Below are 112369 nucleotides of genomic sequence, written 5' to 3'. Positions count from 1 at the left end.
CTGATCCCGATCAGCGCTCCCGTCGGCGCCATCGACGTGTGCGGCACCGGCGGCGACGGCCACCACACCCTCAACGTCTCCACCGCGGTCAGCCTGGTCGTCGCGGCTTGCGGCGTGCCGGTCGCCAAGCACGGCAATCGCGCCGCCTCGTCCAAGGCCGGCGCGGCGGATACGCTGGAGGCGCTCGGCCTCGACATGGAGCGCGCCGGCGCGCTCGCTGAGGAGACGCTGAACGAACTCGGCATCTGCTTCCTGTTCGCCGCCAATCACCACCCGGCGATGAAGCGGATCACCCCGATCCGCCAGCGGCTGGGCAAGCGCACCATCTTCAACCTGATGGGCCCGCTCGCCAACCCGGCGCACGTCACGCGCCAGCTGATCGGCATCGCCCGTCCGGATTACGCCCCGGTCTATGCGGAGGCGCTGGAGCAGCTCGGCACCGAGGCCGCGCTGGTCGTCTCGGGCGAAGAGGGGCTGGACGAAGTCTCGGGCGCCGGCCCGACGGTGGCCGTCGCGATCGGCGATGTCGCGGTTGGGCACCGGATCGTGCCCGAGGACGCCGGCGTGCCGCGCCACCCGATCGAGGCAATCCGGGGCGGCGACCCTGAGCATAACGCACTCGCCCTGCGCCGCCTGCTGAACGGCGAGCATGGCGCCTATCGCGATGCCGTGCTGCTCAACGCCGCCACCGCGCTCGCGCTGGTCGGCGAGCCGATGGAAAGCGGCGCTTCCCGCGCAGCCGAGGCGATCGACAGCGGCGCCGCACGTGACCTGCTCGATCGCTGGATCGCCTGGGCATGACCATTCTGGACCGGATCCTCGCCACCAAGCACGAGGAAGTCGCCGCCCGCCGTGCGCAGCGCTCGATCACCGATCTCGACGCCCTCGCCGCCGCGCAGAGCGCGCCCCGCGGCTTCAAGGCAGCGCTGGACAACACGCCGGCGACCTACGGCCTCATTGCTGAGATCAAGAAGGCGAGCCCCTCCAAGGGTCTGATCCGCGCCGATTTCGATCCGCCCGCGCACGCCCGCGCATATGCCGCCGGTGGTGCCACCTGCCTCTCGATCCTCACCGATCACCAATATTTCCAGGGGCATGAGGATTATCTGATCGCCGCGCGCGCAGCGTGTGACCTGCCGGTGATCCGCAAGGATTTCCTGGTCGATCCGTGGCAGGTGGCCGAGGCTCATGCGATCGGCGCCGACGCGATCCTCATCATCATGTCCGCGCTCGACGATGTCGCCGCGGCCGAGATCGAGGCCGCCGCGTTCGAACGCGGCATGGACGTGCTGGTCGAAGTGCATGACGCAGACGAGCTCGAACGCGCGCTCAGCCTCAAGTCGCGGCTGATCGGCGTCAACAACCGAAACCTGCGCGATTTCTCGGTCAGCTTCGAACGCACCTATGAACTCGTCGGTCAGGCGCCGGCAGGCTGCACCTTCGTCGCCGAAAGCGGCCTCAACACCCGCGCCGATCTCGATGCGATGGCGGAGCATGGTGTGCGCTGCTTCCTGATCGGCGAGTCGCTGATGCGGCAGGACGATGTCGCCGCCGCCACCCGCGCGCTGGTCGGCTAACGGCGATGAGCGGCCTCACCCATCTCGATGACGCCGGCGCCGCGCGGATGGTCGATGTCGGCGGCAAGAGCGAGACCGTGCGTGAGGCGGTGGCCGAGGGTCGCATCATCATGTCGGCCGAGGCAGCACAGGCGATCGCCGACGGTGCCGTGGCCAAGGGCGACGTGCTTGCCGTTGCCCGCGTGGCCGGCATCATGGCCGCGAAGCGCACCAGCGAGTTGATCCCGCTCTGCCATCCGCTGCCGCTCACCAAGGTCTCGATCGATCTCACCGTCCAGCCGGAGGGGGTCGTCGCCACCGCAACCGTGGCCACGGCCGGGCGCACCGGCGTGGAGATGGAGGCGCTCACAGCCGTCTCCACGGCGCTCCTCACCGTCTACGACATGGCGAAGGCGCTCGATAAGCGGATGACGATCGAGGGCATCCGGCTGCTGCGCAAGACGGGCGGGAAGTCGGGCGACTTCACCGCCTGATCCCGCCTCGCCCCCGGCTCGGCCTTAGCGCCCAGCGGGCAACGAACACCCTGTCGCCGCCTCCCGTAATCTGCCACTCCCGCACCATGAGCGAATTGCTTCCCGTGGCCGAAGCGCAAGCGCGTCTGCTCGCCAGCGTCACCCCCGTCTCGATCGAGACGCTGCCGATCACCCGGGCAATCGGCCGCTGGGCTGCGGCCCCGCTGGTGGCGCAGCGCACCCAGCCCGCACGCGATCTGTCCGCGATGGATGGCTATGCACTGCGCTTCGCCGATCTCCCGGGCCCGTGGCGCGTGATCGGTGAAAGTGCCGCCGGCCGCCCGTTCGAGGGCAAGGTGGCGGTGGGCGAAGCGGTGCGCATCTTCACCGGTGCGGCACTGCCGGACGGCGCCGACACGGTCATGGTGCAGGAAGAGGCAGCGCGGGACGGCGACCAGCTGATGCTCGATGGCGAAGGGCCGCTTAAGCTCGGCGGCAACGTCCGCCGTCGCGGCCTCGATTTCACGCAAGGCGACACCTTGGCGGCGGCGGGCGAACGCCTCGTCCCTGCGCGCCTCGCCGTCGCTGCGACCGGCGGTGTCGGTGACGTCGCGGTGCATCGCCGCGTGCGGGTGGCCATTGCCGCGACGGGCGACGAGCTGGTCGATCCCGGCACTGCTGCCCGCGCCGATGCCCTTCCCGAATCCAATCGCCTGCTGATCCGCGCTTTGCTCGCCGATCTGCCGGCGGACATTATCGACCTCGGCATTCTCCCCGATCGACTGGACGTGCTCACCGACGCCTTCGCCTCCGTCGACGCGGACCTGCTCGTCACCACCGGCGGTGCCTCGGTCGGCGATCACGATCTGGTGCGCCCGGCCCTGATCGCAGCTGGGGCCAGCATCGACTTCTGGCGCGTAGCGCTTCGCCCCGGCAAGCCGCTGATGGCCGGCCGCCGCGGCGCCATGGCGGTACTTGGCCTGCCGGGCAATCCGGTCTCCGCCTTCGTCACCGCGCTACTGTTCGTGAAGCCGCTGATCGCGCGCCTCGCGGGCGCCGCGCAGCCGCTGCCGCTCACCACCCGCGCCACGCTTGGCGAAGCGCTGCCGCCGAACGGCCCGCGCACCGATTACATGCGCGCCGCGCTGGTCGATGGCGAGGCATTCGTCGCCGCCATCCAGGACAGTTCCATGCTGCTCACGCTTGCCCGGGCCGGCTGCCTGATCGTCCGCCCACCGCACGATCCGGCGCGGGAACGCGGCGACTCGGCAGAAATCCTGATGATCGCTTGACGCATTGAGGAACGTTCCATAAAGGTTCTTCGTCTGTTCGCGGCGGAGGCGATGCGATGCTTACGAAAAAGCAGCACGAGCTGATCTGTTTCATCAACGACCGGCTGGTCGACACCGGCGTGTCGCCCTCGTTCGAGGAAATGAAGGAGGCGCTCGACCTCAAGTCGAAGTCCGGCGTCCACCGCCTGATCTCGGCGCTGGAGGAACGCGGCTTCCTACGTCGCCTGCCGAACCGTGCGCGCGCGCTCGAAGTGCTCAAGATGCCCGAGCGTCTGGACGCGAAGAAGGCGCCCGCACCGGCCGCCCGGCCCGCCGTGCCCGAACCCGCCAACGACGTCATCGAAGTGCCGCTGCACGGCCGCATTGCCGCCGGTGTGCCGATCGAGGCGATGGAGGGTGCGTCCTCGCTCCCCGTCCCCGCTGCGCTGCTTGGCTCGGGTGAGCATTTCGCGCTCGAGGTCGCTGGTGACTCGATGGTCGAGGCCGGCATTCTCGACGGCGATTTCGCGCTGATCCGCAAGCAGGACGTGGCCCGCGACGGCGAGATCGTGGTTGCGCTGATCGAGGACAGCGAAGCGACGCTTAAATATTTCCGTCGCGAGGGGGCGATGATCCGGCTCGATCCGGCGAACCGCGCTTATGATCCGCAGCGCTACGCCCCGGCGCAGGTGCGCGTGCAGGGTAAGCTCGCGGGAATCCTTCGCCGCTATTCCTGATCGCCGCCATCACCCAGGGGTGCGTGTCTCCGGGCCGTTGAACCGTCATGACACTCCCGGTCGCCAGCGTGACGGCGACCCCGCCGGTTTTCGCCAGCGTCTCGCGATCTAGGCGTAGCCAGCGCGGCTGGCACCGCCGCGGCAGCCGACGCTCGCTGATCACCACGTCCGCGGCCAGGCACGCCTCGATCAGTTCGCCCGCCGGCACTAGGTACGCGCTCCGCGTCGCAAGGATGCGCCAGCTGCGCTCACCCGCGGCCAGGTCGACGCGGCAAAGGTCGCGGCTGCACTGCGCAGCTGACTGTTCGGACAGCAGCACCGGCTCCACGTCGCTGCCGCCATTCTCCGCCAGCATGTCGCGCGCATAATCGCCCGCGCGATCACGCAGCAGCGCGACCCGGCCGTCCGGCAACCGGATCCCGACGTGCCGTCCGTCCCCCGTTACCAACAGGTCCGGCGCGGGCACCATCAGCGCCCATAGCGCACCGATCGCCACCGGTATCGCGCCAATCCGGCGCATGTTCGTCCGCCACAGTGCCAGCCACAATCCGCCCGCGACCATCAATCCAAAGGCGCCGCGCGGCATGGCGGGCAAGGCAGCGACCGCGCCCGGCGCCTCCGCCGTCACCCGCGCAAGTCCCAGCAGCAGCGCCAGCGCCTGCCCCGCCAGCCACCATACCGGCCCGCCAAGCCCCACACCGTCCAGCGCCAGCGCCATTGCCTCCAGTGGCATCACCACGAACGTCGTCAGCGGGATTGCGACGATATTGGCCAGCGCGCCGTAGATCCCCGCCTTGTGGAAATGGAACACCGCGATCGGCATCAGCGCGATCTCCACCGCGATGCCCGTCAGCAGCAGGGATCCCCCGCCGCGCAGCATCCGCGCCGCCCAGCCTTCCTCGCGCGGGCCGAACCACTGCCGCACCCGCGGATGCTCGGCGAGCGCGATGATCGCCGTGACCGCCGCGAACGACAGCTGGAAGCTTGGCCCGGCGAGCGACTCGGGCCACAGCAGAAGCACCACCACCGCGCCTGTCGCCACCAGCCGCAACGTCAGCGCCTCGCGCCCCAGCGCCATCGCGGCGAGCACCAGCAGCGCGGCGATGCAGCTTCGGATCGTCGGCACCTCGCTCCCCGTCAGCAAGGTGTAGCCGACCGCCGCCCCGGCCGCGACGGCGGCCGCGATCAGCGGCACCCGGCCTGTCAGCGCCAACCGCATGTTGAGCGCCAGCAGCCGCATCGCGATCACCATGGTGAGCCCCACCACCGCGGTGATGTGCAGTCCGCTCACCGACAACAGGTGCGCGAGGCCCGAGCGGCGCATCGCTTCCTGATCCTCCGCCGCGATGCCGCCGGTATCCCCCGTCGCCAGCGCCGCCGCGATCCCGCCAGCGCTCCCCTCCAGCCGCGCCTGGATGTGCCGTGACAGCCGCGCGCGCAGCGGCTCGGCCGTGTCGCCGGCGCTCAGTATCCGCGGTGGGCCCAGCGCCCGCCCGGTCGCGCCGATAGAATCGAACCACGCGACCCGCGCAAAGTCATAGGCGCCCGGCACCGCGGGCGGCGGTGGCGGCATCAGCCGCGCCCTCACGGCAATGATCGCGCCGGGCACCAGCCCGGCCGGCACATCCTTCTCCGCCACGTTCAGCCGGATCCGCGCCGGCCGCGTCGCCGGTGCGCCCTCGCCCAACTTCAGGTCGCCAAGCTGCAGCCGCACCAGCGCGCGTGCCGGTATCCGCTGCACCCGCGCCACCCGCGCCGTCAGCGCGACGATCGCCGGCCGCGTCAGCACCGGCGCAGCGGCCCGTTCTGCCCGGAACCAGACGAGCGCCAGCCCCAGCGCCATCATCATGCTGCCGATCGCGACCGCCCGGGCGGCACGCCCGCCCCGCCCCAAGGCCAGCGCGACGCACGCAAGCGACGCGCAGCCGAGCAGCACCGCCTGCCACGCGCCCCGATCCGGCAACACGAACCACGCCGCCACGCCAGCGCCAAGCGCCACCGGCAGCCACAGGGCGAGCTGGTCGCGCTCCGCCTCCAGCCAAGCCTCCACCCGCGCCCGCGCGGTTTGAAGCGTCGGAAGCTGCGTGCTAGGGGGCTGCGCGGCCGTTGTCGCCATCTCGAATTCCAGCCTGGGAGCTAGCGCGCTTGAGCGCAACTACAGAAGCCCGCGAGCGCGGTGTCGTCACCCGCTTCGCCCCGTCGCCGACGGGATTTCTCCACCTCGGCGGCGCGCGCACTGCGCTGTTCAACCTGCTCTTCGCGCGCCACCACGGCGGCAAGTTCCTGCTAAGGATCGAGGACACCGATCGCGCGCGGTCCACGCAGCCGGCGATCGACGCGATCCTGTCCGGCATGCGCTGGCTCGAGCTCGATTGGGATGGCGAGGAAGTCTACCAGTCGAGTCGCGCCGATCGTCACGTCGAAGTGGCCGAGGCGATGATCGCCGCCGGCGCCGCCTATCGCTGCTACATGACGCCCGAGGAGATCGACGCGATGCGCGCCGAGGCCCAGGCGAAGAAGCAGCCGCTGCGCATCCGCTCGCCGTGGCGTGACAAGACCAATGACGATCCCAACGCCTCCTATGTCGTCCGCCTGAAGGCGCCGACCGAGGGCGCGACCACGATCGAGGATCGCGTTCAGGGCCCGATCACCGTCCAGAATGCCGAGCTCGACGATCTCGTCCTGCTGCGGTCGGATGGGACGCCGACTTACATGCTCGCGGTGGTGGTCGACGATCACGACATGGGCGTCACGCACGTCATCCGCGGCGACGATCATATCAACAACGCCTTCCGCCAGCTCCCGATCATCCGCGCGATGGATGCGATCGAGGGCAATTGGCCCGATCCGATCTACGCCCATATCCCGCTGATCCACGGCGCGGACGGCGCGAAGCTGTCGAAGCGGCACGGCGCGGTCGGGATCGAGGCCTATCGCGACGAGCTCGGCATCCTTCCGGAGGCGCTCGACAATTACCTCCTCCGCCTCGGCTGGGGCTATGGCGACAATGAAATCATCAGCCGCGAACAGGCGATCGAGTGGTTCGATCTGTCGGGCGTCGGCAAGTCACCGTCGCGCTTCGATCTGAAGAAGCTCGAGAACCTCAACGGCCATTACATCCGCGCCGCGGACGATGCGCGGCTCGCCGGTCTCGTGTCTGATCGCCTCGAGCTCGCCGAGGACGACGGGCGCCGCGCCACGATCGCCGCGGCGATGCCCGCGCTGAAGCCGCGCGCGGCGAACCTCAACGAACTGGCCGATGGCGCGCGCTTCCTGCTTGTCACTCGTCCGCTGCCGATTGCGGCCGATGCGGAACCGCTTCTGGCCGGCGATGCACCGGCCACACTCGCGAAGGTGCATGCTGCGCTTGACGCGGTGCACAAGTGGGATACGGAGACGCTCGAAAACGCGGTGCGGCAGGTTGCCGAGGCGCTGGGCTTGAAGCTCGGCCAGGTGGCTCAGCCGCTCCGTGCCGCACTCACCGGCCGCCGCACCTCGCCGGGGATCTTCGACGTGCTCGTCCTGCTCGGGCGCGACGAAAGCCTCGCCCGGATCGCAGATCAGATGGCCGCCCAGGGGAAGGACTGACCAATGACCGACGCCAAGCTAACGCTCGCCGACAAGGAGTTCGGCTATCCGGTATTATCCGGTTCGGTTGGCCCGGACGTGGTCGACATTCGCAAGATGTACGGCCAGACCGGCGCGTTCACCTACGATCCCGGCTTCACCTCGACCGCGTCGTGCCAGTCGAAGCTGACCTATATCGATGGTGACGAAGGCGTGCTGCTTCACCGCGGCTATGCCATCGGTGAACTTGCCGAACAGTCGAGCTTCATGGAGGTCGCGTACCTCCTGCTGAACGGCGAGCTGCCCAAGGCGGACGAGCTCAGCAAGTTCGAGACGACGATCACCCGCCACACCATGCTGCACGAGCAGCTCGCCACCTTCTATCGCGGCTTCCGCCGTGACGCGCACCCGATGGCGATCATGTGCGGCGTGGTCGGCGCGCTTTCGGCCTTCTACCACGATTCGACCGACATCCACGATCCGACGCAGCGCATGATCGCCTCGCATCGCCTGATCGCCAAGATGCCGACGATCGCGGCCATGGCGTACAAGTACAGCGTCGGTCAGCCGTTCCTGTATCCGGACAATTCGCTGTCCTACACCGGCAACTTCCTGCGCATGACGTTCGGCGTCCCGGCCGAGCAGTATGAAGTTCACCCGGCGGTCGAAAAGGCCATGGACCGGATCTTCATCCTCCATGCCGATCACGAGCAGAATGCGTCGACCTCGACGGTGCGCCTCGCCGGTTCGTCGGGCGCGAACCCGTTCGCCTGCATCGCGGCCGGCATCGCCTGCCTGTGGGGCCCGGCACATGGCGGCGCGAACGAAGCGGCGCTCAACATGCTGCAGGAAATCGGCACGCCCGATCGCATCCCGGAATTCATCAACCGCGCGAAGGACAAGAACGATCCGTTCCGCCTGATGGGCTTCGGCCACCGCGTGTACAAGAATTACGATCCGCGCGCGACGGTCATGCAGAAGACGGTGCGCGAAGTGTTCGACGCGCTGAAGGTCAACGATCCGCTGTTCGAAACCGCGCTGCGGCTCGAAGAACTGGCGCTCAACGATGATTACTTCATCGAGAAGAAGCTGTTCCCGAACGTGGACTTCTACTCGGGCGTCATCCTCTCGGCGATCGGCTTCCCGACGTCGATGTTCACCGCGCTCTTCGCCCTTGCACGCACCGTCGGCTGGGTCGCCCAGTGGAACGAGATGATCACCGATCCGGATCAGAAGATCGGCCGTCCGCGTCAGCTGTACACCGGCCCGACGGCCCGCCCGTACGTTCCGGTCGGCCAGCGCTGACATGCGGCGCCTGCGCCCCGCGCTCACCGCGCTGGGCGCAGCGCTGTTTCTGCTTGGCCTGCTCTGGATCGGCCAGGGGCTGGGCTATGTAAACTGGCCCCGATCGAGCTTCATGATCGATCAGCGGCCTTGGGCCGATCGCGGCGCCGGCGTGGCGGTTGCGGGATTGCTGATGATCCTCGCCGCCCGTCGCCTGCGCTGACTTTTCCTTCCTGGGCCTTCGCCCGCCGGCGCTTACGCCGGGTCCATGAAGCGCAGGATGGCGGATTGGCTTCCGCTAGCGATCATCGTCCCATCCTCGGCGAACATGTGGATCGCACCGTGCCCGAAGCCGCGGGCCGCGGCGCTGATCCGCACGTCGCACAGCACCCATTCGGTCGGCACGATCTTCGCGATGCGCATCGTGTTGTCGAGGCTGTTTCCACCGCCGCGCCGGCCGAACGCGGTGGATAGGCCGGACGGCACGAAATCGGCAAAGATCGCCAGCATGCTCGCGTCGATCGGCTCGCCCGTCTTGCTGCGCATCCACAGCACCATCCGCCCGTCCTCCGATGGCGTGCCATCGAGCGCGCGTGCACCGAACTTGTCCGGCGCCATCCGCACGTCCAGCCGGTCCATCAGGGTTGCGTCCTGCACCGGCCACAGCGGCCGCGCCTTGCATTCACCGGGCGGGGGCATCTCGGGCGGGGTGATCCATTGGCCGGAGGGCATGCCTTCGCGGTTCCCCAGCGCCGCATTCACCGTCAGGATCAGCTTGCCGGCATCCGTCGCCACCACGCGCACTTGGCTGATGTTCTTGCCCGCGGACAGCACCTCTACCGCCAGATCCAGCGTGTCGCCGATCCGCGCATAGGAAATGAACTGCGCGCTTGACCAGATCACGTCGCGCCCCGTCGCCCGCTCCGCGGCGATCGTTGCCGCGCCAAGGCCGACGCCACCGAACATGAACACATTACCCGGCGGGCCGACACAGATGCGGTCGGTTATTCGCAGCCGGAAGATGGACGGATCCGACGTATTCTCCACGTCGAGGAAAGAAGAAGTCATTCAGGCTCGTTTCCATGGCGCAACGGCCCTGTCCAGTCGCGATCCACAACTTGGTGGCCGCTCGCGTACGACTTAGACGATGCACCACCCCACTTCGGGCGCCAGCGCCACCATCTCCTCACGCACCAATGCGACCAGCCGTTGAAGCGGCAGTCCCCCCGGCCTGCGTGCCGCCGTCGCGATGAGCAGTTGCCGCGCCACGCCGCCGGCAAGCGGCCATGTCGTGAGCCGCGACGCATGCGCGTCGCGCGCGACCGCGGCTGCCGGCAGGATCGTCAGCGCCAGTCCCTCTGCGACCAGCTCGATGATCGCGCCCAGCGAATCGATCTCGAACTGGACCGGCAGATGCACCCCTGCCTCTCGCGCATGGCGGGCGACGAGCTGGCGAAGCGAATGGTGGATGCTGGGCAGCACCAGCGGGTGCGTCGCCAGATCCGCGATTGCGGGCGTGGCATCGGCGGCGAGTTGCGGGTCCGCGCGCGCGCCCACTACCACCAGGTCCTCCTCCGCCACGCGTTCCGCCACCACCGGGCCGATGCCGGGATTGTCGTACAGGATCGCCAGATCGATCCGCCCGGCCTGAAGCGCCTCCAGCGTGGTGCCGCTGAACCCCTCGACGATGCGCAGCGACAGGCCAGGATAGCGCGCGGCCACTGCGCGGGTCAGCGGCACCGCCAGCACGCGGCCCACCGTCGGCGGCATGCCGATCACCGCTTCCCCCGCCGTCGCCCCGGCCAGGCTGCGCACTTCGTCCCGCAGCCGCTCGCTCTCGGCCAGCAGACGACGTGCCCCTTCCAGCAGATGGCGCCCGGCATGCGTCGGGGTGACGCCGCGGCCGGTGCGATGGAGCAGTTCCAGACCCATCTCCTGCTCAAGCTCGCCAATCTGACGGCTAAGCGCCGGTTGCGCCACGTCGATCGCAAGGCTCGCCGCGGTCAGGCTGCCACGGTCACACGCTTCGACGAAATAGGCCAAGCGCCGCAGGTCCATGGTCTGGCGCGTACCATCTCCCATGCCGGATCGCTATATCGGCTATGTAGATCATGGCATGGCTGCGGGGCGCGCCGCACCCTACCCCCGCCCACGACAACGGGAGGATTACGTGAGCAGCAACTGGCCCGATTATTCCGACATCCGCCGCGAAGTGGCCAAGCTGTGTGCCGAGTTTCCCGGGCCCTATTGGCGCGAGAAGGATCGCGACCGCGCCTACCCCACCGAGTTCGTCGACGCGCTGACCACCAGTGGCTTCCTCTCCGTGCTGATCCCGGAGGAATATGGCGGCGCCGGCCTGCCACTCTCGGGCGCAGCGGCGATCCTCGAGGAGATCCAGCAACAGGGCTGCAACGGCGCCGCGTGCCACGCGCAGATGTACGTGATGGGCACCATCCTGCGCCACGGCAGCGAGGAACAGAAGCGCCGCTACCTGCCCGATGTCGCCAGCGGCAAGCTGCGCCTTCAGGCGTTTGGAGTCACGGAGCCGACCAGCGGCACCGACACCGGCTCGCTGAAGACCTTCGCTCGCCGCGATGGGGACCGGTACATCGTGTCCGGCCAGAAGATCTGGACAAGCCGTGCACTCCAGTCGGACCTGATGGTGCTCCTCGCCCGCACCACGCCGCAGGATCAGGTGACGAAGCGCACGGATGGTCTTTCCGTTTTCCTCGTCGACATGCGCGAGGCGCTGAAGGACGGGATGACGATCCGTCCGATCCCGACGATGATGAACCACTCGACGACGGAGGTCTTCTTCGACGAGGTCTCGGTCCCCGCCGCCAATCTGATCGGCGAGGAGGGCAAAGGTTTCCGATACATCCTGTCCGGCATGAACGCGGAACGCGCGCTGATCGCGTCGGAATGCATCGGCGACGCCAAATGGTTCATCGAGAAGGCCAGCGGCTATGCGCGCGAACGCAAGGTGTTCGGCCGCCCGATCGGCCAGAACCAGGGCATCCAGTTCCCGATCGCGCGTGCCTATGCCCAGATGCGCGCCGCCGAACTGCTGACGCATGAAGCGATCCGCCTGTACGAGGCGGGCGAGAATTGCGGGGCGGAGGCGAACATGGCCAAGATGCTCGCCGCCGAGGCCAGCTGGGCGGCGGGCGAGGCCTGTATCCAGACGCATGGCGGCTTCGGCTTCGCGGAGGAGTATGACATCGAACGCAAGTTCCGCGAGACGCGCCTCTATCAGGTCGCGCCCATCTCGACGAACCTGATCTTGAGCTTCGTTTCGGAGCACATTCTCGATCTTCCACGCTCATTCTGACGCCATCGCGCGCCAATCATGACCATCAAGCCACCATCAAAGCGCACGATTTGACCGCCCTGAACGCGCTTTCCGGGCTCACCGTCGTCGCGCTGGAACAGGCCGTGGCCGCGCCTTTTTGCACCGCGCGGCTCGCCGACGCCGGCGCGCGGGTGATCAAGATCGAGCGGCCGGAGGGCGATTTCGCGCGCTATTATGATCGCGCCGGCGGCAGCGACAGCAGCTATTTCGTCTGGCTCAACCGCGGCAAGGAAAGCCATGTCCTCGATCTGGCACAAGCCTCTGACAAGGCTCGTCTGGCCGCCCTGATCGCCAATGCCGACGTGTTCGTACAGAATCTGAGACCCGGCGCGCTGGGCCGCCTCGGTCTCGAAGTCGAGCTGCTGCGCGCCCGTCATCCGCGGCTAATATGCTGTTCTATCAGTGGCTTCGGCGACGATGGCCCCTATGCCAATCGCAAAGCCTATGACCTGCTGATCCAGGCCGAAGCTGGTCTGGCCCATATCACTGGCGCGCCCGCGGCGCCCGGCCGCGTCGGGGTGTCGGTGATCGACATCGCGACCGGCGCTGCCGCTCATGCCGCGATCCTCGAGGCGCTGATCGCGCGCGGCATCAGCGGCGACGGGTGCGATATCCGTATCGCCATGTTCGACGTGATCGCCGAGTGGATGACCGTGCCGCTCCTCAACCACCGCGCCGGCACGCCACCGCGCCGCGTCGGCCTCGCCCATCCCTCGATCGCCCCCTACGGCCTCTTCACCACCGCCGACGATCGCCTCCTCCTCCTATCGGTGCAAAGCGACCGCGAGTGGCGCGCCCTCGCGGCCGGGCTGCTCGGCCGGCCGGAGATTGGCGTGGATCCGCGCTTCGCTACCAACGTGGACCGTGTCATCAACCGCCAAGAAACTGACCGCCTCGTCCAAAAGGCCATCGGCGGACGTGATTCTGCGGCAGTCACCGCTCTACTGCTCGCCTCGGACATTGCATTTGCTGAGGTGAATGACCTCGCTGCCCTCTCCGCCCATCCGCATCTGCGCGAGACGGACGTCGAGACCGTCGCGGGAACGATCCGCCTCCCGGCTCCGCCTGTTCTGTTCAACGGCGAGAGCCGCGTCGTCGGCGCCGTGCCTGCGCTGGGTTCGCATACGCGCGCCGGCTGATCAGGCCTCTGCCAGCGCCGGCTCCGTACCACCTGAAATCAGCCGGCCATCCAGCAATTCGATTCGCCGCCGGCATCGCGCCGAGATATGCTCGTCATGGGTGGAGATGAGGAAGCACGTCCCCGTCTCCGCGTTGATCCGGTCGAGCAGCGCCATCACCTGATCGGCGGTCTGGCGGTCAAGGTTGCCGGTCGGCTCATCTGCCAGCACCAGCGCCGGCCGGTTCATCAGCGCGCGCGCCACCGCGACCCGCTGTCGCTGCCCGCCCGACATGGCGGCGGGACGATAGCCGCGCCGATCCGCCAGCCCGACCGCGTCGAGCAACTCACCGGCGCGCGTGCGCATCGCCGCCGTCTCGCGCCCGGCCTGCGCAGCGGCCGGCACCATGACGTTTTCGAGCGCCGTCAGGTCGGGGAGCAGGTGGTGAAACTGGAACACGAACCCGATGTTCTCGGCGCGGAAGCGTGCCTTTTCCGCCTCGCTTGCAGCGAACAGGTCGACACCGAGCATGTGGTGCTCGCCGCTCGTCGGCTGCAGCAAGGTGCCAAGGATCGTCAGCAATGTGCTCTTGCCGGAGCCAGACGGCCCGAGCAGCGTCGCTAGCTCTCCCCGCGCGAGGTCGAGGTCAATGCCATGCAACACGGTCGTCGCCGCCTCGCCTTCCCCGAAGCGCTTCACCAGGTGGCGAATGGAGAGTAGCGCCGCCTCAGTCATTGCCCGATGGCCTCTACAGGATCGATGCTTGCCGCGCGGCGCGCGGGCAGCACCGAGGCAAGCGCCGCCGCCAGCGTCGTCAACACGATCGCGAGCAGGAACTGGCCTTGCGCACGGTCCACGGGCAGGCCACCAGGCTGCACCTGCTCGATCGGCGGAAACGGCGCCAGCGCCGCCCAGGCAATCGCTGCGCCGAGGATCGCGCCGCTCGCACCGATCAACGTGCCTTCAAGTACGAAGATGGTCGTTACCAGCCGCTTGCCGGCACCCATGGCGCGCAGGATGCCGATCTCGCTGCGGCGACGGACGATCGACAACAGCATCGCGCTCGCGATCCCCACGACGATGGTGATCAACGCGAACGCCTTGATGATCGTGCCCGTCCGCCCCTGCGCCGCCAGCGCCTCGAACAGCTGGGCGTTGTCCTCCGTCCAGGGCGTCACCTTCAGGCCGGTCGCGCGGCGCAGGGTCGCTGCAATTTGCGGCGCGCGGGCGACGGGTGACACCTTCGTCTCGATCACCGAAATCCCGCTTGGCAGATCGAACAGCGCGCGTGCCGCAACGAAATTCATGTAGATCGCCTGCCGGTCAGCGCTCGAGATACCGAGCGAGAAGATGCCACCGATGCGAAAGCTGCGCTCACGCCCGCGGTCCGACACCAGACGCAACACCTGGCCCACGCGGACGCCCAGATCCTCGGCAAGCATCTTTCCAATCAGGATGCCGTCCACGGGCAGGTCCGCGCTGCCGCTGACGATGGCGCCGCCGATATTCGCGATCACCGAAAGATCTCCCGGCATCACACCGATCACGCCCACGGGTGCAATCGCCTGACCGCGCTCGATATAGGCGCTGCCTCGGATCTGCGGCGATACACCGGTCACACCGCTGGTGCCGGCGATCACGGGCAGAAACGTCTGCCATACGGGGATCTGCTCGCGCCGGCTGAGGTCCTTCTGCACCACCACCTGCGTCGCGGGGCCGCGGATCGGCATGGGATCGCGCTCGCGCATTTCCAGGGTGACGTGTGAGATGCTGCCCACCGTTCGCTGGGTCAAAAGCGTAGCGAGTCCCCCGATCAGCGCGCTCATGAAGATGAACACCGTCACGCCCAGCGCCACGCCGGTGGTCAGCAGGCCGGTCTGGCCTGGGCTCGACATCAAGTGCCGGAATGCAATCTTCGCGGCGTAGCGCATGGCTTCAGTCGAGCAGGCGGACGCGCGCACCGGGCGCCGCGGCCTCAGGATCTGCCAGAATACGCATGCCGGGCTCAAGACCCTGTGTCACCGTCACCGTTTGCGCCGGCCAGTCGACGAAGCGGATCGACCGTTCGCTCACCTCGCCGTCAGCGGCGACGACCCGCACACGAGGATCTCCATCCGGCTGCAAGATCGCACTGCGCGGAATGCTGATCGCGTCCGGCTCGCGCGCCACGATCAGGTTCACCGATAGCGTGAGCCCGGCCGGCACATCGTCCATTGAATCCGCCACGCTCAGCCGCACTTCACGCGCACCGGTGAGCCGATCGACGCGCGGCTCGACGAAGACGATTCTTGCAGGCAGCGGCCGGGCCCGTCCTGGCACGGATACCATCGCCTCGCCGCCGGCCTTCAGGTTCACGGCATAGGTTTCGTCTACGTCGGCCGCGACTTGCGGCGCCGACAGGTCGGCAAGGCGGTACAGCACGGTCGTCCCGAGGATCGTCTGGCCGGGATCGACTGGCCGCTCCATGATCACACCGGCGAAGGGCGCACGCACCTCATAGCGTTGCTGCACCTCGCGGGCCTGCACCAGCGCCGCGCGGCGGCGGCGCAATTCCTGCTCGCCTTGCTCCACCGCCAGCCGCGCTTCCTCCTTTCGCTGCCGCGTCACGAACTCGCCAAGTGCCTGGAAGCGCGCGAGGTCGCGGCGTGCCTGGGCGAGAACGGCTTGCTGGGCGAGAACCGACGCTTGCGCCTCGCTGATCGCGGCGCGCTGCGGGGCATCATCGACCCGAGCGAGCAGCGCGCCCTTCGACACGCGATCGCCGACGTCGAGCGGCAGCGCGGTCAGCGTGCCCGCCACCGGCGATTGCACTTCCACCGACAGGCGTGGGCGGACGATGCCGTTCACTGCCAGCGTTCGCACCGCCGGCGCGCGGCTGATCACGATGGTCTCGACCGCCTTCGGTCGCGGCCACATCAGCCATGCAAGCAACGCCAGCACCGCAGCAGCCACGACAAGAAGTGAGATGGTTTGCTTGGTTATCCGCACGGCGGCGGGATAACGCAGATCAACGGCAAAGGTGCAACGCCGTTGGCGCCGCGACGGGTGCCTAGCGGCTGCCGGTCTCGGTCTGCGGCCTGTTCAGCGTCGCCAGCGTCTGGTCGAAGCGCCCTTCACGCTCGGCGTTGCGCAGGAAGCCGACCCGCTCGACCAGGATCTCCGGCGGAGTCGGCTCTCTGGCGAACAGCGCCATGACTTCGTTGATGAAGTCATCGAGCGGCATATAGCCGTCGCGCGTCTCCTGTCCGGGCGTCAGCCCCGTCTGCACCGCCGGCGGCACCAGCTCGATCACCTCCACACGGTCACCGAGCGCGGCACGCAGCGACACGGTATAGGAATGGATCGCCGCTTTCGTGGCATCGTAGGTTGGCGCCGAGATCAGCGGCACGAACGCCAGGCCCGAGCTGACGTTGACGATCGCGGCATCTGGCTGCGCGACGAGATGATCGACCAGCGCATTGATGAGGCGGATCGGGCCGAGCAGGTTGGTCGTGATCGTCGCTTCGGCGTCGGCCAGATCGCGCGATCGATCGAGCGGCTCGCTGCGCATGATCCCGGCATTGTTGATGAGGACGTTCACCCCCGGATGCTCCGCCAGCAGCCGCTGCGCGAATCCCGCGATCCCTTCGGCGCTGGTCAGGTCCAACTCGATTGCGTGCATGTTCGCCCGGCCATCGATCGCCGCTTCCAGCGCCGCGCGCCGGCGACCGGCAATGATCACCGTGTTACCTGCATCATGGAAGCGGTGCGCAAGCGCCTGCCCAATCCCCGAGCCGCCGCCGGTAATGAGGATGGTGTTGCCGCTGTTCTTCATCTTGTCTCCCCAGCCATTCGGTCAGTCGGGCAGCCCGACGAGCAGCTTGTCGAGCGTCACGGGAAACTCTCGAACGCGAACGCCGGTCGCATTGTAGATCGCATTCGCGACCGCCGCGCCGGAGCCGCATGTGCCAAGCTCCCCCACGCCCTTCAGCATCAACGGATTGGCGACCGGATCGCGCTCTTCGAGGAACAGAACGTCGATAGGCGGAATGTCGGCGTGCACTGGCACGTGATATTCGCCCAAGTCCCGATTCACGACCTTTCCGGTGCGCGGGTCGTGCACCAGTTCCTCGGTCAGGGCGCCGCCGATGCCGAAGACGATGCCGCCGATCGCCTGGGAGGTGGCCGTCCTTTCGTTGAGAATGCGTCCGGCCGCGAACACGCTGTTCCAGCGCGACACGCGCGTTTCACCGGTCACCGTGTTGACGCGCACTTCGCAGAAATGCGCGCCATAGGCCGACTGGCTGTAGGCGGTGTTGCTCTCACCCGGCTCGACGCTTCCCTCCTCTTCCATGCCGTCGCCGGCGAGACGTGCGAGCGGATGGCGTTCGTTGCGGGCAGTCAGCGCGTCGCCGGCGAAGGTGGCTTCATCAAGCGGCACGCCGGCCGCGTCCGCCAGGCGGGTGCGCAGTGCTGCGCAGGCGGCATATACGGCCGATCCTGCGGTCGCCGCGCCCCAGCTGCCGCCCGAGCCGGCGCTGCGTGGATCGTTCGTATCGCCCAGCCGCACCTCGATCCGATCGATGGACACACCGAGTATGTCAGCAACGATCTGAGTCAGGATCGTATAGGTGCCGGTGCCGATGTCGGTCATCTCGGTTTCGACGGTGATCTTCCCCTCTCCGTCAATCCGCACGCGGGCACTCGTCGGGGCGAAGAGGTTGCCGCGCGCCGAGGCTGCCATGCCATGGCCGATCAGCCATTCGCCATCGCGCGTGCTTCCCGGCACCGGATTGCGGCGGTCCCAACCGAACCGTTCCGCGCCGATCTTCAGGCACTCCACCAGTGACCGGCTTGAAAAGGGAATGCCAAGTTCGGGATGGCGCGCCGGTTCGTTGCGCAGTCGAAGCTCAACGGGGTCGAGGCCAAGGCGGTCGGCCAGTTCATCCATCGCGCATTCGAGCGCGAGTTGGCCGACCGCCTCACCCGGCGCCCGCATCGAGACGCCAAGCAACTTGTTCACCCGCACGACCTTGTGATCGACCATGCGATTAGGGCCGCCGTAAAGAACATGCGTGGCAAGGCCCGCGGGCTCGAAGAACACCTCCCCTTCCAGCTGATCGGTGATCGTCTCATGAGCGATCGCCGTCAGCTTTCCCGAGGCATCCGCGCCTAGTCGCAGGCGCTGGTGGGTCGCGGGGCGGCGACCGGTCGTCTCGAAAACGTTCTGCCGCGTCATCGCGATCTTCACCGGACGCCCGAGCTGCTGCGAGGCGATTGCGGCTGCCGCTCCCTCCGGCATCAGCCCCAGCTTTCCGCCGAAGCCGCCACCGACGAAGGGAGACAGGATGCGCACCTTCTCAGGCTCCATCCCAAGCAGCGTGGCAAGCTGGTCACGCGTCACCACCGGAGACTGATAGGAGGCGTTGAGTGTTATGTGGTCGCCTTCCCAGCTTGCGACGGAAGCGTGGGGCTCCATTGCGGCATGGCTCTGGCTCGGCGTGGTCCACACCTCGTCGACGGTGGCAGCGGCGCTTCGCATCGCCGCCTCGACATCACCTTGCTCGGTGTGGATCAGGAACAGGCCGTAGATGTCGTCGGTCGGCGGTTCGGCCTTGTCGAGAGCGGCCAACAAGTCAAATACGCCGTCCTCCGACTGGTACTCCACGCCAACGGTCAGCGCAGCGGCGCGCGCCTGCTCGTAGCTCTCCGCCACCACCACGCCGATCGGCTGACCGAAATAGACCACATCATCGACACCGTGCGGCGGTGCGGCCGCCCCGCCGAAGTCGCCGGCGTTGCGCAGCAACCGTTCGTCGGTGACGATCGCTAGCACGCCAGGCATCTCGCGGGCGGCGTCGGCATCGAGCCGCGTCACTCGTCCCCTGCCGAACGGTGCACGCAGCAACACGCCATGCGCGACGTTGTCCGGGAAGTGCTCGGCAGCGTAGCGGGCCTGGCCGGAAACCTTGCGGGGCCCGTCGACACGCTCGAGCGGGCGGCCCACCTGCGGATCGGGCGCTGCGTCGAGCAGGCTCTCCGCGAAGCGCGCATCCATCTTGATCGTCGCGCTCATCGCCCGCCCTCCCGCGCCAGCGCCGCAAGGCAGGCGATCACTGTCCTCCTGAACAGCGGCAGTTTGAAGTCATTACTCCCGCTGCCGTGCGCGCCGGCGAGCACCGCGTCTGCCACCTTGCCAAACAAGGCGGCGGTCGGCGCCTCACCGATCAGCAGGGCCTCGGCAGACCGATCGCGCCATGGCATCGTACCGATCCCGCCGAAGGCGAGCGACGCATGGCTGATCCGCCCCGCCTCCATCGCGACAATCCCTGCGACAGACACCAGCGCAAAGGCATAGGAGGCGCGATCCCGTACCTTGCGGTAGCTCTGCCGACCGACCCGTGGCGGCGGCAAGGTAACGGCGGTGATGAGCTCGCCCGGCTCAAGCACCGTCTCGATGTGCGGCGTGTCGCCCGGCAGTCGATACAATTCGTCGAGCGTGAGCCGGCGACCCGCATCCGACCGCCGGGTTGTTTCGACGACCGCGTCCAGCGCCCGCATCGCCACTGCCATGTCCGACGGGTGAGAGGCGATGCAGCTCTGCGAGGTACCCAGGATCGCCATGATCCGGTTGAAGCCGCCGACCGCGCTGCATCCTGCGCCGGGATCGCGCTTGTTGCAGGGCGTCGCCGGGTCGTAGAAATAAAAGCAGCGCGTGCGTTGGAGCAGGTTTCCGCCGGTGGTTGCCTTGTTACGCAACTGGGCCGACGCGCCGGCGAGGATCGCGCGCGACAGCACCGGGTAACGAGCGCGCACCCGCGGATCGGCAGCGAGGTCCGCGTTCGTCACGAGCGCGCCAATGCGCAGCCCGCCCTCGGGTGTCTCTTCGATCGCCCTCAGGTCGAGCGCATTGACGTCGACCAGGTGCCGTGGACGCTCGATACCGAGCTTCATCAGGTCGAGCAGATTGGTGCCTCCGGCGATGAAGCGCCCCGGCCCGCGCTCCTGCTGTGCGGTCAGCGCAGCGTCGATCGAGGTTGGCCGGACATAGTCGAACGCGATCATGCCGACACCTCCGACGCGGCTTTCGCATAGGAACTGATCGCCTCGACGATGCGAGGGTAGGCAGCGCAGCGGCACAGGTTGCCGCTCATCCGCTCGCGGATTTCCGTGGCATCGATCGGTGGCGGCGTTTCGATGTCATCGCTGACATGGCTCGGCCAGCCGGCCTCCGCCTCGCGAAGCATCCCGATCGCCGAACAGATCTGGCCGGAGGTGCAATAACCGCACTGGAAACCATCAGCGGCGATGAAAGCGGCCTGCAGCGGGTGCAGTGCTTCCGGCGTGCCGAGTCCCTCTATCGTCGTGATCTCGTCGCCGCCGTGCATCATCGTCAGCGACAAGCAACTGTTGATGCGCTTTCCGTTGACCAGCACCGTGCAGGCACCGCACTGCCCATGATCGCAGCCCTTTTTGGTGCCAGTGAGCTGCAAATGCTCGCGCAGTGCATCAAGCAGCGTCACGCGGGTGTCGAGCGTGAGGCGCCTCTCGACGCCGTTCACCTTCAAGGAAATCTCGGCGCGCGCTTCCGCATCGATCCAGTCCACAATCCCTCCCGAGGCTTGTTCACTTTCATAGCTCGCCGGCGTGCGGGCCGTTCCGCGCCGATTTGTCGGCGCTGCGAGGACAGCAAGGCGTCAGTTGCGTGCGCTTCCGACTTTTGGACTACCCGAAGGCAGCGGCGTCGCGAGCGCGCGCTTGAAGGCCGCATTGTCGAGGAAGGCGGTTACCGCCGTTACCCGCCCGTCACGCACCGTCATGATCCAGAGGTACGTGTTGCGATAGGTCGTCCCGTCGACCAGCGGCGCCGTGCCTTCCCAGTGGACGATCACATCGTCTCCATCGCTCCAGATGCGCCGAACCGTCGGCTTGAGCGGCGCGGCAGCGCGTGCCGCAAGCGGCCGCGCTGCTCCGTCCAGCAAGGCCTCACGCGAATGATAGGTCGTGGCGATCGCCGGGTCCTGGCCAGTGATGTGCCACGTGACGTCGTCGGCGAGCAGGCTGAAGATGTCGAACTCGCCCTTCGCCCAGCGTGCGAACCCATCCTCGATCAGCGCCCGGCCATCGCTTTGCTGGCTACGGCGCGCCACTCGCGTGTCATCGGCGATAGCGACGGCAGAGATCGAGGCCACCAGCGCGGCGGCAATAGGAGCGAGACGTAAGCGCAAGATGTCCTCCCGGTTGAATCGGCTCATCAACCAGTGAGAGACGCCGCCAGTTCGTCGCCGAAACGTCGCGGCTGCGGGGACCGCCGGGCTCGCGTACAAACTAGTGAACCAGTCTCGCGCGGACGAACTCCATGAATGCGTCTAGCGCTGGCGAGCGGTGCGCATCAGCGGGCGTGTAGACGTAGGCTGGCCATTCTAGGCAATTCCACTCGGGCAGGATCTCCACCAGTCGCCCCTCGGTGAGATGCGGCTCGGCGACCACGTCAAGCAAACGCACGATGCCGTATCCGGTGAGCGCGGCTGCAACCAACGACGCCGCATCGTTGAATGTCAGGCCGCAATCGGGCGCAAGCGTATGGCCGTCGCCGGCCGCGTTGATGAAGTTCCAGGGATGCGGCTTGCTCGTCACATCATCCATCATGCGAACGCATCGATGTCGCTCGGCTAGGTCGGCGGGACTGCGCGGCGCTCCGAACTCGGCGATGTAGCCCGGGCTGGCGCAGGTCAGCACGCGACTGCGCATCAGCAGTTGCTTGTCGAGCCCACGGGAGTCCGGCTCTCCGAAGCGAAGCGCCACGTCAAAGCCGTCGTGCAGCAGATTGTCGATCCGATCACGCACGAGCACGTCGAGCTTCACGCGCGGGTGTGCAGCGAGGAAATCCGGCAATACCGGGATCAGCAAGGGCGGCCCGAACGCACCATCCGTCGAGATACGCAGGCGTCCGCGGATATCCGCCGATGCAGAGGGTGTCGCGATCCGCCCGAGCGCTTCGAGCATCGGCGTTGCTTCTTCCAGGAAGGTGCGGCCCTGATCGGTGAGCTTTAGCGCGCGGGCGTTTCGGTCGAACAGGCGAAGCCCGGTGCGCTCCTCCAACCGACCGATCGCCTTGCCCACGCCTGAACGCGACAGGCCGAGAAGCTCGCTGGCCCGGGCATAACTGCCAGTGCGTGCCACCGCGACAAACACGGTGATGCCGGCGATGATCCGGCCGTCGAACAGCAAGTATCCTTCCCCTTCGTCACATGGTGATAGCATATAAGAGCGCGCAGGACGATTGCCCGGATACCTTCGCGCAATTGCTCTAAGCTTGAAACACGCCCGCCATGCTCGCGATTATGTCAGCGCAGCACGGACAATTGGGCGAAGAACCGCCAACCCTCATTCCCGTTTCGACAGTGATGCCGAACGGCGGCCGACGCTTAATCGGCAGGTTGACGAAGGAGGCTGCGCCTTGAAGCACTACATGCTGATGATGGAATTCAGCGAAACCTACGCGGCCAGGAGGGCCGAGTTTCGCGACGCGCATCTGACCAGGGCCTGGGCTGCGGCAGCGCGCGGTGAGCTGATCCTCGCCGGTGCGCTGACCGATCCGCTCGACACCGGCCTTATCCTGTTCAAGGCCGACAGTCCTGAGGTGGTGGAACGCTTCGCCCGGGACGATCCCTACATTGCGAACGGCCTCGTCACGGCGTGGCGCGTCCGTCAGTGGGCAACCGTGGTTGGTGACGCTGCATCGGAGCCGCTGCGGCCCGTATAAGCCGCCCCTAGCTCGACCGATGCGCCCGCGATTGCGCAGGCGCATGAATCCGGAAGCAGGACCACGCTGTCACCTCGAATGGGTGCAGCGTGGTCCCGGGCCGTCCCTTAGAAGTTGACGCGAGCGCGGATGCCGTAGCTCTGCGCGTCGTTCAGGAAGCGGATGTTAAGCGCCGAGCCGACAAGCGCCTTGGTCGAGGCCTGCTGGTCAGTGAAGTTGGTCGCCCAAGCCTCCACGCGGTAGTTGCCGATCGTATAGCCGATACCGAGGTTCAGCGTCGCGTAGCCTTCCTGGCGGTCCGGGAAGCCCGCCTGCAGCGCAGTCAGGCGCGAGCCGTCGAGGAAGACGATGTCATTTTCGTTGAACTGCGACAGGTAGAAGGCCGACCGGTAGTTCAGCAGCGCCTGCCAATCGAGGCGGCCGGCCCCCACGTTGAACCACTGCGACAGTTTCGCGCTGATGTTGAACTTCGACGCGAGCGGCAGGCGGTTACCCGTCAGGTCGATGAGCGGCGACGCGCCACCCTGATCAAAATCCTGGCCGCGAGAATCCGCTACCATGCCACGCGTGATCTTCGTGTCGAGGTAGGCGATATTCGTATCTAGCGCGAAGTTGCCCGGGAACTGGAAGCGCGCTTCTGCCTCCGCACCATAGATGCGCGAGGCACCGATGTTGCGGTTGACCAGCGAATAGCCGTTGCACACCGGCGGGGTCTGCGTCTGATCCAGGTTGATGCAGGTCAGATCCTGGAACACCTGGTCCTGATAATCATAATAGAAACCGGTCAGGTTCAGGTACGCGCGGCGACCAAAAGCGGTGAAGCTGTTACGCGAGCCAACTTCAAACACGGTGAGATTTTCGGGGCGGAATGCTTCCGGGATTGGCGAGCTTTCGAACGTGTCGTTAAACCCGCCCGACTTATGACCGGTCGACACCTTGCCATAAAGCATGTTGTCCTTGGTCAGGTCGAACTCGATACCAGCGCGGTAATCGACGAAGTTGAACTTGGCCGAACCGAATTGCTGCCCCGGAATCGTCAGATTGGCGTAGCTAAAGCCGCCGTTCGTTCCCGTCGGGCAGGTGACGAAGCCGTTATCGATGTCCGGGCGGGTAAAGCAGGTGCCATTCGGGTTGGTGCCATTGGCGATCGAGCCGATCTGCTGGATCAGAGTATCGCGTGCGCCCGGCGTCTTGATGCCCTCTATCAGGAACTGCGCGAACTGCTGCGGCGTGGTGAGGCCGGAGACATTGAAGTTCGGCCGGTCGAGCAGCGCAGGGCGGAAGCCCTCGGTGCCAAGGCGCGTGCCGACGCAGCAAGCATCGTTGGCACCGCCCAGCGTCAGCGCCCAGTTGCCGCCGATGCCGTAGCGGGACTTCTTCTCGTCGGTATAGCGGATGCCGCCGATGATGCGCAGTCGATCGGTGACGTCGTACGTGCCGTCGGCGAAGAAGGCGAAGCTTTCGCCATCCACGTCCGGCATCGTGAATTCGGTGCCGGAGTAGCAGCAGTAACCGCGATCAGCGACGGCCATATAGCCGACCTGCTGCTTCTCCTTAAAGTAGAAGCCGCCGACGTTCCAGCGCAGCGCCTGGCTGGAGTCGGCGCTCGCGCGCAGCTCATAGACCTGGCTCTGCGACCGCGTTTCCCAGAAATTGTTCGAGAAGTTATCGAACTGGGTCTGCGCGTAATCGCGCCCGTTCCAGGCGATGCTTTCGCTGCTGGCATTGACCTGGAAGAAGTCGACCGAGCGATAGCTGCCGGTCGCCTCGATCGAGAAGGTGTCGAAGCTGTAGCCGATCTTGCCCTGGACGCCCCAAAGCTCGTTTTCCATGTCGCCTTGCTGGCCGCGATAGACGACGCGGCGCAGATCAAGTTGCTCCGCGCGCAGCCCAGTCGCCTGGACCGCAGCAAAGATGTTGGCGCCCGGATAGCCGGTGCCGGTTTCCTTGCCGTAGTCACCGATCAACGAGAAGGAGAGCCGATCCGTCGGCTCCCAACGCAGCGACAGGCGGCCGGCGTAGTTTTCCTCGAGACCGGCGGGCTTCAGGCGGCTGGCCTGCGGATCCGGCGAGGCGTTCTTGAAGCCGTAATCCTTGTTCACATAATATCCGGCGATGCGCGCGGCGAAATTCTCGCCCAGCGGCACGTTGATCGCGCCCTCCGCGGCATAGCTGTCGCGATTGCCATATTCGGCCTGTGCATAGCCGGTAACGCGATCGAACGTCGGCTTGGCGGTGATGATATTCAGCGTGCCGGCCAGCGCGTTGCGGCCGTAGAGCGTGCCCTGCGGGCCCTTGTTCACCTCGACCCGCTCGAGATCGTAGAACATGAGGCCAAGGCCGCGCGGACGCGGGATATACGAGCCGTTGACGTGCGGCGCGGCACCGGGATCGCCCAGCTCGGTATTGTTCGACGAGCCGACGCCGCGGATGAAAATCTCGACGTTGCCTTCCTGGTTCGCGATGTTGAGGCCGGGCACGGCGACCGACAGGTTGCGCAGCTCGGTGATGCCGCTGCGGCGCAGATCATCAGACGTGAACGCCTGAACGACGCCCGACACATCCTGCAGGTTCTGTTCGCGGCGGTTCGCGGTTACGACGATCTCGCCGTCGCCATCCTGCTGCACGCCGGCGTCGGCGCTGGTCGTCTGGTCCTGCTGCGGCGTTTCGATCGCCTGCGCCCACGCCGGCAGCGCGGTGCCGGCCAGCAGGATTGCGGTCAGCGGCAGATACTTGCTCTTGTTCATGATAGCCCCCTGGAACGTTTGTTGTTTTTGCTTCTTATTGTTGAGCGTCACGCCGCCGGACAGGCAGTGCTTCCGCCGTCCGCCTGCACCAGTCGTGCGCTGGAAATCGTCAGGTCGAGAGCACCGTCAGTCGTGAGCGACAGAGGCGCAGTCACGTTGCGCATGTCCGTCCCCGCTCGTGCGAAGCAGGACAACGGAACAACGATGCTCGTCCACTCACCAGGTTTGGCCTCGCGGAGTTGCGCCGTCACCGGCACCTCCCCCGCGCACTTCTCTCCACATGCGACACCCATGGTGACCGGGCGGCTTGGCGCGCCATCCACCTTGAGCTCGACGCGAACGGCAAGCGCCCCGTTCGTCTCGCGAGTGAGATCCTGCGGCGTCGCGTCGACGATGGCTGCCATCGCCTTGCCGCGGCCGGTCCACGTCAGGCGGACGCTGTCTTCCTGCGCCCGGCGGTCGGCACCGCGCGCTGTGATCAGCGTCGGTCCCGGGTTGGGCGACAATTCGCCTGGCGCGCCGATCAGCAGGCGGCGGCCAGCGCCCGGACGCCCGCCATCGAACAACACATTGCGATCGCCGCTCGCCTGTGAGGAACGCTGCTCCGGAAGCGGCGCGAGGTCGCCACGATCCTTCAGCGTCAGGCCGAAACCGTAGGGGAAGAGCGGATTATAATCAGCGTCGCCGACATTGACGGCCGTCTGGTCCGACGTGCGCGGCCAGCTGTACGGCAGCTTGCCGCGGAAATCCGCCTTGCCGAACAGCACATCGGCGACGCCCCCGCCCTCGCTGCCGGGCAGCCAGGCGGCGACGAATGCGTCAGATGCATTGAGGTACGGGTTCACCCACATGGCGCGCCCGGAGAGGAATACCGACACGGTCGGCACGCCTGCGGCCTTGAGCCGTTTCAGCAGCGCCAGATTGTCGTGCGCGTCGTCGAATGCGACATCCGCGCGGTCCCCCTGGAACTCGGCATAGGGATCCTCGCCGAACACCACGACGGCAACGTCGGGCTTTTGCGTGAAGCGACCGTCGGTGGAGAGGTCGACCGTGGCGCCCACGCCCTTGGCCACCTCACGCATGCCTTCCGCGATGGTTTGCGCATTGGGGAAGTCCCTCCGGCTGGTGCCGGTGCCTTGCCACGTCAGCGTCCAGCCGCCGGTCTGCTTGGTCATGTTGTCGGCACCGTCGCCGGCCAGTAGGATGCGCGCGCCCGGCTTCAGCGGCAGAACGCTGCCGGCGTTCTTGAGGAGGACGAGCGACTGGCGCACCGCCTCTCGCGCAACCGCACGGTGTGCCGGGTTGCCGAGCAGATCATACTTGCCTGCATAAGGGCGAGACGAGGGCTTGCCAGCGTCCATCAGCCCGGCGCGAACCTTCACGCGCAGGATGCGGCGCACCGCATCGTCAAGCACGGTCTGCGGTAGGCGCCCGTCCTTCGCCTGTGCCAGCGTGTTCTCCCACAGACCCTTCCAGCTGTCCGGCGCCATCGCCATGTCGAGCCCAGCCGTGAAGGTGCGGAGGCAATTGTCGGGCGTGCAGCCTTCGACCTGGCCGTGCCCGTTCCAGTCACCGACCAGGAACCCGTCGAACCCCCAGCGATCCTTGATCACGCCGCGCAGCAGCGCAGGATTGCCGTGCATCTTGGCGCCGTTCCAGCTCGAAAAGCTGACCATGATCGACTGCACGCCCGCCTCGATTGCCGGCACATAAGGCGCGGCGAACAGACGACGAAGCGTCGCCTCGTCCGTCCGGGTGTCGCCCTGATCCTTGCCGCCGGCGGTGCCGCCATCCCCGAGGAAGTGCTTGGCCGTGGCGATGATGTGCCCACCACGCAGCCAGTCAGCGTCGCCAACCTTCCCCTGCAGTCCCTCGATCAGGGGGCGGGCATAAGATGTGGCGATCTCCGGATCTTCACCGAAGCCCTCGTAGGTGCGGCCCCAACGATCATCGCGCACCACCGCGAGCGTCGGCGCGAACGTCCAGTCAAGGCCGGTGACCCGCATTTCCTTCGCCGTCACTTCGCCGATGCGCCGCATCAGCTCCGGATTGCGCGTGGCACCAAGGCCGATGTTGTGCGGAAATAGCGTCGCGCCGACCACATTGTTGTGTCCGTGGACGGCATCCGAGCCCCAGATCACCGGGATGCGCGGCAACTTTCCGCTGGGCCGCATCGACGCCTCGTAGAAAGCGTCCGCAGCGGCGATCCATGCCGGCGCGGTGACGTGATGCCCCGTCCCCGGCTTCGAATTGCCGCCGTTCAGAACCGAACCGAGATGATAGCGATAGACGTCTTCGGGCGTCACGCTGGCGATGTCGGCCTGCACGATCTGGCCGACCTTCTGCTCCAGCGACATGCGGCGGAGTAGATCTTCGACCGTGCGCTCGACATTTGCGTCGCGGGTCGCAGGCGCCGCTGGCTTCGGCCAGCTTTCCGGTTGGACGGTCGCCGGGGATGAAATCGGCGCCGGCGTTGTTTGGGCTTGGACCACCGCCCCCGCTGCCGCGGAAGCAAGCAGAATGCACCCCATTCGAGCCAAGCCCTTCACCACATCCACCCCCACTAAAAACCTGCAACAGCGATTTTGACAGCGCTGTCTAGACAGATTGGCAGCGTTGTCAAATCCGAGCGTCGAAGGTAGAGCCCGCGCGGCAGGGGCGACTTGCTTGGTGCATTGCAACAATGCATCGTCCGTTGGGGCAGGCGCAGAGTTTCAGGTGGCGATGGAAGCAGACGGCAACTTACGCGGGCGCGCCACCATCACTGATGTTGCCGAACGTTCGGGCACATCAATCAAGACGGTGTCGCGGGTCTTCAACGACGAGCCCTTCGTCCGCCCTGCGACACGCACGCGGGTCCTGCAGGCTGCAGCCGAGCTGGATTATCACCCGAACATCGCCGCACGCAGCTTGGTGCGTGGCCGCTCCTTCCTGATCGGGCTGTTCTACGAGAACCCCAGCCCCAATTATGTCGTGGACCTTCAGACCGGCTCGCTCGATCGACTGGAGGGGGAGCGGTTTCGGCTGCTGCTGTTTCCTTGCCAGAGCGCCAAGGCGATGTCCGGCAAGCTGCTTCAGTTGGCGCGGGCTTCCGCCTTGGAGGGCGTGGTGCTCGCCCCGCCGCTCGGAGACGATCCGCAGACGGTGAAGGAGCTGATCGAGGCGCGCATGCCCTTCGTTCGCATCGCGCCGACGACCGCGCTGGACGCGTCCCCAGGTGTGGGCATCGACGACGTGGCGGCGGCCAGGACGATGACCGAGCATCTATTGGAGCTTGGCCACCGCCGCATCGCGTTCGTTCAGGGCGACCCGAACTACCCGTCGAACAGCCAGCGCCTCGATGGGTTTCACAAGGCGCTGTCGAATGCGGCGGTCCCATTTGACGAGCAGTTGCTCGAGCAAGGCTTCTATACCTTCGAATCCGGCCTTGCCGCGGGCCGGCGCTTGTTCGCCAACCGGGCTCGGCCAACGGCAGTGTTCGCAGCCAATGACGACATGGCTGCCGGTGTGTGCGTCGCGGCGAAGGAATACGGGCTGGATATTCCCGGCAATGTCTCGATCGCCGGTTTCGATGACAGCCTGATCTCGCGTGTCATCTGGCCGCAGCTGACGACGATCCACCAGCCGACCTACGATATGGCGCATGTGGCAACGGGCGCGCTCCTCTCGCTCATCAACAAGACGCCCGTCGAACCTGCCGTCTGCCTGCCGCACCGCCTGATCGTGCGGAGCTCGACGGCGGAGGCGCCCGGCGTTGGATCTACGACCCGAGTCCGGTCACTCTGAACCGCGGGAGAGCCGGTATTTTTCGGTAGTTTTCGGGCTTGCGATGGCCAGGCGGTGGGGTTGTTTTGGTCGCCTGTGCGCAGCGATGGCGGTTCGGTGCACGCTAATGCGCGCCTGCGTACCGCGACTTTCGCTCGATCACGATTGCACGTACGAAAAAGGGGCCGCCCGAAGGCGACCCCCAGTTTGATCAGATCAATCGATCGCTGATCAGAAGCGGTGCTGGAACGACACCGTGAAACGCCGTCCGAGGAAGTCATAGATGCCGAAGGCGTTACCCGTCAGCGGGAACGGTGCATCCTTGTCCGTCAGGTTCGTCACGACGAACCGAAGCAGCGACCCCTCCTGCACGCGCACCGACGCGGTCAGGTTGAACGTCCAGTAATCCGGCACCTTCAGGATATCGAGCGATTCCACGGTGTTCAGATTGTTCAGCTTCGCCGAGCTCTGGTAGTTCGTCTGGAAATCGAGGCCGAAGTCCTGATAGGTGAACCCGATGTTCCCCTGAGCCGTGTACTTCGGGTTGCCGATCTGGCCCGCCGATTCGACCACCGTCACACCATTGTTCGAACTACGCAGCCGATCAAGGTAGAACAGGTTACCCGACAGATCGATGCGCCCGTCCGGCAGACCAATGCCGCTGAGCGGGAAGTTATACTCCATCTCCGCCGTCAGGCCCTTCATCTCGATGAAGGCGCCATTGACGAAGTTGGTCCGCAGGCCCGGACGCGCCGGATCGATGCTGAGCTGGCCGTTACGCGCCGGATCGCTGCTGCGGTCGCGCGTGATCAGCGAGCAGAACGAGTTGGCGTTGTCGACATCGTTCACATCGAAGTCGGGATTGTCGTAGCAACCCTCTGCGATGTTCGCATTGGTCAGCGACGCGATGTTGCCGGTGATGCGGATGCGGTTCCAGTCCACCGCCGCACGGAAGCGCGGGATGAAGCGCGGGCGGAGCACCATGCCGAACGTGTAGGAACGGCCCTGCTCGTTTGCGAGGTCGGTGTTGCCGCCGCTGGTGACCGGCACCGTCGCCACAGCCGCCTGTGACTGGAACGTCGACCCGTTCAGACCATAGGCCTGGTAGAACGCCGCGCAGTTACGCTGGCGAATGTCGGGCGCGACGCCGCTGGCAATGTTCCGCGAATCGCACGGATCCGGGAAGGTGTTGAACGCCGGCGAGACCGGGGTGAACAGCTCGACCACCGACGGCGCACGCAGCGAGCGCGTGTAGTTGCCGCGGAACTCAACGTCCTGGATCGGCCGCCAGCGGCCACCGTAGGTGTACGACCAGAAGCCACCGTTCACCGTGTTGTCGACGTAGCGCGCCTTACCCTCGATATCGAGCGATTGGATCAGCGGAACGTTGTTCTCCGGCGCAACCAGCGGGATCAGGATCTCGCCAAAGGCCTCGTTCGTCTTGAACGAGCCCGTCGTACCACCGATCGGCACCGAACGACCAAGGCCTTCACGCTGGAAATCATCAGGCCGGAACGACGCATATTCTGCGCGATGTTCGAAACCGACGTTGAAGCCGACCGGGCCGGACCACAGACGCACCAGCTCGGAAGAGCCGAGGTTCGCGGTGTAGACCTGCTGCTCGAGAACCGAATGCGCGGAGGTCGTGCCGGTCACGTAGGCGCGTGCTGCCGCGCTCGGGCGATTCTCGCCGAACACGTCGAGCGGCACGCACGCCGCGTCGGCGATCGGACGAATGGTGCCCGGCGCAACGTTGATCGCGGGGTTCGGATCGCAGACGATCTGGCCTGCCGCATTGGTGGTGACGTTGATCGCGTTCACGAACCGCTGCTGGTTGAGTGCGTTCCCGAAGAAGTAGCTGCTCGAACGGCCATAATTGGCGGTTGCTTCGAAGTTGAAGCGGCGCCCTGCCGCGTCGAAGCTGCCCTCGATGCCGGCCACGCCGCGATAGACGTTCGTCTCGGAGCTCGCGTTATTGCTCACCAGATCACGCGACGCGCGCGACAGGCGGAAGCTCGTCACGCCAAGCCCGGCGAGCTGCTGGCGCGCCTGTTGCGTCAGCCGCGGATCGTTCGCCTGGAAGGTGAGCGGCGCGGACAAGGCGCCGAACAGCGTCGCGTTATAGATCGACTGGTCGATCATCTCGCGGCCCTTGGCAAAATAATAGGTGCCCTCGAAGAACGCGCTGACGTTGTCGAACACCTCGTACCGCGCCATCACGTTGCCGGTGATACGCTCCAGATCGGAGGTGAGCTGGTTCGTCTCGCCGACAAGGTTGAAGCCGTCACCACCGCTGGCGTTCTGCGCGCCGAACGGGATGCCCGGGTTGAACGGCACCAGGTTGCCCGACTGGTCGAACTGCAGCAGCGTGTTGTCCGCACCGAAACCGCGCGGCAGGCCGTTCGCGATCGTCGTCGCACCCGTCGACGGCAGCAGCAGGCCGCCCGCGGTGAGCGAGAAGATGCGCGCATTGCGGATGTAGATGCTGTTCGGAATGCCATCGGCATTGCCGGTGTTGAACGGCACGCCCGGATTGACGCGGCCGTCGTTCTCCGGCGTGCGGCCCGGGATCAGCGCCGAGGCCGAGCCCGCCAGCGGGTTCGTGCCCGTCGCGATGCCTTCGCGGAACCGGTTACGGGCGCTGCCCAGAACACCATTGGCCTTGTCGTAGCTCGCCGCGATGGTGATGTTGCCGCGGCCGTCGGCGTAATTGTGGCCGGCCATCGCGGAGAGGTTGTAGCGGCCATTGTCACCGCGCTCGGTGACACCGCTGGTGCCCCAGAGGCTCAGGCCCTCGAAGTCGCGCTTCAGGATGACGTTGACGGTACCCGCAATCGCGTCCGAGCCATAGGTCGGCGCGCCGCCGATGGCGATGTTCTCGATCCGATCGACGAGCTGCGCCGGGATGACGTTGAGGTCGACCTGGAGGCCCGGCGTATTGCCAAAGATGCTGGCGGCGTTGGTCGAGACGAAGCGGCGGCCGTTGACCAGCGTCAGCGTGCGCGCACTGCCAAGACCGAAGCGATTGACGAAGTTCTGACCGACACCGAACGACGACTGGCCGCCTTCCGGAGTGACGCCGACGCCGAAGCCCGGAATCTCGTTCAGCGCGTCTGCAACGTTCGTCAGGCCGCGAGCGGCGAGATACTGGTCGGAAACGACCGTCGCCGGCTCCAGGCTGTCATAGCCGGCGCGGCGGATGCGCGATCCGGTGATGGTGATCTCACCGCCGTCGTCGGTGCTGGTAGCAGACGGGGTCGCCTCACTGGAAACCAGCGGGCGCGCGTCTTCTGCCGGCGTGTCCTGCGCCATGGCAGCAGGCGCGAATGCCGCGCTGCTGACGAGCGCCGTCGCGCAAAGAAGTGTGTGTATTCTCATATTCCCCCCTCGGAAATGACAGGGCTGTCATGCCCCTTTGATCCGAGAGACAGCTTTCGTTCGGGCCTGCCAACTGCTTTCCGCCAGCACCGTCCACTTTTGGACAGGTGCGTTGCAAACTTGTGACATAACGTTATAAAAATCGTTCCTCCTCAATTAGGTATGCATCACCCCTCGCACGGCGAGAGCCATCGCTGCGCGGGGGCAAGCCTCGCATCAGACGAAATTGATGATAGAGATGAACAAGAGTGGAGTCGCGCGGCCAACCTAGTGTCATTCGTTGGACGGCCATGACCGTTACGCAGGGCACGCACGGAAACGATGCGCCTACGTTATTGATCCGCGATGAAGCTTTGGCGCACCCGACAGGATTCGAACCTGTGGCCTCTGCCTTCGGAGGGCAGCGCTCTATCCAGCTGAGCTACGGGTGCGTGGGAGTGAGCGCCTAGCAGGCGTTTGCGGCGGACGCTAGCCGTTTCGGCAGTGAGCGGTGCGCATCAGCCCCGCACGATCACTTTGCGATGGTGACCGGCTGGAACTGCGACAGGCCGCAGCTGGCGCCGCGCATCGGCGGGGAGGCGTAGAGGACGGTGATGATGTCCTGCGCGCACAGCTGGCTGAGCGAAGTTGCATAGCTGAAGCGGCGCTCAAAGCCGAGCTGCGGGCACGGCTGATCGAGCGTAACGCGATAATATTTGTTGTCGGCCATGCGGAAGTCGATGACCCGATCGTTGCGCACCAGGCTTTCGCGGATGCTGCGCAGCGGGATGCAGTTCTGCGGCTTCCCCGCCGGGGTGGCGGCGGGAACGGCGTTGCGGTCACGCGCGCCGCCTGGGGCCGCTACTGCAGCGAGGGCGATCGCGAGAGGAAACAGATATCGCATCCGATGATACTCCGCTGATCCGCCCCCCGGTTCAATCCCCCGCGAACGCCGCCTTCAGCCGCGAGAAGAAGCCCTGGCTTTCAGGACATTCCTCGCCCGTTTCGGTTTCACGGAATTCCTCGAGCAGCGCGCGCTGGCGCGTGGTGAGCTTCGTCGGCGTCTCTACCTCGATCTGCACGACGAGATCACCGAAGCCCCGGCCCTGCAGCACCGGCATGCCGGCCCCGCGCTGGCGCAGCTGGCGACCCGACTGGATGCCAGCGGGAATGCGCAGCTCATGGTTGCGACCGTCGAGGCCCGGGATGGTCAGAGAACCGCCAAGCGCAGCGGTGGTGAAGCTGATCGGCGCGCGCGCGAACAAGGTGGTGCCTTCGCGTTCGAACAGGCCGTGCCGCTTCACATGCAGGAAGATGTAGAGATCGCCCGACGGTGCGCCGCGCGCGCCCGCCTCGCCCTCGCCCGTCATGCGGACGCGGGTGCCCTCGTCGACGCCAGGTGGGATTTCGACGCTCAGCGTCTTGGTGCGCTCGACGCGGCCATCTCCGCGGCAATCGGGACACGGATCGTCGATCACCTGGCCCGAGCCGTTGCAGACCGGGCAAGCACGCTCGACGACGAAGAAGCCCTGCTGGGCGCGCACCTTGCCGTGGCCGGCGCAGGTATTGCAGGTGTGCGGATGGCTGCCGGCACGGGCGCCCGAACCGTCGCACGTCTCGCACGCCGCCGTTACGTCGATCGTGATCTCCGCGGATTTGCCGTGATAGGCCTCCTCCAGCGTGATCTCCATGTCGTAGCGCAGGTCAGCGCCGCGGCGCACCTGCTGACGCCCGCCGCCGCGGCCGCCCATGAATTCGCCGAACACGCTTTCGAAGATGTCGGAGAAGCCGGAGAAATCCGCATGGCCCTGCCCGCCGCCACCGCCGCCGTTGCGGAATGCGGCATGGCCGTAGCGATCATAGGCTGCGCGCTTCTGCGGGTCCTTCAGGCAGTCATAGGCCTCGCTGACCGCCTTGAACTTCGCCTCGGAATCCTTGCACCCGGCGTTCTTGTCCGGGTGATACTTCATTGCAAGCTTGCGGTAAGCGGACTTGATCGTCCCCGCATCGGCCGAACGATCGACCTCAAGCAATTCGTAGAAATCGACTTCTGTCATTCAACGCCCCCGCGCAGCAACAGCCCGCCCGTCACGCCTAAATACTCGGCATAACGGGCGGGCGACATTGCTTACGCCTTCTGGTTGTCGTCGACTTCCGAGAATTCGGCGTCGACCACGTCATCGTCCTTCGGCGCCGCACCGGCGTCGGCAGCCGGCGACGCTTCCGCCTGCTGCTGCTTCTCGTAGATCGCCTGGCCGAGCTTCATCGCGACCTGCGCGAGCGCCTGGCTCTTCTCGTTCATCTGATCGACGTCACCGCCCTCGACCGCTGCCTTGGCGGCATCGATCGCGGACTGGATCTCGCCCTTCAGTGCCTCGTCCACCTTGTCGCCGTTGTCGGCCAGCTGGCGCTCGGTGGTGTGGATCAGGCTCTCGGCGTTGTTCTTCGCCTCGGCGCCTGCCTTGCGCTTCTTGTCCTCCTCGGCGAACTGCTCGGCTTCCTGCACCATCTTCTCGATGTCAGCGTCGGACAGGCCGCCCGATGCCTGGATGCGGATCTGCTGCTCCTTGCCGGTGCCCTTGTCCTTCGCGGAGACGTTGACGATGCCGTTGGCGTCGATGTCGAACGTCACCTCGATCTGCGGCACGCCGCGCGGCGCCGGCGGGATGCCGACGAGGTCGAACTGGCCGAGCAGCTTGTTGTCGGCCGCCATCTCACGCTCACCCTGGAAAACGCGAATCGTCACCGCCTGCTGATTGTCATCGGCAGTCGAATAGGTCTGCGACTTCTTGGTCGGGATCGTGGTGTTGCGATCGATCATGCGGGTGAACACGCCGCCCAGCGTCTCGATGCCCAGCGACAGCGGGGTCACGTCGAGCAGCAGCACGTCCTTCACGTCGCCCTGCAGCACGCCGGCCTGGATCGCCGCGCCCATGGCGACGACTTCGTCCGGGTTCACGCCGGTGTGCGGATCCTTGCCGAAGAAGTTCTTCACCGCTTCGCGCACCTTGGGCATGCGGGTCATGCCGCCGACCAGCACCACTTCCGAAATGTCGCTGGCCTTCAGGCCGGCGTCGGCGAGCGCCTTCTTCATCGGCTCGATCGTGCGCTGGATCAGGCTGTCGACGAGACGCTCGAGGTCCGCGCGGCTGATCGTCTTGACGAGGTGCTTCGGGCCGTTCTGGTCGGCCGTGATGAACGGCAGATTCACTTCGGTCGAGGCGGCCGACGAAAGCTCGATCTTCGCCTTCTCGGCAGCTTCCTTCAGGCGCTGCAGCGCGAGCTTGTCCTTGGTGAGGTCGATGCCCTCATCCTTCTTGAAGCTCTCCGCCAGGAAATCGACCAGCTTGTTGTCGAAGTCCTCGCCGCCGAGGAAGGTGTCGCCGTTGGTCGACTTCACCTCGAACACGCCGTCGCCGATCTCCAGGATCGAGACGTCGAACGTGCCGCCGCCAAGGTCATAGACCGCGATCGTCTTGCCGTCCTGCTTCTCGAGGCCATAGGCCAGCGCCGCCGCGGTCGGCTCGTTGATGATGCGCAGCACTTCCAAGCCCGCGATCTGGCCGGCGTCCTTGGTCGCCTGGCGCTGCGCGTCGTTGAAATATGCCGGCACCGTGATCACGGCCTGCGTGACGGTCTCGCCGAGATAGCTCTCGGCAGTTTCCTTCATCTTCTGCAGCGTGAAAGCGCTGATCTGCGACGGGCTATAGTCCTTGCCACCGGCCTGCACCCAGGCGTCACCATTGGCGCCCTTCACGATGTGGTAGGGGACCAGCTCGGTGTCCTTCTTGGTCACCGGATCATCGAAACGGCGACCGATCAGGCGCTTCACCGCGAAGATGGTGTTGTCACCATTGGTGACGGCCTGGCGCTTCGCCGGCTGCCCCACCAGTCGCTCGCCATCCTTGGCGAAGGCGACGATCGACGGCGTCGTGCGCGCGCCTTCCGAGTTCTCGATCACCTTGGGCTTGCCGCCCTCCATCACTGCCACGCAGCTGTTGGTGGTCCCGAGATCGATCCCGATAACTTTTGCCATGAGTGCTCTTCCAGCCCCTGCTTGAACAAATACGTGCCGCCCCGCCCCGTTACGGCGACGGAACAGCGTTGACGAAGCGCGATATAGGTGGCGGTTCCCTTGCCGCAAGGCACCTCAATGGCCTGGCGCCGGACGCCCTCGGGTTGCCGCGCCGAACCGGCTCGCGTAGCCACGGCGGGACCTTTTCGATCGGGAGATGAACATGTTCCGCGCCGCCGCCGCGCTCGTTACCGCAACCGTTGCCCTGAGTGCCTGCGCACCGGAAAAGCAGCTTTACATCAGCGATGCCTGGGTGCGGCTGGCAGCGGTCGAGGGGCGTCCGGCGGCCGGCTATTTCACGATCCACGGCGGGCCGACGGATACCACGCTGGTCAGCGTCACCACCGACGTCGCGGTCCGCACGGAAATGCACGAGACCAAGGCGGCGGCCGGCGGCGGCATGACCATGGACGCGGTGCAGCAGGTGCCGATCCCTGCCCTGCAGCAGGTGAAGTTCCAGCCGGGCGGCAAGCATATCATGCTGTTTGACCTCAACCCGATCGTGAAGCCGGGCGGGTCGATCACCCTCACCTTCACCTTCGCGGATGCAACGCGCATCCAGCAGAACGCCCGCGTGATCGCGGCCGGGGATCCTGCGCCAAGCCAGAAGAAGTAAAACCGCGCGGCGGCGGATCGAGCGGGCAATAAAGCGCATCATCCCGCTCATCTGTCCGTAACTTCTTGGCGGCATGAGAAAGGGATGGCCAACATCTCCTCTCTTGCCAGCAGTCTGGCCCGCCGCTTCGAAGGACGTAATCCGCGCGAGATCGTGTCGCTGACGTTCAAGACGCTGCGGCACGGCGCGCGACGCTTCAGCCCTGCTGCTGCGCGCGCGCGGCGACTGGACCTTGCCTTCGATCGCCGCTGGGGCACCGACACGGGCGGGACGATGAACCTTTCCGCGCTGAACGTGGCGCGTGATCGCGCACTGCTCGGGTTCGGCTATCAGGCGAGCAACGGCGCCGCGCTGCATCAGGCGATCGCCGTCAGCGGCATCACGCCTGCGGACTTCTCTTTCGTCGATTACGGCTCCGGCAAGGGGCGCGTCGTCATGATCGCTGCCGCCACGGGCTTCGCCCGCGCGATCGGCGTGGAATTCGCGCCGGAGCTTCACGAAGTGGCGGAGGCCAATGCCGACCGCTTCCTGGCCGCTGGCGGCGCGCCGCGCCGGTGCGAGATGGTGCTGGGTGATGCCGGCAGCTACGTGCCCCCGGCCGGGCCGCTGTTCGCCTATATCTACAACAGCTTCGGACCGGTGATCCTGCGCGAGGTTCTGGCCCGGCTGAAGAGCCATGCCGCGAACGCGCCGGTGTTCATCGCCTACGTCAATCCGCGCCACCGCGAGGCATTCAAGGAAGACGGGGACTGGCAGGTGATCGAGGCGAGCACCGATTGGGTGCTGTACCGCCCGGCTGCCTGACCAACGAACCGGTCACCTGCTGTAACGCGGCGCCCGATCGCCTACGTTGCGTGCATGACAGCCAGGGGCCTTACTGCCGGCGAAAAGGCACTCGCCCGCTCGATCTACCGTGATTCAATCGATCTCGACCGGGTCGAGATCCGCCGCCGACGCTGGTGGCCGCTGCAGACGCGCAACATCGTCATGGCGCCGCGCGGGCACATCCATTTCCATCCGCATGACGACAATTGGCGCGAGGACTTCAGCCAAACCCACCTCGGTCTTCAGGGGCTGTTCCTGCACGAGATGTGTCACGTCTGGCAGCATCAGCGCGGCGTCTTCCTGCCGCTCGCCCGGCATCCTTTCTGCCGATACCATTACAGCTTCGTCCCGGGCTGGCCGCTGAAACGCTACGGTATCGAGCAGCAGGCGGAGATCGTGCGCCATGCCTTCCTGCTTCGCGAGGGCGCGACAATCCTGGGCGCCCCGCCGCTCAGCCAATATGAGGGGCTGCTGGCGACGTTCCGCTGATTGATTGGAAGTGTCAGGCGTTCGGTGCTGCCGCCGCCGAAGCGCCCGCCGCGCCGCCGCGGAACCGGCTGGCGACGAACAGCAGCAATCCAAAATAAGCAGCGCCCGCGAGGATCGCGGCCACCACGGCGGCGAAGCTCTCGTTCGCCTGCAGCAATGGCGCAGTCGTAACGGTCAGGAACAGCATATAGGCCGGATTGATCACCATCGGCAGCCAGTTCATGATCTGAACCAGGAGCGTGATCGCGATGAGGACAAGCACGGCGAGCGCCCCGCCCCCGCCCCAATGCACAGTCGCATATTGCAGCAGCCCCGCCGTCGCGACGCCGCCAACAGCCCCGAGGATCGTCGATGGCATGACCGTGAACGACCCCTCGTGCGAGGATGTCCAGTACCAGACGAACAGGAAGCCTGCGTAGAGCGGCGCGAGTTTCAGGAAATAGCCGAGGGCGGCAAAGCCGGCGATCGCCACCATTGCCGTGATCCAGACGGCAAGCCCCGCGCCAAGCGTCATCTGCGGCGCGCCTTCGTGCTGCGACATGATCCTCTCCCAACGATCTAAAGCGATCGTTTTAGGGGAGGCTATGCCGCATGCACGTCGGCAGCAAATGAAAAGCGCGAGTTCCCGCGCCTGCTTACTTCAGCAGGACAAGCTCCTCCGCCATCGTCGGATGGAGCGCCACGGTCGCGTCGAACTGCGCCTTGGTCAGCCCAGCCTTCACACACACGGCCGCGGCCTGGATGATCTCGGGGCAGTCAGGGCCGATCATGTGGATACCGACGACGCGGTCCGTCTCGGCGTCGCACACCATCTTGTAGAGCGCGCGCTCGTCGCGCCCGGCGAGCACGTTCTTCATCGGGCGGAAGTCCGACGAATAAATCCGCACGGAACCCAGCTTCTGCCGCGCCTCGCTCTCCGTCATCCCGACACCGGCGATCGGCGGATGGCTGAAGCAGGCGGCAGGCACGCAATCGTAATCGACCTTCGCGCCGCCCTTGCCGAAGAGGTTGTCGGCAAAGGCCTGCCCCTCGCGGATCGCCACCGGGGTCAGCTGGATGCGGTTCGTGACGTCACCGACGGCGTAGATCGACGGGCACGGCGTGCGATTGTCGTCGTCCACCGGTACGGCGCCCTTGGCGTCCACTTCGATGCCGACGTTCTCCAGCCCCAGCCCTTCGGTGTTCGGTACGCGGCCGGTGGCGTACATCACGCAATCGACGATCGCCGGATCGTGACCGGTCATGTGCACTTCGAGGCAGCCGTCCTCGCGCTTCTCGATCTTCTCGAACGTCGCGTCGAAGCGGAACTCCAGCCCCTTCATCATGCTGATCTGCAACAGCCGGTCGCGGATCTGCAGGTCGTAACCGCGCAGGATCTCCTTGGTGCGGTTCATCACGATGACGTGGGCACCGAGCTGGTGGAAGATGCCGGCGAACTCGTTGGCGATATAGCCGGCGCCAGCGATCAGCACGCGCTTCGGGATGCGTTCGAGGTGGAACACCTCGTTCGACGTGATGCCATGCTCGCAACCGGGGAACTGCGGCACCATCGGGCGTGCACCGGTGGCGACGAGGATCGTCTTGGCCGTCTTTTTCGTGCCGTCCGCCAGGGTCAGCTCGTTCGGCCCCGTGATGGTGGCACGCTGGTGGATGATCTCCGCGCCATTGGATTCGAGCGTCGTGGTATAGGCGCCGTTGATCCGGTCCACCTCGGCCATGACGTTCTTCTGCAGCGTCTTCCAGTCGAACGCGCAATCCGACGGCACCTGCCAGCCGAAGCGCTGCGCGTCCTTCAGATCCTCCGCGAAGTGCGCGCCGTACACCAGAAGCTTCTTGGGCACGCAGCCGCGGATCACGCACGTGCCGCCGACGCGATATTCCTCTGCCACCGCAACGCGCGCGCCATGCGCCGCCGCGACGCGCGATGCGCGCGTGCCGCCGGATCCGGCGCCGATGGTGAAGAGGTCGTAATCGAATTCGGGCATCAGTTCACTCCACTTGCGTCGAGCGCGGATACGAGCCCGAGGTGACGGACGGAAGGATCGAAATCCCGATCACAGTGAAGCAGGCATATCGTGCCGCGATCGATCGGGAGCAACAGGATGGGGCGGCCGCACTCGCCGACCGCCCCCGACACTGAACGCTGGCGCCTCAGGCGAGGCCGGCGCGGCGGATGAGATCCTCGGTCGACGGATCGAAATCCCCGCCGCCCTTCGCGGCGGACTTGGCCATTTCCTTGCCCAGCTCGACGCCGAACTGGTCGAACGAATTGATGCCCAGGAGCACGCCGTTCACGAAGACGCGATGCTCGTAGAAGGCGATCAGCGCGCCGAGCGTGCGCGCATCGAGCACGTCGAGCAGGATCGTGGAGGACGGCCGGTCGCCCGGATAGGCACGCGCCGGATCATCGGGGTTGGCGCGCCCCTTCATCAGGGCCGCGCCTTGCGCGAAGGCGTTGAGCAGCAGCTGCCGATGATGCTCCTCGGGCAACGTGTCGCCAGGCTCGATCACCGCCAGGAACTCGACCGGCACGAGGTGCGTGCCCTGGTGGAGCAGCTGGAACACGGCGTGCTGGGCATCGGTGCCCACCCCGCCCCAGGTGATCGGCGCGGTCGGGCGGCCGACCGGCTGCCCATCAGCCGTCACGCCCTTGCCGTTCGATTCCATCTCCAGCTGCTGGAGGTAGCTGGGCAGGAGCCGCAGACGCTCGTCATAGGCAAAGGGTGCACGCGTCTCGCATCCGCGGACCTGCGTGTAATAAAGGTCGGCGAAGGCGGCGAGCGCAGGCGCGTTTTCGTGCAGCGCCGTCAGGCGGAAGTGCCGGTCCATCTCGGCCGCGCCTTCCAATAGCTCGGCGAACTGCTCCCAGCCGAGCTTCATCGCCGCGGGGAAGCCGATCGACGACCACAGCGAATAGCGCCCGCCCACTCCTTCCGAGAAGGGCAGGACGCGCGTTTCGTCGACGCCCCATTCCACCGCCTTGTCCGGGGACGCGGTCACCGCAATCACGCGGCCATAGGGATCCTCGACGCCATGTTCCTGCATCCAGGCGATGACGCTTTCGGCGTTCATCATCGTCTCGGTGGTGGTGAACGTCTTCGACGCGACGACGAGCAGCGTGGCGGCCGGATCGAACCGGTCGAACACATCTTCCAGCGCCATGCCATCGACGTTCGAGACGATCGCGACGTCATAGCGTTCGCTGTCCCGGCCAAGCGCATCGACCAAGAGGTTCGGGCCGAGCGCCGAGCCGCCGATGCCGACATGCAGCACGTGCCGCACCGGGCCAAGCGCGTCCGCCTCGATCGCGTCGATCAGCATCCGCATCCTTGCGTGGTATTCCGCCGCCCGCGCGACGCTTTCGGCATTGCCCTCGCCGCGTTCGGCGGTGTGCTCGACCGGGCGATCCTCGGTGGTGTTGACGTGCGCGCCGGAGAACATTGCTTCGCGCTTGCCGGCCAGGTCCTGCGCCCGCGCCAGTGCCTCGAACGCAGTCACCGCTTCGGTCGTCAGGTGCGTCTTCGACAGATCGAAGTGGATGCCCGCCACGTCGAGCGAGAAGCGCGACAGGCGTTCCGGGTCGTCGGCGAACAGCTGCTCCAGCCGCTTCTGCGGCAATGCCTCGATCGTGGACCAATCGGCCATGCGTCTATCTCCATTGGGCGTCGGCCTGGTGGCGCGCTATCATCGTTACACCTAAACAACGAAGGCGCCGGCCGGACAAGCACTGCGCGAACGGCACAGCCGCGATGTCGTTCCGCTTGACGCGCCGCGCGGCTTCGGCGACGCCCCGGCGCATGGCCGATCTCGACAAAGCCGCGTCCGCGCCGCCGCCAAAGAAGTCCGAAACGCGCGAGACGATGCGTTTCCTGCTGAAGCTGGCGCTGGTCGTCTGGATTTTCCGAAGCTTCGTTCTGGCGCCCTTCTCGATCCCCTCGGAATCGATGCTGCCGCGGCTGCTGATCGGCGACTATCTGTTCATCTCCAAGTGGAGCTACGGCTATTCGCGCTGGTCGATGCCGTTCGGCTTCCCGCCGATCCCGGGCCGCCTGTTCGGCAGCACGCCGGAGCGTGGGGACGTCGTGGTCTTTCGTTCCAAGGAACCCGACGATCATGACGTCATCAAGCGCGTCATCGGCCGCCCGGGCGATACGATCCAGATGCGCGGGGGCCAGGTGATCCTGAACGGCCAGCCGATCCCGAAGCAGCGCATTGCCGACTTCGTCCTGCCGCTCTCCCCCAATTTCGGGGAGCAGGATTGCGGCGCGCAGTTCGTTCGCCCGGCGCCTGATAGCGGCGCGACCTGCAACATCCCGCGTTACCGCGAGACGCTGCCGAGCGGCCGCACCTATGAGGTGCTGGACCAGCGCTACATCCCCGACGCCGACGATACGCCGGTCTATACCGTACCGGCAGGCAACGTCTTCTTGATGGGCGACAACCGTGACGATTCGGCGGACAGCCGCTTCCCATCCGCGGACGAGGCGCTGCCGGGGCAGCCGCAAGGCATGGGGTTCATCCCGCTCGAGCGCGTGCAGGGCAAGGCGCTGGTGATCTTCTGGTCCACCAACGGCTCCGCCAACTGGCTGCTGCCGTGGACGTGGTTCACCGCAACTCGCTGGGACCGGCTGGGGCGCGGCTTTGAGTGATCTTGCGAGCTGGATCGAACGCACGTTCGACCATGTGCCTGCCGATATCGCCGACTGGGAGCGCGCCCTGACCCACGCCAGCCGGGGCGACACCCATTATGAGCGGCTGGAGTTCCTGGGCGATCGCGTGCTTGGCCTGTCGATGGCGGAATGGCTGTTCGACACCTTTCCGGATGAGCCGGAAGGCGCGCTGTCGAAACGGCTGAATGCGCTCGTCACCGGCGCGGTGTGCGCGGATGTCGCCCGCGCGATCGGCGTGCCGGCGCATCTCAGGCTCGGCAAGCAGGCGCGCGACGACGGCGCATCGGACAGTGACAATATTCTTGGCGACGTGATGGAGGCGCTGCTGGGCGTGCTCTATCGCGAGGCCGGGCTCGACAAGGCGCGCGGGGTCGTCCGCCGGCTGTGGAAGGATCGCCTGCATGCCGGGTCGGCCGCGCCGCAGCATCCCAAGTCCGCGTTGCAGGAATGGGCCGCGGCCAACAACCGCAAGCCGCCGGCCTATGAAGTGGTGGATCGCTCCGGCCCCGGCCATGCGCCGCGCTTCACGGTGAAGGCGAGCATCCCGAAGCTGGCCGAAGCGACCGCGGAAGGCGGAAGCAAGCAGGAAGCGGAGACGGCGGCGGCGAAGACGCTGCTCGCCCAGGTGAACGTCCCCGCGCCGAAGAAGCGCGGGCGCGGCTGAGGCCCAAGCAGGACGATCACTCGACGCTGCATCCGACCGGCGGTAAACTCGCGCCGGCAGAACAAGGAGTTCCAATGACCCGTTGCGGCCTCGTCGCCGTGCTCGGCGCGCCAAACGCCGGCAAGTCCACTCTCGTCAACGCGCTGGTCGGGCAGAAGGTGGCGATCGTCAGCCCCAAGGCGCAGACGACGCGCACCCGCCTGCTCGGCGTGGCGATGGAAGGCGACACGCAGCTGTTACTCGTCGATACGCCGGGCATCTTCGATCCCAGGCGCCGGCTGGACCGCGCCATGGTTGCCGCGGCCTGGGGCGGCACCGAAGGGGCGGACGTGCTGGCGCTGGTCGTCGACGCAAAAGGCGGCCTCGGCCCGAAGGTGACCGACATTGCCGAGCGGATCGTGGATCGGCCGGAACGCAAGTTCCTGATCCTCAACAAGGTGGATCTTGCCGACAAGCCCAAGCTGCTGGTCCATGCCGAGAAGCTGAACGCGCTCGTGCCGTTCGAGGCGACGTTCTTCATCAGCGCGTCGACCGGAGACGGCCTGCCGGAGTTGAAGCGGGCGCTCGCCGAGGCGATGCCGGAGGGGCCGTGGCACTTCCCCGAGGATCAGGTGTCGGATGCCAGCGAGCGGATGCTCGCCGCCGAGGTCACGCGCGAGCAGCTGTATCTCCAGCTTCACGCCGAGCTGCCGTACGCGGCGACGGTGGAGACCGAGAAGTTCACCGACCGGCCGGACGGCGCGGCGGAGATCCACCAGCAGATCCTGGTCGAGCGGCCGACGCAGCGCGCGATCGTGCTGGGCAAGGGTGGCGCGCGGATCAAGGAAATCGGCGCCCGCGCGCGGGCCGAGCTTGCGGTCCTGCTCGACCGGCCCGTCCACCTCTACCTTCACGTCAAGGTGAAGCCGGGCTGGGACGAGGACCGCGGCGTCTATCGCGACATCGGGCTCGACTGGGTGGATTGAGGCGGGCTGCGGGGCCGATCACACGTCCCGCAGCATCTCCTCGACGAAGGCGGGCACCAGCTCGGTCGCCGGCCCCAGGCGGCTTTCGTTGAACCACCCGCTCCCGCCCGATCGCTCGAGGTTCAGCTCCAGCGTCTGCGCGGCATAATATCGGGCGGTCTGGACGAAGCCCGCGGCAGGATAGACCGCGCCTGACGTTCCGATCGACACAAAGAGGTCACACGCCGCGATGGCGCGATCGATCCCGTCCATCTGGTACGGCATTTCGCCGAAGAAGACGATGTCCGGCCGCATCGCCGGCGCATGGCAAGCGGCGCATTCGGTGCCGGGCGGCAGCGGGCCGGCCCATGCCGCGCGCTCACCGCACGCCGCGCAAAGCGCCGACCGAAGCTCGCCATGCATGTGGATCATGCGGCGCGCGCCGGCCCGCTCGTGAAGATCATCGACGTTCTGCGTGACGATCAGCAGCTCGCCCGGCCATTCGGCGTCGAGGCGGGCCAGCGCGCGATGCGCGGCGTTCGGCTCCACCGTGTCGAGCGCTGCGCGCCGCAGATCGTAGAAGCGATGGACGAGCGCGGGATCGGCTGCGAGCGCCTCGGGCGTGCATACATCCTCGACACGGTGATATTTCGGAACAAGGTCGTCTTCGTAGATTTCCCAGTAGGTTGTGCCGCCTTTGGTGCGGAACGTCGGCACGCCGGACTCGGCGGAGATGCCCGCGCCGGTCAGGATCACGATGCTTCTGATGGCTGACATATCAAGAGAGTAGCGCTCAACCTTTGCATCCACCAGTTCAGTCGCGTGTTGACGACGAACGGCGGAACCACCAATCTGCATCCATGCGTGCTCGTCGTAAAATATGGCCGCCAAGCGGTGGCGGGCTTGCGGGCTTCTTCGCCGCTACCATCACCCTATTTGTTGTCGGCTTCCCTGCATTGGTCATGGTTCTACAATCGGGAGGCGGATGCGAAGGGAGGCCTCGCCCGTGCGAGCCTGACAACACTGCACTCTACTTCGCTCTACCGTTGTTGGCACTATTGCTTATCGGCGTCTGGTGGGGAGTTAGATGGCTGGTGAACTTCTTCGTTCACGGACGCTGACCATTAGGGAGAGCCGTCCTATAATCGATTGTCGGAAGGCCACTCCTCCTCGACCCGGTACCCTTCCCACAGGCCGCCGGGGCCGCGAAACGTGGCGAGGCCGCTTTCGGCGGAAATGCCTGCGCCGGTCAGGATCACGATGTTGCGAATGGCTGTCATGCGCCGGGCATAAGGCAGCATTGCGCCGGATGCGATGCGAAGCTGCGCACGCCCCCCTCGACGGACCCGCCCTGCCCGCGTATCGGATCGCGCGAACGACATTGAAGGACGGGCATGACCGCGATCGGCATCTACGGAAGCGCGGGACGGATGGGGCGCGCCATCGCCATCATCGCCGAGGATGAAGGCGCGCGGGTCGCTGGCGGCATCGACGCAGACGAGGATCCCGCGACGCTGGCGCATGATGCGGACGTGCTGGTGGATTTCTCCACCCCGGGCGGGCTGGAGGATCATCTGGCCGCCGCGGTTGCAGCCGGCACGCCAATCGTCGTCGGGACGACGGGGCTGAACGCCACGCACCACGCGATGATCGACCGGGCGGCGCAATCGGTGGCGGTGCTCCAGACCGGCAACACCTCGCTCGGCGTCACCCTGCTCAGCATCCTGGTCCGCGAGGCGGCGCAACGGCTCGGCCCCGAATGGGATATCGAGATCCTGGAGATGCATCACCGGCATAAGGTGGACGCCCCGTCCGGCACCGCGCTGCTGCTCGGCGAAGCCGCAGCGGCGGGGCGCGGGACCGAACTCGGCTTCGACCGGGTCGATAGCAGGGCCGGCCTAGTCGGCGCACGGACCGAGGGTACGATCGGCTTCGCCTCGCTTCGCGGCGGCACGGTGGTTGGCGATCACATGGTCGTCTTCGCCGGTGAAGGCGAACGGATCGAGCTTGGCCATCGCGGCGAGGATCGATCGATCTTCGCGCGCGGCGCCGTGAAGGCGGCGCTGTGGCTGGCTGACAAGCCCGCCGGCCGCTACGCCATGGCGGAGGTGCTGGGGCTTTGAAGAAGGCGGACGCCTTCGAATTCTTCAGACGCCTCGCCGAAGCCAATCCGCATCCCGAGACGGAACTGGAATCGGGCAACACCTATCAATTGCTGGTGGCGGTGGTGCTGTCCGCCCAAGCGACCGACGCCGGCGTCAACAAGGCGACGCGCCGCCTGTTCGCGGAGGTGACGACGCCGGCGCAGATGGTCGCACTGGGCGAAGAGGGCCTGAAGGAGCACATCAAGACGATCGGCCTGTTCAACAGCAAGGCCAAGAACGTGATCGCGTTGAGCCAGGCACTGATCGACGAGCATGGCGGCGAGGTGCCGGGCGACCGCGACGCGCTGGAGAAGCTGCCCGGCGTCGGGCGCAAGACCGCCAATGTTGTGATGAACGTCGCGTTCGGCGCAGAGACCTTCGCGGTCGACACGCACCTGTTCCGGGTGTGCAATCGCACCGGGCTGGCGAAGGGCAAGACGCCGCTCGCCGTGGAGCTGAAGCTGGAAAAGACGGTGCCGCAGCCGTTCCGCCTTCACGCGCACCACTGGCTGATCCTGCACGGCCGCTACATCTGCAAGGCCCGCAAGCCCGAGTGCTGGCGCTGCCCTGTGGTTGACCTGTGCGCGTTCAAGCCGAAGATACCCCCGCCGGGAGCCGGATGATGACCGAGGATCTGCGCCGGCCAGTGCTGTTGACCGGCGGCAACCCGCAGATCGCGAAGGCCGAAGGCGATGCGCCGGTGCAAGCCTATATCGCCGCTATGCCTGGGTGGAAGCGGGCGGTGGGTGAGAAGATCGACGCACTGGTCGTCGCGGCACTGCCCACGGTCGCCAAGGCGGTGAAGTGGAACACGCCGCTCTATGGCTTGGCCGGCCAAGGCTTCTTCCTTGGGTTCAACTGCACCACGAAGTACGTGAAGATCGCCTTCTTCCGCGGCGCGGCACTCGATCCAGAGCCGCCGGTCGGCTCCAAGGACCCCAACACGCGCTATCTGCACGTGTTCGAGGGCGAGCAGATCGACAAGGCGCAGTTCACCGCTTGGGTGACGCAGTCGGCAGCGATGCCGGGATGGATGCCCGGCACCTGATCCGGCCGCGTCAGATCGCGAACGCTGCCTTCATCCGCTTGCGCAGCCGGCCCGGCATGAAGCGGCGCGCGAAATTGGCCTGCCGCCCGGCCTTGCCGACGATATATTCCCGATCGCTGCCGTGTGTCGCTTGCCAGACGACGTTGGCGGCCTCGTCGACGGTATAGACCGGGGACTTGCCGATCGCGTCACGAATGGTGCGATTGCTGCCCTGCGATCCGGCATCGAGGATCGGTGTTTCGACGAAGAACGGCATCACGCAGGTGACGTCGACGCCATGCCGCGTGAACTCCGCATCCAGTGCCTCGGAAAGACCGCGCACCGCGTGCTTCGTCGCCGAATAGACCGCCAGTCCAGGGGAGCCGACGATCCCTGCAACGGAAGCGACATTCACCAGCCGCCCGCGGGTCTTCTTCAGATGTTCGAGCACAGCGTACGCGCCGTTGATCACGCCCTTCACGTTGATGTCCACCTGAAGATCGGATTCCTCGGGCGTCACTTCCTCGAACATGCCGTAACGAGCGATGCCGGCGTTGTTCAGCAGCACGTCGATCTTGCCGGCGTGCTTGGCAAAGGCATCCAGCGCCGCTGCCCATTCCGCGCGATCCCGCACGTCGAGGCGGGTGGTGAAGGCGCCAAGCTCCTGCTCCACGCGGCGCATGCCCGCCTCGTCGATGTCGCCGACGCCGACGCTCCAGCCCTCGCGTGCGAAGCGGCGCGCGGCGGCGAGGCCGATGCCGGAGGCACCGCCGGTGATGAAAATCGCCCTGCTCATCTATCCTCTCCCGATATGGCGCAGGCGGGTGGCGGAGCCTCTGACGTGCTCCATCCCCTGCCCTGCCCTTTATGCCTTCATCTAGCCGGCGCGCACCTCGCGGAACGGTATGGTGCGGTCGACCTCCGGTTCCTTCGGCAGCCCGAGCACGCGTTCGCCGATGATGTTGCGCTGGATCTGATCCGTCCCGCCGCCGATCGAGGTGAAATAGGCGTTGAGCGTGAGGAAGTTCGCATCCTCGGCGCGCGGATGATCCGGCCCTTCCAGCAGGCTTTCGGGCCCGAGCAGCATCGTGCGCACGCGCGCTTCCTCATGCAGGATGCGGCTCATCGCGAGCTTGCCTAGCGACATGATCGAGGATGACGTGCCCTGCGCCAGTTCCGCCTTGGCGCGTGCGGTGTTGAGCTTGTTCAGCACGCGCCAGGCGATCACCTGTGCCACGTCCTGCCGCACGACGGGATCGTCGAGCCGCCCGGCCTCTTTTGCCAGACCGAGGAGCGAATAGTCGCCCTTCGGCCCGCCGGCGCCGGAGCGCGGACCGCGCGCCGCATCGCCCATGACGGAGCGCTCGTAGGCGAGCGCGGTCTGCAGCACGCCCCAGCCGCCGTTGAGCGGACCGAGCAGATTTTCCTCGGGGATGAAGGCATTGTCGATGAACACTTCGTTGAAGTGCGCTTCATCGGTGATCTGGCGCAGCGGGTGCACCTCCACCCCTTCCTGCTTCATCGGTAGGAAGAAGAAGCTGATCCCGCGGTGCTTGGGCACGTCCCAATCCGTGCGGGCGATCAGCATGCCATAGTCAGCGACCCGGGCGCCGCTGGTCCACACCTTCTGCCCGGTCACGCGCCAGCCGCCATCCACCTTGTCCGCGCGGGTACGCACCGCAGCAAGGTCCGATCCCGCGCCGGGCTCCGAATAGAGGAGGCACATGCCGACTTCGCCGGCCAGGAGCTGCGGCACGATCTTGCGCTTGAAGCTGTCGGTCGCATGCGCAAGCGCCGTATTGGCCCAGAGGTTGGAGCGATCCTGCCCGGCCCCGGGCGCACCCAGCTTCGCAAAGGCACGCTCGACGATCTTCGCCTGATCGTTCGAAAGGCCGCGCCCGTGCCATTCGGGCGCCCAGCGCGGGACGGCCCAGCCGGCGTCGCGCACTTTCGCGAGCCACTCGCTGCGCGGATCACGGCCAAAGCTTTCGTGGTGGGCCGGAACGCCCTTCCAGTTTTCTGCGAGCCAAGCTTCGACTTCGGCCTGGAGCTGTTCGTCAGTCATGGTCATGCCTGCGCCTCCAGCGCCCGGATGTAGTTTTCCCGCCAGACATTGCTGTCGCCGAACAGCTGCGCGCCCGATCGCGCGCGGCGGAGGTAAAGATGGGCGGGATGTTCCCAGGTGAAGGCGATGCCGCCGTGCATCTGGATGCCGTCCTTTGCCACGCGGACGAAAGCATCGGCACAGGCGAACGCCGCGAGAGCGATCGCCGCATCGGCCGTCGGCGAGGCTTCCGCCAGTTGACGCGCTGCATCGCGCGCCGCGGAAGTAGCGGATTCGCTCTCGAGCAGCAAATCCGCCGCCATGTGCTTGATCGCCTGGAAGCTGCCGATCGCGCGGCCGAACTGGTGGCGATCGGTGGCGTAAGCGACCGTGATCTCCAGCATCCGGCGCGCACCGCCGGCCTGTTCCCCGGCGAGAGCGATGATGCCGAGGTCGCGTGCCGCCTTGATGCGGGAGGCGGCGCCGACCCGGGTTCCGGGGCCGCGAAACGCAACATCGGCCATCCGCCGCGTTCGATCGAAGACCGGCAGCGGCGTAACGTCCGCGTCGCCCCGCTCGACCGCGAAGACGCCCTCGTCGCCCGCGACGATGATCACGTCGGCAACCGCAGCGTCGGGCACGAAGCGCGCGGTGCCGGTCAGCCGGTCACCCTCAAGTCGAACATCGCTTCGGCGAGCCCAGTCATGGCTGCCCACAAAGGCCACGGCGGCGATGCGCGAGCCGTCGACGATGCCGGGCAGATCTGGCGCGAGCGTCGTCGCGATGGCGGCGGAGATGAGCGGCGCGGGCAGTAAGACGGCTCCTGCCTCCTCCATCACCAGCCCGAGTTCGATCGGGCCCAGCCCCGCCCCGCCGGCGGCTTCCGGCGCGACCAGGCCGATCACGCCTAGTTCGGCGAGCGCCTGCCACAGCGCGGGATCATGCCCGCTCTCGCTATCCATCATCCGGCGAACATCGGCCTCGGTGCACCGATCAGCGAGCAGCCGGCGAACACTGTCGACCAGCGCCGCGCGGTCGTCGGCGTCGAGCGTAATTGGTGATGCGGGGGGACGCACCAGCGTGTCTGTCATGCAGCCTGCTTTCCTGTCTGTGCCTTGGCGCGGCGTTCGCCCTTGGCAATTTCCTTGTGAAGATCAGCGACGTAGCGCGCGAAATCGACTTGGATCGTGTGCCGCTGCGACTTGTAATAATCGCCGAGCTCGCGGTCCTCGTCCTCCTTGGTGACCCGCTCCATGACCGCGACGGACGGCAGCGCGTACCGCCCGGTCATGAAGCCGGCGACCAGCTTCGACTGCTGTTCCGCGAAGTTGACCAGCGTCGGCAAGGGCTGTGCCAGCCCCATGAAGAACAGATCATGGATGCCGGGGATCACCATGCGCTTGAACAGCGGGAACCGGTTCTGCGCGTCGGGCAGCAGCTTGGGATCATCGAAGAAGGGGAAGCTGATCCTGTAGCCGGTGGCGTAGATGATCGCGTCAACTTCCTCGACGCTATCGTCCTCGAAGCGGACGCGGTTACCCTCCAGCGCCTTGATGTTCGGCTTGAACTTGATGTCGCCGCAGCTTGCCCGGGTCAGGAACTCGCCCGAGACGCTGGGGTGTGCGTCGAGCGGCTCGTGGTCCGGCTTGGGCAGGCCGTAATCCTCCATCCGGCCGACCAGCTTCTTTACCGCCCGGCGAGCGAGCGCCTTGCCGATCTTGCGCGGGATCCAGGTGGGCATGGCCGATTTGTCCATCGGCTTGCCGCCCGCCATCTTGGGGAGCACCCACACACCCCGCCTGGCAGAGACCCAAAGATTCTTCGCCAGGTGCCGCTGCGACAGCTCGCTCGCGACGTCCATCGCGGAATTGCCCATGCCGACGACGACGACGTTCTTGCCGCGCAGGTCCACCGGATCATACGGGTCGCGATAGCTGTGGACGTGGAAATGCGGGTTATCGAAGCTGCCGGGATAGCTCGGCACGTTCGGATCCCAATGGTGGCCGTTGCACACGAACAACGTCTCATATTCGCGGGTCTCGCCGGTCGACAACGTCACCACCCAGCCGCCGCCCTGCTTGCGCTCTGCCTTCTTCACTTCCGTATTGAAGGTGATCAGCGGCCGCAGGCCGAAGTGATCGACATAGTCGCGGAAATATTGCCACAGCTGCGCGTGGCTCGGGAAATCGGGCCAGTCGGCCGGCACCGCATAATCCTCAAACGCCAGCCGCCACTTCGACGTGTCGATGTGCAGCGACTGGTAACAGGCGGATTTTCCGTTGGGGTTCTTGTAGTACCAGTTGCCGCCGATATCGTCTGACATCTCGAAGCAGTCGAACGAGATTCCCTCGTCTTTCAGCCGCTTTGCGGTCGTGAAGCCCGAGCAACCCGCGCCGATGATGCAGGCGCGCTTCCTCTCCACCATGTCCATCTCCCCAGCCGCCCTCTTCCCGCGGCCATAACCAAAGTTATGATGGCCCGAAGCGAGCGCCGAATCAACCGGCCCGCACGAGGGGAGAGCAGGATGCGGTTCAAGGACAAGGTGGCGCTGATCACCGGTGGCGGCTCCGGCATCGGCGCCGCAACCGCGCGCTTGATGGCGCGAGAGGGCGCGCGCGTCGTCGTGGTCGATCTCATTTTGGACGCAGCGCAAGCGGTCGCTCAGGAGACGGGCGGCCTGGCGCTCGCGGCCGATGTGGCGGATCGCACAGCTGTTGAGGGAGTCGTGGCCAGGACCGTCGAGGCGCACGGCCGGATCGACGTCCTCGTCAACAACGCCGGCATCGGATGCTTCGGACGGACGCCTGATCTGGAGCCGGAGACCTGGGAGCGAGTGATCGCGATCGACCTCAACGCAGTGTTCTACGCCTGCCGCGCGGCAATTCCGCACATGACAGGGCGGGGAACCGCGATCGTCAATACCGCGTCGATTTCCGGCATGGGCGGCGATTATGGCTTCACCGCCTACAATGCCGCCAAGGCCGGCGTGATCAATTACACGCGTAGCCTGGCAGTCGATCACGCGCGCGAAGGGATCCGCGTCAACGCGCTTTGCCCAGGGCTGATCGCCACCCCGCTGACGGCAGGTGCGAAGGCGATGCCGGGCCTGGAGGAGGATTGGCATGACACGATCCCGATGGGCCGCGCCGGCACACCGGAGGAGATGGCAGAAGTGATCGCCTTCCTCGCGTCGGATGCCGCATCCTATGTGACCGGCGCGGTTTTCGTCGCTGACGGCGGGCAAACGGCCTGGACCGGCCAGCCCAATCTCTTGCGCTATGCCGCGGCAGCCGCTGCTGCGGCGACCCAAGGAGCGACCGCATGACGCCAAGCTGGAACCCGCCCGCTGACAGCGGCATCTCGATCCGCGAAGTTGCGGCCAGTGGCCGCGTCTTCGAAGTGGCCGAGGCAGGGAGCGGCGATCACCTTGTCCTGTGCCTGCACGGCTTTCCGGAGCTGAACTTCTCCTGGCGCTACCAGATGCCGCTACTGGCCGAGATGGGGTATCGCGTCTGGGCGCCTAACCAGCGAGGCTATGGTGCATCGTCGCGGCCCAAGGGAGTTGCCGCCTATCGTTCCGATCTGATCGTCGAGGACGCCGCGGCGCTGTTCGACGCGAGCGGGGCCAAGAAGCTGACGCTGATGGCGCACGATTGGGGCGGCGCGATCGCCTGGCTCTTCGCGATCGGGAAGAAGCGGCCGATCGAGCGGCTGGTGGTGATGAACCTCCCCCATCCCCTGTGCTTCGCCGAAGCGCTGAAGCACGGCCCGCAGCGCAAGCGCAGCTGGTATGTCGCCTTCTTCCAGCTTCCGTTCCTGCCGGAATGGTCGCTCGGACGGAACGATGGGCGCGGGATCCGCGAAGCGTTCCGTGGCATGGCGATCGACAAGAGTCGCTTTCCCGATGAGGTGCTCGACGTCTACGCCAAGGCGGCGCAGCGCCCGGGCGCGCTGACGGCGATGGTGAACTGGTATCGCGCCGCGCTGCGCAATCGCAACGCCATGGCGCTTGGTGACGGCAAGGTGGACGTGCCAACGCTGATCGTCTGGGGTGAGGAGGACAAGGCGTTGGGGCTGGAGACGCTCGACGGCACCGAGCGTTATGTGAACGACCTCACGATCCGTCGCCTCCCCGGCGTGTCCCACTGGGTGCAGCAGGAAGCCCCCGAGGCGGTGAACGAGATCATCACAGAATGGCTGCCGCCGGCATGACCGGCGCCGCAAGGAGACGGCCGCTGAGGAAAGCCCACCGGAAATATCGGGTCAGGTCTTCGCCCGATCAGGCGATTTGCCGGAACGGCAGCTGAACTGCTTTCCCATCCATCTGCTGCGTCCTTGCCGCGCCGCCACCTTAGCCATAGCGTTCTGGCATGACGAAACTCACGCCCGTCGCCGCGCTGGCCGTATTCTGGTTCATCGGCATCATCGCCGGGGAGCCCGGTATCTGGTTCCCGATCGGCGTGCTGGCGATGATTGCCGTCGCGATGTTCCAGAAGCGCCAGGGCTCGTCCGGGCTATAGCAAGATCAGCGCGCGATGACGTTCCCATCGCTGCGCGTCACTTCATGCCATCAGCGCCAGTGCGTCGCAGTCGATCGCCTGCGCGCAGCCGCCGCGGGCCATCGCCAGGAACATCGCGTCGCCGCGCTCCGTCCGCTTGGTGGAAGCAGAGGCGAAGACCGCGGTGGACACGCCGGACAACAGGGTCAGGCGGTAATCGCGGTAGAGATCGTCATAGCCATAATCGCTGACGCCAAAGCCGCGCAGTTGATCGAGATAATATTCCAGCAGGTGCCGCTCGTGCGCCCGGCGATCCTCGATCGATAGTGCGAGACCCAGGAAATAGGCGACGTCGACGGCGCCAAGCCCGATCGACGGCGATTGCCAGTCGAGCACCGCAAGCGGCACCTCCCCGCCGCGCGCGTCGAACAGCATGTTGTCCAACCGGAAATCGCCGTGGGTGAGCGTGAAGCTGGTGGGCTGCGGCATCGGCGCGCTCGCCAGAAGCGCGCCGTAGCGATCGCATACTGCCATATATTCCGGCTCAAGCACGCCATCATAGCGGCGATGAAACTCGGCGAGGCAGTCCGGGAAGACGCTGATGACGAAGTCGCGCGCGCCGCTGGTGTCCAGGAATGCATGGTCGCGAAGCGTCGCATCGTTCCAGCGCGGCCCATGCAACGCGGCGGCCTGCTCCATCGCGCGTTCGGCATCGGCGAGCCCGCAGCCCGTCAACTGGTTGCCGGGGCGGGCCGGCGTCAGATCCTCCATCAGCAAGGCAAAGGTGCCGTCCGAGGGGTCATGTTCGATCGAGATGGACTTGGGGGACCGGATCGCCACCGTGTCGGCGACATGGCGGTAGAAGCCGACTTCGCGTTCATAGAGGCCGAAGCCGGCACCTGTCTGCCGGCTGGTCGGATCAGCGCTGGCGAACTTGCCGACGAACGACGCAGGCGCGCCCTCGTCACGGTCATATTCCACCACGAAACGGATTGAATCGCCGAGCATGCCGACGCCCACCGGCGTCGCCTCGACCGACGAGACGCTCGCCTCGCGCAGCACACCGGCGCCGCGCAGCCGGCCGGTCAACCAGGCGGCGTCGACTGCGCTCCCCTCAAGATCCGCGGCCATCAGCAGCCACCATCGCAGCGGATTACGGTGCCCGTGACGAAGCTCGACGACGGGCTCGCCAGGTACAGGGCGCTCGTCACGATCTCTTCCGGGCGGCCGGGGCGGCCCGACGCGCTGTCGGTCTTCTCGCGCGCTTCCTCGGTCCACGCCTTGGCGATATCGGTCAGGAACGGCCCGGCGGCGATGGCATTCACGCGCACCTTCGGCCCGTATTCATGCGCCATGCTTGAAACCATCGCGTTCAGCGCCGCCTTGGCGCCGGCGTAGGGCACCACCATCGGCGTCGGCCGCAGCGAGGCGATCGAGGAGGTGGCGAGGATCGCGCCGCCCTCGCCTTGCGCCATGCGGTTGGCGATGTTCGCCATCAGGCGGAACGGGCCCTTGAAGTTCAGGCCGACGACGCTGTCGAACAAGGCTTCCGACACTTCGTGGCTCGGCACCAAGGGCCCCATGCCGGCATTGGCGACCAGGATGTCGAGCGTGCCGAACGTGTCCCAGGCGGCGTCCGCCAGCCGGTCCATCTCATCCCATTTGCCCGCGTGGGCGGGGATCGCCGCTGCGCGCCGGCCCTTCGCCTTGATCTCCGCGACGACGGCCTCGCATGCTTCCGCCTTGCGGCTGGAGACGATCACATCCGCGCCGGCGTCGGCGAAGGCGAGCGCCATTTCACGCCCCAGTCCGCGCGAGCCACCAGTAATCAGCGCGACCTTGCCCGTCAGATCAAACAAGGGGTGGGGTTCGGCCATGCATCATCTCCTCGTGCCGCCGATCGTAAGCCGGCTGACTTAGCTGCTGTTAAGCCGATTGCGCGGCGCGCTGCAAGCCAGGCCCCCGATTCCTACATGGAAGACGATGGGAAGAGTGAAGCGCAACCGGGGCCTTGCAGAGGCCGCAGCCCGGCAGGCGGCGGAAGCGGCGCCGCCGGCATGTGCGCTGTGCGAGCGGCCGCTCGGCACCCGGATCGAGTGGCATCATGTCGTGCCGAAGAGCGAAGGTGGCCGCGAAACGGCGCCGCTACACCCGATCTGCCACCGCGCGATCCATGCGGCCGAGGACAATGCGCAGCTGGCGCGGCTCGGCTCCCTCGAAGCGGTTCGCACCCTGCCCGCCATAGCGAGGTTCCTGCGCTGGATCGCAGGCAAGCCCGCAGACTTCCACGCGCCAACGCGCAAAAATATGTCGCGATAACTATTGCGCGCAATCTAGTATTGCAATATATAAATGGTGAGCGCGATGCTTATCATCCGCCTTGAAAGGAGATGTCATGAGCCACTTGTACACGACCAAAGTTACCGCCGTCGGCGGTCGCAGCGGCACCATCAAGAGCGAGGACGGCATCCTCGACCTCCAACTCGCCATGCCCAAGGAACTCGGCGGCAAGGGCGGCGCGACCAACCCTGAGCAGCTGTTCGCCGCTGGCTATGCTGCCTGCTTCGAGAATGCCGTGATCCACGTCACGCGCGGCAAAGCGGACAAGGTGCGCGACAATGACATCGAAGTGACCAGCGAAGTGGGCCTGCTGCCGACTGACCAGGGCGGCTTCGGATTGGCCGTTACGCTCGACGTCACCATCGCCGGGGTGGATCAGGCGAAGGCCGAAGAGATCGTCCAGGCCGCACACGCCGTTTGCCCCTATTCGAATGCGATCAAGGGCAATGTCGACGTGAAGCTGAACGTTTCGACCCGTTGATTGGCCGCGTGACGGCGCCGCCCAGCCGCGCCGTCACGTCGCCAGCAGCGAATCCCCGCGCACCAGCGTGCGCAGCGCAAGCCCCGCTTCGCGAGCGCGGTCGAGCGCAAGCCGTGTCGGCGCGGAGATCGTCGCGAGCAGCGGGCATTCGGCGAGCACCGCCTTCTCCACCAGCTCATAGGAACAGCGCGAGGTGAGCAGCGCGAAACCGCCGTCCCACGTGAGGCCGGCGCGCATCATCGCGCCGATCAGCTTGTCGAACGCATTATGCCTGCCGACATCTTCGCGCACGAGGCGGATGACGCCCTCGCGGGTACAGGCTGCCGCGCCATGCACCCCGCCGGTGGCCGCATTCAGCAACTGCGCCGAGCGAAGGTCCTGATAGGCGCGGAACACCGCCGCATCGTCGCCATCCCAAGTCGTGGCGCCCGGCAGCGGCCGCAGCGCCTGTGCCAGCGTCTCCACCCCGCAAATGCCGCAGGACCCGTCCGATGTGCGATGCCTGACGCGATCGCTGATCCGCGTGGCGACGCGATTGGCCAGCGACACGCGGGCGACGATCCCGCCGCTGGTCACATGCAGATCGACCCCGCGAACATCATCGGCGTCGTCGATCAGCCGTTCGCTGCGCGCGAAGCCATAGGCCAGATCCTCGATATCTGCTGGCGTCGCCATCAACACTGCATAGGCGATGCCGTTGCACTCGATCGCGACGGGCAATTCCTCGGCGACCGCGCGCTGAGTCGCGCTGTCACCGCCGTCGACCGCCACGCGGCGAAAGTCCTGCGTGGCGGCCGAGGCCGGGATCGCACTATCCGTCATAGCCCGTACATTGGGGATACGGACCGGTGACGGCAAGCGCCAGGCTCAGCCGGCGAGATCATCCTCCAGCGCCTGGATCAGCGCACGGTTGAACGCGGGGATGTCGTCGGGCTTGCGGCTGGTGATGAGGTTGCCATCGATCACCACCTCTTCGTCCGCCACATCAGCGCCGGCATTTTCGAGATCGGTGCGGACCGAAGGCCAGCTCGTCACCCGCCGCCCGTCCACCACATCGGCCTCAACTAGCAGCCACGGGGCGTGGCAGATGGCGGCAACGATCTTTTCGTCGTCCATGAACTCGCCGACGATCGAGACGGCGCGATCCTCCATGCGCAGCTTGTCGGGGTTGCCGACGCCGCCCGGCAAAAGCAGCGCGTCGAAATCCTCCGTGTCGACCTGATCGAGCGTCAGATCCGGAGTGATGGTGCGCGTGGGATCGCTGTCGTGCTTCACGCCCTGGATAGGGTCGGTCTTGATCGAGGCGAGCGTTACCTTCGCGCCCGCGTCGAGCAACGCCTGGCGCGGCTCGAACAATTCGGAATCCTCGAACCCGTCGGTCGCGAGAATCAGCACCCGAGCCTGGGAAAGATCGGACATGTTGGGGGCAACTCCTGTGTCTGGAATGGCGCCTCAACCAACTGGCGTCGTTCCGCGTTCCGGAACCCTGCGATGGCCCGCGCATTTCCCGAGCCACGCGGAGGTAGCAGGTGGAAACGTCAAGGATCGTCTATCACGACGATGAAGAGCCCGGCATCACCCGGCGCAAGATGCGCTTCGGCTGGGCCTATTTCGATCCCGATGGCGCACGGATCACCGACCGGGACGAGATCGACCGGCTGAACGCCATCGGCCTGCCGCCGGCGTATCGTGACGCGTGGTTCTGCCCCGACCCGGACGGGCACATCCAGGCAGTCGGCTGGGACGAGAAGGGCCGCAAACAATATCGCTATCACGCCGATTTCCGCGCCGCGCGGGAGGACGAGAAATACAATCTGTGCGCCGCTTTCGGCCGTGCGCTGCCGAAGCTGCGCGAGCGGGTCGAGGCCGATCTGCGCCAGCGCGGCCACAGCAAGGAAAAGACGATTGCCGCGATCGTGAAGCTGCTCGACATCGGGCATCTGAGGGTCGGGAACGAGATCTACGCCAAGAGCAACAAGAGCTTCGGCGCGACCACGCTGCGCGATCGGCACGCGAAGATCCGCGGAAGTACGCTGAAGCTCCAGTATCGCGCGAAATCGGGCAAGCTGAAGACGCTGACGATCAATGACGGCAGCCTCGCGCGCTTCGTGAAGAAATGCCAGGATCTGCCGGGCCAGAAGCTGTTCCAGTACGTCGACGCCGATGGATCGCCGCGGCCGGTCACCTCGTCGGACGTCAACGCCTATATCAAGGAAGCGATGGGCGAGGCGTTCACCGCCAAGCACTTCCGCACCTGGGGTGCGAGCGCGATCGCCTTCGAGGCACTGGCGCAGGCGAAACAGGACCTGAGCCTCAAGACGCTGCTAGCCCCGGTGACGGAGCGGCTCGGCAATACGCCGGCGATCGCGCGGAAATCCTATGTCCATCCGGCACTGATCGCGCTGGTGAAGGATGGTCAGGCGGCTTTTCGTGCGGCACTGAACCTGCCGCGCTCGACAAGGTGGCTGAGCCGGGCGGAACGCGGCCTCATTGCGTTCCTTGAAACCGGTGAGTCGGAAGGCGAGCGAAAAGCGGCGTAGAAGAGGTATATGGCAGCCAAGAACAAGACCGATCCCCTGCCGAACATTTCGGCGGATGAGATCCAGCATCAGGTTCACACCTTCTGGACCTCCAGCGCAGAGTGGATCGGCGATCACTGGCTGCAAGTGGCCATTGCGATTGCGGTAGGCACAGGCGTCGCGCTCGCGCTGTTGTGGCTGCGCAGCCTTGGCCCGCGGCTGGCGCATCGGTCCGCCTCCGGCGCCGGATGGTCGGCGATCCTCGGACGCGCGATCCAGCGCACCGGCACCTTCTTCATCATCATGGTCGCGGCGAAGCTGGTCTCCGGATACACCGATCCGCCGCTGATCGTCACCAAGACGATCGATTTCCTGTTCACGCTGGCGGCCGTCTTCCAGGCGGCGATCTGGGCGCGCGAGCTGATCCTGGGCGCGATCGAGCATCGCACCAAGTCCGAGAATTACTCAGGCGAGGCGCTGATGAACGCCATGGGCCTGATCCGCCTGCTGGTGACGATCGTCGTGTTCGCGATCGCGCTGGTGGTGGTGCTCGACAACCTTGGCGTGAACGTCACCGGCCTTGTCGCAGGTCTGGGCGTGGGCGGTATCGCGATCGGTCTCGCGGCGCAGGGGATCTTTGCGGATTTGTTCGCGGCGCTGGCGATCATCTTCGACCGCCCGTTCCGGCGCGGCGATTCTATCAGTTACGACAGCAGTTCGGGGACGGTCGAGGAGATCGGTCTCAAGTCAACGCGGGTGCGCGGGATCAACGGCGAAGAGCGCGTCATCTCGAACAAGAACTTGCTCGACAAGGAAATCATCAACAATTCGCAGCGCGATCGACGTCGCACAAAGCTGGCGATCGGCGTTGCTTATGAGACCAATCCCGACCTGCTTGATCGACTGCCTCAGATCTTGCGCGAGGTGGTCGAACAACAGGACGAAGTGTTCGTACGTTGCGGATTCGTGCAGTTCGGCGCGTCGTCGGTCGATTTCGAGCTGGAATTCGATACGTCGCATGCCGATTACCAGAAGGCCTATGACGCGCGGACCAAGGTGGGATTGGCGGTTTTCCGCCGTTTAGGCGCGGAAGGGATCAGCATCCCCTATCCGACGCAGACCACCTTCACCGCCGCGCCGGACGGCCGGCTGGTGCTGCCTTACCCCGATGTTTTGCCGGTCAAAGATGTGGGCCAGATGGCGCGGCATGGCGAACAAAGTGCATGAATGGCGGATCATGGCAGCATGATGTGCAGCAGGTGCAGCGCCTCGGTTTCCTTGTGAACCCCAAGTTTGGCGAACAGCGCCCTCAAGTGACTGCGCAGCGTTTCGCGGGTGATGCCACGCTGGGCGCAGATCGCCGCGCGGCCATGGCCGGCGCGAAGCAGCAGCGCGACCTCCGCTTCCGCGGTCGTCAACCCATGATGATCGCGTAGGAAGGCGATATCCGCCGCGGCGCTGCCGCCGCCGGGGCGGTTGACCACTAGGATCGCGAAGGGCGCGAAGCCCATGTTCCATTCGCGAGCCGGGAGACGATGGAGCTTCAGCACCATCATCCCCGCGCCGGTGCGCACGATGACATTGCCGAGCAAGGTGCGCTGCGCGGCGACCGCATTGCTGGCGGACGCCAGGCGCCGATCATCGGCCTGGACCGGCAATGTCACGCGGCCGCCCTCGAGCCGCATGACGCCGTCGCGCAGCAAGGCCTCCGCCGGGCGCGTCATGGCGTGGACGGTCATCCGCTGATCGAGCACGAAACAGGCGATATCCATCGCCTCGAAACTTCCGGCGATCAGCTGGTGCGCCTCCTGCTCGAGCGAGGTCTGCAGCGCAGTGGCGGCGGCGGCACTGTCGACGGCGCGGGCGAAGATATCGATCGCCTCGGGCGTCGTCGGCCCGGTGCGGTGCGAGCGCAGCAATGCAAAGCCGATCAGACCGCGATCATCGACCCGCACGTTCGTCTGGCAGCCGAACAGGATATCGAGATCGCGGCATAGATCGAGATAGCGATCGTCCCGCAGCAGGGGCGTCACCGCCTGATAGCGATCCTCGCGGATGATCTGGCCGACGGGCGCATCGAAGCCAGCGGCGACGCGAAAGTTCGTGTCGGGCGAGACCATGCCGTCGGCGTCGGCAAGCTGCCGCTCCGCTTCCGTCAGGCCGTTGGCCCAGTTGAAGCCGAGCGAATAGCCGGGGCCGATGCCGATCAGCTGGGCGTGATCGGAACCCGTCGCGTCGGCGAGAAGTTCGAGTGCATCGATCCAGCGCTGCGGCTGAACTGCCGCGGCGAGGAATGTATCAGTGATCGCGTTCCACTGCCCCACAAGCGCTCCGCCCGAATGTCTTGCGTTACCGCAAGAAACGACGCAGCGCCAGTAAGACGAGTTGCTTAGCGGCGTCCGAACATCTTGTTCATGAAAGCATCCGCCGCCTGGCCGAACGCCTCCGCAACTTGATCAAGATTGGCAGTGCCGCCCTGACCTGGTTGCTGAGGATTGTTGTTATGACAGGCGGCGGGCTGGGCATCGGCGGCGGCGGCCTGCGACGGCCTGGCCGCACCACGCGCCTGCTTCGCCGCGACGGCGGCCGCGGCCGACGCCGCCATGGCAACGCCCGAGGCGAGCGCCTGGCGACCGGCAGGCGTGTTGACCTTCTCGATCAGCGCCTCGCCCGCACGGCGTGCTTCCTTCGGCACCTTCACCCCCCCGATTTCCTTGGGGATGCGGAAACCCTTCTTGCCCTTCTTCGCCATAGCGGTCCTGTCCATGAGGTGTGTCGCGGATATAATACACGCAGGCAAAGCTTCAATACGGGCGCGTCAATAGTCCCGCACCTTGCCGCGCCCGGCCTTCACCGCGCTGCGGCCCTTCTTCTCGTCCACCCGCTTCGCCTTGGCGGCGCGAGACGGCTTGGTCTTCACCCGGCGCGCCTCCCGCTCCTCGGCCTTCGCGAGCAGCTCGGCCAGCCGCGCGCGGGCATCGGCGCGGTTGCTTTCCTGCGTCCGATAGCGGCGCGCGGTGATGACCAATGTGCCGGATGATGTGAGCCGTGACCCCGCCAGCAGCTTCAGCCGGCGGAAGGTTTCGGGATGAAGGCCAAGCTTGAAGACATCCACCCGCAGCTGGCAGGCGGTGGCGACCTTGTTGACGTTCTGTCCGCCGGGGCCGGTCGCGGCGAGGAAGCGTTCCTCGATCGCGTCCTCCGGCACCTCAGCCATCGGCGCCCGGCGCCGCGACGTCTGCTTCCGAGAAGCCGACTTCGGAGAAGCGCGGCGGCCAGGGCGCCTCGGCGCTGACATCGGGCTTGCCCGGACGCGGCACGATCAGCGTCGCCGCGTGCAGCATCATGCCGGCCTTGTGCGCGCGGCCGTAGACGGGATCGCCGACCACCGGAACGCCAAGCCCCTCCAGCGCATGGACGCGGATCTGGTGCGTGCGGCCGGTGGCAGGGCGGAATTCGACCAGCGCGCGATCGTCGCGCACCTTGAGCAGGCGCCACGCGGTGCGCGCGGATTTGCCCGCGGCATCGCGCGTCATCCGCCAGCCGCGCTCGGCACTGGAGATCTTGCCGAGCGGGAAATCGATTTCGCCGCCTTCGCCTTCCGGCACGCCATCGAGGATCGCGAGGTAACGCTTCGTCACCTGCCCTGCCTCGAACGCCTGCTGCAGCCGGGCGTGCGCCTTGGGATTGCGCGACAGGAGCAGGCAGCCGCTGGTGTCGCGGTCGAGGCGATGCACCGGCTGCGGCCAGCGGCGGAAGCCGAAGGTGAGGTTCGCCATGTGATTCTCGAGGCTGATCGAGCCATCACGCGGCCGATCGACCGGCAAGCCCGCCGGCTTGTCGATCACCAGCGCTTCGCCGTCGAGGAAGAGTACCCGGTCACCTATCATGCGCCCGCCCTTGCCATCGTGGGGCGCCGGAGGCCAGAGAGGGTGTCGATGCGCCACCTGTTTCTTGCCCTGATCGCGGTTGCCGCACCGGCCCAGGCGCAATTGTGCGACGGCGCGAACGTCGCGATCGGCAAGGACGGCCGCGCACTCGGGCACCTGCCCTATGGCGATGCCGCGCCGGGGGCACTGGTGAGCGCGCCCACGGGCCTTTCGATCTATGGCTGCCAGCTGCGCCCCGAGGCGATGGCGGACCTGCAGAGATTGCTGGCGGCGGCGCAGGGCGACCCGGCCGTGCAGGGGCAGCTTTATGCCCTGTCCTGCCATCGTTCGATCGAGCGGCAACAGGCGACCTTTTGCCGGACGAGGCTGAGCGCGAGTGGCGAGGATCGCGCGATCTCCGCCGCGCCGCCGGGGCATAGCGAACACGCCACGGGCTATGCGCTGGATTTCACGGTGCGGCCCGCCAATGGCTGCCCGGATGCCGAGGCGTGCATGGCGGCGAAGCCCGCGTTTCGCTGGCTGGCGAAGAACGCGCCGCGCTTCGGCTTCGAAATGTCCTTCCCGCCGGGGAACAAGCAGAATGTGAAGTGGGAGCCGTGGCATTGGCGCTGGGTGGGCGCAAATGCGAATGTGCCCGGCGCGCAGCGGGCGCGGTTCCTGTTCCGCCGCGCGCGGGCGGAGTTTCCCGCCGATCCGGCGATCGACCCGGTTATGCCGAAGGTGACGCCGCCGCCGGCGGTGCAGACGATCGCGCCGCCTCCGCCGGAAACCCGCAAGCAGCGGCGGGAGCGGGAACGGCGCGAGCGGCAGGAAGAGAAAGCGCGGCGCAAGGCGCAGCGCGGGTAGGCCAAGCCGGGTCCCCGCGCCGGCTGCCACCCCGGCATCGTACCCGGGGTGGCGGGGTTCGCGATCAGCCCTTCAGCTTGGCGGCCGTCTCGGCAATGCGCTTGCCCTGGTAGCGGGCGCCGCCAAGGTCGATCTCGCTCGGCTGGCGGCTGCCGTCCCCGCCGGCGAGCGTGGTGGCGCCATAAGGCGAGCCGCCGTGGATCGCCTCCATGTTCATCTGCGCCTGATAGCCATAGTCGAGGCCGATCACCGTCATGCCGAAATGCAGCAAATTGGTGATGATCGAGAATAGGGTGACTTCCTGGCCGCCATGCTGGGTAGCGGTGGAGGTGAAGGCACCGCCGACCTTGCCGTTCAGCGCACCCTTTGCCCACAGGCCGCCGGCCTGATCGAGGAACGCGGCCATCTGGCTGGGCATGCGGCCGAAGCGGGTCGGCGCGCCGATGATGATCGCATCATAATCGGCCAGCGCATTCACGCTTTCGATCTCCGGGTGGGAATTGTCGACGCGGAAGCCCGCGGCCTCCGCCACTTCCTTCGGCGCCGTTTCGGGCACGCGGCGCACATCGACCTCGGCGCCGCCGGCCCGCGCGCCCTCGGCGATGGCATCGGCCATGGTGGCAAGGTGGCCGTAGGACGAATAATAAAGGACAAGAACCTTCGTCATGATGTGTCTCCAATGGCGCCCCTGCCGCGTGCGGGAGGGATCGGGGTTGGGGGCCTGTCACCAGACCCGGTAAACACGCGGGGGAGGATTTCGCCTCCCCCGCCCCTTCCGCCCACGCGGAAGGGCGTGCAGGTCACTCGGCGTCGACGAGAACCAGTTCGGCCTCTTCGGTTGCCGCAATCGTGTACGTACCGCCGACCAGCGCCGCGCCATCACGGGTGTTGATGGCCTCGCCGTCGATGGTGATCGCGCCCGTCGCCGGGACGAGATAGGCGTGCCGCCCCTCGCCCACGGTGTAGGTGACGGTCTCGCCAGCCTTCAGCGTGGCGCCCATCACCCGCGCATCCGCGCGGATCGGCAGCGCCTCGGCATCCTCGGCAAAGCCGCTGGCGAGCACCACGAAGCGGCCGGAGCGATCGCCCTTGGGGAAGGGCTTGGCGCCCCACGCCGGGCTGCCGCCCTTCGCACGCGGCTCGATCCAGATCTGGAAGAGCGTGGTGGTCTCGTCCTCCAGATTATATTCCGCGTGGCGAACGCCCGTGCCGGCGCTCATCACCTGCACATCGCCAGCGCCGGTGCGGCCCTTGTTGCCCATCGAATCCTGGTGGGTGACGGCGCCGGTACGGACATAGGTGATGATCTCCATGTCGCGGTGCGGGTGCGGCGGGAAACCGGTCTGCGGGGCGATCTTGTCATCGTTCCAGACGCGGATTGCGCCCCAGCATGCGGGCGGGATCATAGTAATTGGCGAAGCTGAAATGATGCCGCGCGTCCAGCCAGCCATGATCGGCGTGGCCGAGGCTTTCGAAGGGGCGGCGATCGATGCGGGAGCGGGTGTCGGTCATGAAAACCTCCGTTGTTGAGGCGGAGATAAGATGAAGCGCGGGTCGCGAAAACCGAAACGATTGAAACGGATTGTTTCAGATGATACGCCAGCATCATGCGGCTGCCTGATCTTGAAGCCTGGGCGATCTTCGCCACCGTTGCCGAGCATCGCTCGTTCACCGCTGCGGCGGACGCGCTGGGGCTGAGCAAGGCGACCGTCTCCAAGGCCGTGTCTCGGCTGGAGGCGGATCTTGGCCAGTCGCTGTTCCATCGTACGTCGCGGCGCCTGTCATTGACCGAGGCGGGGCGGCCGCTGGCCGAACATGCCGCGCTGATCCTAGCCTCCGCGCAGGCGGCGGAGGAAGCGGCGCGCGATGCGGCGAGCGCGCCGGCGGGGCGGATCCGGCTGGCCGCGCCGATGACCTTCGGCGTTTCGCATGTCGCGCCGCTGCTGGCGGAGTTCCTGGCGGCACATCCGGGGATCGAGGTGGAGTTGAACCTCTCCGACGCACGTGTGGACATCGTCGCCGAGGGGTTCGACGTCGCGCTGCGCATCGCGGAATTGCCGGACAGCTCGCTGCGCGCGCGGCGGCTGTGCTCGATCAATTCCTACCTTGTCGCGGCGCCCGCCTATCTGGAGCGTCACGGCACGCCGACGCATCCCGGGCAGCTGGGGGACCACGCGCTGCTCGGCTATACCAACGTCTCCGGCCCGTGGCGCTTTCGGGGGCCCGAGGGGACTGAGGTTTCGGTGAAGGCGCAGGGGCCGATCGCGGCGAACAGCGGCGAGGCGCTGATGCCGGCGCTGACCGGCGGGCTGGGCATCGCGCGGCTGCCCGCGTTCATCCTGGGCGATACGATGGAAACGGGCGCGGTGGTCGAGATCCTGCCGGATTGGCGGCCGGCGCCGGTCGGCCTGCACCTGCTGACGCCGCCGAGCCCGCTGCGCCCCGCGCGGGTCGAGGCGCTGATCGCCTTCCTGTCAGAACGGCTGCGCGATTGATCGAGATCGTTGTGCGCTTTCCAAGAGGCGCTACCCCGCGGGCATGACCGGAAAAGCCGCCATCCTCATCATCGACGTGCTCAACACCTTCGATTTCGACGGCGGGGACGCGTTGAAGCAGGCGGCCGCGGCGATGATCGATCCGATCACGTCGCTGCGCGAGCAGGCCGCCGCGGCGGACGTGCCGGTGATCTTCGTCAACGACAATTACGGCCGCTGGCGCGACGAGTGGAGCGACCTCATCGGCTGGATCCGCGAAGGCAAGGGGGCGCAGATCGCACAGGCGCTGGCACCCACGCCTGAGGATTATTTCGTCATCAAGCCCGAATCCTCCGGCTTCTACGCCACCACCTTGCCTGCGCTGCTGCCGCGGCTGGGGATCACGCGGCTGGTGATCTGCGGGCTGGCGGCGGACATCTGCGTGCTGTTCACCGCCGCGGACGGGCATATGCGCGAATATGACCTGTGGGTGCCGGCGGACGCGACCGGCGCGCAGGAGCCGCAGCGTGCGCGCTGGGCGATCGAGCTGATGGCGAACGGCATGAGCGCCAACACCAGCCCGACGGGCAAACTCACGCTCGCCGACTGGCTGGCGATGAAGCCCAAGGTGGGGATGGGCAGCGACGCCGATTGATCTGTTGCAACATCGGGAATTCTGCCACGTTCGTCGGTGATGAACCGGCTTGCCCCCGATGACGACGACGCGCGGTTCATCCGCCGGCTGTTCCTGATCCTTGTCGTCGGGGCGCTGGCCGCGGCGCTCTACTTCATGGGCGACCTGCTGATCCTCGCCTTCGGATCGATCCTGGGTGCGATCGTCATCCATGCGATCGCCGAGATCTACGAGAAGCGGTTGCGCATGCCGCAAAAGGCGGCGCTGGGCACCGCGATCATCACGATCCTGGCGATCATGGGGCTGCTGGGCTGGCTGTTCGGCGTCGAGTTTCGCACTCAGGTCAACGTGCTGGTGACCGAGCTGCCGGGCATCCTGGACGAGATCGGCGGACAGATGTCGCAATCGCCGGTCGGCGCGAAGGTGGTCGACGCCGTGCGCGCGGCCTTCGCCGGCAGCCGGATCGCGCAGGACATCGGCGGGCTGGCGGAAGGCGCCGGCGCGTTCGTGCTGAACGCCCTGCTGGTGCTGGTTGGCGCGATCTTCTTCGCGGTCGATCCCAAGATCTACGAGCGCGGCTTCCTGCTGCTGATGCCGCCGTCAAAGCGCGCCGTGGTGGAGGATGCGCTGCTCGACACCGCTTCCACGCTGCGGCTGTGGCTGCGCGCACAGCTGATCCAGATGACGACCATGGGGCTGCTGATCGGGGTTGGCCTGTGGTGGATCGGCGTCCCCTCCTCGCCGGCGCTTGGCCTCCTCACCGGCATCAGCGAGTTCATCCCTTATGTCGGCCCGCTCGCGGCGATGATCCCGGCGCTTGGCCTCGCCGCCACCAAGTCCGTCAGCCACGTGCTGTGGACGCTGGGCGTGTTTGCGATCGTCCGGGTGATCCAGACCAATTTCATCACGCCCTATGTAACCAGCCGGGTGATCGCCATTCCGCCCGCCGTGACGCTGTTCGCGATCCTGGGCATCGGTGCCGTATTCGGACTTTTCGGCCTGTTCTTCTCGGCTGCGTTGCTGGTGGTGATCTATACCCTGATCCGCAGCCTGTACCTGCGCGACACATTGGGCGAGGATATTCCCAGAAGCCGTCACCGATCACTGTTCACGGCCGACGGCACCGAGCGCGACTCGGCAGTTAAGCTGGATTAATTCCTAATTAACCTTTTGCGTTCATTCCTCGTGTGGTTAATGAATCGGTTGGGGCGCGGCGGTGTTGCCGCGGCGCTCGCAAACGGGGGAACGACTCATGCGAGTGCTGCTGATCGAGGACGAGCCGACGACCGCCAAGGCGATCGATCTGATGCTGTCCGCCGAAGGCTTCAACGTCTACCAGACCGATCTGGGCGAGGAAGGCTTGGATCTTGGCAAGCTGTATGATTACGACATCATCCTGCTCGATCTGAACTTGCCGGACATGCACGGCTATGACGTGCTGAAGAAGCTGCGCGTCGCGCGCGTCTCGACGCCGGTGCTGATCCTGTCGGGCGTGAGCGAGATGGATTCGAAGGTGCGCAGCTTCGGCTTCGGCGCCGACGATTACGTCACCAAGCCGTTCCACCGCGAGGAACTGGTGGCGCGCATCCATGCCGTCGTGCGCCGATCGAAGGGCCACTCGCAGTCGGTGATCAAGACCGGCAAGCTCTCGGTGAACCTCGATGCCAAGACCGTCGAAGTCGATGGCGCGCGCGTTCACCTGACGGGCAAGGAATATGCGATGCTGGAGCTGCTGTCGCTCCGCAAGGGCACGACGCTGACCAAGGAGATGTTCCTGAACCATCTCTATGGCGGCATGGACGAGCCCGAACTGAAGATCATCGACGTCTTCATCTGCAAGCTGCGCAAAAAGCTGAGCATGGCGTGCGAAGGCGAGAATTACATCGAGACGGTGTGGGGCCGCGGCTATGTGCTGCGTGAACCCGACGAGGTGACCGCCAAGGTCGCCTGACATCACGAGTTTACCGGCTCCCGCGTAAGGGGAGTGGGCCGCGGCATCGGGGGGTGCCGCGGCCCTTCTGCTTTATGGCGCGCCTACCTAAGCCTGGCGCCGCGCCACCAGCCCTTGCAGATGATCGCGCAAGGCAAAAGCATTCGCCTCCCAAGTGAACCCTTCCGCAAAGCGGCGCACATCGGCCGCTGCGGGCGGCGCGGCCAGCACATCATGGATGGCGGCGGCGAAGGCGGCGGCGTCGCGCGGCACGATGCGCCCCGCGACCGGCCCGGTCACCAGTTCGGCGGCGCCGCCGGCACCGGTGATCACCACCGGCGTGCCGCAGGCGAGCGCCTCGACCCAGGCATTGGCAAGCCCTTCGGACGCGGAGGCGAGCGCCATCGCGTCCGCCCCGGCGATCAGCGCCGGCAGCTCGCCATGCGGCACCGCGCCGAGCAGACGGATGCGATCCGCCGCGTTATGCCGGGCAATCGCCGCCTGTAGCGCGGCGCGCTCCGGCCCCTCCCCTGCGATCAGCAGCGAGACGCCTGGCAGGCGCGCCACCGCGTCGATCACCACGTCATGCCCCTTGCGCGGGATGAGCGCGCCGACCGAGATCACCAGGGGCCCGCTGATCCCCAGTGTCGCCTTAGCGGCGGCGCGATCGACCGGGGCGAAACGGGTGAGATCGACGCCGGTATGGTGGACGCGGACCTTGCCGGCAGGAATTCCGATCGCGGCCATGTCGTCGCGCATCGCGGCGGAGACGGCGAGCAGGCCCTCGGCCCCCTGCCCGGCCGCGAGCACCTGGCGCGCCGTGCCTGCCGCGTGGCCCCAGTGATGGATGTCCGCACCGCGCGCCTTGATCGAGACGGGCACGCCGAACCGCCGCCCGAGCGCAACTGCCGCGGGACCATCGGGGAAGAAGAAGGACGCGTCGATCACGTCGAACGGAAAGTCCGCGCCCAGCCGGCGAAGCACGGGCTCGAGCGTGCGCACCAGCGCCGGGGCATGGAACCGACCGCCCATTCCCGGCCAGACGGTGAAGCGCGGACGCTGGACCTCAAGTCCCTTCCATGTTTCGGCACGCGGCACCGTGGCGAGCGGGCGATAATGCGCGTGGCGCCTAAGCGGCCACGGCGGCAGGCCGATCGGCGCCACCACCCGCACCTCCACATCCGGCAGCGCGGCAAGGCCGATCGTCTGCCGTTCGACGAACACGCCGAAATTGGGGCGGCTCTCGTCCGGGAACAGCGTGGAAAGCGTCAGCACGCGAAGCATCGGCCACCCCCTAGTTCCGACAGGTTAAGGCGACGCTTCCGCCAGACGGAGCAGCGCCACGCGGCCATCCTAGCCTCGCTTCGCCCGCCCTGCTAATCAGCAACCATGGGTCATGCGCACCACGGCCACGGGCACCACCATGGGGATCACCACGGAGGCCACGATCATGGCCACCATCATCACCCCGCGCCGCCCGCGACCTGGGATCGCGCCTTCGCGATCGGCATCTCGCTCAACCTCGTCTATGTCGTGGCGGAGGCATCGGCCGGGCTGTGGACCGGTTCCGTCGCGCTGCTTGCCGACGCCGGGCACAATCTGTCCGATGTGCTTGGCCTGGCGGTGGCCTGGGCCGGGGCGGTGCTTGCCCGCACCCCGCCGTCGAAGCGCTTCACGTACGGCCTGAAAGGATCGACGATCCTCGCCGCGCTGGCGAACGCGGTGCTGCTGCTGGTGGCGATCGGCGCCATTTCCGTGGAGGCAGTGAACCGTTTCGGGGAGCCGGCGACCGTACCGGGGCTGACCGTTTCTGCGGTGGCGGCGGTCGGCATCCTGATCAACGGGGTGACGGCGTGGCTGTTCGCGCGCGGGCGAAAGGGCGACGTGAACATCCGCGGTGCCTATCTGCACATGCTGGCCGATGCGGCGGTTTCCGCCGGCGTGGTGCTGGCGGGCATCGGCATCTGGCTGACGGGCGCATCGTGGATCGATCCCGTCGTCAGCCTCGCCATCGCGGCGCTGATCTTCTGGCAGACGTGGGGGCTGCTGCGCGAGACGGTGGAGATGAGCCTTGCCGCCGTGCCGCGGGCCATCGATTACGATCGCGTGCGCGCGGCGCTCGCCGGCCTGCCGGGCGTGGCGGCGATCCACGATCTTCATATCTGGCCGATGTCCACCACCGAGCCGGTGCTGACGGCGCATCTGCTGATGCCGGGCGGCCACCCGGGAGATGCGTTTCTGCAATCGGCGCAGGACATGCTGCACCATGATTTCGGCATCGGCCATGCGATGCTGCAGGTGGAGACCGGCGACGGCGCCTGCGTCCTGGAGCCGGCGGAGGCGATCTAGCCGGGTTTAGGTGCCACTCCGGAGTTGATCCGGGTGCCGCTGGATTGTCGGTGGTGTGAGCAGAAGCGGACCCCGGCTCGGGGCCGGGGTGACGACAGGTATCGGCGCCGCTCAGTAGACTCGTGCGATGGCGAATTCGACTGCCTCGATCATCGCGTCCTTGGCCTTGCCGCTGGCGAAGGGGCCAAGCGCGTCGATCGCGCGCTGGCCGTAATGGCGTGCGCGGGCGATCGTGTCGTCGACGGCGCGGGTGGCGCGGACCAGCTCGATCGCATGGGCGAAATCCGCGTCCGTGTCGCGCCGGCCCTCGACCGCATCCTTCCAGAACTTGCGTTCCTCTTCGCTGCCGCGCGCATACGCCAGGATCACCGGCAGGGTCATCTTGCCCTCGCGGAAATCGTCGCCCGCGTCCTTGCCCATCGTGCCCGCGTCCGACGTATAGTCGATCGCATCGTCGACCAGCTGGAAGGCGATGCCGAGGTTACGGCCGTAGGCGTCGAGCGCCACTTCCTCCGACTCCGGTCGCTCGGCCACCACCGCGGCGATGCGGCAGGCGGCGGCGAACAGCGCCGCGGTCTTGGCGTTGATGATCTCGAGATAGCGATCCTCCGCCGTATCGACGCGGCGCGCGGCGGTGAGCTGATGCACCTCGCCCTCCGCGATCACGGCGCTGGCGTTGGACAGGATCTTCAGCACCTTGAGGCTGCCGTCCTCCACCATCAGCTCGAAGCTGCGCGAGAACAGGAAATCGCCGACCAGCACGCTCGCCGGATTGCCCCAGATGATGTTCGCGGTGCGCTTGCCGCGGCGAAGATCGGACCCGTCGACCACGTCGTCGTGCAGCAGCGTCGCGGTGTGGATGAACTCGACCGCGGCGGCCAGCCGGTGATGGCGCGTGCCGGAATAGCCGAGCAGCTTGGCGCTCGCGAGCGTCAGCATCGGGCGCATGCGCTTGCCCCCGCCGGCGATCAGGTGACCGGCCAGTTCGGGAATCAGCGGGATCTGTGACTGCATGCGATCGAGGATCGCGGCATTCACAAGGTTCATGTCGCCAGCGACGAGCTGGATCATCGGATCAAGCGACGGCTGGCGGCCGGCGAGGCGGTGGATGGTGGCGCTCATCTGCAAGTGCCTCTACGGACGCGGGCGCAAGGCCGCAACCGCGGGATAGTGGGAGGACGCGAATGCCGGACGAGGTGCTGAGGGGTTATCGCAAGAGCATCGACAATATCGACGCGGCACTCGTTTGCCTGCTCGCCGAACGATTCAAGGTGACGCAGGCGGTGGGGCGCTACAAAGCCGAATCGGGGCTGCCCCCGGCCGATCCGGGCCGCGAGGAAGCACAGATCGCGCGGTTGCGCGCGCTGGCCGAGGAAGCCGAGCTCGATCCCGAATTCAGCGAGAAGTTCCTGCGTTTCATCATCGACGAGGTGATCCGCCACCACGAGCGGCTCCGCGGCTGATCATCGGGTAGCAGCGGATCAGGAACACCAGGGACGGCGGCGGCCTTCCCAGGGGCGCGCCAGCCCTTCCTCGATCAGCGTATCGCCGAGCGACTGGCCGTCACGCGTGACGATCGCGAGGCGGCGGCCGTAGCGATCGGTCGGGCGATCGGCATCGGCCAGCGTGACAGGGCCGGCGTTGAGCAATTCCTGCAACCGACGCGTCGCCTGTTCCCCCAGCGCCGCCTCCTCAGGACAGCGTGGCGGGTGGGTTTCGGGCGTGTCGATATCGGCAAGCCGCACCTTTTCGCCGCCGATCCAGATCGTGTCGCCATCCACCACGCAATTCTCGCCGCCGCCGGTGTGGCAAAGCGCGAAGTGGCGCGTCGTGGCTGCAGTGGCCGTGCCGGGCGCCGGCGTGTCGGCGACGAAAGAGACGCCGGCGGCGAGGCCGGTCGCGATCGCCAGCGCCAGCATTGCGGCGAACGGCAGCTTGCGCCGCCGACGCGGCCTAGGCCAGAAGCTGATCGGCGCAGGTGCGCGCCGGCGGGCGGCGGTGCGGTGGAACGAGCGGTCGTGGCGCATCGGCCAAGTCTGTGCCCGCCACCGGTAAGCGACCGATCAATCATCATCGTTAACAGGCGGCGCGGCGCCGCGGGATGATGGCCGCGGCGCCGCGTCGATGCATTATTTGCCGGTGAACTTCGCCGGGCGCTTTTCGAGGAAGCTCGCCATGCCCTCGCGGAAATCCTGGCTCTGGAACAAGGGCAGCAGCTGCAGATAGACGTGCTGCACATGGGTATCGAAGGTTTCTTCCATCCCCATGCGCATCAGCCGCTTGGCGCCCTGCACCGCCATCGGGGCGTTGGCCGCGATCTCCAGCGCCAGCGCGCGCGCGCGCGCGGCGACCTGATCGGCCGGCACGACTTCGTTGACGAGCCGTTCCTTGAGGCAATCCTCCGCCGACAGTGTGCGGCCGGTGAAGACGATCTCCGCCGCCTTGGCCCACCCGATCATGCGCGGCAGGAACCAGGTGCCGCCTGATTCGGGCAAAACGCCGCGCTTCACGAAGGCGGCGGCGAGCTTCGCTTCCGAGGCCATGACGCGGATGTCGCACCCGAGCGCCAGGTCCATGCCATAGCCCGCGGCCGAGCCGTTGAGCGCAGCGATCACCGGCTTGTCGAGCGCGTGGAGCACGGTGGGGGGCGTGTTGCGAAGGTCGATTGTCGCGCCGAAGGTGGCCGACGAAGATCCGATCCCCTCCCCCTTCGAGGCGGCGTTGAGATCGAGCCCGGCGCAGAAGGCGCGGCCGGTGCCGGTCAGCACGATCACGCGCACGTCGCGATCCTCGCCCGCCTTCACCAGCAGGCGGGTAAGCTCGTCCAGCATCGGGCCGGAGATGGTGTTCATCCGGTCCGGGCGGTTCAGCGTCAGCGTGGCGACGCCTTCGGAGACTTCGTAGGTTACGTCTTCGCTCATTCTTCCTCTCCCCTCACGCGGGCCGCGGCAGGCGCGCGACCGTCGCTTCATATTCCGCCATCGTCTCGTCGAAGATCTGCGCGACCGGCTTCACCTCGCGGATGCGCCCCGCCACTTGCCCGGTGAGCGCAATGCCCGCCTCCAGGTCGCCGCCGAAATAGACCGCCTGCGTATCGGCGAATTCGCCGAAGATGTTGGGCGTGCCCTCCTTCTCGATCCGCGTCGTGCGCTCGGTGCGCAGCGCGCGGAGCGCGGGGCCGGGGCCGCTGCGGTTGAGGAACACGGTGTCGGTCGAATCCGCCTCGACGATCGCCGTCTTCCAATTCTCGTGCACCGGGCTTTCGGCCGACGAGAGGATGCGCGTGCCCATCAGCACGCCCTCGGCGCCGAGCGCGAACGCGGCGGCCATGGTACGCCCGTCCATGATGCCGCCGGCGGCGACGACCGGGACGTCGACCGCCTCGACCACTTGCGGCACCAGCACCATGGTGGAGACGTCCTTGGCGTTCTTGAACCCGCCGCCCTCACCGCCCTCGACGATCAGGCCGTCGACACCGGCCTCGACCGCGCGCAGCGCGCCGGCCAGGCTCGGGACGACGTGAAATACGGTGAGGCCCGCGGCCTTCAGCATGCCGGTATATTTCATCGGGTCACCCGCCGAGGTGGTGACGAAGCGGATGCCCTGATCGATCACGAACTGGATGATGCCCGGATCGCGCACGAATGCCTGGGCGACGTTCACGCCGAACGGTTTGTCGGTCAGTTGCCGCATCTTGAGGATCTCGTCGCGCACCGCGTCGAGTTCACCCGACGACGTCTCGATGATCCCCATCCCGCCGGCGTTCGACACGGCCGACGACAAATGCGACCGCGCGATCCAGCCCATCGCTGCCTGGATGATCGGCTTCTCGATCCCGAGCATCTCGGTGACGCGCGTCTTCAGCGCCATTTCCCTCTCCCGCAATTGCGATTCGAAGATCGGGTTCGCACGAGCAGCGCCTTGGCGCCAGCCCCTTTCAAACAGTGAGTGCGAGCAGCGCGAAGGTCGCCAGCCAGTGCGTCCCCATGTAATCGTCCGCGAGATGCGGCAGGCTGGCGGCGAGGTGATCGTCCGCCGCTTCGCGTGCGACCGGCGCGATCGGGTGCGCCGGCAGCGCGGCTGCGATCGAGCGCCAGCACCATGCGCGACTGAGGTTCAGCCCGTCGAGATGCGCGATCTTCCCGTCGCTGCGATCGGACACGGTGGCGGGCGTGAACAGGCTCTGCGGGCGACCGGCGACGGCGTCCGGCAGGAAGACGTCGAACCAGCCCGCGAAGCCGTCGCCGAGCACGCGGCTCATCAGCAGCGCCTCGCACAGGGCGGAGGAGAGGAACTCGTCGCCGCCCGGCTCCCATGCCTGGCAGCCGCGATCCTCGCCGAACCAGTCGCGCGCGCGCGCGTCGATCAGCGTCACCAGCGCGGGATCATGATCGAGCGCCCAGTCACGTGCCAAGGTCAGCGCGAAGGCGGTGTTGTAGTGGGTGCCGACGCGGATCGGATAGGTGAGCTTGGGCAAATGCTGGTGGAAGCGTTCGGCAAAGGCGCGCGCGAGTGGTTCGAGCGCCGCGCCCCAGGCCGCGTCATGCCGCACCGCCTCGCCATGCAGTGCCAGGACCCAGGCCCAGCCGTACGGCCGTTCGAACCCAGCCGCATAGGGTCGCGCCAGCACCGCCAGCTCGCCAGCGACTTTCTCCGGCACCAGCATCTCGTTGGCGCGGCGGCCAATCTGCGCGGCTTCGGGCAGATCGGGGAACAGCCGTGCGATCGTCAGCAGCTGCCACCAGCCATGGACGCAGCTGTGCCAATCGAAGCTGCCGTGGAAGATCGGGTGAATCTCATGCGGTTCGCGCAGATCCTCCGGCCCAGTCAGCACCTGATCAAGCTTGAAGGGATAACGCTGCCCGACATGGCCCAGCGTGAGCCGGGCAAAGCCGGCGGCGACATCGGGCGTCAGGGTCATGCAACGATCCACCACAACAAAAGCACATTGAACACGAGCAGCGACAGCGCTGTGGGCACCTGCGCGCGGATCACGCCGTTGCGATCCTTCAGCTCAAGAAGCGCGGCGGGGACGAGATTGAAGTTCGCCGCCATCGGCGTCATCAGCGTGCCGCAGAAGCCTGCCAGCATGCCAACCGCCGCGACCGGCGCGGGATCCGCGCCATAGGCCTGCACCAGCAGCGGAATGCCGACCGCCGCGGCCATCACCGGGAAGGCGGCAAAGGCATTGCCCATCACCATCGTGAACAGCGCCATGCCAAGCCCGAAGGCGAGCACCGCGCCAAGCACGCTGCCGGTGGGTATGGCGACGCCGATGAGCCGGCCGACCACCTCGCCGACACCCGCCAGCGCAAACACAGCGCCGAGGCTCGCGAGCATCTGCGGCAGCACCGCGGCCCAGCCGATATCGTCCATCAAAGCACGGCCAGCGCGGAACGGCTCGCCGGGCGCCGGCCGGAGCCAGGCGTAGCAAAGTGCAAGCGCCAGCAGCACGCCCGCCGCCAGCGCCACCAAGGTCGCCTGCTTGCCGTCGAACACCGCCGGGAATTGCTTGAAGACGAAGGTGCCGATCAGCGCCGTCGCCGGGATCACCAATGCGGGCACGAACACCATCGCGCCGCGCGCTGCTGGCTCGCCCGTCGGCACGCGCCGCTTCATCCGCCCGCTCGCGGCGATCGCCACCAGCGCCAGGACGAGCACGCCATTGCCAATGTCGCCCAGCCAGTCGCCGACGAGGAAGCTCGTTGCCACCAGCGCGTAGAAGCCGGTATTGGCCCAGCGCCGCTCGGCGAGCGAGAGGATCGCGAAGGCGAGGAACGTCAGCCCAGCGACGAGATAGACGAAGTTCAGCCCGATCATGCGCGGCGCGCCTTGCGATCGAGCAGCCACAGCCGCGTGCCATGGATGGCGAAGGCGGCGATCGCGGTGGGGATCGCCCAGACCGACATGTGCAGCGGCTCGACGAAGATGCCGTAGCCCTCCAGCACGCCCTTCATCAGCAGGATCGATCCGATCGCGATGAAGATGTCCTCGCCGAAGAACAGCCCGATATTGTCGGTGGCGGCGGCCATCGCCTTCACCTTTTCGGGATCATGCGCCTCCCCCGCCGCCGCCTCCGCCATCGGGGCGATCAGCGGGCGGACGGTCTGCGCGGGCCCGGCGACGGAGGTAAGACCAAGCGCGGCAGTGATCTGGCGGAACGCGAGATAGGCGATCAGCAGCCGCCCGGTCGTCAGCCCCTTCAGCCCGCCCACCAAAGCACGCGCGCGCGCCTGCAGGCCATTGCGCTCCAGCAGGCCGATCACGGGGAGCACGATATAGATGGCGGTGACATAGCGGGTATCGTTGAACGCCTTGCCGAATGCAGCGAGGATGGCGAGCGGATCGATCCCTGCGGCAAGGCCGGTGACGAGCGCGGAGGCGGCGATCACCAGCATCGGGTTGAAGCGCAACAGGAAGCCGAGCGCGATGATCGCGATGCCGGCAAGGACGAGCATCAGGCGCCCTCCCGCGCATCAGTTCGCCGCCGCCCCGGGCGCCGCCATGTCATGGAAACCATCCGCCGATCTGTGCGGCAGCGGCGGTGCGCGGACAAGCCCGAAGCGGCGAGGTGGTTCGGCGCAATCGTGCGTATCGGCGACATTCAGCGATCCACTGGACGTTATGGCTGGCGAGACCGGTTCGACAGGAAATGCCCGGTTGCGGGTTTGTGGCCCACGACAGACTGGTGCGCGCTCGACGCATTTTCGGCTGGTTCTTCGTGAAAGCGTTGAACAATCAATGCCGCGCAGGCACCCCGCTGCAATGCGGTATGACCTAGCGGTTTTCGACTTCGACGGCACTCTTGCGGACACGACAGACTGGTTCTTCGGCTGCCTGAACGAGGTAGCTGACAAGTACGAGTTCAGGAAAACGACTGATGGCGAGCGCCAAGTACTTAGGCGGCTCGCAAGTCGCGAGATCATCAAACAACTCGGAGTGCCAATGTGGAGGATGCCGGCCATCGCGCGACACATGCGCAGAAGGGCGTCCGCCAACGTTGAATCGTTCCGGCTGTTTCCCGGAATCGATGCGCAGCTAGCGCTACTTCACGAAAGCGGCATGCGAATTGCCGTCGTCAGTTCAAATGCCGAGAGCAATGTCCGCGCTGTTCTAGGTCCGACGCTTTCGACGCAAATGAGCCTGTTAAGCTGCGGCTCCAGCATGTTCGGCAAGGCGGCCAAGCTGCGGGGTGCGATGAAGAAAGTCGGCGTCACGCGCGAGAGAACGATCTATGTGGGTGATGAGGCGCGAGATATCGAAGCCGCACATCAGGCCGGCATCGCCTCGGCTGCCGTTACTTGGGGCTATGCGCACCATGAAGCACTTGATCGCGAGCAACCAACCCTGATGCTCAACAGTGTCTCGGCGCTTCGCAAACTGCTCGACTGATGTTCACGCAAACAGGGGCCGCGCGCAGGTCTGATTTCCGACTAACCGAGACCTTCAAGACCGCGACGAAGCCGAGCAGTCAGCGTCTGAACGCCCGGCGCAGCGCGGCGATGCGGGATTGATTGGCCTCGCGCGTGATCGCTGCGTCGGGTGCGCCGTCGAAGCCGTGGATGGCGCCGGGCCAGATGTGGAACTCCGACGCCACGCCGGCGGTGAGGAGGCGCTGGGCGTAGGCGATATTCTCGTCGCGGAAGAGATCGAGGCTGCCGGTCGCGATATAGGTGGGCGGCAGGCCGGCGAGGCTCTCCGCGCGCGCCGCGGCGGCATAGGGTGAGACGCCCTCCCCGCCCGGTTCACGCCCAAGCATCGCCCGCCAGGCGAAGCGGTTGCTGTCGCGGTTCCAGATGAACTCGCCCGTCAGCGGATCGCCGTCGATCACGCCGGTGCGGTCGTCGATCATCGGGTACAGGAGGTGCTGGAACGCGAGGCGATGTTCGCCGCGGTCGCGTGCGAGCAGCGCCACTGCGGCGGCCAGCCCGCCGCCGGCGCTCTCGCCCATCACGCCGATCTGCGTCGGGTCTATGCCAAGCCGCCCGGCATTGGCGAAGGTCCAGGCAAGGCCGGCGTAGCAATCCTCGACCGGGCCGGGGAACGGTGTCTCGGGCGCGAGGCGATAGTCGACTGAGACGATGACGCAGCCTAGCGCGGCAACCATCGGGCGCAGCCGCGCGGCGCTGCCCTCCGGCGTGCCGAGCACGAAGCCGCCGCCGTGCATGTGGCAGATGCCGCCGGCATTCGGCACCGGCGCGGCCGGGCGGAAGATGACGAGGCCGAGATCCGGAGCGCCGGCCGGGCCGGGCACGGTGATCCGTTCCATCATCACGCCGTCATCGTCGGCGGGCGGCGGCTGGGCGGGCCAGCTGCGCGCCTGCTCCAGCACCTCTGCCGACATGGTCACCGAAGGCCACAGGTCGAGCAGCGGCAGCAGTTCGGGATCGACCAGATGCCGCGTGCTCATGACGCCGTCTCCTGTAGCTGCTGCGTCCTTATGCCGGCTGGAGCAGGCCTTCGCGGGCGATCTTCTCGCGCCACACGAGCGGGGCGAGCTGGTGGACGTTGTTGCCTTCGCTGTCGACCGCGACGGTGACCGGGAAGTCCTCCACCTCGAACTCGTAGATCGCCTCCATCCCGAGATCCTCGAAGCCCACGACCTTCGATCCCTTGATCGCGCGGGCGACGAGGTACGCCGCGCCGCCGACCGCCATCAGATAGGCGCTCTTGGCGTCCTTGATCGCATCGGTCGCCGCCGGCCCGCGCTCGGCCTTGCCGACCATCGCGAGCAGGCCCTGGTCGAGCATCATGCGGGTGAACTTGTCCATCCGCGTCGCGGTGGTGGGGCCGGCCGGGCCGACCACTTCCTCGCCGACCGGATCGACCGGGCCGACGTAATAGATCACGCGGCCCTTGAACTCGACCGGCAGCTCCTCGCCGGCGTCGAGCATGTCCTTGATCCGCTTGTGCGCGGCGTCACGCCCGGTCAGCATCTTGCCGTTCAGCAGCAGGCGATCGCCCTGCTTCCACGAGCGGACCATCTCCGGCGTCAGCGTGTCGAGGTCGACCCGGATCGCGGCCTTGTCCGGCGTCCAGTTGACCTTCGGCCATTCATCCAGCTTCGGCGTCTCGAGATATGCCGGGCCGCTGCCGTCGAGCGTGAAATGCGCGTGGCGGGTGGCGGCGCAGTTGGGGATCATCGCCACCGGCTTGCCCGCGGCGTGGCACGGCGCGTCCAGGATCTTCACGTCGAGGATGGTCGACAGCCCGCCGAGGCCCTGCGCCCCGATGCCGAGCGCGTTGACCTTGTCGAAGATCTCGATGCGCAGCGCCTCGATGTCGTTCTTGGGCCCGCGCGCCTTCAGCGGGCCCATGTCGATCGGCTCCATCAGCGCCTTCTTGGCGAGGAGCACGCAATGTTCCGCCGTGCCGCCGATGCCGATGCCGAGCATCCCCGGCGGGCACCAGCCGGCGCCCATCTGCGGCAGCATTTCCAGCACCCAGTCGACGATCGAATCGCTGGGGTTCATCATCTTGAACTTGGACTTGTTCTCGCTGCCGCCGCCCTTGGCCGCGACGTCGACCGAGACCTTGCTGCCCGGTACCATCTCGACATGGAGGACGCAGGGCGTGTTGTCCCTGGTGTTGCGGCGGGTGAAGGCGGGATCGGCGAGAACCGAGGCGCGCAGCTTGTTCTCCGGGTGGAGATACGCGCGCCGGACGCCTTCATCGACGATTTCCTGCATCGAGCGCGTCGTATCGTCGATGCGGCAGTCCATGCCCCATTTGACGAATACGTTGACGATGCCGGTGTCCTGGCAGATCGGCCGGTGGCCTTCCGCGCACATCCGCGAATTGGTCAGGATCTGCGCGATCGCATCCTTCGCAGCCGGGCCCTGCTCCGCCTCATAGGCGTCGCCAAGCGCGCGGATGTAATCCATCGGGTGATAGTAGCTGATGAACTGGAGCGCATCGGCAACGCTCTCGATCAGGTCTGCGGCGCGGATCGTCGTGGTCATGACGCGCTGCACTATGGCGCGCTGGCGGCGAGTGCAACGGGGGCGTCGGGATGCGACGCGCGGCGGCTGCTAACTCTTTCCCAATCTTCTCAGTCTAGGGGCGTCTCATGGGATCGCTCCGTCGCCGTCTGTCTGCTTCCGCCACGCCGTCTCCCCGCCTCGCCGAGGCGCTGGGGCTGGTCGCCACTGAAGACGATGCGCTGCACGACGCCACCGAGGCCCGGCTGGGCGAGGTGGCGGCGCTGTGGCCGGTGGTGGTGGCGGTGCTACTCGTCTCCTCCGCCGCGCTGATCGGCACGATTCTGGCGTGGCACGAGCCGGTCGCCACCGTGTCGGGGCTGTGTGCCGCGTTGAGCGGCCTTGGCCTTGTCACCTGGGGACTGCTGGAGTTGCCGGCGGCGCGCAGCATGGCCCCGCACCGCCGCACGGTGATGCTCTGTGCGCTGGCGGCGCTGCTCGCGGTCGGCCTGTCGATCCAGCTCGACCTCGCGCCCGACCTGCCCAGCGCCTCGCTGCGAGTCGCCGGGTTCGTCGTCGGCTTCGGCGTCATCATCCTCAGCGCGATCGCGCTTCACGCGGTTCGCCCGGCGAGCCTCGCCTTCGCCGGGACGCTGGCGCTGATGGTGCCCGTCACGTCCGGGATCAGCGTCGCGGCGGCGGCGGCGCTCATCCTCGCCGGCATGCTCGCGGTGGGCGTGGCGCGGGTCGCCCGGCGCGATCATGCGCAGCTTGGTGAGCGGGGCGAAAAGGAACAGGCGCAGCAGCTCGCCGCCCGGCTGGTGCGCGAATATGAAAGCCACGGCACCGGCTGGTTCTGGCAGACCGACCGTGCCGGCCATCTGACGTATCTTACCGACAAGGTCGCGCGCGAGCTTCAGGCGCTTGGCGTCACCCCGGTCGGCGAGCGGCTGGTCAACATCTTCCGCGTCGATTCGCAAATGGCGGATACCGAGCGGACGCTGACCTTCCACCTGTCCGCGCGCACCAGCTTCTCCGATTATTCGGTGCGCCCCGCCTTCCCCACCGAATCGGATCGCTGGTGGTCGATCTCCGGGCGCCCGATGCTGGACGATCTCGGCCGCTTCCAGGGCTTCATCGGTTCGGGATCGGACCTGACCGAAAAGCGCCGCGCCGAGGCGGAGATCACGCGGCTGGCGCTGTTCGACAGCCTCACCGGCCTTGCCAACCGCCAGCGCATGCGCCTGGCGCTCGAACAGACGCTGGCACCGAGCCAGGGCGTCCACACCACCACCGGTCTGTTCCTGCTCGATCTCGATCGCTTCAAGGCAGTGAACGACACGCTCGGCCACCAGATCGGCGACGAATTGCTGAAGCAGGTGGGCCAGCGGCTGCAGCGCAGCGTCGGCGACGCCGGGCTCGTCGGGCGGCTGGGCGGAGACGAATTCCAGGTCGTGCTGCCGCGCGAGGGCAATCGCGAGCAGCTCGGCAACCTGGCGCAGGAGATCATCGCCTCGCTGTCGCAGCCCTATTATGTGAAGGGTTCGTCGATCTCGATCGGCTGCTCGATCGGCGTTGCCATTGCGCCCGAGCATGGCGAGGACAGCGAGACGCTGATCCGCAACGCCGATCTGGCGCTCTACGCCGCGAAGGCTGACGGGCGCGGCGTCTATCGCTTCTACCGCGACGAGATGCTGGAGGGGGCGCAGAACCGCAAGCGGCTGGAGGACGACCTGCGCCAGGCGCTGTCCGGCAACGAATTGCAGCTGGCCTATCAGGCGGTGGTGTCGACCAAGACCGAGCGGATTGTCGGCTATGAGGCGCTGTTGCGGTGGAACCACCCGACGCGCGGCGCGGTGAGCCCGGCGGACTTCATCCCGGTGGCCGAGGAATGCGGGCTGATCGAGGCGATCGGCGAATGGGTGCTGCGCACCGCCTGCGCCGAGGCCGCGATGTGGCCCGAGAACGTGCGCGTCGCGGTCAACGTGTCGCCGATCCAGTTCGCGAACCCGGCGCTGCCCGCCATTGTCACCAGCGCGATCGCCTCGGCCGGCATCTCCGCCGCGCGGCTCGAGCTGGAGATCACCGAGGGGGTGTTCCTCAACGAGGACGCCTCGTCCGACAACATGTTCAAGGCGCTGAAGGGCATCGGCGTGCGCCTGGCGCTCGACGATTTCGGCACCGGCTATTCCTCGCTCGGCTATTTGAAGAAGGCGCCGTTCGACAAGATCAAGATCGACCAGAGCTTCGTGCGCGGTGCGATCCAGTCGGGCAACCGCAACGCCGCGATCATCAAGGCGATCGTCACGCTGGCAGATACGCTGGGCATGGAGACGACCGCCGAGGGCGTGGAGCAGCAGGACGAGATCGGGCTGATCCGCGATCTCGGCTGCAGCCATATCCAGGGGTACGTCTATGGGCGCCCCCAGCCGGCCGATGCCGTGATCGAGCAACTGCTGGCCGTGGGCGGCCAGGCAGCGCCGGTCGGCCCGCGGGTCAGCCGCGCCACGCGCGCCAAGATGCTGCGTTCGGCGCGACTGGAGATCGGCGACGAGACGGGCGAGGTGCGGATCCGCAACATCTCCTCCACCGGCGCGATGATCGACGGCGTCGAATTCCCGGAAGAAGCGATCGGCGTCGACGTGCAGATCGAGCTGCTGGAGAACCAGCTGTTCCCGGCGACGATCCGCTGGGCATCGGACGGCCGCGCGGGGCTGGAGTTCGCGCAGGACTTCAACCTCGACCGGCTGAACCAGCCTGCACCGAAGATGACCCGCAAGGCCGGCTGACCCGCCGGCCCGTCCACCGGATGGCGGGATGAAAACGGCCACCGCGGGCCTTCCGTGCGCAAGCGCGGCGAGGCGGAGTTTGTGCACCGATTTTTTTTCATTTCGGTTCTTCCGTCTTGCAATTCGCGAACCCCGCGGAAGTCCGCGCGTCGCGCCCCTGCCCCCTCGTCCATCCGCCTGCCCGGCACGACGAAACGTTGTTGCCGCCCTCTTGCCTCCCGATGAAGACTGCCACAATCTGTGGGGGTAAGCTTCAGGGGTGAACGCTAGAACTGGTAGAACAAGGGCTGCGACCCCATATCGCAGCTGCTGGCCGAGCGCCGTCTTCGCACAGGCGCGGTCACTTTTTGTTCTCACCCATCAGCGTCACGCCGGTGTAGCATGGGGGCTCGCCCCCGATTCGACGAGACAGGGATACGGCGGCGATGGATTTCAGGGACGCGAGCGAGGCGAACATGGCGACCGAGACTTTGCAGGCCGACACGGCGAGCACCGACACCGGCACGACGCCGGGCACGCTGCGCAAGCCCTATCCGGTCGAGGTCGATCATTCGCGCGACGCGCTGCTGACCGATTTCGGCAAGGACACGCTGAACGATCGCTATCTGCTGCCGGGTGAGACCTATCAGGATCTCTTCGTGCGCGTCGCGAGCGCCTATGCCGATGATGCCGCCCATGCGCAGCGCATCTATGATTACATCAGCCGCCTGTGGTTCATGCCGGCGACGCCGGTGCTGTCGAACGGCGGCACCGGGCGCGGCCTGCCGATCAGCTGCTACCTGAACTCCGTGCCCGACAGCCTGAACGGCATCGTCGACACCTGGAACGAGAACGTCTGGCTTGCGAGCCGCGGCGGCGGCATCGGCACCTATTGGGGCAACGTGCGCGGCATCGGCGAGCCGGTGGGCCTCAACGGCAAGACCAGCGGCATCATCCCCTTCGTGCGCGTGATGGACAGCCTGACGCTGGCGATCAGCCAGGGCTCGTTGCGCCGCGGATCGGCCGCCTGCTATCTCGACGTGTCGCACCCGGAGATCGAGGAGTTCCTCGAGATCCGCAAGCCGTCGGGCGATTTCAACCGCAAGGCGCTGAACCTGCACCACGGTGTGCTGATCCCCGATGCCTTCATGGAAGCGGTGCGTGACGGCGGCGAGTGGGAGCTGAAGTCGCCCAAGGATGGCACCGTGCGCGGCAAGGTCGATGCGCGCAGCCTGTTCCAGAAGCTGGTCGAGACTCGCTTGGCGACCGGCGAGCCGTACATCGTGTTCGCCGATCACGTGAACAAGAACATGCCCAAGCATCACCGCGACCTGGGCCTGAAGGTCTCCACCTCGAACCTGTGCAGCGAGATCACGCTGCCGACGGGCCGCGACCATCTCGGCAATGATCGCACCGCGGTCTGCTGCCTCTCCTCGCTCAACCTGGAGACGTGGGACCAGTGGAAGGACGACAAGCAGTTCATCGAGGACGTGATGCGCTTCCTCGACAATGTGCTGCAGGATTATATCGACCGGCATGAGCCGGGCATGGAGCGTGCGGCTTACTCCGCGGCGCGTGAGCGCTCGGTCGGCCTTGGCGTCATGGGCTTCCACTCCTTCCTCCAGGCACGCGGCCTGCCGATGGAAGGCGCGATGGCGAAGAGCTGGAACCTGCGCATCTTCAAGCACATCAATGCGCAGGTGAACCAGGCATCGATGACGCTGGCGGCCGAGCGTGGCCCCTGCCCCGATGCGGCCGACATGGGCGTGATGGAGCGGTTCAGCTGCAAGATGGCGATCGCGCCGACCGCGTCGATCTCGATCATCTGCGGTGGCACGTCCGCCTGCATCGAGCCGATCCCGGCCAACATCTACACCCACAAGACGCTGTCCGGCAGCTTCGCGGTGAAGAACCCGTATCTGGAGAAGCTGCTCAACGAGAAGAGCAAGAACGCGGACAGCGTCTGGAACTCGATCCTCGAGCATGGCGGCAGCGTGCAGCACCTCGACTTCCTCAGCCAGGAAGAGAAGGATTGCTTCAAGACCAGCTTCGAGATCGACCAGCGCTGGCTGCTTGAGCTTGCCGGGGACCGTGCGCCGTATATCGACCAGGCCCAGTCGCTGAACCTCTTCATCCCGGCCGACGTGGAGAAGTGGGACCTCCTGATGCTGCACTTCCGCGCTTGGGAGCTCGGCATCAAGTCGCTCTACTACCTGCGTTCGAAGAGCGTGCAGCGCGCGGGCTTCGCCGGCGGCGTGGAAGCGGACAACACGATCGAGAAGCCGCAGTTCAACCTGGGCGAGACGACCGACTACGACGAGTGCCTCGCCTGTCAGTAACGGGATGAGACACGCACCTCCGGCCGGCAATCGCTGCTCCGCCGGGGGCAAGCGTCGTGCTATCCGGTCATCCTCCGCCCCCGGGCGGGCCTCGCAGTTCGGCAGCCGCGTAACGTCTGGCGGGACAATCAACGCCGCCCGGGATCGCGCCTGATCGCTGTGGGGCCGTAACGATCTTGGCCACGTTGCTGAAATATCACGGGTCCTGCGAAATCGCGGCATCGCGCCGCCCAGCCTAAAACCATTCTCCAGATCGCGAGTTGTCACCGGCACATTCGCCAGGAGAATGGCCATGACGCGTATTGCGATGCTGCTCGGCTCGTCTCTCGCTTCGGTCATCGCGCTTGCTGCGGCTGGCGCGGCGCAAGCACAGGATGCTCCCTCCAACCAGGCGAGCGCGCCGCCCGGCGCGACTGACACCGCAGGCGATGCCGGCGAAGAGATCGTCATCACCGGATCGCGCATCGCACGCCCTGCGCTCGATAACCCGCAACCGACGACGACGCTGGATGCGACGACGCTCAACAACCGCGGCTATCCCGATATTGCCCGTGCGCTGAACGAACTGCCCGGCTTCTCCGTGCCGGGCAGCTCACCGATCGGCGACCAGGGGAACGGGTTCGGCGTGGGCCAGAACTTCGTCAACCTCTACGGCATCGGATCCCAGCGCACGCTGACGCTGGTGAACAGCCGCCGCTTCGTTGCCGCCAACCCCGCGACGATCTTCTCCTCGGCGGATGCCGGAACGCAGGTCGATCTGAACACGATCCCCACCAAGCTGATCCAGCGGGTCGAGACCATCTCGATCGGCGGCGCGCCGATATACGGCGCGGACGCCATCGCCGGCACCGTCAACATCATCCTGCGCCGCGATTTCGAAGGCCTGGAGGTGGATGGCCAGGCCGGGGTGAGCGAGCGCGGGGATCTCGGCAACCAGCGCGTGCGCGCGCTGTTCGGCAAGAACTTCGCCGGCGGGCGCGGCAACATAACCGTCAACGCCGAATATAATCACGATGACGGGCTGCTCGGCAACCAGCGCTCGATCGTCCGGCGGCAGCTCGGCTTCATCGCCCCTCTGGATCCTTCGTCGCCGTTCGATCAGGTACTGGTCGACAACACCCGCACCTATCTCGGCACGACGGGCGGTATCGCCTTCATCCGGGATGCTGCGCGCCTCACGCCCGCGCAGGCAGGCGGCACGACATCGGTGGTGCGTAACGCTGCCGGCCAGATCGTCGCCTTCGACCCGAGCGGCAATCTGACACCGTTCAACATCGGCACGCCGACGCGCGATCCGACGACCTTTCTGGGCGGGGACAATCTGAATTTCGCCGACATCTCGAACCTGCGGGCGGAAACCAATCGGTTCAACGCCGTCATGCTGGGCAAGTATGAAGTCAGCGACGGCATCGAGGTGTTCGGCGAGGCCTGGTATTCCAAGACCAAGGCGACCAATCTTGCCGGCCAGCCGGTGTACAATACCAACTTCTTCAGCGCGAGCCCGCAGGGGACGTTCGACGTCAACGGCAATTACATCGTCCCGCTGAGCAACCCGTTCCTGACGCCTCAGGCCAGGGCGCTGATCGTCCAGAACCTGACGGCTGCCGGGCTGCCAGCGTCGGACAATGACGTATTCTATCTCGGCCGGGCGAACACCGATCTGGTCTCCGGCGTCGCGAAGCTGAACCAGGATCTGTACCGCTTCGTCGGCGGTGTACGCGGCGACTTCAACCTGGGCGAACGGAAGTTCGAGTGGGAAGTTTCCGCCAATTACGGGCGCACGAAGAGCAGGTCGCTGCAACCGTCGCTGGTGGAGCCGAACCTGCGACGCGCGCTGAATGCCGGCTTCGATGCCAGCGGCAACATCGTCTGCCTGCCGTTCAATCCCGATCCGACCAACCCGGCCTCGCCGCCGAACCTGCCGGAATATAACGGCACCATCTCCACCACCTGTGCGCCGCTCAACCTGTTCGGCAGCGGCGCACCGAGCCAGGCCGCGCGCGATTACGTGACGACCAACGCGCGGACCACTGCGATTACCTCGCAGCGCGACATCCTGGCGACGCTGACCGGATCGCTGTTCAGCCTGCCCGGCGGCGATTTCGCCATCTCGGTCGGGTATGAGAACCGGCGCGAATATTCGCGTTTCTCGCCTGACCGCTTCTACACCGAGGCGCTGGGCCGTTCGATCCCGATCCTTGGGCTGCGCGGATCCTACACGACCAACGAGGTGTTCGGCGAATTCCGCGCGCCGCTCATCGGGCCGGATCAGAACATTCCGCTGATCCACGAGCTGGAGGTGAATGCCGCCGGCCGTTACGTCGACAATTCGGTCGCCGGGGGGGATTTCACCTGGACCGCTGGCGGACGCTGGGCGCCGATCGACGGCATCGCGATCCGCGGCAATTACACCCGCGCCATCCGCGCGCCCGCCGTCACCGAGTTGTTCGCCGCCAACCAGCCGGCGTTCGACGGCGGCTTCGATCCATGCGACCAGCAGAACCTGAACTCCGGCCCCAACCCCGCCGTGCGCCAGGCGAATTGCGCCGCCGCCGGCCTGCCGACCGACTTCTCGTCGCTGATCAACTCCGTGACGGTGCCAATCACAGTTCTCGGCAACCGGGACCTGCAAAACGAGCGCGCCAAATCCTGGACGGTCGGCGGGCTGATCACGCCGCGACAGCTGCCCGGCCTCGCGCTGTCGGTGGACTATATCAACATCAACCTGCGCGACACGATCGTCGCGTCAAGCGCGGAGGACGTGTTGCGCGGCTGCTATGATGCAACCGACTATCCCAACAATCTCTATTGCAGCCTCATCACCCGTGATCCGACCGCGGGCGACAATTTCGGCCAGGTCGTGACGCTGCAGGAACCGTTCATCAACCAGGGCGGCCTCCGGTTCGAAGCGATCGAGGTCGAGGCCAGCTACACCCGCCGGATCGGTTCGGTCGGCGTGACGGCAAGCGCCAATTACCAGCACATCATCCGCGCCGATGAGCGGATCAGCGAGGCCACCCCGTGGTCCAGCACGCGGGGCGAGATCGGCAGCAGCATCGACCGGTTCAACATCAACCTGACGCTGGAGCGCGGGGCCTTCAGCTGGTTCAACCAGGTCCAGTATATCGGCCCGGCCGTGTTCGACGCGAACGACACGGATACTTCCCGCGATATCCGGCGGATCGGAAGCTACGGCATCTGGAACACCGCCTTCATCGTCAAGGCTTCCGACAATTTCGATTTTCGGTTCAACATCGACAATGTGACCGACGCCGGCGTCCCTTATCCTGCCACCGCGGGCACGGGCGCGTTCAACACCTACTACCAGGGCCTGGTGGGCCGATCGTTCCTGGTGGGCGCGAACGTGCACTTCTGATCAGCGGAGCGACGCGACCTCTCCGCAGCGCCCCGCACGCTGCCACACCCCGGCCAGGGGGCGTGGCAGCACACGGCGATCGGCCATGTTTGTGCAGTGATGAAGGCGCACCTCGCGTCCCGCTCGGAACGGGAGGTGCGCGCATCAGGAACTGACTATCAACCGGCTGAGGGATTCGCCCGTCGCCAGTGCTCGTATAGCGCCGAGATGTCGCCGCTGGTCAGGATCGGCATTGCCTCCCGCAATTCGGCATCGCTCCAGTCCCACCAGCGAAGCTCCAGCAGCCGCGCGATATCCGCATCGTCGAACCGCTTGCGCAGCACCTTGGCCGGGTTGCCGCCGACGATCGCATAAGGCTCGACGTGCCTGGTGACGAGGCTGCGGGTGCCGATGATCGCGCCGTCGCCGATGCGCACGCCAGGCATGATCACCGCCTCCGATCCGATCCACACGTCATTGCCGATGATCGTGTCGCCGGCGGGCTGAAAGCCGTTCGCCGCCCCGGCGAAGCACGGCACGTCCGGCATCCAGAAGAACGGAAAGGTGCTGATCCAGTCGCTGCGATGGCCCTGGTTTCCGGCCATGATGAAGGCGGCGCCAGATCCGATCGAGCAGAAGGAACCGATGATCAGCCGGTCCACGCCCTCGTCGGGCAGAAGGTACCGCGCGCACTCGTCGAAACCGTGGCCGTGATAATAGCCGGAATAATAGCTGTAACGCCCCACCTTGATGTTGGGATTGGTGACGAGCCGATCGAGCGTGATGCCCTTGAACGGGCTTTCGAAAACATTGTGCATCATGAAGATCCGTGTCTGCGCACCGTGCATGCAACCAGTGTCCGGCTGTGCAGGTGGCAAGCGAGTACCGGCAGGACATCCAGCGATGCCTGCGCCCCGGCTTCCCTCGTCGCACACGAGGAAGCGCGATTCAGATGGTACTCGGCGTGATCTTCATCGGCGCATCATGCGGCATGCGGCCCGGGTTGCCAAGCGCGGCCGCCTGGAAGCCCGGGTCGCACCGCGCGGCTTAGTCGCCCAGCACCTTGTCGATCGCCGCCGCCGTCACCGGATGGTAGGTCGGCCGCGCCTTGGCATAGATGCGCCGCGCGATCGGCATGCCCCAATCGCCCTGCGCCTTCAGCCCCTGGTATAGCGGCCGCACCAATAACGTGCGCCCGACGCTGGTGAGGAACTGCTCGATCGAGGGCACCGCCGGATCGTAGCGATTGGCGATGGCAAGCTCGAGCCAGGCCGAGCGGATATAGCCGTTGCTCTGCTCCGACAGGCGGAACGTGCGATCGAGCTCTGCCAGCCGCTCGGTCGGCAGCGTGCGCGGCAGGCGCGCGATGAAGCGCTGCCACAGCTGCGTCGACCAGCCCTCGGTGTCGATGGCAGATGCCGGCCCGCCGGCTGTGAAGGCCGCCGCGTCCCGCTCGACCCCCGTCAGCGCGGGCGATTGGACATGCACGGCATTGTCCGGCAGACCCGGCTCGTAGGCCCAGCGATCGAGCTGCAGCTTCGCCTCCAGCGCCTTGTCACCGCGGATCAGGTTGGCGCGCAGATCAGCGAGGAAGCCCGCCGTCGTCTGCGGCTGGAAGGCATGGCGATCGAAGTATGAGCGCAGATACGCGTCCCACCGATCGCGGCCGACGGTCTCCTCGATCGTGCGCAGGAAGATCGCCCCCTTGGTGTAATCGACCTGCCCGCCTTCGGGATCGCCGTGCAGCCGCGTGCCGGGCGCGGTTCGTCCGCCAGCGGCGCGGAAATTCGTCTCCAGCTCGTCCCACGCCAGATCCGCTTCCACGTCGGCGCGCTCCTTGCCGTAGAGCCGCTCCATGATCCGGTTCTCGAAATAGCTGGTGAAGCCTTCGTTCAGCCAGCTGTCCGACCAGGTGGCGTTAGTGACGAGATTGCCGGACCAGCTGTGCGCCAGCTCGTGCGCCACCAGCCCGACATTGGCGCGATCGCCGGTCAGGAAGGTGGGCGTGAGGAAGGTCAGCGTCGGGTTCTCCATGCCGCCGAACGGGAAGGACGGCGGGAGCACCAGAAGGTCGTAGCGACCCCAGCGATAGGCACCGTAGAGCCCCTCCGCCGCCTCGACCATCTTCTCGGTATCGGCGAGTTCATAGGCCGAGCGATCGAGCATCGATGGCTCGGTCCAGACGCCGGTGCGCTTGCCCAGCGGCTTGAAGGCGAGGTCCCCCACCGCCAGCGCGATTAGGTACGGCGGCACCGGCTTGTCCATGGCGAAGCGGTACGTGCGCTGGCCGTTCGCGGCGGGCTCGCCGGCCGGCGTCAGCCGCTCGCCGCTCATCACCGCGACCAGATCGGCCGGCACGGTGATCTTCGCCGTCCACGTCTGGCGGATGCCGGGGCTGTCCTGCGTCGGGATCCAGCTGCGGTTGTTGATCGCCTGGCCCTGGCTGAAGAGGTACGGCTTCTTCTTGCCGGCGGTCAACTGCGGCGGCAGCCATTGCAGCGCGCGGGCGGTGGGCGCCGCCTGATAGGCGATGACGATCTTCTTGGCGCCGTTCAGCTGGATGGTGAGCGGCGCGCCTTTATATTCCTCGCTCGCGCCAACCTTCCAGGCGAGCGCACGGCCCTTCCCGTCCGTGACGGAGCGGATGGTGAGGCCGTCAGTGTCGAGCACGATCTCCTTCGCGCCCGGCGCGGTGAGCACGTCTAGCGTCGCAATGCCGGCCACCGTCTTGGTGGTGAAATTGGCACTGAGGTCGAGGTCGACATGAGTGACGCGTGCGATCTCCGGCCGGGCATAGGAAAGCACGTCCTTGGCGTCGGGCGTGGTCAGGATCGGGGAGGCAGCGGGCTGGTTCGGGGCGGCCGAGGCGACGGCGGGCGGCACGAGCAGGGCGGCGAGGATCGCGGGGGCAAGTCTCTTCATGCGCGCCCACGTGCCCGATGGCGAACGCGGCGTCGAGTTGCCTTGTATGACGTTAGCGCGCCGCGACCCCGTGGGTAGCGGTGTCGGTCACCAGAACGGCCCTGATGAGACGGCTTGCCGAGGGCTCGGCCCGTCTCCCAGCGGTTGCGGCAACGTCGCTCGGGAATCGCAGGCGCGCGTGCTTCTCGGCCGCTGCCCGCCGGAACATACCAAGCACAGACCCGCGTGAGCGGCTGATAACCCTGGCGACGGCCCGTCGGTCCGGAAATCAAGATATTGCGGTTGGCAATCCAGGTTCAGCGCAACATCTCGATTCTATCCACAGAAAAAAGTGGGTCCTTTGCATCGCAATCGGGGTGGCAAATCGCGCCCACTCTGGATACGATGCTGGCACAGGGTTCGCCGGTCTTTTTTCCGGTTTTCGGGGCGGCACCAGCGCTCGAATCGACGAGCCGGGGGCCAAAAGCGAGTCACGAACGATGCGCCATGGGTATTCGATATATGACTGCCGCGGCGTGGCGTCGCTTCGCCTCATTCAGGCGTGCGTGAGCGGCAGTGCTCGGGTCAGCCGCGGCGTCGCACGCTCCGCCTCGGCGCGGCGCTGAGGCACGCGGCGTGCGACTCGACGCATATGACAAACGCGGCAACCGGGGCGCACCGTCGCGCGTCCCGGCCGTATCGCGGACGAGCTTAGAGCGGCTGGCCGCCTTCTTCTTCCTCGAAGGTGATCGCGACGTCGGCATTGGCGGACAGCCGGACCTTGTCGCCCTCGACCTCGGCGACGAGGCCGATCGGCAGGTAGTGATGATGGTCGCTATGCCCGGTCGCGCCCTCGATCTGGGCCCCGGAATCCTTCTTCGTCAGCTTGATCCGGTCGCCTTCGACCTTGTCGACGGTGCCGACATGGACACCGTCCGCGCCGATGACTTCCATATGCTCCTTGATGTTGCTGTGATCGGCCATGCGAAGTCTCCTCGTTGGTTCGGCAACAGAACGACATATGCCGCAATTGGATGCGTGGGAGGGGCGGCGTGATACCGTCGTATAGTTGCCAGGGACGTGGGACTGGTCGGGCGAGGCTGGCGAAGGCTGGCATGGTCAGTGCCATCCTGCTGCTTGCGGCCTGCGCGAAGCAGGTGCCGTCCGCGGTTGCCCACACGCCTGATACGCCCGGTTTCCTGCTGGGGCTGTGGCACGGTTTCATCTTCCCGGTTGCCTGGGTGCTCAGCCTGTTCATGCCGGATGTCGCCATCTATGCCGTGCCTAACAACGGCGGCTGGTACGACTTCGGCTATTTCGTCGGCATCGTCTTCCTCGGCGTCGGCGCGCGCAGCACCCGCACCGTCTATGTCACGCGCCGGGTGCGGCGATGAGCTGGCAGGTCGTCATCATGTATGCGGTCGCGCTGGTGTTCGCGCTGGTCGGCATCGGCCTGCTCGTCGCGCTTGCCCGGCCGCGCAGCCAGGGCCAGGTCTATGCCTTCCGCATGATCGGCATCATGGCCATCGCCGGCGGCGCCGTCCTCGCGATGAGTGCAACCGCCATGTGGCAGTGGAGCATGGAAGGGTGAGACCCCATCTATATGCCACGCGCCGCTTCTATCTGAATTTCGCCCATTTTCGTCCGGAGTAACCCATGCCCCTCCTCCAAGCCTCCAAGCAGTACAAGCCGTTCGAATACCCTTGGGCGTTCGAATACTGGAAGCGCCAGCAGCAGCTCCACTGGCTGCCCGAGGAAGTGCCGCTGGGCGAGGATTGCCGTGACTGGGCGCAGAAGCTCACCGATCACGAATGCAACCTTCTGACCCAGATCTTCCGCTTCTTCACCCAGGCGGACGTGGAGGTGCAGGATTGCTACCACGAAAAGTACGGCCGCGTGTTCAAGCCGACCGAGGTCAAGATGATGCTGACCGCGTTCAGTAACATGGAGACGGTGCACATCGCGGCGTACAGCCACCTGCTCGACACGATCGGCATGCCGGAAAGCGAATATGGCGCCTTCCTCGAATATGCCGAGCTGAAGGACAAGCACGACTACCTTCAGCAGTTCGGCGTCGATAACGACGAGGATATCGCGCGCACGCTGGCGATGTTCGGCGGCTTCACCGAAGGCGTGCAGCTGTTCGCCAGCTTCGCGATGCTGATGAACTTCCCGCGCTTCAACAAGATGAAGGGCATGGGGCAGATCGTCAGCTGGTCGGTGCGCGACGAAAGCCTCCACTGCGAAGGCATAATCAAGCTGTTCCACGCCTTCGTGAAGGAGCGCAACTGCCTGACCAAGGCAGTGAAGGACGATATCGCCGATCAGTGCCAGACGACGATCCGGCTGGAGGATGCGTTCATCGATCTCGCGTTCGAGATGGGCCCGGTGAACGGCATGACCCCAAAGGACATCAAGAAGTACATCCGCTACATCGCCGACTGGCGGCTGGGGCAGCTGGGGCTAAAGCCGATCTACATGATCGACGAGCATCCCATTCCGTGGCTCACCCCGCTGCTCAACGGCGTGGAGCATGCGAACTTCTTCGAAACCCGCGCGACGGAATATTCCAAGGCAGCCACCAAGGGCCAGTGGAACGACGTGTGGGACGCGTTCGACAAGCGCCAGAAGGCGAAGGGCGTGCCCGCGGCGAACGAGGATCTCGGCGAGGAAGGCGACATGTTCTCGCGCGCCGGCGTCGCCGCGGAGTAATCCCGCCGTTCGCGACTGCCCTTATCCGTCATCCCCGTCGCTTCGGCGCGGGGATGACGGATTTCCGCCGCGCTGGGAATGACGTAGGGCGCGGCCATTCCATGCCGATCGCCCTGCTCCTTTCCCGATGATCCGCCGCCTCGTCCTCACCGACGTGCGCAGCCACGCAGACCTGGCGCTGGCGCCGGGCGCCGGCTTCGTCATCCTCACCGGGCCCAATGGCGCGGGCAAGACGAACGTGCTGGAGGCGGTGTCCCTGCTCGCGCCCGGCCGCGGGCTGCGGCGGGCGGCGCTTGGCGAGGTCGCGCGGCGCGATGGCCCCGGCGGCTTCGGCATCGCGGCGACGCTGGCCGACACTACCGAGATCGCCACCGGCACGCTGGCGAGCGCCCCCGAGCGTCGCGTGGTGCGGGTGAACGGCGCCACCGCTGCTGCCAATACGCTGGCCGAGTGGCTCTCCGTCCTGTGGCTGACGCCGGCGATGGACCGGCTGTTCGTCGAGCCCGCCAGCGAGCGGCGGCGCTTCCTCGATCGCCTCACCCTCGCCCTCTCGCCCGGCCATGCGCAGGAAACGACCCGCTACGAGGCGGCGATGCGCGCGCGAAACAAGCTGCTTGCGGAACCGGTGCACGACCGCGAGTGGCTGTCCGCGCTTGAGACGCAGATGGCGCAGCATGGCGCCGCGATCGACGCGGCACGGCGCGAAACGGTCGCCGCGGTCGCGGAACGGCTCGCCATGGACGCGAGCGGCGATTTCCCGCGTGCCGGCCTCGCGCTCGATGGCTGGACGGGGGACGCGGCCGCGCTGCTCCACGCGCTGCGCACGGGCCGGGCGCGCGACGCGGCGGCCGGCCGCACGCTCACCGGCCCGCATCGCGCGGACCTCACCGTCCGCCACCTCGACAAGGACATTCCCGCCGCCCAGGCCTCTACCGGCGAGCAGAAGGCGCTGCTGCTCGGCATCGTCCTTGCCCATGCCGCCCTGGTCGGGGATCGCCGCGACCAGCCGCCGATCCTCTTGCTCGACGAGGTCGCCGCGCATCTTGATCCCGCTCGCCGCGCCGCCCTGTTCGATCGGCTCGCCGGCCAGGCACAGGTCTGGATGACCGGCACCGAGCCGGCGCTGTTCGCCGCGATCGACGAAAGCGCGACTCGCATCGCGCTCGGCTGAGCGCGCTTCCTTCGATCGACACACATCGCGGCTGGACGCCAGCCGTCACTGCGATACCATCACGCCATGGAGAGCGCTTCAACCGGACCGGCAAGAGCCGGCGAGTGGCGCCGCGGATGGCCGGTGGTCGTGGCGGCGATGACGGGAATCGGCTTCGGGCCGGGCCTGTTCCAGAACCTGTCGAGCCTGTTCGTCGTCGGGCCGGTCGCCGAGTTCGGCTGGAGCCGCGGCGATATCGCGACCGCGGCGGGCCTCGGCCTGCTCGGCGGCCTTGCCGTTCCGTTCCTCGGGCGTCTCGTCGACAGGGTCGGCGCGCGCGCGATGATCGTCGCGGCGATGCTGCTGCTGGCGGGTGTCTATATTGGCATGGCGTCGATGACCGGGCCCCTGTGGCAGTATCAGGCGCTGATCTTCGGCCTCGCGCTCGCCGTCCCCGGAACCAGCGCGATCGTCTACGGCAAGCTGATCGCGCAGCGGTTCGAGGCGCATCGCGGCATGGCGCTGGGCGTCGCCACCTCGGGCATCTCGATCACCTCGCTGGCGCTTGCGCCGCTGATCGGCATGGTGATCGAGGCTTACGGCTGGCGCATCGGGGTGTTGACGGTCGGGGTGATCGTGGGCGCGCTGGCGCTTCCCGCGGTGCTCCTGCTGCTGCGCGGCACGCCCAGCGGCGCGACGCCGATCGATCCGCACCAGCGCGGCGCCACCGTGCCGATCGAGGGCATGACCGGCGCAGAGACGCGGCGCGACAGCCGCTATTGGCGGCTCGGGCTGTCAGCGGCGATGATCAACGTCGCTAGCGTCGGTCTCGTCACCTCGCTGGTGCCGCTCGGCATCGATCGCGGGCTGAGCGCGGCGGAGGCAGCGCTGCTCGTCACCAGCTTCGCCGCAAGCCAGGTGCTCGGCCGCCTCGTGATGGGCGCGCTGGTCGATCGCTTCCCGCCGCAGGCCACCGCGGCGACTTTCGCGATGATCTCGTGCCTCGCCTTCGTCGCGCTGCAGCTTCCGGCGCCCGGCCTGCCGCTGCTGCTCGGCCTCGTCTTCCTCGCGGGGCTGATGAACGGCGCGGAGCATGATCTGCTCCCCTTCCTCACTGCGCGGCTGTTCGGCATCCGCGCCTATGGCGAAGTCTATGGCCTGCTCGTCATGATCTCGCTGTTCGGCACGGCGATCGGCGTCACCGCGTTCGGGCGGCTGCACGATGCGACCGGCGCGTACGATTCCGCGCTGATCCTGGCGGCGAGCGCGCTGGCGATCACCGCGCTGATCTTCGCAACGCTGCGCGAACGCCCGCTGCCCCACGTTCAGGCCGCCGCCGTTCCGGCCTGAACCGGCGGCTCCGGCCGAGATCCCAGCGCGGTCGCCAAAGGGGCGGAAGGACAGCGACCCACGCCTGCAATTTGCTTTCGTTGCAGCGCCGCCATGCCTATATGATTGGCATGGCAGATCAGCAGAATTCGAACGACTACGGCGCCTCCTCGATCAAGGTGCTGAAGGGCCTGGACGCGGTGCGCAAGCGGCCGGGCATGTACATCGGCGATACCGACGACGGGTCGGGCCTCCACCACATGGTGTTCGAGGTTTCGGACAATGCGATCGACGAGGCGCTGGCCGGCCATTGCGACCGGATCGACATCACGCTGAACCCCGACGGCTCGGTCAGCGTCACCGATAACGGCCGCGGCATCCCCACCGGCATCCACCCGGAGGAAGGCGTCTCGGCGGCCGAGGTCATCATGACCCAGCTGCACGCCGGCGGTAAGTTCGAAAACACCTCGAACGACAATGCCTACAAGGTCTCCGGCGGCCTCCACGGCGTCGGCGTCTCGGTCGTCAACGCGCTGTCCGAATATCTCGATCTCACCATCTGGCGCGATGGGGAGGAGCATTACATGCGCTTCACCCATGGCGACGCCGTCGCTCCGCTGAAGGTCGTCGGCAAGGCGCCTGAGGGGAAGAAGGGCACCCGCGTCACCTTCCTCCCCTCGCCCGCCACCTTCAAGATCACCGAGTTCGACTTCGAGAAGCTGGAGCATCGCTATCGCGAGCTCGCCTTCCTCAACTCGGGCGTCCGCCTGTTCCTCACCGACGCACGTCACGAGGAGCCCAAGACGGTCGAGCTCTATTACGAGGGCGGCATCGCCGCGTTCGTGAAGTGGCTGGATCGCACCAAGGCCGCGCTGTTCCCGGAGCCGATCGCCATTTCCGGCCAGCGTGACGATATCGGTATCGACGTCGCGCTGCAGTGGAATGATTCCTACTACGAAAACGTCCTGTGCTTCACCAACAACATCCCGCAGCGTGACGGCGGCACCCACCTCGCCGCCTTCCGCTCGGCACTGACGCGCACGCTCAATGCCTATGCCGACAAGTCGGGGATGCTGAAGAAGGAGAAGATCTCGCTCACCGGCGACGACATGCGTGAGGGGCTGACCGCAATCGTCTCGGTCAAGCTGCCGGACCCGAAATTCTCCTCGCAGACCAAGGACAAGCTGGTCAGCTCCGAGGTCCGCCAGCCGCTCGAAAGCCTGCTCGCCGACAAGATGGCCGACTGGCTGGAGGAAAATCCCCAGAACGCGCGCCAGATCATTCAGAAGGTGATCGACGCCGCCGCCGCGCGCGAAGCGGCACGCAAGGCGCGCGACGCCAGCCGCAAGACGGTGATGGGATCGATGGGCGGCCTTCCGGGCAAGCTGCACGACTGCCGCGAGAAGGATCCGGCCAAGTCCGAACTGTTCATCGTGGAGGGCGATTCGGCCGGCGGCTCGGCCAAGTCGGGGCGCAACAGCGAGTTCCAGGCGATCCTGCCGATCCGCGGCAAGATCCTGAACGTCGAGCGCGTGCGCGAGGATCGCATGCTCTCGTCGAAGGAGATCATCTCGCTGATCCAGGCGATGGGCACCGGCATCGGCCGCGACGAGTTCAACCTCGAGAAGCTGCGCTACCACAAGATCGTCATCATGACCGACGCAGACGTTGACGGCGCGCACATCCGCACGCTGCTGCTGACGTTCTTCTATCGCCAGATGCCCGATCTGATCAGCGCGGGGCACCTCTATATCGCCCAGCCGCCGCTTTATAAGGCGACGCGCGGCAAGGCGGTGGAGTACCTCAAGGACGAGGCGGCGCTCGACGATTACCTCGTCCGCAACGGGACGCAGGCGACGACGCTCGATGGCGTCGGCACCGGTGCGCCGCTGTTCAACCTCGTCGATCACGCCCGCCGCATGCGCACGCTGATGCGCTACGTGCCGCGCCGCTACGATCCGGTGATCATCGAGACGCTGGCGCTCGGCGGCGCGCTCGATCCGCAGATCGCGCCGGATGAACGCGCCACCCGCCTCGCGCAGGTGACCCGCCGGCTCGATCAGGGCGATCCCGAGGCGCGCTGGACGGCGCAGATGACGCCGGAGGGCGGCTTCCACTTCCAGCGCTTCTGGCGCGGGGTGACCGATCACCACATCGTCGAGGCGGCGTTCGTCTCCTCGGCGGAGGCACGCAAGCTCCACGGCCTCGCCGCCGAACATGCGGACCTCTACGACAGCGCGCGCAAGCTCATCTCGCTCAAGGCCGGTGACCGCACCGAGGAGCCGGCGCCGGACGCGACGCTCGACGGCGCGATCGTCGATGAGGGCGAGGCGGATGAGGCGCTGGTGATCGGCAAGGGCGAAACGCTCGTCGCTCGCCCGTCTCAGCTGCTGGAGGCGATCCTCGCCGCCGGCCGCAAGGGTCTCGCGATCCAGCGCTACAAGGGCCTTGGCGAAATGAACGCCGAGCAGCTGTGGGAAACGACGCTCGATCCCAACAACCGCTCGATGCTGAAGGTCGCGATCGACCAGGCCGACGTCGCGGACGAGATCTTCACCCGCCTGATGGGCGACGTGGTCGAGCCGCGCCGCGAGTTCATCCAGGAAAATGCGCTGAGCGTCGCCAACCTCGACGTCTGAGCAACACGGGCGGCGGCCGGAGCGGCCGTCCACCGCCACTCAAAAAGAAAGGGCGCCGGGGAGATCCCCCCGGCGCCCTTCTCTTTACCGGCTGCGGATCAGTGCAGCGCCAGCTCGTTGCGGCCCACCACCATGTGGTGCACCTCGTCCGGGCCGTCGGCGAAGCGGAGGTGGCGCACGTCGGCGTACAGCTCGGCCAGCGGGGTGAACTGGCTCATGCCATAGGCGCCGTGGATCTGGATCGCCTGGTCGATGATCTGGCAGGTCTTCTCCGGCACCATCGCCTTCACCATGCTGACCCAGACGCGCGCCTCGCGGTTGCCCAGCACGTCCATCGCCTTGGCGGCCTTCAGCACCATCAGGCGCATCGCCTCGATCTCGATCCGCGCGCGGCTGACGAGCTCCAGGTTCTTGCCCAGCATGATCAGCGAGCGGCCGAACGCCTCGCGCGAACTGCCGCGCTTCACCATCAGGTCCAGCGCGACTTCCGCCTTGCCGATCGTGCGCATGCAATGGTGGATACGCCCCGGGCCGAGACGGACCTGCGAGATCTCGAAGCCGCGCCCCTCGCCCAGCAGGATGTTCTCACGCGGGACGCGCACGTTGTTGAACTTGAGGTGCATGTGGCCGCGCGGCGCGTGATCCTTGCCGAACACTTCCATCGCGCCGATGATCTCGACGCCCGGCGCATCCATCGGCACCAGGATCTGCGATTGCTGCTGCGACGACGGCGCATCGGGATTCGTGCGCACCATGGTGATCATCACCTTGCAGCGAGGATCGCCGGCGCCCGAGATATAGTGCTTCTCGCCGTTGATGACCCATTCGTCGCCGTCGAGCCGCGCGGCGCAGCGCACGTTCTTCGCGTCGGACGAAGCGACATCGGGCTCGGTCATCGCGTAAGCCGAGCGGATCTCGCCGGCGAGCAGCGGCTCGAGCCACTGCTTCTTCTGCTCGGGCGTGCCGACGCGCTCCAGCACTTCCATGTTGCCGGTGTCGGGTGCCGAGCAGTTCAGCGCTTCGGAGGCAAGCGGCGACTTGCCCAGTTCAGCGGCGATGTACGCATAATCGAGGTTCGACAGCCCCTCGCCCGTCTCCGCGTTGGGCAGGAAGAAATTCCACAGGCCCGCAGCCTTCGCCTTGTCCTTGGCGCCCTGCAGCAGTTCCAACTGGCCCGGCGCGAAGCTCCAGCGATCCTCGCGCTCTTCACCGAGCCGCTCGAACTCCGGATAGATCGGATCGACGTGGTCGCGGATGAACGCCTTCACCGCGTCGAATAGCGGGCGCGCGCCTTCCGACATGCGCAGATCGTCAAGTTCGGGAATCGTGAAGATATTGGACATCGGGCCCCACTCTGGTGCTGGAAAGCCCTGATCCTACTGCCACGGCATCATCAGCGGTAATGATCATCCACGATCGCTGGCATGAACACCCTGCATGGCCTTCACGCGGCGGCGATATGCTCCTGTACGAGCTGCCGCAGCCAGATGTTGCCCGGATCGCGCTCGGCCGCGGGGTGCCACAGCAACTGCAGCGGCCGCGGGGTGATCGCGAACGGCAACGGCAGGATCTGGTTGTCGGCCACCGGCAGCAACGTCGCGGCATGGGTGCCGAGCAAGGTCAGGATCAGGTCCGACTGGGCGACGACCTGCCATGCCGACCAGATGTTCTGGCAGCGGATCGCCACCCGCCGCGTCTCGCCCAGCGCCGCCAGTCCCTCGTCTTCCAGCCCCGGGCCGGAGCGGCGCGGCGAGGCCTGGACGTGATCGGCGGCAAGATAGGCGGCGAGGTCGATGGTGCCGGCGATGTTCGGGTGCCCGCGGCGTGCGGCGACCACCATCGTATCGGTCTGCAGCGGCACGGCGCGCAGCCCGATGGTCGCGTCACTGGCGACGTCGATCGCCAGATCCAGGTCCCCGCGCGCCAGTTCCTCCGCCACGTCGCTGCGGCGGAAGTTGACGCTGGCCAGCGTCACGCCCGGCGCCGCGCGCACGACATGCGCCACGATAGCGGCGAACACCCGCGCCTCGTTCGCCTGGCGCAGCCCGATGCGGAAGGCGCGCGTGGAGGTCGCCGGATCGAAGCGCGCCGCGGCGACCAGCGCCTGCTCCACCCCCTGCAGCGCATCGCGCACCGGATCGATGATCGATCGCGCCAGCGCCGTCGGCACGATCGCATTGCCCACTCGCACGAACAATTCGTCGTCGAACGCGACGCGTAGCCGGGCGAGCGCATGGCTGATCGCCGATTGCGACAGATGGAGATGCCGCGCCGCCGCCGTCACCCCGCCATGCGTATAGATCGCCTCGAAGGTGCCGAGCAGATTGAGGTCGATGCGGTTGATCGGCCTTATCGCGCGTCTCCCGGGGTAACCCGCGCGGGATCGAACGCCGGCCGCGCCATGGTGAAGGTGTCAGTGTTGCGCAGATAGGTGCCCGCCCCGTGCAGCCGCCCGATCAGCTGCATCGCGGCGGTATCGATGTGGAGCTTCGCAGGATCGGCGATGAATTCGTCCCGGATGTGCGTGACGAGGATCTCGCCGACCGCGATCACTTGCCGCGGGCCGATCTCCAGCACCTCGCGCTCCACGCATTCGAAGCTCACCGGCGCGGTCGCGATCAGCGGCGGCGCGACACGCGTCGCCGGCCCGGTGGCGATGCCGGCATAATCAATCTCGCTCACCTCGCGCGGCGCATCGACGCACGAGAGGTTCATCGTCTCGGCGTCCTGCTCGCTCACGAGGTTCACGACGAACTCGCCCGTCTCGATGATGTTCGTCGCGGTATCCTTGTCCGCGCCGTTCGCGTCCTTGAGCAGCCCCAGCACCAGCAGCGGCGGATCATCGCCCATAGCGTTGAAGAAGCTGTAGGGCGCCGCATTCACCACGCCGTTCCTGCCACGCGTCGTCACCCATGCGATCGGCCGCGGCGTGACGGTGGAGACCAGCAGCTTGTAACGCTGCCGCGGCGGCAGATCGGCCATCACGAATTTCATGGCCCACGCCGTCTCACCAAATGCGTCGCCAGGGAAGCCCCACGGGCGCGCCGCACCTCAACTTGACCCGCCGCGCCTGCGTAGAATCCCGCATGTCCCCCCTCCCCCACGCCCCGTAGAGCAAGGCAGCGGAAGGGAGAGACATGACGCGATCCATCCCGTCTCCAGAAGAGCGTGGCGCCTTCTCCGACGCTTCGGCATCCGATGATGCCGCCGCCGGTCCAGAACGCAAACCGGGCGAGTGGGACGCGATCGAACGCTATTGGCGCGCCGCCAATTACCTCACCGTCGGCCAGATCTACCTTCGCGCCAACGCCATGCTGCGCGAGCCGCTGACGGCCGAGCACATCAAGCTGCGCCTGCTCGGCCATTGGGGCACCAGCCCGGGGCTGAACTTCATCTGGGCGCACCTCAACCGCGTGATCCGGCAACGCGACGCCGACGTGCTGTTCATCTGCGGCCCCGGGCACGGCGGCCCGGCGCTCGTTGCCAACAGCTGGCTCGAGGGCACCTGGACCGAGACGTACTCGGAGGTCGGCGAAGACGAAGCCGGCATGACGCGGCTGTTCCGCCAATTCTCCTTCCCCGGCGGCATCCCCAGCCACGCCGGCCCGCACGTTCCCGGATCGATCCACGAGGGTGGAGAGCTTGGCTATGCGCTCAGCCACGCCTTTGGCGCGGTGCTCGACAAGCCCGATCTGATCGCCGCCTGCGTGGTGGGGGACGGCGAGGCGGAGACCGGGCCGCTCGCCGCTGGGTGGCACGGCACCACCTTCCTCAATCCGTCGTCGGACGGCGCGGTGCTGCCGATCCTTCACCTGAACGGCTACAAGATCGCCAATCCCACCATCCTCGGCCGCATGCCCGACGATCAGCTGCACGCCTTCGTCACGGGCCTTGGCTATGATCCGCTGATCGTCTCGGGCGAGGAGCACGAGCCGATGCACGCGCGCATGGCGCATGCGCTGGACCGGGCGTTCGACCGCATCGCCGCGATCCGCGAGGATGCCCGAGCCGGCCGCGGTGATGCCGTGCCCCGCTGGCCCCTCATCGTGCTGCGCAGCCCGAAGGGGTGGACCGGACCCAAGACACTCGACGGCCTGAAGGTCGAAGGCTTCTGGCGTGCGCACCAGGTCCCCCTGCCCGATCCGCTGCACGATCCTGCGCAGCTCGCGCAACTCGCCGACTGGATGCGCAGCTATCACACCGCCGATCTGTTCGACGAAAGCGGGTGCCTGCTGCCCGAGCTGAAGGCACTCGCCCCCACAGGCACGCGGCGAATGAGCGCCAACCCGATCGCCAATCCGGGCCGCTCGTTCCTGCACAAGCCCGACTGGCGCCACTTCGCGCTCGACGTGCCGGCCCCCGGCGCCACCACCGCCGAATCGCCCCGCGCGCTCGGCCGCTACCTCGCCGAGCTCATCCGGCGCGACGGTGCCGGCACCTTCCGCCTGGTCGGGCCGGACGAGACGACGTCGAACCGGCTGGGCGACGTATTCGCCGCCACCAACCGAGTGTGGGCCGAGCGGATCGAGCCCTATGACGATCACCTTGCCCGGCACGGGCGAGTGATGGAGATCCTCTCCGAACATTGCTGCCAGGGCTGGCTGGAGGGGTATCTGCTGACCGGGCGGCATGGCCTGTTCAGTTGCTACGAGGCGTTCGCGCCGATCGTCGATTCGATGGTCAACCAGCATGCCAAGTGGCTGAAGCTGTCGCGCGAGCTGGAATGGCGCAAGCCGATCGCGTCGCTCAACTATCTCCTCACGAGCCACGTCTGGCGACAGGATCACAACGGTTTCAGCCACCAGGATCCGGGCTTCATCGATCACCTCGCCAGCAAGAAGGCGGATGTCGCGCGCATCTATCTGCCGCCCGATTCCAATTGCCTGCTGCGGATTATGGATCACTGCCTGTCGACCTATGATCGAATCAACGCGGTGGTCATCGGCAAGCAGCCCGCCCCGCAATGGCTGACGGCGGAGCAAGCGGACATGCATTGCGCCGCGGGGCTCGGCATCTGGGACTGGGCCGGCAATGACCGCGACGGCGTGGAGCCCGATGTGGTCCTCGCCTGCGCCGGCGACGTGCCGACCATGGAGGCGCTGGCCGCGGCGGACCTCCTGCGCCACTGGGTGCCCGAGATGCGCGTGCGCTTCATCAACGTCGTCGATCTGATGGCACTGCAGGATCCCGACGATCATCCGCACGGCCTGAACGAGCAGCGCTTCGATTCGCTCTTCACCCGCAGCCAGCCCATCGTCTTTGCCTTCCACGGCTTCCCGCACCTCATCCACCGGCTGCTCCACAACCGGTCGAGTGCGCTGAACTTCCACGTTCATGGCTTCCGGGACGAGGGCTCGACGACCACGCCGTTCGACATGGTGGTGCGCAACAAGGTGGATCGCTTCCACCTCGCCATCGCCGCCATCGATCACACCGGCTGGGGGCCGCGCGCCGCCCACGCACGCCAGCATTTCGCCGCCCAGCTCGTCAGCCACCAGGCCTATGTGGTGGAGCATGGGGTCGACATGCCGGCGGTTGCGGACTGGCGCTGGGCCGGCTGAATTCTCGCGGCATGCGCGGCTGGTGCCGGCGCTATCCGCAAACATACGGACAGCAGCGGCGCTACGGATGACGCAGGATGTGCCGGAAGGAGATCTCCATGTCCGATGCCGCGCGCCCGCGCCACATAGTCATCCTCTGCCATCCGGAGCAGGACAGCTTCAACGCCTCCGTCGCGGACCGCTATAGCCGGACCGTGCGGAGCGAAGGGCACGAGGTGTTCGTGCGCGATCTGTACGCGATGGGCTTTGATCCCGTGCTGCGGAACCTCGAACAGCCGGGGCCCACCTTCAAGCAGTTCCGAGACATCCAGGACGAGCTCGATATCATCCGCGGCGCCGACGTGTTCGTGATGGTCTATCCCTTGTGGTTCGGCACGCCGCCGGCGATGCTGAAGGGCTATATCGATCGCGTGCTCGGCAGCGGCGTCATCCCCGCAGCGGTGCAGGATCGTACGGCACAGGGCGTCCTCACCGGAAAGCAGATGGTCAGCTTCACCAGCTCCGCCGCCAACGAGGTATGGCTCGATGTGCAGGGCATGCTGAGCTCGCTGGAAACGATCTTCGATCGCTACATCAGCCATGCTTTCCGGATGCTGCCGCCCAGGCATTTCCATTACGGCCTGATCACCCCCGACATCGACGAGCTCACCGTGCAACGGCACCTGGGCGACGTGGAAATGCATGCGCGAAGGGTGGTGCAGGAACTGGCGGACCGACGGGCTGCGGCGACGGCCTGACGGTGCTGGCCTTGTCGCGGACGACGACGGCGTTGTTCGCCCCCCGCACCGCGCTGTGGCTCCGAAAACCCGTTTCGCTGTCCTACAGCGCCCCCGCCGTGCGACAATCAGGCCATGGTCAGCCGTTTCCCGCTCCCGGCACGCTCTGCTTGGCAGGTCCCAATGTTGAAGGTTGTTGGAGAAAAAAGCGCCAGAGCCTCAACTTCCTCAACATTCGCGCCAACATCAACGCGCGCCATCGCGGCGACCGGACAAGAAAAAACCACCCCGGTTGCGGCCGGGGTGGTTCAATTCTCGTCCGTCCCGATGGAATCAGCGGGGCTGGGCGCCGCCCGGGGGCATGCCGGGAATACCACCGCCCATCATCTGCTGCTGCTGCATCTGGCGCAGCACGGCCTCGGGGATGAAATCGAGCAGTTCGACATCGAACACCAGCGTCGAGTTGCCGGGGATCGGCCCCTTCGTCTCGGCGCCATAGCCAAGCTCCGGCTTGATCCAGAAGCGATACTTCGCCCCCTTCGGCATCAGCTTCAGGCCTTCGGAAAAGCCCGGAACGACGCCGGTCACCGGGAACGGCGTCGGCTGTTGCGACTTGTCGAACGTGGTGCCGTTGAGGAGCTTGCCCTCATAGTTGACGAGCGCGACGTCGGTGTCGGTCGGCTTCGCGCCCGAACCAGGGCTCAGCACCTGATATTGCAGGCCGGAGGCGGTGGTCACCACCCCCTTCGTGCGGGCATTGCGGGTCAGGAAGTCATCCCCCTGCACCGCCAGCGCCGCGGCGGCCACCACGGCAGCGATGATCCCGGCGATCAGCCAAAGGACATAGCTGCGCTTGACCGGGGCGATCGGAACGGCGGTAACGGTCGACATAACGGTCCCCGGTCAGGCCGGATGCGGCATCTGCGCATCCGGTGGCACCAACAGAATTTGAAAAACGGTCAGGTGAAGGCGCGGATCTTACCGTGCGCCGTCACGCTCCGCACGCTTGCGATCGAGCTTGCGAGCGCGGCGAACGGCGGCCGCACGCTCGCGAGCGCGCTTTTCCGACGGCTTCTCGTAATGCCGGCGCAGCTTCATCTCGCGATACACGCCTTCCCGCTGCAGCTTCTTCTTGAGCGCGCGGAGGGCCTGATCGACATTATTGTCGCGAACGATGATCTGCATAAACCGACACTTCTCCGAAATCTAAAACGGCTATGGCGGCCGCGGACATTGGCCCGCGCCGTGAACCCCTCGCCTCTACCACTCGCTGTTGGACCGCGCAACCCGCAGTGGCACCTACGCCCGTCATCCGCGTTTGCCGCCGGCCAGCGGGCCGTCTAGTGGCGAACGCATGATGCCGCTCACGCTTTACGACAGCCTGTCCCGCTCCCTGCGCGAATTCGCGCCGCTCGATCCGGCGCTTGGCGTGCGCGTCTATTCCTGCGGGCCCACTGTCTACAATTACGTCCACGTCGGCAACCTGCGCGCCTATGTCTTCACGGATACGCTGGCGCGCGTGCTGACGTGGAAGGGCTATGATCTCAACCACGTGATCAACATCACCGATGTCGGCCACCTTACCTCCGATGCCGACGCCGGCGACGACAAGATGGAGGCCGCCGCCAAGAAGGCGGGCCAGGATATCTGGGCGATCGCAAGGCATTACACCGATGCGTTCAAGCAGAATCTCAACGATCTCAACATCCGCACCCCCACCCACATGCCCCTCGCGACGGATCATGTCGACGGCATGATCGAATTCGCCAAGGCCATCGAGGCGAAGCATTGCTACCGGCTGGAGACCGGCCTCTATTTCGACGTCTCCACCGTCCCCGATTACGGCCGGCTGGCACGCTCCGCCGACGATATCGGCGAAAGCCGGATCGATCCGGTCGAAGGGAAGCGGCACGCGCAGGATTTCGCGATCTGGCGCACCTCGCCGCCGGGCGAGAACCGGCAGATGGAATGGGATTCGCCCTGGGGCCGCGGCGCGCCGGGCTGGCACCTCGAATGCTCGGTGATGAGCCAGAAGTATCTCGGCGAGCGATTCGATATCCACACCGGCGGGATCGATCACCGGGAGATTCATCATCCCAACGAGATCGCGCAGAACCAGGCGCATTGCGACTGCGCGGACAGCGGCGCGAACTTCTGGATGCACAACAACTTCCTGATCGAACGCGGCGGAAAGATGAGCAAATCTTCCGGCGAATTCCTGACGCTGCGGGCGCTGGTCGATCGCGGTTTCCACCCGCTGTCGTATCGGATGTTGTGCCTTCAGGCGCATTATCGCAGCGAGCTTGAGTTCACCTGGGACAACCTCGTCGCCGCGCAGGTGCGCCTGAAGCGACTGGTGCAGAACATCGAGGCGCTGCGCGCCCGCAGCGATGAGCCTTCCAAGGGCTCGGCTGCCGCTTATCGTGACCAGCTCGATGCTGCCGTGTCGGACGATCTCAACACGGCAAAGGCTCTGCCCGTCCTCGATTCGCTGGTCGCGGACAAGAAGGTCGCGCCCGCCGACCGGATCGCCGCACTGGCGGATTTTGCGGCGGTTCTCGGCTTGCCGCTTGATCGCCTCACCCGCGCCGATCTCCGGGTGCGCCCCGCCTCCGCGACGATCGACGCCGAGGCAATCGAGGCACGGCTCGAGGAACGCCGCGCCGCGCGTGCCGCGAAGGATTTCGCTGCCTCGGACGCGATCCGCGACGAGCTCGCCGCCGCGGGCGTCGAGGTGATGGACGGCGATCCGCTCGGCTGGGACTGGCGACCGGCGCTCCCGGCCGGCTGACCGGCGCTACTTGCCGAGCGCCTGGTCCCGCGCCGCCAGGATCGGCGGGGTGTAGGGGCCGGGCGTGGACGGGATCGCCGCTGCGGTTGCGCGCATGGTGGCGATCCGCTTGGCGGTCGCCGGGTGCGTGCGGCTGCGGAAGACGCCGCCGTCGATGTCCCCGCCATGCGCTTCCCAGAAGCGCGCGGCGGAGTTCGGATCGTAGCCCGCGTTCCGCAGCAGCACGACGCCAAGCTCGTCCGCCTCCAGTTCGGTCTGCTGCCCCAGCCGCGCATTGCGGCCGATCTCGCCGAGCAGCCCGCCCTTCACCCCGGCCGCCTCCAGCCGGTCCCGGTGGCGCAGGATGATGTGCGCCAGTTCATGCGCCACGATCACCGCCGTCTCTTCGTCGCGATATCGCTCGAAGAAGCGCACGCCGATCTGCACGATCCTGGCATCCGCCTGCGCCGTCATCTGCGGCCCCAGCAACACCTCGAACCTGGCACGGCATCCCATCGGCGCAGCGATCGACACATCCTGCCGCTTGCCCTCACGCTCGATCGTCACCGCGACAGGCGTCCCCTGCCGCTCGAGCACATCAAGCGTCTTGTCCCGATCCGCACTGGAGGGCGCGGCCGCCTCAGCCGACAGCATGGTGCCGCCAACCGCCGCGACGCCGTCATTGTGGCGAAGCCCAGCCCGCGCGGCCGCGGACGAGGGAACCACCGCCTCGACCGCCACGGGGGTGGCGAAGCCAAATACCTCCCGCGCCGTGCCAGTGGTCGCTGCATCATATTGGTTCACCGCGTGCAGGACGACCCCGGTAGCGGGCGTGAGTTCGCGGCAGAGCGGCGCATTCGCCGTGACCAGCCGGTGCGCGATCGTCGCCAGGCGAAGGTCGATAGCACGCAGGGTCTGGAGATCATTGGCGCTGAGGCCGTCTGTGGCCGGCGCCGCTGCCCCCGCGGCGGCGGTCATTGCAATGGCAAGGATGATAGTCACCCAAACACCGTAGGCGAGGCGGAACCGACGCGCTATCACCTCCTGCATGAAGGCCGTTCTCCCCGCACTTGCCCGCCCACTTCTCGAACCGAACCTGCCACAAGACCTCGAGGTTACCTGGTGGGCGAAAGCTGCTGAGGCGAAGGAGGCTGTGGTCGACGCAGACATCGCGTGGATCGACATGCAGCCGGCGCGGCTGATGGATGAGGCCTTTCGCGCCTCAGGGCCGCAGCTGAAATGGGTGTCGACGATCTACGCCGGGCTGGACGCCTTCCCGCTCGACGTGTTGCGCGAGAAGGGCACGATCCTGACCAACGGCGTCGGCATCAACGCCATCGCCGTCGCAGAATATGCCGTGATGGGCGTGCTGGCCGCCGCGAAACGCTTCGACGAGGTGATCCGGGCCCATGATCGCGCGGAATGGCCATCGGATGCGCCCGGAAAGATCGAACTTCAGGACTCGAAGGCGATCGTGATCGGCCTTGGCGCGATCGGCAAGCTGATCGCCGAGCGGCTGCAAGCGTTCGGTGTCGAGGTGACGGGTGTCACCCGCTCCGGAAGCGGCGGCACGCTGACGCCGGACGCCTGGCGGCAGCGGATCGACCAGTTCGACTGGGTGATCCTTGCCGCCCCCTCAACGGGTGAAACCAAGGCGATGATCGGAGTCTCGGAACTCGAGGCGATGAAGAGCAGCGCATGGCTGATCAATATCGCCCGCGGCGACATGATCGACGACGACGCGCTGCTCGCCGCGCTTCATGGCGGCACGATCGGC

Annotated in this window: 101 protein-coding genes, 1 tRNA gene and 4 pseudogenes (1 of these 106 cut by a window edge); 49 read left to right on the top strand and 57 right to left on the bottom strand. The window is 66.6% G+C overall.

The annotated features are described in order from the left end of the window. The 5 genes from trpD to lexA form a co-directional block, all read left to right on the top strand. On the top strand, window positions 1-801 hold the 3' portion of the coding sequence (gene trpD / locus ACH0CP_RS09160) for an anthranilate phosphoribosyltransferase (RefSeq protein WP_294442498.1). 189 nt of this gene lie to the left of the window's left edge; only the last 801 of its 990 coding nucleotides appear in the window; its start codon lies off the left edge, out of view; its stop codon occupies window positions 799-801. After that, window positions 798-1577 (top strand): indole-3-glycerol phosphate synthase TrpC, encoded by a 780-nt coding sequence (trpC, locus tag ACH0CP_RS09155; RefSeq protein ID WP_294442499.1) that lies wholly within the window; start codon window positions 798-800, stop codon window positions 1575-1577. Before trpD ends, trpC begins: the two co-directional genes overlap by 4 nt. Before the next feature lie 5 nt (window positions 1578-1582). After that, a complete protein-coding gene (gene moaC, locus ACH0CP_RS09150; protein ID WP_294442500.1) occupies window positions 1583-2050 on the top strand; it encodes a cyclic pyranopterin monophosphate synthase MoaC in 468 nt (155 codons plus the stop codon). An 86-nt stretch (window positions 2051-2136) separates the two neighbouring features. Continuing rightward, a complete protein-coding gene (locus ACH0CP_RS09145; protein ID WP_294442501.1) occupies window positions 2137-3321 on the top strand; it encodes a molybdopterin molybdotransferase MoeA in 1185 nt (394 codons plus the stop codon). A 56-nt stretch (window positions 3322-3377) separates the two neighbouring features. Continuing rightward, on the top strand, window positions 3378-4037 hold the full coding sequence (lexA, locus tag ACH0CP_RS09140) for a transcriptional repressor LexA (RefSeq protein WP_294442502.1): 660 nt from the start codon (window positions 3378-3380) through the stop codon (window positions 4035-4037). A 583-nt stretch (window positions 4038-4620) separates the two neighbouring features. On the opposite strand, the pseudogene ACH0CP_RS09135 reads toward lexA, so the two are convergent. Next, window positions 4621-6153: pseudogene (locus tag ACH0CP_RS09135) on the bottom strand (ComEC/Rec2 family competence protein); the annotation flags it as partial. Window positions 6154-6182: 29 nt separating this feature from the next. Between ACH0CP_RS09135 and gltX the strand changes: the two are divergent. The 3 genes from gltX to ACH0CP_RS09120 are packed head-to-tail and all read left to right on the top strand — an operon-like array spanning window position 6183 to window position 9111. Next, window positions 6183-7625 (top strand): glutamate--tRNA ligase, encoded by a 1443-nt coding sequence (gene gltX / locus ACH0CP_RS09130; RefSeq protein WP_294444535.1) that lies wholly within the window; start codon window positions 6183-6185, stop codon window positions 7623-7625. 3 nt (window positions 7626-7628) lie between these two features. Then, window positions 7629-8909 (top strand): citrate synthase, encoded by a 1281-nt coding sequence (locus ACH0CP_RS09125; protein ID WP_294444534.1) that lies wholly within the window; start codon window positions 7629-7631, stop codon window positions 8907-8909. A 1-nt stretch (window position 8910) separates the two neighbouring features. Continuing rightward, window positions 8911-9111 (top strand): hypothetical protein, encoded by a 201-nt coding sequence (locus ACH0CP_RS09120; protein ID WP_294444533.1) that lies wholly within the window; start codon window positions 8911-8913, stop codon window positions 9109-9111. A gap of 32 nt (window positions 9112-9143) precedes the next feature. Here the strand turns inward: ACH0CP_RS09120 and ACH0CP_RS09115 are convergent, their stop codons facing one another. Both ACH0CP_RS09115 and ACH0CP_RS09110 read right to left on the bottom strand, forming a co-directional pair. Further along, window positions 9144-9956 carry an acyl-CoA thioesterase II gene (locus ACH0CP_RS09115; RefSeq protein WP_294444532.1) on the bottom strand — a complete coding sequence of 271 codons (813 nt, stop codon included), beginning with the start codon at window positions 9954-9956 and terminating at the stop codon, window positions 9144-9146. Window positions 9957-10028: 72 nt separating this feature from the next. Continuing rightward, the gene (locus ACH0CP_RS09110; RefSeq protein ID WP_294444531.1) at window positions 10029-10970 is read right to left on the bottom strand and encodes a LysR family transcriptional regulator; all 942 of its coding nucleotides are present in this window, start codon (window positions 10968-10970) and stop codon (window positions 10029-10031) included. 88 nt (window positions 10971-11058) lie between these two features. On the opposite strand from ACH0CP_RS09110, the gene ACH0CP_RS09105 reads away from it, so the two are divergent. Together ACH0CP_RS09105 and ACH0CP_RS09100 are read left to right on the top strand one after the other, a co-directional pair. Further along, entirely contained in the window at window positions 11059-12219 is a 1161-nt protein-coding gene (locus ACH0CP_RS09105) for an acyl-CoA dehydrogenase family protein (protein WP_406875659.1), read from the top strand. Between the two features lie 50 nt (window positions 12220-12269). Continuing rightward, on the top strand, window positions 12270-13379 hold the full coding sequence (locus ACH0CP_RS09100) for a CaiB/BaiF CoA-transferase family protein (RefSeq protein ID WP_294444530.1): 1110 nt from the start codon (window positions 12270-12272) through the stop codon (window positions 13377-13379). Here the strand turns inward: ACH0CP_RS09100 and ACH0CP_RS09095 are convergent, their stop codons facing one another. The 9 genes and pseudogenes from ACH0CP_RS09095 to ACH0CP_RS09055 form a co-directional block, all read right to left on the bottom strand. Further along, on the bottom strand, window positions 13380-14093 hold the full coding sequence (locus ACH0CP_RS09095) for an ABC transporter ATP-binding protein (RefSeq protein ID WP_294444529.1): 714 nt from the start codon (window positions 14091-14093) through the stop codon (window positions 13380-13382). Further along, complete coding sequence (locus ACH0CP_RS09090) at window positions 14090-15253, bottom strand: FtsX-like permease family protein (RefSeq protein WP_294444527.1); 1164 nt, start codon at window positions 15251-15253, stop codon at window positions 14090-14092. Before ACH0CP_RS09090 ends, ACH0CP_RS09095 begins: the two co-directional genes overlap by 4 nt. A gap of 40 nt (window positions 15254-15293) precedes the next feature. Continuing rightward, window positions 15294-16274 (bottom strand): efflux RND transporter periplasmic adaptor subunit, encoded by a 981-nt coding sequence (locus ACH0CP_RS09085; protein ID WP_294444526.1) that lies wholly within the window; start codon window positions 16272-16274, stop codon window positions 15294-15296. 133 nt (window positions 16275-16407) lie between these two features. Then, window positions 16408-17172, bottom strand: coding sequence for an SDR family oxidoreductase (locus ACH0CP_RS09080; RefSeq protein WP_294444525.1), 765 nt, complete (start codon window positions 17170-17172; stop codon window positions 16408-16410). A gap of 21 nt (window positions 17173-17193) precedes the next feature. Then, window positions 17194-19413, bottom strand: a complete 2220-nt coding sequence (locus ACH0CP_RS09075; protein ID WP_294444523.1) for a xanthine dehydrogenase family protein molybdopterin-binding subunit — start codon at window positions 19411-19413, stop codon at window positions 17194-17196. Further along, the gene (locus ACH0CP_RS09070) at window positions 19410-20402 is read right to left on the bottom strand and encodes a xanthine dehydrogenase family protein subunit M (RefSeq protein ID WP_294444521.1); all 993 of its coding nucleotides are present in this window, start codon (window positions 20400-20402) and stop codon (window positions 19410-19412) included. The genes ACH0CP_RS09075 and ACH0CP_RS09070 overlap by 4 nt, the downstream gene beginning before the upstream one ends. Then, window positions 20399-20923: pseudogene (locus ACH0CP_RS09065) on the bottom strand (2Fe-2S iron-sulfur cluster-binding protein); the annotation flags it as partial. The pseudogene ACH0CP_RS09065 and the gene ACH0CP_RS09070, both read right to left, overlap by 4 nt. A gap of 111 nt (window positions 20924-21034) precedes the next feature. Continuing rightward, window positions 21035-21565 (bottom strand): nuclear transport factor 2 family protein, encoded by a 531-nt coding sequence (locus ACH0CP_RS09060; protein WP_294444520.1) that lies wholly within the window; start codon window positions 21563-21565, stop codon window positions 21035-21037. A 100-nt stretch (window positions 21566-21665) separates the two neighbouring features. Then, window positions 21666-22568, bottom strand: a complete 903-nt coding sequence (locus ACH0CP_RS09055; protein WP_406875661.1) for a LysR family transcriptional regulator — start codon at window positions 22566-22568, stop codon at window positions 21666-21668. Between the two features lie 229 nt (window positions 22569-22797). On the opposite strand from ACH0CP_RS09055, the gene ACH0CP_RS09050 reads away from it, so the two are divergent. Further along, entirely contained in the window at window positions 22798-23103 is a 306-nt protein-coding gene (locus ACH0CP_RS09050) for a YciI-like protein (RefSeq protein WP_294444749.1), read from the top strand. A gap of 107 nt (window positions 23104-23210) precedes the next feature. Here the strand turns inward: ACH0CP_RS09050 and ACH0CP_RS09045 are convergent, their stop codons facing one another. Further along, the gene (locus ACH0CP_RS09045) at window positions 23211-25850 is read right to left on the bottom strand and encodes a TonB-dependent receptor (RefSeq protein ID WP_294444750.1); all 2640 of its coding nucleotides are present in this window, start codon (window positions 25848-25850) and stop codon (window positions 23211-23213) included. 47 nt (window positions 25851-25897) lie between these two features. Then, window positions 25898-28381, bottom strand: a complete 2484-nt coding sequence (locus ACH0CP_RS09040; RefSeq protein ID WP_406875662.1) for a glycoside hydrolase family 3 protein — start codon at window positions 28379-28381, stop codon at window positions 25898-25900. A 193-nt stretch (window positions 28382-28574) separates the two neighbouring features. Between ACH0CP_RS09040 and ACH0CP_RS09035 the strand changes: the two genes are divergently transcribed. Continuing rightward, a complete protein-coding gene (locus ACH0CP_RS09035; RefSeq protein WP_406888538.1) occupies window positions 28575-29636 on the top strand; it encodes a LacI family DNA-binding transcriptional regulator in 1062 nt (353 codons plus the stop codon). 210 nt (window positions 29637-29846) lie between these two features. Here the strand turns inward: ACH0CP_RS09035 and ACH0CP_RS09030 are convergent, their stop codons facing one another. The 5 genes from ACH0CP_RS09030 to dnaK form a co-directional block, all read right to left on the bottom strand. Next, window positions 29847-32993 carry a TonB-dependent receptor domain-containing protein gene (locus tag ACH0CP_RS09030; RefSeq protein ID WP_294444753.1) on the bottom strand — a complete coding sequence of 1049 codons (3147 nt, stop codon included), beginning with the start codon at window positions 32991-32993 and terminating at the stop codon, window positions 29847-29849. A 354-nt stretch (window positions 32994-33347) separates the two neighbouring features. Further along, window positions 33348-33424, bottom strand: a tRNA-Arg gene (locus ACH0CP_RS09025). Window positions 33425-33504: 80 nt separating this feature from the next. Then, window positions 33505-33876, bottom strand: coding sequence for a hypothetical protein (locus ACH0CP_RS09020; RefSeq protein ID WP_294444754.1), 372 nt, complete (start codon window positions 33874-33876; stop codon window positions 33505-33507). Window positions 33877-33907: 31 nt separating this feature from the next. After that, complete coding sequence (gene dnaJ / locus ACH0CP_RS09015; protein WP_294444755.1) at window positions 33908-35029, bottom strand: molecular chaperone DnaJ; 1122 nt, start codon at window positions 35027-35029, stop codon at window positions 33908-33910. A gap of 71 nt (window positions 35030-35100) precedes the next feature. Continuing rightward, window positions 35101-37008, bottom strand: a complete 1908-nt coding sequence (gene dnaK / locus ACH0CP_RS09010; protein ID WP_406875663.1) for a molecular chaperone DnaK — start codon at window positions 37006-37008, stop codon at window positions 35101-35103. Between the two features lie 202 nt (window positions 37009-37210). Between dnaK and ACH0CP_RS09005 the strand changes: the two genes are divergently transcribed. The 3 genes from ACH0CP_RS09005 (at window position 37211) to ACH0CP_RS08995 (ending at window position 38977) form a co-directional block, all read left to right on the top strand. Beyond that, window positions 37211-37663, top strand: a complete 453-nt coding sequence (locus ACH0CP_RS09005; RefSeq protein WP_294442099.1) for a copper chaperone PCu(A)C — start codon at window positions 37211-37213, stop codon at window positions 37661-37663. An 84-nt stretch (window positions 37664-37747) separates the two neighbouring features. Then, complete coding sequence (locus ACH0CP_RS09000) at window positions 37748-38467, top strand: hypothetical protein (RefSeq protein WP_294442098.1); 720 nt, start codon at window positions 37748-37750, stop codon at window positions 38465-38467. A gap of 54 nt (window positions 38468-38521) precedes the next feature. Continuing rightward, on the top strand, window positions 38522-38977 hold the full coding sequence (locus ACH0CP_RS08995; protein WP_294442097.1) for a vgr related protein: 456 nt from the start codon (window positions 38522-38524) through the stop codon (window positions 38975-38977). Window positions 38978-38990: 13 nt separating this feature from the next. Here ACH0CP_RS08995 and ACH0CP_RS08990 read toward each other — a convergent pair whose 3' ends face one another. The 3 genes from ACH0CP_RS08990 to pgi form a co-directional block, all read right to left on the bottom strand. Further along, entirely contained in the window at window positions 38991-39518 is a 528-nt protein-coding gene (locus ACH0CP_RS08990; protein WP_294442096.1) for a hypothetical protein, read from the bottom strand. A 94-nt stretch (window positions 39519-39612) separates the two neighbouring features. Continuing rightward, a complete protein-coding gene (gorA, locus tag ACH0CP_RS08985; protein ID WP_294442095.1) occupies window positions 39613-40962 on the bottom strand; it encodes a glutathione-disulfide reductase in 1350 nt (449 codons plus the stop codon). Between the two features lie 166 nt (window positions 40963-41128). Further along, window positions 41129-42622: a glucose-6-phosphate isomerase gene (gene pgi, locus ACH0CP_RS08980; protein ID WP_294442094.1), complete on the bottom strand. Its 1494-nt coding sequence runs from the start codon at window positions 42620-42622 to the stop codon at window positions 41129-41131. A gap of 152 nt (window positions 42623-42774) precedes the next feature. Between pgi and lepB the strand changes: the two genes are divergently transcribed. The 3 genes from lepB to era all read left to right on the top strand — a co-directional run bounded on the left by lepB (window position 42775) and on the right by era (window position 45276). Then, a complete protein-coding gene (gene lepB / locus ACH0CP_RS08975; protein WP_294442103.1) occupies window positions 42775-43626 on the top strand; it encodes a signal peptidase I in 852 nt (283 codons plus the stop codon). After that, window positions 43619-44311: a ribonuclease III gene (gene rnc, locus ACH0CP_RS08970; RefSeq protein ID WP_294442093.1), complete on the top strand. Its 693-nt coding sequence runs from the start codon at window positions 43619-43621 to the stop codon at window positions 44309-44311. Before lepB ends, rnc begins: the two co-directional genes overlap by 8 nt. A gap of 74 nt (window positions 44312-44385) precedes the next feature. Beyond that, window positions 44386-45276 (top strand): GTPase Era, encoded by an 891-nt coding sequence (era, locus tag ACH0CP_RS08965; RefSeq protein ID WP_294442092.1) that lies wholly within the window; start codon window positions 44386-44388, stop codon window positions 45274-45276. 18 nt (window positions 45277-45294) lie between these two features. Here era and ACH0CP_RS08960 read toward each other — a convergent pair whose 3' ends face one another. Together ACH0CP_RS08960 and ACH0CP_RS08955 are read right to left on the bottom strand one after the other, a co-directional pair. Further along, entirely contained in the window at window positions 45295-46032 is a 738-nt protein-coding gene (locus ACH0CP_RS08960; RefSeq protein WP_294442091.1) for an NAD-dependent deacylase, read from the bottom strand. 389 nt (window positions 46033-46421) lie between these two features. Continuing rightward, a pseudogene (locus ACH0CP_RS08955) lies at window positions 46422-46535 on the bottom strand (NAD-dependent protein deacylase); the annotation flags it as partial. A 114-nt stretch (window positions 46536-46649) separates the two neighbouring features. On the opposite strand from ACH0CP_RS08955, the gene dapB reads away from it, so the two are divergent. The 3 genes from dapB to ACH0CP_RS08940 are packed head-to-tail and all read left to right on the top strand — an operon-like array spanning window position 46650 to window position 48447. Continuing rightward, the gene (gene dapB, locus ACH0CP_RS08950) at window positions 46650-47378 is read left to right on the top strand and encodes a 4-hydroxy-tetrahydrodipicolinate reductase (RefSeq protein ID WP_294442090.1); all 729 of its coding nucleotides are present in this window, start codon (window positions 46650-46652) and stop codon (window positions 47376-47378) included. Further along, on the top strand, window positions 47375-48022 hold the full coding sequence (nth, locus tag ACH0CP_RS08945; RefSeq protein WP_294442089.1) for an endonuclease III: 648 nt from the start codon (window positions 47375-47377) through the stop codon (window positions 48020-48022). The genes dapB and nth overlap by 4 nt, the downstream gene beginning before the upstream one ends. Further along, window positions 48022-48447: a DUF1801 domain-containing protein gene (locus ACH0CP_RS08940; protein WP_294442088.1), complete on the top strand. Its 426-nt coding sequence runs from the start codon at window positions 48022-48024 to the stop codon at window positions 48445-48447. Before nth ends, ACH0CP_RS08940 begins: the two co-directional genes overlap by 1 nt. Window positions 48448-48457: 10 nt before the next feature. Here the strand turns inward: ACH0CP_RS08940 and ACH0CP_RS08935 are convergent, their stop codons facing one another. The 4 genes from ACH0CP_RS08935 to ACH0CP_RS08920 form a co-directional block, all read right to left on the bottom strand. Then, window positions 48458-49222, bottom strand: coding sequence for an SDR family oxidoreductase (locus ACH0CP_RS08935; protein WP_294442087.1), 765 nt, complete (start codon window positions 49220-49222; stop codon window positions 48458-48460). Window positions 49223-49303: 81 nt separating this feature from the next. Further along, on the bottom strand, window positions 49304-50497 hold the full coding sequence (locus ACH0CP_RS08930; protein ID WP_294442086.1) for an acyl-CoA dehydrogenase family protein: 1194 nt from the start codon (window positions 50495-50497) through the stop codon (window positions 49304-49306). Next, window positions 50494-51561: an acyl-CoA dehydrogenase family protein gene (locus ACH0CP_RS08925; RefSeq protein WP_294442085.1), complete on the bottom strand. Its 1068-nt coding sequence runs from the start codon at window positions 51559-51561 to the stop codon at window positions 50494-50496. Before ACH0CP_RS08925 ends, ACH0CP_RS08930 begins: the two co-directional genes overlap by 4 nt. Further along, a complete protein-coding gene (locus ACH0CP_RS08920) occupies window positions 51558-52895 on the bottom strand; it encodes an NAD(P)/FAD-dependent oxidoreductase (RefSeq protein WP_294442084.1) in 1338 nt (445 codons plus the stop codon). Before ACH0CP_RS08920 ends, ACH0CP_RS08925 begins: the two co-directional genes overlap by 4 nt. A 99-nt stretch (window positions 52896-52994) precedes the next feature. Here ACH0CP_RS08920 and ACH0CP_RS08915 point away from each other — a divergent pair, with 99 nt between their 5' ends. The 3 genes from ACH0CP_RS08915 to ACH0CP_RS08905 all read left to right on the top strand — a co-directional run bounded on the left by ACH0CP_RS08915 (window position 52995) and on the right by ACH0CP_RS08905 (window position 54990). Continuing rightward, window positions 52995-53795 carry an SDR family NAD(P)-dependent oxidoreductase gene (locus ACH0CP_RS08915; protein WP_294442083.1) on the top strand — a complete coding sequence of 267 codons (801 nt, stop codon included), beginning with the start codon at window positions 52995-52997 and terminating at the stop codon, window positions 53793-53795. Beyond that, window positions 53792-54682 (top strand): alpha/beta fold hydrolase, encoded by an 891-nt coding sequence (locus ACH0CP_RS08910; RefSeq protein WP_294442082.1) that lies wholly within the window; start codon window positions 53792-53794, stop codon window positions 54680-54682. The genes ACH0CP_RS08915 and ACH0CP_RS08910 overlap by 4 nt, the downstream gene beginning before the upstream one ends. Before the next feature lie 158 nt (window positions 54683-54840). Continuing rightward, on the top strand, window positions 54841-54990 hold the full coding sequence (locus ACH0CP_RS08905; protein WP_294442081.1) for a hypothetical protein: 150 nt from the start codon (window positions 54841-54843) through the stop codon (window positions 54988-54990). A 42-nt stretch (window positions 54991-55032) separates the two neighbouring features. Here the strand turns inward: ACH0CP_RS08905 and ACH0CP_RS08900 are convergent, their stop codons facing one another. Continuing rightward, entirely contained in the window at window positions 55033-56100 is a 1068-nt protein-coding gene (locus ACH0CP_RS08900) for a phosphotransferase (protein WP_294442080.1), read from the bottom strand. Further along, a complete protein-coding gene (locus ACH0CP_RS08895; RefSeq protein WP_294442079.1) occupies window positions 56100-56846 on the bottom strand; it encodes an SDR family NAD(P)-dependent oxidoreductase in 747 nt (248 codons plus the stop codon). Before ACH0CP_RS08895 ends, ACH0CP_RS08900 begins: the two co-directional genes overlap by 1 nt. A 106-nt stretch (window positions 56847-56952) precedes the next feature. Between ACH0CP_RS08895 and ACH0CP_RS08890 the strand changes: the two genes are divergently transcribed. Then, window positions 56953-57288, top strand: coding sequence for an HNH endonuclease (locus ACH0CP_RS08890; protein WP_294442078.1), 336 nt, complete (start codon window positions 56953-56955; stop codon window positions 57286-57288). A gap of 76 nt (window positions 57289-57364) precedes the next feature. Continuing rightward, window positions 57365-57790 (top strand): organic hydroperoxide resistance protein, encoded by a 426-nt coding sequence (locus tag ACH0CP_RS08885; RefSeq protein WP_294442077.1) that lies wholly within the window; start codon window positions 57365-57367, stop codon window positions 57788-57790. Window positions 57791-57823: 33 nt separating this feature from the next. Here the strand turns inward: ACH0CP_RS08885 and fdhD are convergent, their stop codons facing one another. Together fdhD and ACH0CP_RS08875 are read right to left on the bottom strand one after the other, a co-directional pair. Then, window positions 57824-58612 carry a formate dehydrogenase accessory sulfurtransferase FdhD gene (gene fdhD, locus ACH0CP_RS08880; protein WP_294442076.1) on the bottom strand — a complete coding sequence of 263 codons (789 nt, stop codon included), beginning with the start codon at window positions 58610-58612 and terminating at the stop codon, window positions 57824-57826. 45 nt (window positions 58613-58657) lie between these two features. Next, window positions 58658-59209 (bottom strand): type 1 glutamine amidotransferase domain-containing protein, encoded by a 552-nt coding sequence (locus tag ACH0CP_RS08875; RefSeq protein WP_406875666.1) that lies wholly within the window; start codon window positions 59207-59209, stop codon window positions 58658-58660. A 170-nt stretch (window positions 59210-59379) separates the two neighbouring features. Here ACH0CP_RS08875 and ACH0CP_RS08870 point away from each other — a divergent pair, with 170 nt between their 5' ends. After that, entirely contained in the window at window positions 59380-60330 is a 951-nt protein-coding gene (locus ACH0CP_RS08870) for a DNA topoisomerase IB (protein WP_294442102.1), read from the top strand. 9 nt (window positions 60331-60339) lie between these two features. Beyond that, entirely contained in the window at window positions 60340-61536 is a 1197-nt protein-coding gene (locus ACH0CP_RS08865) for a mechanosensitive ion channel family protein (RefSeq protein ID WP_294442074.1), read from the top strand. 8 nt (window positions 61537-61544) lie between these two features. Here the strand turns inward: ACH0CP_RS08865 and ACH0CP_RS08860 are convergent, their stop codons facing one another. The 4 genes from ACH0CP_RS08860 to ACH0CP_RS08845 form a co-directional block, all read right to left on the bottom strand. Next, window positions 61545-62633: a helix-turn-helix transcriptional regulator gene (locus ACH0CP_RS08860; protein WP_294442073.1), complete on the bottom strand. Its 1089-nt coding sequence runs from the start codon at window positions 62631-62633 to the stop codon at window positions 61545-61547. A 65-nt stretch (window positions 62634-62698) separates the two neighbouring features. Next, window positions 62699-63076, bottom strand: a complete 378-nt coding sequence (locus ACH0CP_RS08855; protein WP_294442072.1) for a hypothetical protein — start codon at window positions 63074-63076, stop codon at window positions 62699-62701. A gap of 51 nt (window positions 63077-63127) precedes the next feature. Continuing rightward, window positions 63128-63526, bottom strand: coding sequence for an alternative ribosome rescue aminoacyl-tRNA hydrolase ArfB (gene arfB, locus ACH0CP_RS08850; RefSeq protein ID WP_294442071.1), 399 nt, complete (start codon window positions 63524-63526; stop codon window positions 63128-63130). After that, a complete protein-coding gene (locus tag ACH0CP_RS08845) occupies window positions 63519-64199 on the bottom strand; it encodes an RluA family pseudouridine synthase (protein WP_294442070.1) in 681 nt (226 codons plus the stop codon). The genes arfB and ACH0CP_RS08845 overlap by 8 nt, the downstream gene beginning before the upstream one ends. Before the next feature lie 48 nt (window positions 64200-64247). Here ACH0CP_RS08845 and ACH0CP_RS08840 point away from each other — a divergent pair, with 48 nt between their 5' ends. Next, entirely contained in the window at window positions 64248-65045 is a 798-nt protein-coding gene (locus ACH0CP_RS08840) for a M15 family metallopeptidase (protein ID WP_294442069.1), read from the top strand. 64 nt (window positions 65046-65109) lie between these two features. Here ACH0CP_RS08840 and wrbA read toward each other — a convergent pair whose 3' ends face one another. Both wrbA and ACH0CP_RS08830 read right to left on the bottom strand, forming a co-directional pair. Next, window positions 65110-65712: an NAD(P)H:quinone oxidoreductase gene (gene wrbA, locus ACH0CP_RS08835; protein WP_294442068.1), complete on the bottom strand. Its 603-nt coding sequence runs from the start codon at window positions 65710-65712 to the stop codon at window positions 65110-65112. Between the two features lie 133 nt (window positions 65713-65845). Next, window positions 65846-66557, bottom strand: a pseudogene (locus ACH0CP_RS08830) (pirin family protein). 95 nt (window positions 66558-66652) lie between these two features. On the opposite strand from ACH0CP_RS08830, the gene ACH0CP_RS08825 reads away from it, so the two are divergent. From ACH0CP_RS08825 to ctrA, 4 genes are all read left to right on the top strand, one after another. After that, a complete protein-coding gene (locus tag ACH0CP_RS08825; RefSeq protein ID WP_294442066.1) occupies window positions 66653-67540 on the top strand; it encodes a LysR family transcriptional regulator in 888 nt (295 codons plus the stop codon). Window positions 67541-67583: 43 nt separating this feature from the next. After that, window positions 67584-68174 carry a cysteine hydrolase family protein gene (locus tag ACH0CP_RS08820; RefSeq protein ID WP_294442065.1) on the top strand — a complete coding sequence of 197 codons (591 nt, stop codon included), beginning with the start codon at window positions 67584-67586 and terminating at the stop codon, window positions 68172-68174. 39 nt (window positions 68175-68213) lie between these two features. Further along, window positions 68214-69308 (top strand): AI-2E family transporter, encoded by a 1095-nt coding sequence (locus ACH0CP_RS08815; RefSeq protein WP_294442064.1) that lies wholly within the window; start codon window positions 68214-68216, stop codon window positions 69306-69308. Between the two features lie 97 nt (window positions 69309-69405). Next, window positions 69406-70104 carry a response regulator transcription factor CtrA gene (ctrA, locus tag ACH0CP_RS08810; protein ID WP_294442063.1) on the top strand — a complete coding sequence of 233 codons (699 nt, stop codon included), beginning with the start codon at window positions 69406-69408 and terminating at the stop codon, window positions 70102-70104. A gap of 87 nt (window positions 70105-70191) precedes the next feature. Here ctrA and ACH0CP_RS08805 read toward each other — a convergent pair whose 3' ends face one another. Beyond that, window positions 70192-71367, bottom strand: coding sequence for a glycosyltransferase (locus ACH0CP_RS08805; RefSeq protein WP_294442062.1), 1176 nt, complete (start codon window positions 71365-71367; stop codon window positions 70192-70194). Window positions 71368-71472: 105 nt separating this feature from the next. On the opposite strand from ACH0CP_RS08805, the gene ACH0CP_RS08800 reads away from it, so the two are divergent. Then, window positions 71473-72432: a cation diffusion facilitator family transporter gene (locus tag ACH0CP_RS08800; protein WP_406888511.1), complete on the top strand. Its 960-nt coding sequence runs from the start codon at window positions 71473-71475 to the stop codon at window positions 72430-72432. A gap of 111 nt (window positions 72433-72543) precedes the next feature. Here ACH0CP_RS08800 and ACH0CP_RS08795 read toward each other — a convergent pair whose 3' ends face one another. Then, window positions 72544-73554: a polyprenyl synthetase family protein gene (locus ACH0CP_RS08795; RefSeq protein ID WP_294442060.1), complete on the bottom strand. Its 1011-nt coding sequence runs from the start codon at window positions 73552-73554 to the stop codon at window positions 72544-72546. Between the two features lie 62 nt (window positions 73555-73616). On the opposite strand from ACH0CP_RS08795, the gene ACH0CP_RS08790 reads away from it, so the two are divergent. Then, a complete protein-coding gene (locus ACH0CP_RS08790) occupies window positions 73617-73895 on the top strand; it encodes a chorismate mutase (protein ID WP_294442059.1) in 279 nt (92 codons plus the stop codon). Window positions 73896-73913: 18 nt separating this feature from the next. Here ACH0CP_RS08790 and ACH0CP_RS08785 read toward each other — a convergent pair whose 3' ends face one another. The 6 genes from ACH0CP_RS08785 to ACH0CP_RS08760 all read right to left on the bottom strand — a co-directional run bounded on the left by ACH0CP_RS08785 (window position 73914) and on the right by ACH0CP_RS08760 (window position 78890). After that, complete coding sequence (locus ACH0CP_RS08785; RefSeq protein ID WP_294442058.1) at window positions 73914-74459, bottom strand: thermonuclease family protein; 546 nt, start codon at window positions 74457-74459, stop codon at window positions 73914-73916. Window positions 74460-74561: 102 nt separating this feature from the next. Then, window positions 74562-75353, bottom strand: coding sequence for an enoyl-CoA hydratase/isomerase family protein (locus ACH0CP_RS08780; RefSeq protein WP_294442057.1), 792 nt, complete (start codon window positions 75351-75353; stop codon window positions 74562-74564). Between the two features lie 13 nt (window positions 75354-75366). Continuing rightward, window positions 75367-76317 (bottom strand): nitronate monooxygenase family protein, encoded by a 951-nt coding sequence (locus ACH0CP_RS08775; protein ID WP_294442056.1) that lies wholly within the window; start codon window positions 76315-76317, stop codon window positions 75367-75369. 52 nt (window positions 76318-76369) lie between these two features. Continuing rightward, on the bottom strand, window positions 76370-77353 hold the full coding sequence (locus ACH0CP_RS08770) for a DUF2891 domain-containing protein (protein WP_294442055.1): 984 nt from the start codon (window positions 77351-77353) through the stop codon (window positions 76370-76372). Further along, on the bottom strand, window positions 77350-78252 hold the full coding sequence (locus ACH0CP_RS08765) for a DUF979 domain-containing protein (protein ID WP_406875670.1): 903 nt from the start codon (window positions 78250-78252) through the stop codon (window positions 77350-77352). Before ACH0CP_RS08765 ends, ACH0CP_RS08770 begins: the two co-directional genes overlap by 4 nt. Next, window positions 78249-78890: a DUF969 domain-containing protein gene (locus tag ACH0CP_RS08760; protein ID WP_294442053.1), complete on the bottom strand. Its 642-nt coding sequence runs from the start codon at window positions 78888-78890 to the stop codon at window positions 78249-78251. Before ACH0CP_RS08760 ends, ACH0CP_RS08765 begins: the two co-directional genes overlap by 4 nt. Here ACH0CP_RS08760 and ACH0CP_RS08755 point away from each other — a divergent pair. Further along, window positions 78862-79824 (top strand): HAD hydrolase-like protein, encoded by a 963-nt coding sequence (locus tag ACH0CP_RS08755; RefSeq protein ID WP_294442052.1) that lies wholly within the window; start codon window positions 78862-78864, stop codon window positions 79822-79824. The genes ACH0CP_RS08760 and ACH0CP_RS08755 overlap by 29 nt on opposite strands. A 79-nt stretch (window positions 79825-79903) precedes the next feature. Here ACH0CP_RS08755 and ACH0CP_RS08750 read toward each other — a convergent pair whose 3' ends face one another. Together ACH0CP_RS08750 and ACH0CP_RS08745 are read right to left on the bottom strand one after the other, a co-directional pair. Continuing rightward, window positions 79904-80842, bottom strand: coding sequence for an alpha/beta hydrolase (locus tag ACH0CP_RS08750; protein ID WP_294442051.1), 939 nt, complete (start codon window positions 80840-80842; stop codon window positions 79904-79906). A 28-nt stretch (window positions 80843-80870) separates the two neighbouring features. Beyond that, a complete protein-coding gene (locus tag ACH0CP_RS08745; protein WP_294442050.1) occupies window positions 80871-82394 on the bottom strand; it encodes a fumarate hydratase in 1524 nt (507 codons plus the stop codon). A 107-nt stretch (window positions 82395-82501) separates the two neighbouring features. Here ACH0CP_RS08745 and ACH0CP_RS08740 point away from each other — a divergent pair, with 107 nt between their 5' ends. From ACH0CP_RS08740 to ACH0CP_RS08730, 3 genes are all read left to right on the top strand, one after another. Next, window positions 82502-85141, top strand: coding sequence for an EAL domain-containing protein (locus tag ACH0CP_RS08740; RefSeq protein ID WP_294442049.1), 2640 nt, complete (start codon window positions 82502-82504; stop codon window positions 85139-85141). Window positions 85142-85566: 425 nt separating this feature from the next. After that, window positions 85567-87459 carry a ribonucleoside-diphosphate reductase subunit alpha gene (locus tag ACH0CP_RS08735; protein ID WP_294442048.1) on the top strand — a complete coding sequence of 631 codons (1893 nt, stop codon included), beginning with the start codon at window positions 85567-85569 and terminating at the stop codon, window positions 87457-87459. 292 nt (window positions 87460-87751) lie between these two features. Then, window positions 87752-90835, top strand: a complete 3084-nt coding sequence (locus tag ACH0CP_RS08730; protein WP_294442047.1) for a TonB-dependent receptor domain-containing protein — start codon at window positions 87752-87754, stop codon at window positions 90833-90835. 158 nt (window positions 90836-90993) lie between these two features. On the opposite strand, the gene catB is transcribed toward ACH0CP_RS08730, so the two are convergent. The 3 genes from catB to ACH0CP_RS08715 all read right to left on the bottom strand — a co-directional run bounded on the left by catB (window position 90994) and on the right by ACH0CP_RS08715 (window position 94699). Then, entirely contained in the window at window positions 90994-91632 is a 639-nt protein-coding gene (gene catB, locus ACH0CP_RS08725) for a type B chloramphenicol O-acetyltransferase (protein ID WP_294442046.1), read from the bottom strand. Between the two features lie 229 nt (window positions 91633-91861). After that, the gene (locus ACH0CP_RS08720) at window positions 91862-93736 is read right to left on the bottom strand and encodes a M1 family metallopeptidase (RefSeq protein WP_294442045.1); all 1875 of its coding nucleotides are present in this window, start codon (window positions 93734-93736) and stop codon (window positions 91862-91864) included. Window positions 93737-94426: 690 nt separating this feature from the next. Next, window positions 94427-94699, bottom strand: a complete 273-nt coding sequence (locus tag ACH0CP_RS08715) for a DUF2171 domain-containing protein (protein WP_294442044.1) — start codon at window positions 94697-94699, stop codon at window positions 94427-94429. A 131-nt stretch (window positions 94700-94830) separates the two neighbouring features. Here ACH0CP_RS08715 and ACH0CP_RS08710 point away from each other — a divergent pair, with 131 nt between their 5' ends. From ACH0CP_RS08710 to gyrB, 6 genes are all read left to right on the top strand, one after another. Further along, window positions 94831-95109 carry a hypothetical protein gene (locus ACH0CP_RS08710; RefSeq protein WP_294442043.1) on the top strand — a complete coding sequence of 93 codons (279 nt, stop codon included), beginning with the start codon at window positions 94831-94833 and terminating at the stop codon, window positions 95107-95109. Beyond that, window positions 95106-95306 carry a hypothetical protein gene (locus ACH0CP_RS08705; protein ID WP_294442042.1) on the top strand — a complete coding sequence of 67 codons (201 nt, stop codon included), beginning with the start codon at window positions 95106-95108 and terminating at the stop codon, window positions 95304-95306. The genes ACH0CP_RS08710 and ACH0CP_RS08705 overlap by 4 nt, the downstream gene beginning before the upstream one ends. A 65-nt stretch (window positions 95307-95371) precedes the next feature. Beyond that, entirely contained in the window at window positions 95372-96427 is a 1056-nt protein-coding gene (locus tag ACH0CP_RS08700) for a ribonucleotide-diphosphate reductase subunit beta (RefSeq protein ID WP_406888513.1), read from the top strand. A 127-nt stretch (window positions 96428-96554) separates the two neighbouring features. Beyond that, window positions 96555-97598: a DNA replication/repair protein RecF gene (gene recF / locus ACH0CP_RS08695; RefSeq protein WP_294442040.1), complete on the top strand. Its 1044-nt coding sequence runs from the start codon at window positions 96555-96557 to the stop codon at window positions 97596-97598. A gap of 66 nt (window positions 97599-97664) precedes the next feature. Then, window positions 97665-98927 (top strand): MFS transporter, encoded by a 1263-nt coding sequence (locus ACH0CP_RS08690; RefSeq protein ID WP_406888515.1) that lies wholly within the window; start codon window positions 97665-97667, stop codon window positions 98925-98927. Window positions 98928-99037: 110 nt separating this feature from the next. Next, entirely contained in the window at window positions 99038-101545 is a 2508-nt protein-coding gene (gene gyrB, locus ACH0CP_RS08685) for a DNA topoisomerase (ATP-hydrolyzing) subunit B (protein ID WP_294442038.1), read from the top strand. A 98-nt stretch (window positions 101546-101643) separates the two neighbouring features. Here the strand turns inward: gyrB and ACH0CP_RS08680 are convergent, their stop codons facing one another. From ACH0CP_RS08680 to ACH0CP_RS08670, 3 genes are all read right to left on the bottom strand, one after another. Beyond that, on the bottom strand, window positions 101644-102888 hold the full coding sequence (locus tag ACH0CP_RS08680; protein WP_294442037.1) for an acyl-CoA dehydrogenase family protein: 1245 nt from the start codon (window positions 102886-102888) through the stop codon (window positions 101644-101646). A 101-nt stretch (window positions 102889-102989) separates the two neighbouring features. Then, complete coding sequence (locus ACH0CP_RS08675; protein WP_294442101.1) at window positions 102990-103868, bottom strand: LysR family transcriptional regulator; 879 nt, start codon at window positions 103866-103868, stop codon at window positions 102990-102992. 26 nt (window positions 103869-103894) lie between these two features. Beyond that, window positions 103895-104539, bottom strand: coding sequence for a flavin reductase family protein (locus tag ACH0CP_RS08670; RefSeq protein ID WP_294442036.1), 645 nt, complete (start codon window positions 104537-104539; stop codon window positions 103895-103897). Between the two features lie 143 nt (window positions 104540-104682). On the opposite strand from ACH0CP_RS08670, the gene ACH0CP_RS08665 reads away from it, so the two are divergent. After that, on the top strand, window positions 104683-107106 hold the full coding sequence (locus ACH0CP_RS08665) for a phosphoketolase (RefSeq protein WP_294442035.1): 2424 nt from the start codon (window positions 104683-104685) through the stop codon (window positions 107104-107106). A 98-nt stretch (window positions 107107-107204) separates the two neighbouring features. Further along, window positions 107205-107843, top strand: a complete 639-nt coding sequence (locus ACH0CP_RS08660; protein WP_406875671.1) for an NAD(P)H-dependent oxidoreductase — start codon at window positions 107205-107207, stop codon at window positions 107841-107843. Window positions 107844-108155: 312 nt separating this feature from the next. On the opposite strand, the gene ACH0CP_RS08655 is transcribed toward ACH0CP_RS08660, so the two are convergent. Beyond that, window positions 108156-108713, bottom strand: a complete 558-nt coding sequence (locus tag ACH0CP_RS08655; protein ID WP_294442033.1) for an FKBP-type peptidyl-prolyl cis-trans isomerase — start codon at window positions 108711-108713, stop codon at window positions 108156-108158. Window positions 108714-108800: 87 nt separating this feature from the next. After that, a complete protein-coding gene (rpsU, locus tag ACH0CP_RS08650; protein WP_022686405.1) occupies window positions 108801-109007 on the bottom strand; it encodes a 30S ribosomal protein S21 in 207 nt (68 codons plus the stop codon). Between the two features lie 172 nt (window positions 109008-109179). Between rpsU and cysS the strand changes: the two genes are divergently transcribed. Beyond that, window positions 109180-110613, top strand: coding sequence for a cysteine--tRNA ligase (gene cysS / locus ACH0CP_RS08645; protein ID WP_406888516.1), 1434 nt, complete (start codon window positions 109180-109182; stop codon window positions 110611-110613). Window positions 110614-110619: 6 nt separating this feature from the next. On the opposite strand, the gene ACH0CP_RS08640 is transcribed toward cysS, so the two are convergent. Next, window positions 110620-111594: a M48 family metallopeptidase gene (locus tag ACH0CP_RS08640; protein ID WP_294442031.1), complete on the bottom strand. Its 975-nt coding sequence runs from the start codon at window positions 111592-111594 to the stop codon at window positions 110620-110622. A gap of 46 nt (window positions 111595-111640) precedes the next feature. On the opposite strand from ACH0CP_RS08640, the gene ACH0CP_RS08635 reads away from it, so the two are divergent. After that, window positions 111641-112369, top strand: a 729-nt coding sequence (locus ACH0CP_RS08635) for an NAD(P)-dependent oxidoreductase (protein WP_406893905.1), incomplete at its 3' end; no start/stop codon positions are given.

This window comes from Sphingomonas sp. 179-I 2A4 NHS (genome assembly GCF_045369135.1).
GTDB lineage: Bacteria > Pseudomonadota > Alphaproteobacteria > Sphingomonadales > Sphingomonadaceae > Sphingomonas.
The sequence above is the reverse complement of the archived record's forward strand: the minus strand, read 5'-3'. Positions and strand labels throughout refer to the sequence as shown.

Excerpts from the sequence above, each read along its gene's own strand:
- era (WP_294442092.1), top strand. The coding sequence starts at position 44,386 with ATGACCCGTTGCGGCCTCGTCGCCGTGCTCGGCGCGCCAAACGCCGGC.
- ACH0CP_RS09080 (WP_294444525.1), bottom strand. The coding sequence starts at position 17,172 with ATGAAGAACAGCGGCAACACCATCCTCATTACCGGCGGCGGCTCGGGG.
- ACH0CP_RS08915 (WP_294442083.1), top strand. The coding sequence starts at position 52,995 with ATGCGGTTCAAGGACAAGGTGGCGCTGATCACCGGTGGCGGCTCCGGC.
- ACH0CP_RS08815 (WP_294442064.1), top strand. The coding sequence starts at position 68,214 with ATGAACCGGCTTGCCCCCGATGACGACGACGCGCGGTTCATCCGCCGG.
- ACH0CP_RS08780 (WP_294442057.1), bottom strand. The coding sequence starts at position 75,353 with ATGAGCGAAGACGTAACCTACGAAGTCTCCGAAGGCGTCGCCACGCTG.
- ACH0CP_RS08900 (WP_294442080.1), bottom strand. The coding sequence starts at position 56,100 with ATGGCCGCGGATCTTGAGGGGAGCGCAGTCGACGCCGCCTGGTTGACC.
- ACH0CP_RS08805 (WP_294442062.1), bottom strand. The coding sequence starts at position 71,367 with ATGCTTCGCGTGCTGACGCTTTCCACGCTGTTCCCGGACGAGAGCCGC.
- ACH0CP_RS08705 (WP_294442042.1), top strand. The coding sequence starts at position 95,106 with ATGAGCTGGCAGGTCGTCATCATGTATGCGGTCGCGCTGGTGTTCGCG.
- ACH0CP_RS09070 (WP_294444521.1), bottom strand. The coding sequence starts at position 20,402 with ATGATCGCGTTCGACTATGTCCGGCCAACCTCGATCGACGCTGCGCTG.
- ACH0CP_RS08755 (WP_294442052.1), top strand. The coding sequence starts at position 78,862 with ATGATCGCGATGCCGGCAAGGACGAGCATCAGGCGCCCTCCCGCGCAT.
- ACH0CP_RS09005 (WP_294442099.1), top strand. The coding sequence starts at position 37,211 with ATGTTCCGCGCCGCCGCCGCGCTCGTTACCGCAACCGTTGCCCTGAGT.
- ACH0CP_RS08820 (WP_294442065.1), top strand. The coding sequence starts at position 67,584 with ATGACCGGAAAAGCCGCCATCCTCATCATCGACGTGCTCAACACCTTC.
- ACH0CP_RS09075 (WP_294444523.1), bottom strand. The coding sequence starts at position 19,413 with ATGAGCGCGACGATCAAGATGGATGCGCGCTTCGCGGAGAGCCTGCTC.
- ACH0CP_RS08760 (WP_294442053.1), bottom strand. The coding sequence starts at position 78,890 with ATGCTCGTCCTTGCCGGCATCGCGATCATCGCGCTCGGCTTCCTGTTG.
- rpsU (WP_022686405.1), bottom strand. The coding sequence starts at position 109,007 with ATGCAGATCATCGTTCGCGACAATAATGTCGATCAGGCCCTCCGCGCG.
- ACH0CP_RS08925 (WP_294442085.1), bottom strand. The coding sequence starts at position 51,561 with ATGACAGACACGCTGGTGCGTCCCCCCGCATCACCAATTACGCTCGAC.
- ACH0CP_RS08825 (WP_294442066.1), top strand. The coding sequence starts at position 66,653 with ATGCGGCTGCCTGATCTTGAAGCCTGGGCGATCTTCGCCACCGTTGCC.
- ACH0CP_RS08855 (WP_294442072.1), bottom strand. The coding sequence starts at position 63,076 with ATGGACAGGACCGCTATGGCGAAGAAGGGCAAGAAGGGTTTCCGCATC.
- ACH0CP_RS08670 (WP_294442036.1), bottom strand. The coding sequence starts at position 104,539 with ATGAAATTCGTGATGGCCGATCTGCCGCCGCGGCAGCGTTACAAGCTG.
- gyrB (WP_294442038.1), top strand. The coding sequence starts at position 99,038 with ATGGCAGATCAGCAGAATTCGAACGACTACGGCGCCTCCTCGATCAAG.
- ACH0CP_RS09045 (WP_294444750.1), bottom strand. The coding sequence starts at position 25,850 with ATGAACAAGAGCAAGTATCTGCCGCTGACCGCAATCCTGCTGGCCGGC.
- ACH0CP_RS08720 (WP_294442045.1), bottom strand. The coding sequence starts at position 93,736 with ATGAAGAGACTTGCCCCCGCGATCCTCGCCGCCCTGCTCGTGCCGCCC.
- ACH0CP_RS08785 (WP_294442058.1), bottom strand. The coding sequence starts at position 74,459 with ATGCGCCACGACCGCTCGTTCCACCGCACCGCCGCCCGCCGGCGCGCA.
- ACH0CP_RS08995 (WP_294442097.1), top strand. The coding sequence starts at position 38,522 with ATGACAGCCAGGGGCCTTACTGCCGGCGAAAAGGCACTCGCCCGCTCG.
- fdhD (WP_294442076.1), bottom strand. The coding sequence starts at position 58,612 with ATGACGGATAGTGCGATCCCGGCCTCGGCCGCCACGCAGGACTTTCGC.
- ACH0CP_RS09000 (WP_294442098.1), top strand. The coding sequence starts at position 37,748 with ATGGCCAACATCTCCTCTCTTGCCAGCAGTCTGGCCCGCCGCTTCGAA.
- ACH0CP_RS08960 (WP_294442091.1), bottom strand. The coding sequence starts at position 46,032 with ATGTCAGCCATCAGAAGCATCGTGATCCTGACCGGCGCGGGCATCTCC.
- moaC (WP_294442500.1), top strand. The coding sequence starts at position 1,583 with ATGAGCGGCCTCACCCATCTCGATGACGCCGGCGCCGCGCGGATGGTC.
- ACH0CP_RS08990 (WP_294442096.1), bottom strand. The coding sequence starts at position 39,518 with ATGTCGCAGCACGAAGGCGCGCCGCAGATGACGCTTGGCGCGGGGCTT.
- trpC (WP_294442499.1), top strand. The coding sequence starts at position 798 with ATGACCATTCTGGACCGGATCCTCGCCACCAAGCACGAGGAAGTCGCC.
- ACH0CP_RS08745 (WP_294442050.1), bottom strand. The coding sequence starts at position 82,394 with ATGACCACGACGATCCGCGCCGCAGACCTGATCGAGAGCGTTGCCGAT.
- ACH0CP_RS08845 (WP_294442070.1), bottom strand. The coding sequence starts at position 64,199 with ATGATAGGTGACCGGGTACTCTTCCTCGACGGCGAAGCGCTGGTGATC.
- ACH0CP_RS08940 (WP_294442088.1), top strand. The coding sequence starts at position 48,022 with ATGACCGAGGATCTGCGCCGGCCAGTGCTGTTGACCGGCGGCAACCCG.
- ACH0CP_RS08920 (WP_294442084.1), bottom strand. The coding sequence starts at position 52,895 with ATGGTGGAGAGGAAGCGCGCCTGCATCATCGGCGCGGGTTGCTCGGGC.
- ctrA (WP_294442063.1), top strand. The coding sequence starts at position 69,406 with ATGCGAGTGCTGCTGATCGAGGACGAGCCGACGACCGCCAAGGCGATC.
- ACH0CP_RS08710 (WP_294442043.1), top strand. The coding sequence starts at position 94,831 with ATGGTCAGTGCCATCCTGCTGCTTGCGGCCTGCGCGAAGCAGGTGCCG.
- ACH0CP_RS08870 (WP_294442102.1), top strand. The coding sequence starts at position 59,380 with ATGCGCTTCGGCTGGGCCTATTTCGATCCCGATGGCGCACGGATCACC.
- ACH0CP_RS08935 (WP_294442087.1), bottom strand. The coding sequence starts at position 49,222 with ATGAGCAGGGCGATTTTCATCACCGGCGGTGCCTCCGGCATCGGCCTC.
- ACH0CP_RS09020 (WP_294444754.1), bottom strand. The coding sequence starts at position 33,876 with ATGCGATATCTGTTTCCTCTCGCGATCGCCCTCGCTGCAGTAGCGGCC.
- ACH0CP_RS08910 (WP_294442082.1), top strand. The coding sequence starts at position 53,792 with ATGACGCCAAGCTGGAACCCGCCCGCTGACAGCGGCATCTCGATCCGC.
- lexA (WP_294442502.1), top strand. The coding sequence starts at position 3,378 with ATGCTTACGAAAAAGCAGCACGAGCTGATCTGTTTCATCAACGACCGG.
- ACH0CP_RS08715 (WP_294442044.1), bottom strand. The coding sequence starts at position 94,699 with ATGGCCGATCACAGCAACATCAAGGAGCATATGGAAGTCATCGGCGCG.
- dnaJ (WP_294444755.1), bottom strand. The coding sequence starts at position 35,029 with ATGACAGAAGTCGATTTCTACGAATTGCTTGAGGTCGATCGTTCGGCC.
- ACH0CP_RS09110 (WP_294444531.1), bottom strand. The coding sequence starts at position 10,970 with ATGGGAGATGGTACGCGCCAGACCATGGACCTGCGGCGCTTGGCCTAT.
- gorA (WP_294442095.1), bottom strand. The coding sequence starts at position 40,962 with ATGCCCGAATTCGATTACGACCTCTTCACCATCGGCGCCGGATCCGGC.
- ACH0CP_RS09040 (WP_406875662.1), bottom strand. The coding sequence starts at position 28,381 with ATGGGGTGCATTCTGCTTGCTTCCGCGGCAGCGGGGGCGGTGGTCCAA.
- ACH0CP_RS09090 (WP_294444527.1), bottom strand. The coding sequence starts at position 15,253 with ATGTCGAGCCCAGGCCAGACCGGCCTGCTGACCACCGGCGTGGCGCTG.
- ACH0CP_RS08890 (WP_294442078.1), top strand. The coding sequence starts at position 56,953 with ATGGGAAGAGTGAAGCGCAACCGGGGCCTTGCAGAGGCCGCAGCCCGG.
- lepB (WP_294442103.1), top strand. The coding sequence starts at position 42,775 with ATGGCCGATCTCGACAAAGCCGCGTCCGCGCCGCCGCCAAAGAAGTCC.
- ACH0CP_RS08750 (WP_294442051.1), bottom strand. The coding sequence starts at position 80,842 with ATGAGCACGCGGCATCTGGTCGATCCCGAACTGCTGCCGCTGCTCGAC.
- ACH0CP_RS08660 (WP_406875671.1), top strand. The coding sequence starts at position 107,205 with ATGTCCGATGCCGCGCGCCCGCGCCACATAGTCATCCTCTGCCATCCG.
- ACH0CP_RS08790 (WP_294442059.1), top strand. The coding sequence starts at position 73,617 with ATGCCGGACGAGGTGCTGAGGGGTTATCGCAAGAGCATCGACAATATC.
- ACH0CP_RS08840 (WP_294442069.1), top strand. The coding sequence starts at position 64,248 with ATGCGCCACCTGTTTCTTGCCCTGATCGCGGTTGCCGCACCGGCCCAG.
- ACH0CP_RS08795 (WP_294442060.1), bottom strand. The coding sequence starts at position 73,554 with ATGAGCGCCACCATCCACCGCCTCGCCGGCCGCCAGCCGTCGCTTGAT.
- ACH0CP_RS09145 (WP_294442501.1), top strand. The coding sequence starts at position 2,137 with ATGAGCGAATTGCTTCCCGTGGCCGAAGCGCAAGCGCGTCTGCTCGCC.
- pgi (WP_294442094.1), bottom strand. The coding sequence starts at position 42,622 with ATGGCCGATTGGTCCACGATCGAGGCATTGCCGCAGAAGCGGCTGGAG.
- ACH0CP_RS08700 (WP_406888513.1), top strand. The coding sequence starts at position 95,372 with ATGCCCCTCCTCCAAGCCTCCAAGCAGTACAAGCCGTTCGAATACCCT.
- dnaK (WP_406875663.1), bottom strand. The coding sequence starts at position 37,008 with ATGGCAAAAGTTATCGGGATCGATCTCGGGACCACCAACAGCTGCGTG.
- catB (WP_294442046.1), bottom strand. The coding sequence starts at position 91,632 with ATGCACAATGTTTTCGAAAGCCCGTTCAAGGGCATCACGCTCGATCGG.
- ACH0CP_RS09030 (WP_294444753.1), bottom strand. The coding sequence starts at position 32,993 with ATGAGAATACACACACTTCTTTGCGCGACGGCGCTCGTCAGCAGCGCG.
- ACH0CP_RS09120 (WP_294444533.1), top strand. The coding sequence starts at position 8,911 with ATGCGGCGCCTGCGCCCCGCGCTCACCGCGCTGGGCGCAGCGCTGTTT.
- ACH0CP_RS09125 (WP_294444534.1), top strand. The coding sequence starts at position 7,629 with ATGACCGACGCCAAGCTAACGCTCGCCGACAAGGAGTTCGGCTATCCG.
- ACH0CP_RS08655 (WP_294442033.1), bottom strand. The coding sequence starts at position 108,713 with ATGTCGACCGTTACCGCCGTTCCGATCGCCCCGGTCAAGCGCAGCTAT.
- ACH0CP_RS09115 (WP_294444532.1), bottom strand. The coding sequence starts at position 9,956 with ATGACTTCTTCTTTCCTCGACGTGGAGAATACGTCGGATCCGTCCATC.
- ACH0CP_RS08875 (WP_406875666.1), bottom strand. The coding sequence starts at position 59,209 with ATGTCCGATCTTTCCCAGGCTCGGGTGCTGATTCTCGCGACCGACGGG.
- ACH0CP_RS08765 (WP_406875670.1), bottom strand. The coding sequence starts at position 78,252 with ATGATCGGGCTGAACTTCGTCTATCTCGTCGCTGGGCTGACGTTCCTC.
- cysS (WP_406888516.1), top strand. The coding sequence starts at position 109,180 with ATGCCGCTCACGCTTTACGACAGCCTGTCCCGCTCCCTGCGCGAATTC.
- ACH0CP_RS08865 (WP_294442074.1), top strand. The coding sequence starts at position 60,340 with ATGGCAGCCAAGAACAAGACCGATCCCCTGCCGAACATTTCGGCGGAT.
- ACH0CP_RS08770 (WP_294442055.1), bottom strand. The coding sequence starts at position 77,353 with ATGACCCTGACGCCCGATGTCGCCGCCGGCTTTGCCCGGCTCACGCTG.
- recF (WP_294442040.1), top strand. The coding sequence starts at position 96,555 with ATGATCCGCCGCCTCGTCCTCACCGACGTGCGCAGCCACGCAGACCTG.
- ACH0CP_RS08895 (WP_294442079.1), bottom strand. The coding sequence starts at position 56,846 with ATGGCCGAACCCCACCCCTTGTTTGATCTGACGGGCAAGGTCGCGCTG.
- ACH0CP_RS08665 (WP_294442035.1), top strand. The coding sequence starts at position 104,683 with ATGACGCGATCCATCCCGTCTCCAGAAGAGCGTGGCGCCTTCTCCGAC.
- ACH0CP_RS08735 (WP_294442048.1), top strand. The coding sequence starts at position 85,567 with ATGGATTTCAGGGACGCGAGCGAGGCGAACATGGCGACCGAGACTTTG.
- wrbA (WP_294442068.1), bottom strand. The coding sequence starts at position 65,712 with ATGACGAAGGTTCTTGTCCTTTATTATTCGTCCTACGGCCACCTTGCC.
- ACH0CP_RS08905 (WP_294442081.1), top strand. The coding sequence starts at position 54,841 with ATGACGAAACTCACGCCCGTCGCCGCGCTGGCCGTATTCTGGTTCATC.
- ACH0CP_RS09035 (WP_406888538.1), top strand. The coding sequence starts at position 28,575 with ATGGAAGCAGACGGCAACTTACGCGGGCGCGCCACCATCACTGATGTT.
- ACH0CP_RS08800 (WP_406888511.1), top strand. The coding sequence starts at position 71,473 with ATGGGTCATGCGCACCACGGCCACGGGCACCACCATGGGGATCACCAC.
- dapB (WP_294442090.1), top strand. The coding sequence starts at position 46,650 with ATGACCGCGATCGGCATCTACGGAAGCGCGGGACGGATGGGGCGCGCC.
- arfB (WP_294442071.1), bottom strand. The coding sequence starts at position 63,526 with ATGGCTGAGGTGCCGGAGGACGCGATCGAGGAACGCTTCCTCGCCGCG.
- ACH0CP_RS09085 (WP_294444526.1), bottom strand. The coding sequence starts at position 16,274 with ATGTGGCCGCGACCGAAGGCGGTCGAGACCATCGTGATCAGCCGCGCG.
- ACH0CP_RS08690 (WP_406888515.1), top strand. The coding sequence starts at position 97,665 with ATGGAGAGCGCTTCAACCGGACCGGCAAGAGCCGGCGAGTGGCGCCGC.
- ACH0CP_RS08680 (WP_294442037.1), bottom strand. The coding sequence starts at position 102,888 with ATGTCCAATATCTTCACGATTCCCGAACTTGACGATCTGCGCATGTCG.
- ACH0CP_RS08885 (WP_294442077.1), top strand. The coding sequence starts at position 57,365 with ATGAGCCACTTGTACACGACCAAAGTTACCGCCGTCGGCGGTCGCAGC.
- ACH0CP_RS08730 (WP_294442047.1), top strand. The coding sequence starts at position 87,752 with ATGACGCGTATTGCGATGCTGCTCGGCTCGTCTCTCGCTTCGGTCATC.
- ACH0CP_RS08740 (WP_294442049.1), top strand. The coding sequence starts at position 82,502 with ATGGGATCGCTCCGTCGCCGTCTGTCTGCTTCCGCCACGCCGTCTCCC.
- ACH0CP_RS09095 (WP_294444529.1), bottom strand. The coding sequence starts at position 14,093 with ATGACTGAGGCGGCGCTACTCTCCATTCGCCACCTGGTGAAGCGCTTC.
- ACH0CP_RS08930 (WP_294442086.1), bottom strand. The coding sequence starts at position 50,497 with ATGACCATGACTGACGAACAGCTCCAGGCCGAAGTCGAAGCTTGGCTC.